Source organism: Variovorax sp. GW823-FHT02B07 (assembly GCF_058797695.1).
The window spans coordinates 106,334-219,296 of the sequence record NZ_JBXAJX010000002.1 but is presented as its reverse complement, the minus strand read 5'-3'; the positions used below and the strand labels follow the sequence as shown (position 1 = coordinate 219,296).

Annotated in this window: 106 protein-coding genes, 3 tRNA genes and 2 pseudogenes (2 of these 111 cut by a window edge); 58 read left to right on the top strand and 53 right to left on the bottom strand. The window is 65.4% G+C overall.

The window, feature by feature from the left end; genetic code table 11:
• On the top strand, window positions 1-265 hold the 3' portion of the coding sequence (locus tag AC1RGU_RS12295; protein ID WP_062472329.1) for a VOC family protein. The gene continues 668 nt to the left of window position 1, outside the view; 265 of the gene's 933 nt are visible here — the last part of the coding sequence; the start codon falls outside the window, past its left edge; the stop codon is at window positions 263-265.
• 21 nt (window positions 266-286) lie between these two features.
• Window positions 287-1,147, top strand: coding sequence for a fumarylacetoacetate hydrolase family protein (locus AC1RGU_RS12290; protein ID WP_492699184.1), 861 nt, complete (start codon window positions 287-289; stop codon window positions 1,145-1,147).
• A 494-nt stretch (window positions 1,148-1,641) separates the two neighbouring features.
• Here the strand turns inward: AC1RGU_RS12290 and AC1RGU_RS12285 are convergent, their stop codons facing one another.
• From AC1RGU_RS12285 to AC1RGU_RS12255, 7 genes are all read right to left on the bottom strand, one after another.
• Entirely contained in the window at window positions 1,642-3,234 is a 1,593-nt protein-coding gene (locus tag AC1RGU_RS12285; protein WP_159270790.1) for a tannase/feruloyl esterase family alpha/beta hydrolase, read from the bottom strand.
• A gap of 59 nt (window positions 3,235-3,293) precedes the next feature.
• The gene (locus AC1RGU_RS12280; RefSeq protein ID WP_492699182.1) at window positions 3,294-3,740 is read right to left on the bottom strand and encodes a MaoC family dehydratase; all 447 of its coding nucleotides are present in this window, start codon (window positions 3,738-3,740) and stop codon (window positions 3,294-3,296) included.
• Window positions 3,733-5,385 carry an AMP-binding protein gene (locus AC1RGU_RS12275; protein ID WP_492699180.1) on the bottom strand — a complete coding sequence of 551 codons (1,653 nt, stop codon included), beginning with the start codon at window positions 5,383-5,385 and terminating at the stop codon, window positions 3,733-3,735. The genes AC1RGU_RS12280 and AC1RGU_RS12275 overlap by 8 nt, the downstream gene beginning before the upstream one ends.
• Window positions 5,382-6,122, bottom strand: a complete 741-nt coding sequence (locus tag AC1RGU_RS12270; RefSeq protein WP_159270788.1) for a nitroreductase — start codon at window positions 6,120-6,122, stop codon at window positions 5,382-5,384. The genes AC1RGU_RS12275 and AC1RGU_RS12270 overlap by 4 nt, the downstream gene beginning before the upstream one ends.
• 13 nt (window positions 6,123-6,135) lie before the next feature.
• The gene (locus AC1RGU_RS12265) at window positions 6,136-7,530 is read right to left on the bottom strand and encodes an MFS transporter (protein WP_159270787.1); all 1,395 of its coding nucleotides are present in this window, start codon (window positions 7,528-7,530) and stop codon (window positions 6,136-6,138) included.
• A 159-nt stretch (window positions 7,531-7,689) separates the two neighbouring features.
• On the bottom strand, window positions 7,690-8,709 hold the full coding sequence (locus AC1RGU_RS12260) for an AraC family transcriptional regulator (protein WP_492699324.1): 1,020 nt from the start codon (window positions 8,707-8,709) through the stop codon (window positions 7,690-7,692).
• Window positions 8,710-8,855: 146 nt separating this feature from the next.
• Window positions 8,856-9,461 (bottom strand): TetR/AcrR family transcriptional regulator, encoded by a 606-nt coding sequence (locus tag AC1RGU_RS12255; RefSeq protein ID WP_095747520.1) that lies wholly within the window; start codon window positions 9,459-9,461, stop codon window positions 8,856-8,858.
• A gap of 132 nt (window positions 9,462-9,593) precedes the next feature.
• Between AC1RGU_RS12255 and AC1RGU_RS12250 the strand changes: the two genes are divergently transcribed.
• From AC1RGU_RS12250 to AC1RGU_RS12225, 6 genes are all read left to right on the top strand, one after another.
• Complete coding sequence (locus tag AC1RGU_RS12250; protein WP_070059256.1) at window positions 9,594-10,439, top strand: alpha/beta fold hydrolase; 846 nt, start codon at window positions 9,594-9,596, stop codon at window positions 10,437-10,439.
• A 52-nt stretch (window positions 10,440-10,491) separates the two neighbouring features.
• Window positions 10,492-11,586 carry an alkene reductase gene (locus tag AC1RGU_RS12245; RefSeq protein ID WP_139701796.1) on the top strand — a complete coding sequence of 365 codons (1,095 nt, stop codon included), beginning with the start codon at window positions 10,492-10,494 and terminating at the stop codon, window positions 11,584-11,586.
• 60 nt (window positions 11,587-11,646) lie between these two features.
• Window positions 11,647-12,435 (top strand): SDR family NAD(P)-dependent oxidoreductase, encoded by a 789-nt coding sequence (locus AC1RGU_RS12240; RefSeq protein WP_070059257.1) that lies wholly within the window; start codon window positions 11,647-11,649, stop codon window positions 12,433-12,435.
• A gap of 35 nt (window positions 12,436-12,470) precedes the next feature.
• Window positions 12,471-13,457, top strand: a complete 987-nt coding sequence (gene acuI / locus AC1RGU_RS12235; protein WP_492699177.1) for an acrylyl-CoA reductase (NADPH) — start codon at window positions 12,471-12,473, stop codon at window positions 13,455-13,457.
• Between the two features lie 11 nt (window positions 13,458-13,468).
• Window positions 13,469-14,299, top strand: coding sequence for an alpha/beta fold hydrolase (locus tag AC1RGU_RS12230; protein WP_492699175.1), 831 nt, complete (start codon window positions 13,469-13,471; stop codon window positions 14,297-14,299).
• 108 nt (window positions 14,300-14,407) lie between these two features.
• On the top strand, window positions 14,408-15,409 hold the full coding sequence (locus tag AC1RGU_RS12225) for an NADP-dependent oxidoreductase (RefSeq protein ID WP_070059260.1): 1,002 nt from the start codon (window positions 14,408-14,410) through the stop codon (window positions 15,407-15,409).
• Window positions 15,410-15,941: 532 nt separating this feature from the next.
• Here AC1RGU_RS12225 and AC1RGU_RS12220 read toward each other — a convergent pair.
• From AC1RGU_RS12220 to AC1RGU_RS12200, 5 genes are all read right to left on the bottom strand, one after another.
• Window positions 15,942-16,856, bottom strand: a complete 915-nt coding sequence (locus AC1RGU_RS12220) for a LysR family transcriptional regulator (RefSeq protein WP_070059261.1) — start codon at window positions 16,854-16,856, stop codon at window positions 15,942-15,944.
• Between the two features lie 59 nt (window positions 16,857-16,915).
• A complete protein-coding gene (locus AC1RGU_RS12215; protein WP_070059262.1) occupies window positions 16,916-17,722 on the bottom strand; it encodes an oxidoreductase in 807 nt (268 codons plus the stop codon).
• 40 nt (window positions 17,723-17,762) lie between these two features.
• Complete coding sequence (locus tag AC1RGU_RS12210) at window positions 17,763-20,840, bottom strand: efflux RND transporter permease subunit (protein WP_492699173.1); 3,078 nt, start codon at window positions 20,838-20,840, stop codon at window positions 17,763-17,765.
• Entirely contained in the window at window positions 20,837-21,952 is a 1,116-nt protein-coding gene (locus tag AC1RGU_RS12205) for an efflux RND transporter periplasmic adaptor subunit (RefSeq protein WP_492699171.1), read from the bottom strand. Before AC1RGU_RS12205 ends, AC1RGU_RS12210 begins: the two co-directional genes overlap by 4 nt.
• Before the next feature lie 84 nt (window positions 21,953-22,036).
• Window positions 22,037-22,654: a TetR/AcrR family transcriptional regulator gene (locus AC1RGU_RS12200; protein ID WP_139701802.1), complete on the bottom strand. Its 618-nt coding sequence runs from the start codon at window positions 22,652-22,654 to the stop codon at window positions 22,037-22,039.
• Between the two features lie 96 nt (window positions 22,655-22,750).
• On the opposite strand from AC1RGU_RS12200, the gene AC1RGU_RS12195 reads away from it, so the two are divergent.
• Window positions 22,751-24,214 carry an efflux transporter outer membrane subunit gene (locus AC1RGU_RS12195; RefSeq protein WP_492699170.1) on the top strand — a complete coding sequence of 488 codons (1,464 nt, stop codon included), beginning with the start codon at window positions 22,751-22,753 and terminating at the stop codon, window positions 24,212-24,214.
• A gap of 164 nt (window positions 24,215-24,378) precedes the next feature.
• On the opposite strand, the gene AC1RGU_RS12190 is transcribed toward AC1RGU_RS12195, so the two are convergent.
• From AC1RGU_RS12190 to AC1RGU_RS12170, 5 genes are all read right to left on the bottom strand, one after another.
• A complete protein-coding gene (locus AC1RGU_RS12190) occupies window positions 24,379-25,782 on the bottom strand; it encodes an MATE family efflux transporter (RefSeq protein WP_492699168.1) in 1,404 nt (467 codons plus the stop codon).
• 107 nt (window positions 25,783-25,889) lie between these two features.
• Window positions 25,890-26,243: a DUF4148 domain-containing protein gene (locus AC1RGU_RS12185; protein WP_235926633.1), complete on the bottom strand. Its 354-nt coding sequence runs from the start codon at window positions 26,241-26,243 to the stop codon at window positions 25,890-25,892.
• Window positions 26,244-26,926: 683 nt separating this feature from the next.
• Complete coding sequence (locus AC1RGU_RS12180) at window positions 26,927-28,087, bottom strand: IS30 family transposase (protein WP_492699166.1); 1,161 nt, start codon at window positions 28,085-28,087, stop codon at window positions 26,927-26,929.
• A gap of 264 nt (window positions 28,088-28,351) precedes the next feature.
• The gene (locus AC1RGU_RS12175; protein WP_159270779.1) at window positions 28,352-28,885 is read right to left on the bottom strand and encodes an ATP-binding protein; all 534 of its coding nucleotides are present in this window, start codon (window positions 28,883-28,885) and stop codon (window positions 28,352-28,354) included.
• Window positions 28,886-28,925: 40 nt separating this feature from the next.
• On the bottom strand, window positions 28,926-30,815 hold the full coding sequence (locus tag AC1RGU_RS12170; protein ID WP_159277291.1) for a hypothetical protein: 1,890 nt from the start codon (window positions 30,813-30,815) through the stop codon (window positions 28,926-28,928).
• A 403-nt stretch (window positions 30,816-31,218) separates the two neighbouring features.
• Here AC1RGU_RS12170 and AC1RGU_RS12165 point away from each other — a divergent pair, with 403 nt between their 5' ends.
• Window positions 31,219-32,112: a LysR family transcriptional regulator gene (locus tag AC1RGU_RS12165; RefSeq protein ID WP_070064010.1), complete on the top strand. Its 894-nt coding sequence runs from the start codon at window positions 31,219-31,221 to the stop codon at window positions 32,110-32,112.
• A gap of 325 nt (window positions 32,113-32,437) precedes the next feature.
• On the opposite strand, the gene AC1RGU_RS12160 is transcribed toward AC1RGU_RS12165, so the two are convergent.
• Entirely contained in the window at window positions 32,438-33,373 is a 936-nt protein-coding gene (locus AC1RGU_RS12160; protein WP_492699163.1) for a LysR family transcriptional regulator, read from the bottom strand.
• 116 nt (window positions 33,374-33,489) lie between these two features.
• Here AC1RGU_RS12160 and AC1RGU_RS12155 point away from each other — a divergent pair, with 116 nt between their 5' ends.
• From AC1RGU_RS12155 to AC1RGU_RS12135, 5 genes and pseudogenes are all read left to right on the top strand, one after another.
• Window positions 33,490-34,461, top strand: a complete 972-nt coding sequence (locus tag AC1RGU_RS12155) for a Bug family tripartite tricarboxylate transporter substrate binding protein (protein WP_492699161.1) — start codon at window positions 33,490-33,492, stop codon at window positions 34,459-34,461.
• Window positions 34,462-34,479: 18 nt separating this feature from the next.
• On the top strand, window positions 34,480-35,283 hold the full coding sequence (locus tag AC1RGU_RS12150) for an alpha/beta fold hydrolase (protein ID WP_070059271.1): 804 nt from the start codon (window positions 34,480-34,482) through the stop codon (window positions 35,281-35,283).
• 228 nt (window positions 35,284-35,511) lie between these two features.
• Entirely contained in the window at window positions 35,512-35,820 is a 309-nt protein-coding gene (locus tag AC1RGU_RS12145; protein WP_492699159.1) for a hypothetical protein, read from the top strand.
• Window positions 35,821-35,830: 10 nt separating this feature from the next.
• Entirely contained in the window at window positions 35,831-36,103 is a 273-nt protein-coding gene (locus tag AC1RGU_RS12140; protein WP_095744407.1) for a hypothetical protein, read from the top strand.
• Between the two features lie 81 nt (window positions 36,104-36,184).
• Window positions 36,185-36,331, top strand: a pseudogene (locus AC1RGU_RS12135) (IS3 family transposase); the annotation flags it as partial.
• Between the two features lie 198 nt (window positions 36,332-36,529).
• Here the strand turns inward: AC1RGU_RS12135 and AC1RGU_RS12130 are convergent.
• From AC1RGU_RS12130 to AC1RGU_RS12120, 3 genes are all read right to left on the bottom strand, one after another.
• Window positions 36,530-36,892: an Hsp20/alpha crystallin family protein gene (locus tag AC1RGU_RS12130; RefSeq protein WP_070059545.1), complete on the bottom strand. Its 363-nt coding sequence runs from the start codon at window positions 36,890-36,892 to the stop codon at window positions 36,530-36,532.
• A gap of 63 nt (window positions 36,893-36,955) precedes the next feature.
• On the bottom strand, window positions 36,956-37,393 hold the full coding sequence (locus AC1RGU_RS12125; RefSeq protein WP_062472360.1) for an Hsp20/alpha crystallin family protein: 438 nt from the start codon (window positions 37,391-37,393) through the stop codon (window positions 36,956-36,958).
• 50 nt (window positions 37,394-37,443) lie between these two features.
• Window positions 37,444-37,779 carry a hypothetical protein gene (locus tag AC1RGU_RS12120; RefSeq protein ID WP_095744406.1) on the bottom strand — a complete coding sequence of 112 codons (336 nt, stop codon included), beginning with the start codon at window positions 37,777-37,779 and terminating at the stop codon, window positions 37,444-37,446.
• 792 nt (window positions 37,780-38,571) lie between these two features.
• Here AC1RGU_RS12120 and AC1RGU_RS12115 point away from each other — a divergent pair.
• From AC1RGU_RS12115 to AC1RGU_RS12085, 7 genes are read left to right on the top strand one after another with little or no spacing between them, the layout of a single operon-like run.
• Window positions 38,572-39,192 (top strand): carboxymuconolactone decarboxylase family protein, encoded by a 621-nt coding sequence (locus tag AC1RGU_RS12115; protein WP_062472365.1) that lies wholly within the window; start codon window positions 38,572-38,574, stop codon window positions 39,190-39,192.
• Complete coding sequence (locus tag AC1RGU_RS12110) at window positions 39,189-40,241, top strand: LacI family DNA-binding transcriptional regulator (RefSeq protein ID WP_492699156.1); 1,053 nt, start codon at window positions 39,189-39,191, stop codon at window positions 40,239-40,241. The genes AC1RGU_RS12115 and AC1RGU_RS12110 overlap by 4 nt, the downstream gene beginning before the upstream one ends.
• Window positions 40,238-41,020 (top strand): SDR family NAD(P)-dependent oxidoreductase, encoded by a 783-nt coding sequence (locus tag AC1RGU_RS12105; RefSeq protein ID WP_070059277.1) that lies wholly within the window; start codon window positions 40,238-40,240, stop codon window positions 41,018-41,020. The genes AC1RGU_RS12110 and AC1RGU_RS12105 overlap by 4 nt, the downstream gene beginning before the upstream one ends.
• Before the next feature lie 37 nt (window positions 41,021-41,057).
• Complete coding sequence (locus AC1RGU_RS12100; protein ID WP_070059278.1) at window positions 41,058-42,029, top strand: Bug family tripartite tricarboxylate transporter substrate binding protein; 972 nt, start codon at window positions 41,058-41,060, stop codon at window positions 42,027-42,029.
• Entirely contained in the window at window positions 42,022-42,789 is a 768-nt protein-coding gene (locus AC1RGU_RS12095) for an SDR family NAD(P)-dependent oxidoreductase (protein WP_070059279.1), read from the top strand. The genes AC1RGU_RS12100 and AC1RGU_RS12095 overlap by 8 nt, the downstream gene beginning before the upstream one ends.
• Window positions 42,790-42,812: 23 nt before the next feature.
• Entirely contained in the window at window positions 42,813-43,367 is a 555-nt protein-coding gene (locus tag AC1RGU_RS12090) for a VOC family protein (RefSeq protein WP_062472379.1), read from the top strand.
• A gap of 41 nt (window positions 43,368-43,408) precedes the next feature.
• Window positions 43,409-43,846 carry an ester cyclase gene (locus AC1RGU_RS12085; protein ID WP_223301248.1) on the top strand — a complete coding sequence of 146 codons (438 nt, stop codon included), beginning with the start codon at window positions 43,409-43,411 and terminating at the stop codon, window positions 43,844-43,846.
• Window positions 43,847-43,988: 142 nt separating this feature from the next.
• Here AC1RGU_RS12085 and AC1RGU_RS12080 read toward each other — a convergent pair whose 3' ends face one another.
• Window positions 43,989-44,207, bottom strand: a complete 219-nt coding sequence (locus AC1RGU_RS12080; RefSeq protein ID WP_062472384.1) for a hypothetical protein — start codon at window positions 44,205-44,207, stop codon at window positions 43,989-43,991.
• 233 nt (window positions 44,208-44,440) lie between these two features.
• Here AC1RGU_RS12080 and AC1RGU_RS12075 point away from each other — a divergent pair, with 233 nt between their 5' ends.
• The 3 genes and pseudogenes from AC1RGU_RS12075 to AC1RGU_RS12065 all read left to right on the top strand — a co-directional run.
• Window positions 44,441-44,929 (top strand): hemerythrin domain-containing protein, encoded by a 489-nt coding sequence (locus AC1RGU_RS12075; RefSeq protein ID WP_139701815.1) that lies wholly within the window; start codon window positions 44,441-44,443, stop codon window positions 44,927-44,929.
• Between the two features lie 685 nt (window positions 44,930-45,614).
• The gene (locus AC1RGU_RS12070) at window positions 45,615-45,896 is read left to right on the top strand and encodes an HU family DNA-binding protein (RefSeq protein WP_492699153.1); all 282 of its coding nucleotides are present in this window, start codon (window positions 45,615-45,617) and stop codon (window positions 45,894-45,896) included.
• 1,074 nt (window positions 45,897-46,970) lie between these two features.
• Window positions 46,971-47,165, top strand: a pseudogene (locus tag AC1RGU_RS12065) (class I SAM-dependent methyltransferase); the annotation flags it as partial.
• 64 nt (window positions 47,166-47,229) lie between these two features.
• Here AC1RGU_RS12065 and AC1RGU_RS12060 read toward each other — a convergent pair.
• On the bottom strand, window positions 47,230-47,829 hold the full coding sequence (locus AC1RGU_RS12060; RefSeq protein WP_492699151.1) for an NADPH-dependent F420 reductase: 600 nt from the start codon (window positions 47,827-47,829) through the stop codon (window positions 47,230-47,232).
• A 32-nt stretch (window positions 47,830-47,861) separates the two neighbouring features.
• Window positions 47,862-48,647, bottom strand: a complete 786-nt coding sequence (locus AC1RGU_RS12055) for a 3-oxoacyl-ACP reductase family protein (RefSeq protein ID WP_492699149.1) — start codon at window positions 48,645-48,647, stop codon at window positions 47,862-47,864.
• Between the two features lie 115 nt (window positions 48,648-48,762).
• Between AC1RGU_RS12055 and AC1RGU_RS12050 the strand changes: the two genes are divergently transcribed.
• Entirely contained in the window at window positions 48,763-49,686 is a 924-nt protein-coding gene (locus tag AC1RGU_RS12050) for a LysR family transcriptional regulator (RefSeq protein WP_159270757.1), read from the top strand.
• 902 nt (window positions 49,687-50,588) lie between these two features.
• Here AC1RGU_RS12050 and AC1RGU_RS12045 read toward each other — a convergent pair.
• A complete protein-coding gene (locus AC1RGU_RS12045) occupies window positions 50,589-50,804 on the bottom strand; it encodes a hypothetical protein (protein WP_159270755.1) in 216 nt (71 codons plus the stop codon).
• A gap of 275 nt (window positions 50,805-51,079) precedes the next feature.
• On the opposite strand from AC1RGU_RS12045, the gene AC1RGU_RS12040 reads away from it, so the two are divergent.
• The gene (locus tag AC1RGU_RS12040) at window positions 51,080-52,819 is read left to right on the top strand and encodes an MORN repeat-containing protein (protein ID WP_492699145.1); all 1,740 of its coding nucleotides are present in this window, start codon (window positions 51,080-51,082) and stop codon (window positions 52,817-52,819) included.
• Window positions 52,820-53,250: 431 nt separating this feature from the next.
• Here the strand turns inward: AC1RGU_RS12040 and AC1RGU_RS12035 are convergent, their stop codons facing one another.
• On the bottom strand, window positions 53,251-54,240 hold the full coding sequence (locus AC1RGU_RS12035) for a Bug family tripartite tricarboxylate transporter substrate binding protein (RefSeq protein WP_159275339.1): 990 nt from the start codon (window positions 54,238-54,240) through the stop codon (window positions 53,251-53,253).
• Between the two features lie 148 nt (window positions 54,241-54,388).
• Here AC1RGU_RS12035 and AC1RGU_RS12030 point away from each other — a divergent pair, with 148 nt between their 5' ends.
• Genes AC1RGU_RS12030 through AC1RGU_RS12010 form a run of 5 tightly spaced genes read left to right on the top strand, consistent with a single transcriptional unit; the run spans window position 54,389 to window position 58,470 of the window.
• Window positions 54,389-54,946 carry a VOC family protein gene (locus tag AC1RGU_RS12030; RefSeq protein WP_159275338.1) on the top strand — a complete coding sequence of 186 codons (558 nt, stop codon included), beginning with the start codon at window positions 54,389-54,391 and terminating at the stop codon, window positions 54,944-54,946.
• Window positions 54,939-56,438 carry a bifunctional 3-(3-hydroxy-phenyl)propionate/3-hydroxycinnamic acid hydroxylase MhpA gene (mhpA, locus tag AC1RGU_RS12025; RefSeq protein WP_492699143.1) on the top strand — a complete coding sequence of 500 codons (1,500 nt, stop codon included), beginning with the start codon at window positions 54,939-54,941 and terminating at the stop codon, window positions 56,436-56,438. Before AC1RGU_RS12030 ends, mhpA (AC1RGU_RS12025) begins: the two co-directional genes overlap by 8 nt.
• Before the next feature lie 21 nt (window positions 56,439-56,459).
• A complete protein-coding gene (locus AC1RGU_RS12020) occupies window positions 56,460-57,212 on the top strand; it encodes an IclR family transcriptional regulator (RefSeq protein ID WP_235944342.1) in 753 nt (250 codons plus the stop codon).
• 31 nt (window positions 57,213-57,243) lie between these two features.
• A complete protein-coding gene (locus tag AC1RGU_RS12015; protein ID WP_159275336.1) occupies window positions 57,244-58,092 on the top strand; it encodes a fumarylacetoacetate hydrolase family protein in 849 nt (282 codons plus the stop codon).
• A 3-nt stretch (window positions 58,093-58,095) separates the two neighbouring features.
• A complete protein-coding gene (locus tag AC1RGU_RS12010) occupies window positions 58,096-58,470 on the top strand; it encodes a nuclear transport factor 2 family protein (RefSeq protein ID WP_159275335.1) in 375 nt (124 codons plus the stop codon).
• 368 nt (window positions 58,471-58,838) lie between these two features.
• Here AC1RGU_RS12010 and AC1RGU_RS12005 read toward each other — a convergent pair whose 3' ends face one another.
• Window positions 58,839-61,802, bottom strand: coding sequence for an NACHT domain-containing protein (locus AC1RGU_RS12005; protein WP_492699139.1), 2,964 nt, complete (start codon window positions 61,800-61,802; stop codon window positions 58,839-58,841).
• A gap of 575 nt (window positions 61,803-62,377) precedes the next feature.
• A complete protein-coding gene (locus AC1RGU_RS12000) occupies window positions 62,378-63,310 on the bottom strand; it encodes a LysR family transcriptional regulator (RefSeq protein ID WP_492699137.1) in 933 nt (310 codons plus the stop codon).
• Between the two features lie 122 nt (window positions 63,311-63,432).
• On the opposite strand from AC1RGU_RS12000, the gene AC1RGU_RS11995 reads away from it, so the two are divergent.
• From AC1RGU_RS11995 to AC1RGU_RS11970, 6 genes are all read left to right on the top strand, one after another.
• The gene (locus AC1RGU_RS11995; RefSeq protein ID WP_492699135.1) at window positions 63,433-64,317 is read left to right on the top strand and encodes an intradiol ring-cleavage dioxygenase; all 885 of its coding nucleotides are present in this window, start codon (window positions 63,433-63,435) and stop codon (window positions 64,315-64,317) included.
• Window positions 64,314-64,613 carry a Dabb family protein gene (locus tag AC1RGU_RS11990; RefSeq protein WP_492699133.1) on the top strand — a complete coding sequence of 100 codons (300 nt, stop codon included), beginning with the start codon at window positions 64,314-64,316 and terminating at the stop codon, window positions 64,611-64,613. The genes AC1RGU_RS11995 and AC1RGU_RS11990 overlap by 4 nt, the downstream gene beginning before the upstream one ends.
• A 14-nt stretch (window positions 64,614-64,627) precedes the next feature.
• The gene (locus AC1RGU_RS11985; protein WP_492699131.1) at window positions 64,628-65,692 is read left to right on the top strand and encodes a maleylacetate reductase; all 1,065 of its coding nucleotides are present in this window, start codon (window positions 64,628-64,630) and stop codon (window positions 65,690-65,692) included.
• A 79-nt stretch (window positions 65,693-65,771) separates the two neighbouring features.
• The gene (gene mhpA, locus AC1RGU_RS11980) at window positions 65,772-67,454 is read left to right on the top strand and encodes a bifunctional 3-(3-hydroxy-phenyl)propionate/3-hydroxycinnamic acid hydroxylase MhpA (RefSeq protein ID WP_492699129.1); all 1,683 of its coding nucleotides are present in this window, start codon (window positions 65,772-65,774) and stop codon (window positions 67,452-67,454) included.
• The gene (locus AC1RGU_RS11975; RefSeq protein ID WP_492699127.1) at window positions 67,451-68,533 is read left to right on the top strand and encodes an alpha/beta hydrolase family protein; all 1,083 of its coding nucleotides are present in this window, start codon (window positions 67,451-67,453) and stop codon (window positions 68,531-68,533) included. The genes mhpA (AC1RGU_RS11980) and AC1RGU_RS11975 overlap by 4 nt, the downstream gene beginning before the upstream one ends.
• A 276-nt stretch (window positions 68,534-68,809) precedes the next feature.
• Window positions 68,810-69,082 carry a hypothetical protein gene (locus AC1RGU_RS11970; RefSeq protein WP_492699125.1) on the top strand — a complete coding sequence of 91 codons (273 nt, stop codon included), beginning with the start codon at window positions 68,810-68,812 and terminating at the stop codon, window positions 69,080-69,082.
• A gap of 722 nt (window positions 69,083-69,804) precedes the next feature.
• On the opposite strand, the gene AC1RGU_RS11965 is transcribed toward AC1RGU_RS11970, so the two are convergent.
• From AC1RGU_RS11965 to AC1RGU_RS11955, 3 genes are all read right to left on the bottom strand, one after another.
• Window positions 69,805-70,800 carry a site-specific integrase gene (locus tag AC1RGU_RS11965; RefSeq protein ID WP_492699123.1) on the bottom strand — a complete coding sequence of 332 codons (996 nt, stop codon included), beginning with the start codon at window positions 70,798-70,800 and terminating at the stop codon, window positions 69,805-69,807.
• A gap of 123 nt (window positions 70,801-70,923) precedes the next feature.
• Complete coding sequence (locus AC1RGU_RS11960; protein WP_492699121.1) at window positions 70,924-71,802, bottom strand: hypothetical protein; 879 nt, start codon at window positions 71,800-71,802, stop codon at window positions 70,924-70,926.
• Between the two features lie 144 nt (window positions 71,803-71,946).
• Window positions 71,947-73,365, bottom strand: coding sequence for a hypothetical protein (locus AC1RGU_RS11955; RefSeq protein ID WP_492699119.1), 1,419 nt, complete (start codon window positions 73,363-73,365; stop codon window positions 71,947-71,949).
• 144 nt (window positions 73,366-73,509) lie between these two features.
• Here AC1RGU_RS11955 and AC1RGU_RS11950 point away from each other — a divergent pair, with 144 nt between their 5' ends.
• Window positions 73,510-73,755 (top strand): helix-turn-helix domain-containing protein, encoded by a 246-nt coding sequence (locus tag AC1RGU_RS11950; RefSeq protein WP_235944340.1) that lies wholly within the window; start codon window positions 73,510-73,512, stop codon window positions 73,753-73,755.
• Window positions 73,756-73,774: 19 nt separating this feature from the next.
• Here AC1RGU_RS11950 and AC1RGU_RS11945 read toward each other — a convergent pair whose 3' ends face one another.
• The 10 genes from AC1RGU_RS11945 to folC form a co-directional block, all read right to left on the bottom strand.
• Window positions 73,775-74,140, bottom strand: coding sequence for a type I restriction endonuclease subunit M (locus tag AC1RGU_RS11945; protein ID WP_235944339.1), 366 nt, complete (start codon window positions 74,138-74,140; stop codon window positions 73,775-73,777).
• A 554-nt stretch (window positions 74,141-74,694) separates the two neighbouring features.
• Window positions 74,695-74,771: transfer RNA gene (locus tag AC1RGU_RS11940), tRNA-Asp, on the bottom strand.
• Window positions 74,772-74,840: 69 nt separating this feature from the next.
• Window positions 74,841-74,916 (bottom strand) — tRNA-Glu (locus tag AC1RGU_RS11935).
• A 51-nt stretch (window positions 74,917-74,967) separates the two neighbouring features.
• Window positions 74,968-75,043: transfer RNA gene (locus tag AC1RGU_RS11930), tRNA-Ala, on the bottom strand.
• A 36-nt stretch (window positions 75,044-75,079) separates the two neighbouring features.
• Window positions 75,080-76,468, bottom strand: a complete 1,389-nt coding sequence (gltX, locus tag AC1RGU_RS11925; protein ID WP_492699116.1) for a glutamate--tRNA ligase — start codon at window positions 76,466-76,468, stop codon at window positions 75,080-75,082.
• Window positions 76,469-76,479: 11 nt separating this feature from the next.
• Complete coding sequence (locus AC1RGU_RS11920; protein ID WP_070062416.1) at window positions 76,480-77,703, bottom strand: O-succinylhomoserine sulfhydrylase; 1,224 nt, start codon at window positions 77,701-77,703, stop codon at window positions 76,480-76,482.
• Between the two features lie 21 nt (window positions 77,704-77,724).
• Window positions 77,725-79,227, bottom strand: coding sequence for an amidophosphoribosyltransferase (gene purF, locus AC1RGU_RS11915; protein WP_492699113.1), 1,503 nt, complete (start codon window positions 79,225-79,227; stop codon window positions 77,725-77,727).
• Between the two features lie 12 nt (window positions 79,228-79,239).
• Window positions 79,240-79,725 carry a CvpA family protein gene (locus tag AC1RGU_RS11910; RefSeq protein WP_492699111.1) on the bottom strand — a complete coding sequence of 162 codons (486 nt, stop codon included), beginning with the start codon at window positions 79,723-79,725 and terminating at the stop codon, window positions 79,240-79,242.
• Between the two features lie 35 nt (window positions 79,726-79,760).
• Window positions 79,761-80,636: an SPOR domain-containing protein gene (locus AC1RGU_RS11905; RefSeq protein ID WP_492699109.1), complete on the bottom strand. Its 876-nt coding sequence runs from the start codon at window positions 80,634-80,636 to the stop codon at window positions 79,761-79,763.
• A gap of 72 nt (window positions 80,637-80,708) precedes the next feature.
• Window positions 80,709-82,016: a bifunctional tetrahydrofolate synthase/dihydrofolate synthase gene (gene folC, locus AC1RGU_RS11900; RefSeq protein ID WP_095950847.1), complete on the bottom strand. Its 1,308-nt coding sequence runs from the start codon at window positions 82,014-82,016 to the stop codon at window positions 80,709-80,711.
• Between the two features lie 36 nt (window positions 82,017-82,052).
• Here folC and AC1RGU_RS11895 point away from each other — a divergent pair, with 36 nt between their 5' ends.
• From AC1RGU_RS11895 to argG, 4 genes are all read left to right on the top strand, one after another.
• On the top strand, window positions 82,053-82,406 hold the full coding sequence (locus AC1RGU_RS11895; protein WP_062469960.1) for an ArsC family reductase: 354 nt from the start codon (window positions 82,053-82,055) through the stop codon (window positions 82,404-82,406).
• A gap of 58 nt (window positions 82,407-82,464) precedes the next feature.
• Window positions 82,465-83,112, top strand: a complete 648-nt coding sequence (locus AC1RGU_RS11890) for a hypothetical protein (RefSeq protein WP_492699107.1) — start codon at window positions 82,465-82,467, stop codon at window positions 83,110-83,112.
• 126 nt (window positions 83,113-83,238) lie between these two features.
• Window positions 83,239-83,565, top strand: a complete 327-nt coding sequence (gene ppnP / locus AC1RGU_RS11885; protein WP_492699105.1) for a pyrimidine/purine nucleoside phosphorylase — start codon at window positions 83,239-83,241, stop codon at window positions 83,563-83,565.
• Window positions 83,566-83,580: 15 nt separating this feature from the next.
• Window positions 83,581-84,921 (top strand): argininosuccinate synthase, encoded by a 1,341-nt coding sequence (gene argG / locus AC1RGU_RS11880; protein WP_159273312.1) that lies wholly within the window; start codon window positions 83,581-83,583, stop codon window positions 84,919-84,921.
• A 100-nt stretch (window positions 84,922-85,021) separates the two neighbouring features.
• Here argG and AC1RGU_RS11875 read toward each other — a convergent pair whose 3' ends face one another.
• Both AC1RGU_RS11875 and murB read right to left on the bottom strand, forming a co-directional pair.
• Window positions 85,022-85,855, bottom strand: coding sequence for a glycine-rich domain-containing protein (locus AC1RGU_RS11875; protein WP_492699103.1), 834 nt, complete (start codon window positions 85,853-85,855; stop codon window positions 85,022-85,024).
• Window positions 85,856-85,859: 4 nt separating this feature from the next.
• On the bottom strand, window positions 85,860-86,912 hold the full coding sequence (gene murB / locus AC1RGU_RS11870) for a UDP-N-acetylmuramate dehydrogenase (protein ID WP_159273310.1): 1,053 nt from the start codon (window positions 86,910-86,912) through the stop codon (window positions 85,860-85,862).
• Between the two features lie 43 nt (window positions 86,913-86,955).
• On the opposite strand from murB, the gene AC1RGU_RS11865 reads away from it, so the two are divergent.
• Both AC1RGU_RS11865 and AC1RGU_RS11860 read left to right on the top strand, forming a co-directional pair.
• Window positions 86,956-87,441 carry a YajQ family cyclic di-GMP-binding protein gene (locus tag AC1RGU_RS11865; RefSeq protein ID WP_095746332.1) on the top strand — a complete coding sequence of 162 codons (486 nt, stop codon included), beginning with the start codon at window positions 86,956-86,958 and terminating at the stop codon, window positions 87,439-87,441.
• Window positions 87,442-87,448: 7 nt separating this feature from the next.
• On the top strand, window positions 87,449-88,093 hold the full coding sequence (locus tag AC1RGU_RS11860; protein WP_492699101.1) for a retropepsin-like aspartic protease family protein: 645 nt from the start codon (window positions 87,449-87,451) through the stop codon (window positions 88,091-88,093).
• Between the two features lie 19 nt (window positions 88,094-88,112).
• Here the strand turns inward: AC1RGU_RS11860 and AC1RGU_RS11855 are convergent, their stop codons facing one another.
• The 4 genes from AC1RGU_RS11855 to AC1RGU_RS11840 form a co-directional block, all read right to left on the bottom strand.
• A complete protein-coding gene (locus tag AC1RGU_RS11855) occupies window positions 88,113-88,466 on the bottom strand; it encodes a RidA family protein (RefSeq protein ID WP_070062404.1) in 354 nt (117 codons plus the stop codon).
• Between the two features lie 7 nt (window positions 88,467-88,473).
• The gene (plsY, locus tag AC1RGU_RS11850; RefSeq protein ID WP_062469978.1) at window positions 88,474-89,109 is read right to left on the bottom strand and encodes a glycerol-3-phosphate 1-O-acyltransferase PlsY; all 636 of its coding nucleotides are present in this window, start codon (window positions 89,107-89,109) and stop codon (window positions 88,474-88,476) included.
• Window positions 89,110-89,183: 74 nt separating this feature from the next.
• Entirely contained in the window at window positions 89,184-89,675 is a 492-nt protein-coding gene (locus tag AC1RGU_RS11845) for an aminoacyl-tRNA deacylase (protein WP_159275754.1), read from the bottom strand.
• Window positions 89,676-89,684: 9 nt separating this feature from the next.
• Window positions 89,685-90,746, bottom strand: a complete 1,062-nt coding sequence (locus tag AC1RGU_RS11840) for an aldo/keto reductase (protein ID WP_062469984.1) — start codon at window positions 90,744-90,746, stop codon at window positions 89,685-89,687.
• A gap of 118 nt (window positions 90,747-90,864) precedes the next feature.
• On the opposite strand from AC1RGU_RS11840, the gene AC1RGU_RS11835 reads away from it, so the two are divergent.
• On the top strand, window positions 90,865-91,791 hold the full coding sequence (locus AC1RGU_RS11835) for an alpha/beta fold hydrolase (RefSeq protein ID WP_492699098.1): 927 nt from the start codon (window positions 90,865-90,867) through the stop codon (window positions 91,789-91,791).
• Between the two features lie 2 nt (window positions 91,792-91,793).
• Here AC1RGU_RS11835 and AC1RGU_RS11830 read toward each other — a convergent pair whose 3' ends face one another.
• Window positions 91,794-92,489 (bottom strand): aspartate/glutamate racemase family protein, encoded by a 696-nt coding sequence (locus AC1RGU_RS11830; RefSeq protein WP_492699096.1) that lies wholly within the window; start codon window positions 92,487-92,489, stop codon window positions 91,794-91,796.
• Window positions 92,490-92,621: 132 nt separating this feature from the next.
• Between AC1RGU_RS11830 and AC1RGU_RS11825 the strand changes: the two genes are divergently transcribed.
• Window positions 92,622-93,455, top strand: coding sequence for a MetQ/NlpA family ABC transporter substrate-binding protein (locus AC1RGU_RS11825; protein WP_307696000.1), 834 nt, complete (start codon window positions 92,622-92,624; stop codon window positions 93,453-93,455).
• The gene (locus AC1RGU_RS11820) at window positions 93,452-94,807 is read left to right on the top strand and encodes an LLM class flavin-dependent oxidoreductase (RefSeq protein WP_492699093.1); all 1,356 of its coding nucleotides are present in this window, start codon (window positions 93,452-93,454) and stop codon (window positions 94,805-94,807) included. Before AC1RGU_RS11825 ends, AC1RGU_RS11820 begins: the two co-directional genes overlap by 4 nt.
• Window positions 94,808-94,949: 142 nt before the next feature.
• On the opposite strand, the gene AC1RGU_RS11815 is transcribed toward AC1RGU_RS11820, so the two are convergent.
• Window positions 94,950-95,852 carry a LysR family transcriptional regulator gene (locus tag AC1RGU_RS11815; RefSeq protein WP_159273302.1) on the bottom strand — a complete coding sequence of 301 codons (903 nt, stop codon included), beginning with the start codon at window positions 95,850-95,852 and terminating at the stop codon, window positions 94,950-94,952.
• A 111-nt stretch (window positions 95,853-95,963) separates the two neighbouring features.
• Between AC1RGU_RS11815 and gcl the strand changes: the two genes are divergently transcribed.
• The 3 genes from gcl to AC1RGU_RS11800 are packed head-to-tail and all read left to right on the top strand — an operon-like array spanning window position 95,964 to window position 99,495.
• Window positions 95,964-97,757, top strand: coding sequence for a glyoxylate carboligase (gene gcl, locus AC1RGU_RS11810; protein WP_095746339.1), 1,794 nt, complete (start codon window positions 95,964-95,966; stop codon window positions 97,755-97,757).
• Between the two features lie 17 nt (window positions 97,758-97,774).
• Window positions 97,775-98,560, top strand: a complete 786-nt coding sequence (gene hyi / locus AC1RGU_RS11805) for a hydroxypyruvate isomerase (protein ID WP_492699877.1) — start codon at window positions 97,775-97,777, stop codon at window positions 98,558-98,560.
• 23 nt (window positions 98,561-98,583) lie between these two features.
• Complete coding sequence (locus AC1RGU_RS11800; RefSeq protein WP_492699879.1) at window positions 98,584-99,495, top strand: 2-hydroxy-3-oxopropionate reductase; 912 nt, start codon at window positions 98,584-98,586, stop codon at window positions 99,493-99,495.
• 304 nt (window positions 99,496-99,799) lie between these two features.
• On the opposite strand, the gene AC1RGU_RS11795 is transcribed toward AC1RGU_RS11800, so the two are convergent.
• Window positions 99,800-101,140 carry an NAD(P)/FAD-dependent oxidoreductase gene (locus AC1RGU_RS11795; protein ID WP_492699881.1) on the bottom strand — a complete coding sequence of 447 codons (1,341 nt, stop codon included), beginning with the start codon at window positions 101,138-101,140 and terminating at the stop codon, window positions 99,800-99,802.
• A 220-nt stretch (window positions 101,141-101,360) separates the two neighbouring features.
• On the opposite strand from AC1RGU_RS11795, the gene AC1RGU_RS11790 reads away from it, so the two are divergent.
• Window positions 101,361-103,661 carry an NADP-dependent malic enzyme gene (locus tag AC1RGU_RS11790; protein ID WP_070062392.1) on the top strand — a complete coding sequence of 767 codons (2,301 nt, stop codon included), beginning with the start codon at window positions 101,361-101,363 and terminating at the stop codon, window positions 103,659-103,661.
• Between the two features lie 74 nt (window positions 103,662-103,735).
• On the opposite strand, the gene AC1RGU_RS11785 is transcribed toward AC1RGU_RS11790, so the two are convergent.
• From AC1RGU_RS11785 to AC1RGU_RS11775, 3 genes are read right to left on the bottom strand one after another with little or no spacing between them, the layout of a single operon-like run.
• Entirely contained in the window at window positions 103,736-104,527 is a 792-nt protein-coding gene (locus AC1RGU_RS11785; protein WP_492699883.1) for an aspartate/glutamate racemase family protein, read from the bottom strand.
• Between the two features lie 13 nt (window positions 104,528-104,540).
• A complete protein-coding gene (locus tag AC1RGU_RS11780; protein WP_492699885.1) occupies window positions 104,541-105,590 on the bottom strand; it encodes an S-methyl thiohydantoin desulfurase domain-containing protein in 1,050 nt (349 codons plus the stop codon).
• 44 nt (window positions 105,591-105,634) lie between these two features.
• Window positions 105,635-107,290 carry an OPT/YSL family transporter gene (locus AC1RGU_RS11775; RefSeq protein ID WP_492699887.1) on the bottom strand — a complete coding sequence of 552 codons (1,656 nt, stop codon included), beginning with the start codon at window positions 107,288-107,290 and terminating at the stop codon, window positions 105,635-105,637.
• A 160-nt stretch (window positions 107,291-107,450) separates the two neighbouring features.
• Between AC1RGU_RS11775 and AC1RGU_RS11770 the strand changes: the two genes are divergently transcribed.
• The 6 genes from AC1RGU_RS11770 to AC1RGU_RS11745 form a co-directional block, all read left to right on the top strand.
• Window positions 107,451-108,230: an IclR family transcriptional regulator gene (locus tag AC1RGU_RS11770; RefSeq protein ID WP_492699889.1), complete on the top strand. Its 780-nt coding sequence runs from the start codon at window positions 107,451-107,453 to the stop codon at window positions 108,228-108,230.
• A gap of 287 nt (window positions 108,231-108,517) precedes the next feature.
• Window positions 108,518-109,432 (top strand): dihydrodipicolinate synthase family protein, encoded by a 915-nt coding sequence (locus tag AC1RGU_RS11765; RefSeq protein WP_062473360.1) that lies wholly within the window; start codon window positions 108,518-108,520, stop codon window positions 109,430-109,432.
• Window positions 109,433-109,470: 38 nt separating this feature from the next.
• Complete coding sequence (locus tag AC1RGU_RS11760; protein WP_492699891.1) at window positions 109,471-110,088, top strand: TRAP transporter small permease; 618 nt, start codon at window positions 109,471-109,473, stop codon at window positions 110,086-110,088.
• A 1-nt stretch (window position 110,089) separates the two neighbouring features.
• The gene (locus tag AC1RGU_RS11755; RefSeq protein ID WP_062473357.1) at window positions 110,090-111,355 is read left to right on the top strand and encodes a TRAP transporter large permease; all 1,266 of its coding nucleotides are present in this window, start codon (window positions 110,090-110,092) and stop codon (window positions 111,353-111,355) included.
• 55 nt (window positions 111,356-111,410) lie between these two features.
• Window positions 111,411-112,409: a TRAP transporter substrate-binding protein gene (locus AC1RGU_RS11750; RefSeq protein WP_095950866.1), complete on the top strand. Its 999-nt coding sequence runs from the start codon at window positions 111,411-111,413 to the stop codon at window positions 112,407-112,409.
• A gap of 155 nt (window positions 112,410-112,564) precedes the next feature.
• Window positions 112,565-112,963, top strand: the start of a protein-coding gene (locus AC1RGU_RS11745; protein WP_062473355.1) for an ABC transporter substrate-binding protein. It continues 636 nt past the right edge of the window; 399 of the gene's 1,035 nt are visible here — the first part of the coding sequence; it begins with the start codon at window positions 112,565-112,567; its stop codon lies beyond the right edge, outside the window.

The following is a 112,963-nucleotide window of genomic DNA, read 5'->3' as shown; positions in this document are numbered from 1 at the left end:
CGACGAGGTCGGGCGCGGCTCCGAGCAGATGCGCAATGCCGGCCATGGGCGAGGCTGGGGCGTGGGGCGGCACGTGCTCGGGTCGAATTACTTCTACTACGTGCGCGATCCGTGGGGCAGCTATGCCGAGTATTCGCACGACATCGACTACGTGCCGGCCGACAGCGAGTGGCCCGCGGCAGACCATCCGCCAGAAGACTCGCTGTATGTGTGGGGGCCTTCACTGCCCCCCGATTTCATCACCAACCTGGAGCAGCCGGCATAAGCCGGCCTTGAAAGCCACACCATGAGACTCATCGCCTTTATCGCCAGCAACGGCCTGCCCGCCTTGGGGCTGCGAACCGGTTCGCAGGTCGTCAACCTCACCGAAGTCGGATTGCCGTCGACGCTGGACGCGCTGCTCAAGCACCCCGACGGACTGAGCGCCGTGAAGGATGCCGCCGCCCGCGCGACGCAGCACCTGGCGTTCGCCGAGCTGAAACTGCTGCCCCCCCTTCAGAACCCCTCCAAGGCCTTCGCCATCGGCCTGAACTACGTCGATCACGCCTCGGAAAGCAACTTCGAGCCGCCCAAGCACCCGGTCCTGTTCCAGCGCTTTCCCTCTTCATGGGTCGCACACGGCGCGCCCCTGGTGCGCCCGCGGGTCTCCACGCAGTTCGACTATGAGGCGGAACTCGTGGCCATCATCGGTAAGGCAGGCCGCTACATCGCCAAGGAGGATGCGCTGGCGCACGTGGCCGGTTACGCCATTTTCAACGAGGGTTCCATCCGCGACTACCAGTTCCGCTCCGGCCAATGGCTGTGGGGAAAGAACTTCGATCGCAGCGGCGGCTTCGGCCCCGAATTCGTCACAGCGGACGAACTGCCGGCAGGCGCCACCGGCCTGCAGCTGACCTGCCGACTGAACGGCGAAGTGCTGCAAAGCGCCAACACGCGCGACATGATCTTCGACGTAGCGACCCTCGTTGCCGCGTGCTCGGAAGGCATGGAATTGCAGCCGGGCGACATGATCATCACCGGTACGCCCTCGGGCGTGGGTCTGGCGCGCACGCCGCAGGTCTGGCTTAAGCCGGGCGACGTCTGCGAAGTGGAGATCGAAGGCATAGGCATTCTGCAAAACCCCGTGCTCGACGAAGTGTGGGCCTGAGGCCTGATCGTCCTCCCCCGCTACCGCGGGAACAATGGGCAGGCGTGCCGCGCGCAAATGGGGAGCGGCTCGTTTTTGACGGACAGCTCCTCTCAAGCCGAGCCTCTCGAACGTCGGCAACCCATTTGAAGGGGGTATACCCCAAGGGCGGCTATGCAGCGATTGCCCTAGTCGGGATCGGAACAATCGATGTCTGCAACGAGGCCAATACCCGACAACCAAGGCAGTGTGAATCGCTGCGGGGCTCAGTCCAGATCGGGCTTCGTAGGTAGGGTCAGTACGCCGCGACGCATGCCCTCGCCGCCCGCCGAAGTTGCGCGCTTCGGCGGCCAGAGGGTGCGAGAAACCAGCAGGAGGACACCGTATCCATTGAATGCATCAGCGCGTGTCGAATCCTTCCCGCGCCACCCAGAACGGGCGACGCGCGTTCTCTTCGCGAATGCCTTCACAGATCCGCCTGTGCCAACACTGCTGCGTACACAGCGCCACGACGCCTAGCTAGGTGACGTGCAGGTGAAGCTGGACGCCGCGTCGGGATCGCCGGTGCCGTTGTACTTTGGAAACTGCGGGTGCCTGCACATCGGCCGCTGCATGCCCTTGCCCGGCTCGACGCTGCGCGTGGCCACGATCTCGCGGGCGCTGGGATGGGTGCCGGTTTCGATCCAGTCGAACATCGGGGTGACGAGGTCGACGCTGTCCGGGCCCTTGCCGCCTGCCGGCGTGGCGGCGCAGTGGTCGTTGCCTGCCAGCACGTAGTACTCGACGAACCGGTCGGCCGCGGCCTGCCCGCCCGCTGCGGCGACGACCTTGCGGTAGTAGTCCGTGGTGTTGTTCTGCGTGATCAGCCAGTCGGTGGTGCCGTGCATGAGCAGCATCTTGCCGTTGCGGGCCTGGAACCCGCTCAGGTCGGGGTTGACTGCATCGATCAATCGGGCGAGGTGGTCGAGTCGGTTCGTGTATTGCAGCGGGTCGACGTTCAGCGGGTCTGCGGACGGGTCTTGCGCCACGAAGTACTTCATGTAGTCGCCGCCGAGAATCTGAAACGTGGTGCCTCCGATGGCCTGCCACGATGCGTCGTCGGCGGTCTCGCCGCCGACATAGGGAAAGGCCGGCCATGTGTAGCGACCACCCGCCACATCGGTGGGCTCGTACAGGACCTTGGCGGACGCCAGCTGCGCGTCGGTCAGGCAAGAGTCTGCGTCGGCGCCCGTGCATCGGAGCTTGGCCAGATCGGGCTTGCAGGCCTCGGGGTGGCTGATGATGCCGTCCTTCAGGCCGTCGAGTGCATCGCATTGGGACTGCATGAAGTTCGCGAGGGTCTTGACCTTCGGGATGCTCAGGCCCGCCTCGGGCTGGGCCAGCTGCTTGAGTATTTTTTGATACCAGAGGAACTGGCCCGTGTAGGCATTGGCCGGGGCGCGCGCAATCACGCCGTCGAACAGATCGGGATGCCGTTGCGCCTGGATCAACGCCTGACGCCCACCGCCCGAACAGCCCTCGTAGACAAACTTCGAGCGGCCGACCGATTCGCCATAGCGCGAGCGGAGCACGGCCTTCGCCGATGCAAGCACCTTGGGCACGGCACCGTCTGCGTAGTCCTGAAGCAACTGGGGGTCCATAGCGAAGGAGCCATTGGGATGCTTGGCCGCATCGTGTCCATGGTTCGTCGCGATGGTCGCGTAGCCGCTTTCCGCGACGCCAGGGCTGTAGGCACTGGGGTAGATGGCGCCGTCGAAGCCGCCGCCGCCGATGAACAGGACACGCTGGTTCCAGCTGCTGGGCAGCTTGACTTCGAAGGCGAGTTCCGGCGGCATCTCGCCGCGCACGGTGCAGGTCTCCGGCGTGGTGTCTGTCTGGGGCGTCAGCGTCGCCTGCGTGATCGTGGCGCCTTCGAAGGCCCGGCTCAGGAAGCTGTTGCACGCGGCCTGCGCGCTTCCGGCGGCGGACGGGAACAGCGCGGGTGGCGAGTTGCCACCACCGCTGCCGCTGCCGCCGCAGGAAGCAAGCAGCGCCGCAGCAGCCACCACGGACCACGAGGTGATGCGCCGGTGGGTGTCGCGTCGGCATGTGAGAGGGGCCATCTTCATCTTTTGTCTCCTTGTTGGGGCAATGCCCCCGTGAACGCGCACGCTGGCGCGGAAAGCACTCATGCGGCGGGCGTGAAAAGCACCGTGCCCTGCGCGAGCACGCTGGTCCTGTCGTCTGCGCTCTTGATCGCACCTTGCAATTCGAGAACGCAGCCGCCCTTCGAATGCGCGGCTATCGACGTCACGCGCCACTCGATGAGTACCGTCTCGCTCGCCCGTACGGGACGCAGCAGGTCGACCGAGAAGTTCATGCCCAGCACCTTCCCCCTCGTAGCGAAGTGACTGGCGGTCAGCCCCATCAGCAGCGAGGTGGTGTGGGTCGCACTGGCGATCAAGCCGCCGAAGCGCGTGCCCTGTGCAAACGCGGCATCGTGGTGCAGCGGGTTCTCGTCTCCCGCGGCCAGCGCGAAGGCACGCACTTGCGCTTCGTCGAAGGTGTGGGGTCGCGAGAAGCGATAGCCGGGCCCGACAGGCCCCAGGGCCGCGGCCGCTTCGCACTCAACCATGGCTCGCGAGCCGGGTGATGGCGTCCTGGCTTCCGGCCTGCTGGCGCAAGCGGAACTTCTGGATCTTTCCCGTGGCCGTCTTCGGCAAGGGGATGAAGATCACGCGGCGCGGACACTTGAAGTGCGCCAGCCGCTCGCGGCAGAACGCAATGATCTCTTGCTCGGTGGGCGCGGCGACACCGGCCTTCAGCTCGATGAACACGCACGGCACCTCGCCCCACTTGGGGTCGGGCTGCGCCACCACGGCGGCATGCAGCACCGCCGGGTGTCCATGGATGACGTCTTCGATTTCGACCGACGAGATGTTCTCGCCGCCCGAGATGATCACGTCCTTCGACCGGTCGGTGATCTGCGCATACCCGTTGGCATGCAGGACCGCGACGTCACCGGTGCGGAACCAGCCGTCGGCGAGCGCCTTGCGCGTTGCCGCCTCGTTCTTGAAGTAGCCCATCATCACGGTGTTGCCGCGCAGCATGAGCTCGCCCGCCGATTTGCCGTCGGGCACGACGGGTTCGAGGGTGTCGGCATCGCCGACCATGAGGCCTTCGAACATGGCGGCGCGCACGCCCTGGCGCACGCGCAGCGCCCCCTGCTCGGCGGGCGCTAGGTCGTCCCAGCCGTCCTGCCACACGCAACTCACCGGCGTGCCGGAAACCTCCGTGATTCCGAAGACGTGCTCCACGTCGAAGCCCATTGCCAGCACCGCGTTCAGCACGGCGAGCGGCGGCGGTGAGCCGGCCGTCAGCACGCGCACGGGGCGCGGCAGCCGGGTGTCTTTCGCCGCGTCCGCGAGCATCGCCATCACGACCGGCGCTGCGCAGAGGTGATCGATCTGATGGCGCTCGATGGCCTCCAGCACGGCGTCGGCAGACACCCGGCGCAGGCAGACATGGGTGCCCGCCGCCGCAGTCACGGCCCAGGTGAAGCACCATCCGTTCGCGTGGAACATGGGCAAGGTCCACAGGTACTTCGGCGCCCGTGGCATCGCCCAGTTCGTGATCTGCAGCAGGCTCATGAGGTAGGTGCCGCGATGGCTGGCGACCACGCCCTTGGGGTCTCCGGTCGTGCCGGAGGTGTAGTTCAGGGCGATGGGTTGCCACTCGTCGCTGGGCCAGCGACCGGCAAAGTCCGGGTCTCCGTTCGCCAGCAGCGATTCGTAGTCGGTCTCGCCGATGGGTTCGCCGGGTGGTGCGAGGTGGTCGTTGATGTCAATGACCGCAGGCGCACGGTCGAGCAGCTTCAGCGCTGCGGCCACCGTGGCGGCGAACTCGCGATCGACCATCAGCAATTTGCACTCGCCGTGGCGCAGGATGAACGCGATGCCTTCGGCATCCAGGCGATGGTTGATTGCGTTGAGCACCGCGCCGGCCAGCGGAATGCCGAAGTGGGCCTCCAGCATGGCCGGCGTGTTGGGCGCGAGCACCGAGACGGTGTCGCCCGGTTCGATGCCTCGCATCGCCAGCGCGGACGCCAGGCGATGACAGCGCTCGCGCGTCTGCGCCCAGGTTCGCGTCAGCTCGCCGTGCACCACCGCCACGCGGTTCGGATGCGCGAGCGCCGCGCGGTCGAGAAAGCCCAGCGGCGTGAGCGGCACATGATTTGCCGCGCAGCGTTCGAGGCCCCGTGCATAGGATGGCGCGCTCATGCGGTGGTCTCCTTGGAGGTGTCGTGGAAGGTCGTAAACGCGGAGACTGGCTCGCGCTCGGTGACGAGCGAGTTCTCGACCGACGAGGTGTCGGCGTAGCCCAGGCTCATGCCGCAGACCAGCATCTGGCCGGCGGGAATGTCCAGCAGGTCCGCGATCTGGCGATGGAATTTCAGGAACGCGGCCTGCGGGCAGGTGTGGAGGTTGCGGCCGCGCGCGGCCACCATCACGCTCTGCAGGAACATGCCGTAGTCCAGCAGGCTGCCCTCCTCGAGTTCGCGGTCCACCGTGAAGAACAGGCCCACGGGCGCATCGAAGAAGCGGTAGTTGCGACCGTGCTGCAGGTGCATGCGCTGCTTGTCGCCCTTGGCGATGCCGAGCAATCCGTAGAGGTCCCAGCCGACCTTGCGGCGCCGTTCCAGGTAGGGAGAACACCATTCGCGCGGGTAGTAGTCGTAGGGCTCGAGCAGCTCGCCCGACCGGCCGGGATCGTCGTCGAGCACGGCAATCGCCGCCGACAGACGGGCCTTGGCAGGCCCCGTCAGCACATGCACATGCCAGGGCTGCATGTTCATGCCGGAGGCGCTGTAGCGCGCCGTCGAGAGGATCGCCTCGACCTCTTCCCGGGGCACCGGCCGGGGCAAGAACGCCCTGACGCTGCGCCGGGTGGCAATGGCCCAGTCGACCGCTCCTTGCAGCGCGTGTGCCTCCAGCGGTGGCGCCATCATTCGGTTCATTGAGGTTTCCTTGCTATTTCGAAGCCGGGCGAATCGCCCCGCCCACACGGCCCACTTCGCCGGTGGCCGCGCGCGCGGCCTTGGCCTGGGTCGACGCGGCGCGCGACTGGTTCACGAACGACACCGCTGCCGCGCCGATGACGCCGGCCAGGGCGATCGCCATGAAGTTCTGCTCGATGGGCAGGCTCAGCGACACGAGCCAGCCGATCAGGATCGGCGCGGCAATGGCGCCGATGCGGCCGACACCCGAGGCAAAGCCGACACCCGTCGAACGCACGGCCGGTGGATAGAAATCGCCGGCGTAGGCATAGGCCAGCAGTTGCGTTCCGAGCGTGGACGCGCCCACCACGAACACGGCGACGAACAGCAGCTCGGTCGATTTCGTGTACGCGAGCGCGGCCAGCGACGCAGCTCCGACCACGTAGAACGCCACCAGCACATGCTTGATGTTGAACTTGTCGCTCAGCAGGCCGCCGCCGATTGCGCCCACGATCGCACCGACGTTGAAGACGATCACGAAGTTCAGGGCCGAGCCCAGGCTGTATCCCGCCATGGCCATGAGCTTGGTCAGCCAGGAGTTCAGCGCGTAGACCATGAACAGCCCCGTCATGAAGGCCACCCAGATCATCACGGTGCTGAACGCGCGTCCGGCATCGAACAGGGTTCGCACCGGCGCGTCGTGCAGGCGGTCGCTGGACGCGCCGACATACACGGTGCCGGCTGCGTTCGGCTGCTCCGGCGCGAGCTTGGCCGCGATCTCGCCGAGCTGCCGCTGGTCACCCTTCTTGAGGAGAAACGACAGCGATTCGGGCATCGTTTTCAGAATGAGTGGAATCAGCAGCACGGGCAGGCCGGCCACATAGAACACCCATTGCCATCCATGGCTCTCGATGAGCTGCTTGGCGGTGAGCGCGACCAGAATGCCGCCCACGGAGTAGCCCGCGAAAACCATCGTCACCAGGCGCGTACGCAGCTTCGCCGGTGCGAACTCGCCCATCTGCGCGGTCACGATGGGCAACACCCCGCCGATGCCGAGGCCCGCGATGAAGCGGGCGACGCTGAAGCCGATGGGTTCGGTGGCCAGCCCGGTCAGCGCCGTGAAGACACTGAAGAGCGCCACGCACACCGCGATCATGCGAGGGCGGCCGATGCGGTCTGCCAGGGTGCCCAGGAAGATCGCGCCCAGCATGGTTCCGAACAACGCCGACCCGGCCATGACGCCGGCGCTCGTGGCGTCGACGCCCATGTCTTTCATGATCGATGGCAGCGCGGCGCCCACGACCGCCAGGTCATAGCCGTCGATGACCAGGATCAACACGCACCACCAGAGCACGAGCCCGTGAAAGCCGTTGAACCGGGAGTGCCCCGCCAACGCGTGAATATCGACCTGCTTGCCGGCCTGCTGCATGTTTTCGTCTCCTGTCGTTTGATCTGTCGCGAGATGCGATGTCGACGGGAGGTTAGTTCTGCAGGCGGCACGCTTCCATGCCCGCGCGTCTCGATCTGGATGGGGCGTTCGGACATGCCGGCATCCCCCGCCAGCGTCGGCGAGCGCCGGCGCTTCGGCCTATTCCGGCGCGGGCGCGGACGAGCGATAGGCGCCGGGACTGACGCCTGTCCATTTCTTGAAGGCGCGATGGAAGGCGCTGGTTTCCTGGAAGCCGGTGCGCGCGGCGACTTCGGCCACCGTCAGCGACGCACTCGACAAGAGGTCGATGGCGATGTCGCGCCGCAGGTCGTCCTTCACGCGCTGGTAGCTCACGCCCTCCTGCTGCAAGCGGCGTTGCAGCGTGGTGCCGGAAACGCAGAGTTCCTGTGCGAGCTTTTCGAGTTCGGGCCACGCCTCGGGCATCTGGCTGCGCAACCTGTTGCGCACCTGGGCGCTGGTGCTTGCATCGTTGCGGTACTTGACCAGCAGGTTGGCCGGCGCTTCCCTCAGGAAGTTGTCGACCGTGGCGGGCGACTCCGCGATCTTCAGGTCCAGCAGATCGCTGGCGAAGCTGATGTGCGTGGTCTCGCCGTTGAACTTCACGTTCTCGCAGAAGCGCGTGCGGTAGTGGCTGTCGTCGCCGGGCGGCGGGCACCGGAACTGCATCTCGCGCAGGGGAATGCGCCGGTGCACGAGCCAGCACGCCAGGCCATGAACGAGGATGAACCAGGTGCCGTAGCCGAACAACCGGCGCAGCACGCCGCCGTCATGCAGCACGACGCGCGCCTCGTCGCCGTCGCAGACCAGCTCGCCGCGGAAATCGTCCAATGTGGCGTGGAGGAACCTCAGGATGCGGCGCAGCGCGTGCGCCAGGTTGTCGGCGTTGACGGCGGCGCGCGTCATCAGCGCATAGCTGCCGCGGCGAAGCCCGTGGCTGTCGAGGCCGAAGAACTCGTCGTCCATCAGGTCGGCCAGCGCCACCCACATCTGCGAATACGCCGCCGCCGAGATGCGCGCACGCGGCGCGTTCAACAGCTCACGATCAATCTTGGCGCTTTCGAGGACGCTGCTGATGTCCATGTTTCTCAGCGCCGCGGCGTGGATCGCCTCGTGCACCAGTTCAATGGACACGGTTCCCTTCAAGCCTGCAGACTTCATACGCACTCGCTCAAGAATCAGTGGTGGGGCGAGCTCTTTATAAGCGCGTTTCGCGCTGTGCAGGATGCGGCCTCGGGGGACCCGCAGCGTCTGCAGCAATGAGATGCCGCCGACCTCTGTCGTGGGCTGTCGCGGAAGTTGTGCGACTAGGTGCTCTGGGAACCGGAAGCGCCAGGCGTCATCGAGGAAAGCCTCGACAGGACGGCGCTGCGGCAGACATCCAGAATTTCATCGGCCAGTGGCGAGTCGTCAGGACACGCCCGCGACAGCACGATGGCACCGACTGCCTGCGCAATGAGGTCGATCCGCCTGGCGCGTGCGTCGCCGCCCTGATCGTCCTCCTCTGGCGCGTCGAACTGGTTTCCCAGGGTCACCAGCAGGTTTTCAATGCCGGTCGCAAACGCCGTCTTGATCGACTCCGGTTGGCGCGCAGCATCTGCGCACAGGGCGGCCATCGTGCAACCGTCACCCGGTGCATCTCGGTGTTCACGGGACAGATAGTGATGGACAAATGCCATCGCATCGACGCCTTCGGCCTTGGCGGCCGTCTGCGCAAAACCGCAGGTCGCGGCTTGCGCCATCAGGTCGGCCTTGGATTCGAAGTGCTTATAGAACCCGCCGTGGGTAAAGCCTGCGAACGCCATCAAGTCCGCAATCCCCACCCCGTCGTAACCACGCTCGCGAAACAGCGTGGAGGCCGTCTCGACGATGTGCGCCCGGTTCGCCTGTGCCTGCGCCTTGGTGACCTTCATGTCCAGGACCTCTCTAGATGTGCCATCGGTGAAGCCATGAATATACATTGATGTCGATCATCATCAAAGTCCTTGACATCAAAGATGATGATTGACATCATTAACCCGACTTACCTTGGAAGGCTTCCGAAAATGAGCGATACCCACCTGACCGCACCCACCCGCTTCGTCGAAGTGGATGGCGAAAAATTCGCCTATCGCCGCTGGGGCAACACCTCCAGCGGACAGCCCCCTCTGTTCTTCGTCCAACATTTCCGCGGCGGCCTGGACCACTGGGATCCCCTGTTGACCGATGGTCTGGCCGCAGGCCGCGAGGTCATCCTTTACAACGGTCGCGGCATTGCCTCCTCGACCGGCACGCCCCGCAACCGGATCGAAGACATGGCGGACGACATCGCCCTGGTGATCCGGGCGCTGGGTCTGTCCCAGGTCGATCTGCTTGGTTTCTCGATCGGGGGCTTCCAGGTGCAGGAGGTCGTGCTGCGTCACCCGCAACTGGTTCGAAAGCTTGTCCTGCTCGGCACCGGACTGCGCGGCGGCGATCCGAAGATGGAGCCCAGGGTGTTGGAGGTCGCGCCGAACCCCGTGCCGACCGCGGATGACTTTCTCTACCTGTTCTTCGGCCGCTCGGAAGCTGCCAAGCAGGCGGGTCTGGCCTTCTGGGAGCGCCGCCACCAGCGCGCCGACCAGGACCCGCCCAGCTCGATGGCCGTCGCTCAAGCCCAAGCCGAGGCGCACGCCGCCTACCTGCAGCCGCTGCCGGGTGCGAACCCCTATGCCTTCCTGAACGCCGTCACGCAGCCGACCCTGGTGCTCAACGGCGTCGACGACATCATGATTCCCACGATCAACTCCTGGCATCTGTCGCAGAACATTCCCAACGCGCAGCTGTTGATCTATCCCGACGCCGGACACGGCGCGCAGTTCCAGTATCCCGAGCGCTTCCTGCAACACGCGATCCAGTTCCTCGAGGAGTGATGCCGTAGCGCATCCCGTCCCCGCCCGATCAACGACGACACAGCAAACAAGCATGACTGACAAGACGCTCTTCGAGCCCTACACACTTGGCTCACTCCAACTGTCCAACCGCATCGTGATGGCGCCGCTGACGCGCAATCGGGCAGGCGCGGGTCTGGTGCCCAGCGAGTACGCCGCCACCTACTACGGTCAGCGCGCCTCGGCGGGCCTGATCATCACCGAGGCCACCCAGATCTCGGCCGATGCCCAGGGCTACCAGGACACCCCGGGTCTGTACACGCCGCAGCAGATCGACGGCTGGCGCAAGGTGACCGACGCCGTTCACGCCAAGGGCGGGCGGATCTTCGTGCAGTTGTGGCACGTGGGCCGTATCTCCCACGTCGACCTGCGCCCTGGTGGCACCGCGCCGGTGGCCCCCTCCCCCATCCGCGCCGCGACCAAGACCTTCGTCAACAACGGTTTTCATGACGTCTCCGAGCCACGTGCCCTGACCCTGGATGAGATTCCAGGCATCGTCGAGGATTTCCGCCAGGCTGCGGCCCATGCAATCACTGCGGGGTTCGACGGCGTCGAGGTCCACGGTGCCAACGGCTACCTGCTGGAGCAGTTCATCAAGGACGGTGCCAACACCCGGACCGACGCGTACGGCGGCTCCATCGAGAACCGCGCGCGCCTGTTGCTCGAAGTCACGGCCGCCGTGGCGAAGGAAATCGGTGCCGAGCGCACCGGTGTGCGCCTCTCGCCGGTGTCGTCGGCCGGCGCCATTTCGTCCAGCGATCCGCAGTCGCAGTACGACTACATCGCCGAGCAACTCAATGCGATGGGCATCGTCTACCTGCATGTGGTCGAAGGCGCCACCGGGGGTCCGCGCGATGCCGCACCGTTCGATTTCGACGCCTTGCGCACTCGCTTCAAGAACACCTACCTGGCCAACAACGGGTATGACCTCGAACTGGCCAACGCCCGCCTGATCGAGGACAAGGCCGACCTGTTCGTCTTCGGCCGCCCCTTCATCAGCAACCCCGATCTGGTCGAAAGGCTGGAGATCGGCGCACCCCTCGCCGCGCTGGACCCCACCACGCTGTATGGCGGTGGCGCCAAAGGCTACATCGACTATCCGACCCTCGCTGATTCCAGCGTCCGGTAGTCGTTTTTCCACGCTGCATATCGCGGCATGGACTCACCCTTTCGATCACGAGCAAAACACATGACCTCTCATTCCACTGTTCTCATCACGGGCGCCTCGACCGGCATTGGCGCCATCTATGCCGACCGCTTCGCACGCCGCGGCCACGACCTCGTGCTGGTGGCGCGCGACAAGGCGCGGCTGGAAACGCTCGCGGCGCGCCTGCGTGAGGAAACCGGCGCTGCCGTCGATATCCTTGCGGCCGATCTGACCCAACCCGGCGACCTGGCCGCCGTCGAGACGCGACTGCGCGAGGACGCCAGGATCGAGACCCTGATCAACAACGCCGGGGCCGCACTGTCCGGCCCGTTCATCGACCAGTCGACAGACGATGTCGCCCGCTTGGTCAGCCTCAACACCACCGCACTCGTGAGGCTGGCGAGCGCCATCGCCCCGCGCCTGGTGCAGGCCGGCAAAGGCGCGATCGTCAACATCGGCTCGGTGGTCGGCCTGGCGCCCGAGTTCGGCATGTCGGTCTACGGCGCGACCAAGGCCTTCGTGCTGTTCCTGTCCCAGGGGTTGAGCCTGGAGCTCGCGCCCAAGGGCGTCTACGTGCAGGCGGTGTTGCCGGCCGGCACCCGCACCGAGATCTGGGAGCGCGCGGGCATCGATACCCGTGCGATGCCCGACCTGATGGGCGTAGAAGAGCTGGTGGATGCCGCGCTGACCGGATTCGACCGCCGTGAACTCGTGACCATCCCGCCGTTGCACGATGCCGCGCGCTGGGAGGTGCTGAACACGGCACGTCAGGCCCTGGTCGCGGACATTCGGCAGGCGCACGTGGCGGAGCGTTATCGCACCGCCGCCTGATACGGAAAAAAACTCCAGAACGGAAGGAACAGCACATGACATTCAAGGCACTGCTCGCCAGCAAGACCGGCGACACCATTTCAAGCAGCCTGGTCGACTTCAAGGAAGAGGACCTGATGCCGGGCGACGTCACCGTCGCGGTCGAGTACTCGACGGTGAACTACAAGGACGCGATGGCGCTCAGTGGCCGGTCACCGGTCATTCGCCAGTTTCCGCTGATTCCGGGCATCGACTTTGCCGGTGTCGTCGAGTCGTCGACTTATCCCGGCATCGCAGCCGGCGACCGTGTGCTGGCCAACGGCTGGGGACTGAGCCAGACGCACCACGGCGGCTTTGCGCAAAAGGCGCGGGTGAGCGGTGATTGGCTGGTCAAGGTTCCCGAGGTGTTTTCGACCCGGGATGCCATGGCCGTCGGCACCGCCGGGTACACCGCCATGCTGTCGGTGCTCGCGCTCGAGCATGGTGGCCTGACGCCCAAGCACGGCGACATCCTGGTGACGGGCGCCAATGGCGGCGCCGGCTCCGTGGCGATCGCGCTGCTGTCGAGCCTGGGCTATCGCGTGATCGCGTCGACCGGGCGTCTCGAGGAATCCGATTACCTGCGTGCGCTGGGCGCGGCGGACATCATCGACCGTCACACCCTGTCCGAAGCGGGCGCACCGATCGCCAAGGAGCGATGGGCCGGGGCCATCGATTCGGTCGGCAGCCATACCTTGGCAAACGTCCTGGCGCAGACCCGGTATCGCGGCGTGGTCGCGGCCTTCGGGCTCGCACAGGGCGCGGACCTGCCGGCATCCGTCCTGCCCTTCATCCTGCGCAACGTCACCCTCGCCGGTATCGACTCGGTCAATGCGCCGCAGCCTGCGCGGCTGCAGGCGTGGTCGCGTCTGGCCAGCGACCTGGACCTGGACAAGCTGGCACGGACCACCAAGGTGATCGGATTGGCAGAGGTTCCTGACGTTGCCAGCCAGGTACTCGCAGGGAAGATCCAGGGGCGCACCATCGTGGATGTGAACGCCTGACCGGATCGCGCATGCCCTTCATCGACGCTCCCAACCTCTCGATCGATGTCGACGGGACTGTATTCGCGTACCGCGACCTGGGGCCGCGCGATGGCGTGCCTCTGGTCCTGCTCAACCACTGGGGCGCGGTCCTCGACAATTTCGACCCGCGGATCGTCGATGGACTTGCCCGCAGGCATCGCATCATCGCCATCGATTACCGAGGGATCGGCGCTTCAGGCGGAACAGCGCCTGTGACCATCGATGCGATGGCGCGGGATGCGATCGCGCTGGTCCACGCACTGGGCTTCGAGAAGATTGATCTGCTTGGCTTCTCCCTCGGAGGATTCGTGGCGCAGGACATCGTGCTGAAAGCCCCCGGCCTGGTGCGCCGACTCATCCTGACCGGCACAGGGCCGGCAGGCGGCACAGGCATCGAACGGGTCGGAGCGGTCTCCTGGCCGCTGATAGTCAAAGGCCTGCTGACGCTGCGGGATCCGAAGACCTTTCTGTTCTTCACCTCCACGGCCAACGGTCGTCAAGCCGCGAAAGCCTTCCTGGAGCGACTGAAGGAGCGCAAGGCGGATCGGGACAAGGGGCCGACGCCCCCTACCTTCCTGCGACAGCTGAAGGCCATCAAGGCCTGGGGCCGGCAGGTGCCCCAGGATCTGGGCGGCATCCGCATCCCTGTGTTGATTGCGAATGGCGACAACGACATCATGGTGCCCACTGTGAACAGCCATGACATGGCGCGTCGCATCCCAGGCTCGCAACTGGTCATCTACAAAGACGCTGGGCATGGCGGGATTTTCCAGTACCACGGCGAATTCGTGCCCAAGGCGCTGGCCTTTCTCAATGACTGAACGACGGCATCTTTTGCAACCGGCTTCAGGCCGACTTTCCCGACCGCCCCCTGTGGGGCGGGGCTGCCCGAAGCGCATTCAACCAAACACTCTGGAAAAAAGTCGCCCATGAAAGCGTTCATCATCGATCGTTACGGAAAGAATGAAGTTGGCCGCATCGGCGAAACGCCCGAACCCGAGGTGCGGGACGATGACGTCCTGATCCAGATCCACGCGGCGAGCATCAATGCCCTGGACTCGAAGATCAAGAGCGGCGAATTCAAATTGATTCTTCCCTACCACTTCCCCCTGATCCTGGGCAACGACCTGGCCGGTACGGTTGAGCGGGTCGGCGCTCGCGTTCGCAGCTTCAAACCGGGCGACGAGGTCTATGCGCGCCCCGACGACGATCGCATCGGCACCTTCGCCGAGTTCATCGCCGTCAAGGAATCGTCGCTGGCGCTGAAGCCCAAGAATCTCAGCATGGTCGAGGCCGCATCCGTTCCTCTGGTGGCCCTGACCGCCTGGCAGGTGCTGGTCGAAACCGCCAAGCTGAAAAAAGGACAGAAGGTTCTGATCCATGCCGGCTCCGGCGGCGTCGGCACCATTGCCATCCAGCTTGCCAAGCATCTCGGGGCATTCGTGGCCACGACCACCAGCACGGCCAACGTCGCCTGGGTGAAGGCCTTGGGCGCGGACGTCGTCATCGATTACAAGCAGCAGGATTTCGCCACGGTGCTCCGCGACTACGACGTGGTGTTGAACAGCCTCGGCAACGGCGAGCTGAACAAGTCCCTCCAGGTTCTCAAGCCGGGCGGGCATCTCATCTCCATCTCGGGGCCGCCCACCCCGGCGTTCGCCATCGCGCGAGGACTGGCCTGGCCGCTCAGGCAAGTGCTGCGCCTGTTGAGTTTCAGCATCAGGAACAAGGCAAAGAAGAACGGGGGCCACTACACCTTCGTCTTCATGCGGGCCGATGGGGCGCAGTTGCGAGAGATCACCGCCCTCATCGAGTCAGGCGCCATCCGCCCGGTCGTCGACAAAGTGTTCCCATTTCAGGACACCCACAAAGCACTGGCCTACGTCGACAGTGGGCGCGCCAAGGGCAAGGTCGTGGTGCAAGTGGTGTAGCTGCCGCCTGCCTGCGCTAGCGTCTTTGATCAGGCCCTTGCCCCGCCGACTCAGGCCATCGCACGGCCGACGCGCAAGCCTCCGATGGCCTTGGCGTTCTGTACCCGCTCTGCATGACCAGGAGATCGACCTTGAGTTCATACACAACCGCCCGCATCGGCAAGCGCGCACTGGTGACCGGCGCATCTAGCGGCATCGGTGCGGCCATCGACGCGTGGACCCACATTTTCGCTGACGCTTGAACCGCCTGTATTCCAACGCGCACGCCTGTGGTTCTGCGCATCGGTGCGCAGAAGCGGGTCAGCGTTCGATGGAAAAGTGGGGCCAATGAGCGTGGGAATCCACATCAAAGGCCTCCCGCAGAAACGCGGAGTTCGAAACCTTCGAGATCCCGAAGGACTTGGACTACGACGTGGCCGTCCCAGCGGACGACATCAGGGCGCCTGGTCACGCCGCAGCAAGCTGGTTGCGCGATCCTGCTCGCTTCAGTGACAACCCGCAGGGAGGCGCGCATCCTTCGCACGTTGCCAGCTCACTGCGCGTCGATCCTCATCCGCGAACCTGTAGGCTTCAACCGGCTCACTAGAAAATCCAGCAGTGCCCGATGCACCGCCGTGCTGTGCCGGCGCTCCAGGTACACAGCGGACAGCCACATGTCGCTGCGAACGAACTCCGACAGCACGGGCACCAGTCGCCCGCTCTCGACGTAAGGCGCGAGCATCACCGAGGGCAAGTAGACGACGCCTGCGCCAAGCAGCGCCGCCTGGATGAGCGGACTGGCTTCCGTCGCATCCAACGGTCCACGGACCGGGACCTCGAGTGGCTGACCGTCGACTTCGAAGCGCCACTTGGGCAGCGGATTCAGATGGCTGCTGAACAGCGCGATGTGATGCGCAAGTTCGCCCGGATGAGCTGGCACACCATGCTTACGCCAGTAAACGGGAGCCGCGCAGACAGTGAGCTCCATCGATACCAGTTTTCGAACGATCAGGTTCTCATTGGCTGACGCGCCGAAGCGAAGCGCGATGTCGACGCCTTCCTCCGCAAGATCGACCATGCGGTTTGTGAGCACGAGACTGATGCTGACCTCCGGATAGTGGCCAAGAAAGGCGTTGATCAATGCCGGCAATTCGGTCAGTTCCATGCCGTAAGGCGCCGAGATGCGCACGCGCCCGCTGGGGATCCGCGCGCGGTCCTGGAGCTCGGCTTGCGTGACGTCGGCCAGTTCGAGCATGGGCCTGCTTCTTTCGAGCAGCAAGGCGCCAGCGTCCGTCAGGCTGACGGCATGGCTGGTCCGGTTCAGCAATCTGACACCGAACCGGCTCTCGAGTGCCGCGATGTATTTGCTGACGGTGCCCTTGGACAGCGAAAGATGCTTGGCCGTGCGGGAGAAGCTCCCCGAAGTGGCGACCTCGCTGAATGTGCGCAGGAGATCCAGGCTGTCCACAAATGCTCTCCTTCTTGTTGGTCAGGGCGACGCTCGGTACAAGCATCTCGGACAGGTGCTCAGACGAGCCCGAGTTTTTTCCTCAGGCTCGCATCCACCGGTCCCGCCGGCATGAAGCGGCGCAATTTCGTCAACAGAGACGCCTCCCCCGGCGGCGTGCAACGCATTCGCCACGGGCCCAGCGCCGCCTCGACGATGGTGCTCGCCACGCCGTGCGGCTCGGGCGCACTGCTCACGCTCTCGGCCACGGAGAGCGTCACCAGTTCGCGTTCGCGGTCATAGCCCGCGATCCGCGCCTTGACACGAGGCGCATTGGCATCGAGGTTGGTCCGGGTGAAGGCCGGCTGCACCAGCGTGGCACGAATGCCGAACTGGCGCACTTCATGGTCCAGCGACTCCGACAGCCCTTCCACTGCGTGCTTGGTGGCCGCATAGAGTCCCATGTACGGAGCCGGAAGCACACCGAGCACGGAACTCACGTTGACGATTCGCCCGCGGCGTTTTTCACGCATGTACGGGAGCACCGCGCGCGTCGTGCGGAGCATGCCGAAAACGTTGGTATCGAACAGCACTGCAGCCTCGGCTGTCGCGGTTTCCTCGACCGCGCCGATCATCATCATTCCCGCGTTGTTGACCAGCACGTCGATGCGCATGGCCCGGTCGATGACGGATTCGATGCCCCTCTGGACAGAGCCTTCGTCGCGGACGTCCATTTCGATGAACTCCACACCAGGCAGCGCGGGTGCCTTGCGCAACTCGCGAACGGTACCGAAAACCCGGCAGCCTCGCGCCACGAACATTTCCGCGGCGGCACGTCCGATGCCCGAGGACGCGCCAGTCACTACGACGACTGATGAACTCGACATGACTGGTTCCTTCGATCTTGATGAATGATGATGAAGCGCATCAGTGCGCGGGCTGGGTCGCGTTGCCTGGCCTGATCCTGAACCAGATCGAATACATCGCCGGCAGGAACACCAGTGTCAGGATCGTCCCCGCGAAAGTGCCGCCGATCAGCGTGTACGCCAATGCGCCCCAGAACACCGAATGCGTCAGCGGAATGAACGCGAGGATCGCCGCCAACGCCGTCAGGATCACGGGCCGCGCTCGCTGCACCGTCGCCTCGACCACCGCGTGGAAAGGGTCCAGCCCCTCCTGCTCGTTGTGGTGGATCTGCCCCAGCAGAATCAGCGTGTTGCGCATCAGAATCCCCGACAGCGCGATGAGCCCAACCAGCGCATTGATGCCAAATGCCTGCTGGAAGATGAGCAGAGTTGGCACCACACCGATCAGTCCCAACGGGCTGGTAAGGAACACCATGACCATCGCCGACATCGAGCGCACCTGGAGAATGATGATCAGAAGCGTGACCGCCAGCATGATCGGGAACAGCGGCAGCATCGCCGCGGTCGCCTTCTCCGATTCCTCGATGGAGCCGGCCTGGACGATGCGGTAGCCCGCGGGCAGCTTTTCGATGATCGGCTGCAGCTGCTTGGTGATCGCGTTCGACACGTCCGGCGGCTGCGTTCCGTCGGCGATGTCGCCCTGCACCGTGATGGTGGGCACGCGGTCGCGTCGCCGCATGACCGGCTCTTCCATGCGCATCTCGACCTGGCCGACCTGCGACAGCGGAATGCGTTGACCGCCGGCACCGGCGAGCGTGAAGTCCGCGATGCGGGCCGGGTCGAGACGCGTGTCGCCCGCCGAACGGGCGACGACCTGCACGGTGCGGATGTCTTCGCGCACGGTCGTCACTGGCACGCCGCTCAAGAGGAACTGCAGTTGTTGCGCCACGGCATTGGAGCTTAGGCCCACGGCCTGCAGACGGTCCTGATTCAAGGTGAAGTGCAGCGCGGGCGTGCGGGTGCCCCAGTCGGTGCTGACGGTGCGCATCATCGGGCTCGCATCCATGACCTGACGCACGTCGGCCACGATCTTCCGCAATTCGTTTGCATCGGGCCCCGTGACACGGTAGGCCACCGGGAACGGCGAGTACGGGCCGAACACCAGTTGGGTCACCCGCAGCCGCGCCTCGGGCGCCAAGCCCTGCGCGATGGCCTCGCGCAGCCGCAGCTTCAGGGTGTCACGCTCTTCCTGGCTGGCTGTGCGGATGACGATCTTGGCGAAGGCCGGGTCCGGCAGTTCCGGGCCCATGGCGAAGAAGAAGCGCGGTGCGCCCTGGCCGATGTAGGACGTGACGATCTGTGCCTCGGCTTGCTTGGACAGCCAGGCCTCGACTTTCGCCGTCGCGTCGCTGGTCTGCGTGATGGCCGTGCCATAGGGCATCTGCACCTCGACCAGGACCTCGGGGCGGTCGGAGATCGGGAAGAACTGCTTCTTCACGACACCCATGCCGAGGATGGACAGCACGAACAGCGCGATAACGGCGCCTGCGACCAGCCACTTGCGTGCGATCACGCGCTCGAGCACGCGACGCAGGCGGTTGTAGCGCGGCGTGTCGTAGATCGCGGCGTGCCCGCCTTCGATTTTCTTGAGGTTCGGCAGCAGCTTCACGCCCAGGTACGGGGTGAACACCACCGCGACGACCCAGGAGGCGATCAGCGCGATGCCGACGATCCAGAACATGTTGCTCGTGTACTCGCCCGCAGTCGATGGTGCAAAGCCGTTGGGCATGAAGCCGACGGCGGTAACCAGCGTGCCCGAGAGCATCGGCGCCGCCGTGTGACTCCACGCATAGGCCGATGCAGCGATGTGGCTGTAGCCTTCTTCGATCTTCACCACCATCATCTCGATGGCGATGATGGCGTCGTCCACCAGCAGGCCCAGCGCCAGGATCAGCGAGCCGAGCGTGATGCGATCGAAGTTCTTGCCGGTGGCGGCCATGACCACGAAGACCACGGCCAGCGTGAGCGGCACGGCTGCAGCGACAACCAGGCCCGCGCGCCAGCCCATGCTCAGGAAGCTCACCAGCATCACGACCAGCAAGGCCGCGAAGAACTTCATCATGAATTCGTCGACCGATGCGGCGATGTTGACCGACTGGTCCGTGACCTTCGACAGGCTCAGGCCCAACGGCAGTTCGGCATTGATGGCGCGGGCTTCGGCGTCCAGCGACTTGCCCAGGTCGAGCCCGTTCCAGCCCTCTTTCATCACGACGCCGATCAGCAGGGCCGGTTCGCCGCCGTTGCGGATCATGAAGGTGCTTGGGTCTTCATAGCCGCGCTTGACCGTGGCGACGTCCGACAGCTTCAGGGTGCGCCCTTGCGCGACCACCGGCGTGTCCCGGATCTTCTGCAAGGTGTCGAAGGCACCGTCCAGGCGAATGAAGACCTGCGGACCTTTGGTTTCTACCGACCCGGCCGGGCTCAGCGCATTCTGGGCATTGAGCGCGGCGAACACATCCTGCGGGCCGATGCCCAGTGTGGCCAGCCGGTCGTGCGCGAACTCGACGTAGATCCGTTCGGGCTGCTCGCCGGCGATGTTCACCTTCTTCACGCCCGGCACGTGCAGCAGCCGCTGGCGCAGCGTTTCCGCATCGCGCACCAGCACGCGCTGCGGCTCTCCCTTGGCCTTGAGTGCGAAGAGGGCGAAGGTGACGTCGGCGTACTCGTCGTTGATCATCGGGCCAATCACGCCCGCCGGAAGATTGCCCGCTTCGTCGCCGACCTTCTTTCGTGCTTGATAGAACTCTTCTTGCACCTTGGAGGGTGGCGTGCTGTCCTGCAAGGTCAGCGTGGTGAACGCGAGACCGGGCCGCGTGTAGGTTTCGGCGCGATCGTAGTAGCGCAGTTCCTGCAGGCGTTTCTCGACCTTCTCGGCGACCTGGTCCTGCATTTCCTGCGCCGTGGCGCCGGGCCAGGCCGTGATGATGGTCATCACCTTGATCGTGAAGGCCGGGTCTTCCGCGCGCCCCAGCTTGAAGAAAGCGACGAGGCCGGCCAGCGAGATCAGCAGGATCAGGAACAGGGTGATAGCGCGCTCACGGACTGCGAGCGCCGACAGATTGAGACGGCCTTCGCTCATGGACGGGCTCCGCCACCCGCAGGCGCCGCGGCCGCGCCGGCAACGCGCACCTCTTCACCCTCGCGCAGCAGGTGCGCGCCGAGTGCGATCACGCGATCGCCCTGCTTGAGCTCGCCCGTGATCTGGGCGCGGTCGTCTTCCAGCGACTCCACCGTCACCGGCTGCCAGTGCACCTTCGCCGGATCACCGGTGATGACCCAGACCCCCGGCGCCTTGCCGGCGTCGAACAGGGCGCCGATGGGCACCTGCACACCGTTCTTCGCGACGACCTTGCCATCCCCTACGTGGACTGTCACCGTGGCGCCCAGGGGCGCGTTGGCGAGCTCGCCATCGAGCACGTAGCGCGCCTCGAAGGTGCGCGTGAGCTTGTCGGCTGCATCGGAGAGTTGCCTGAGCTTGACGGCCACCGCAACACCTTCCCTGCCGAACAGCGTGGCCTGGCCGACGGAGCCGATGACCGGACGTAGCGTTTCCGGCAACTGGACCACGGCCTCCCTGCGCCCGGCCTGCGCCAAGCGGACCACCGGCTGCCCGGGGTTGACGACCTGGCCAGGCTCGGCCAGCGTCTCGAGCACCGTGCCGTCCGCGTCGGCAACGAGTTCCGAATAACGACTGGAATTGCGCGCAACCTCGGCCTGCGCTTCGGCCGCACCGAGCTGGGCCTGGGCCGCATCCGCCGCCGCCTTGACCTGGTCGTACGCCGAGGCGGAAATGGCGCCGGTGCCGCGCAGATCGCGGTAACGCGCTTCTTCGTCGCTCGCCTGCTTTGCACGCGCCCGTGCAGCGCTGACAGCCTCCTGCTGGGCACGCGCCGCCAACCTCAGGTCGACCGGGTCGATGCGCATGAGCAACTGCCCGCGCTTGACCGTCTGGCCCGCGTCCACGAAGCGCTCCAGCACCTTTCCGGAGACGCGGAAACCCAGGTCGCTTTGAACCCGCGCGGCCACGGTGCCGGTGAACGAGCGCGATGCCGACGCGGCCGTCTGGACGGTGGCTGCGCGCACCAGCGGCGCCTGGGTGCGCGGATCGGGCGGCGCCTTGTCGTCGCAGGCGGCCAGCGCAAACGGCAAGACGCAGACAAGTGCAGATGTAAGGAAGCGGCGCGAGTGCATGAGGGGCCCATAGACGAATCGATCAGGGCCCCGATTCTGATAATAGTGACCATTTTAGTCAATGGTCACATTCGATTTATATCTTCAAGGAGACAGACTGCGCAGCACCAGACCCGACAGCTGGGCCGGCGCCTGGTCCGTGTAATGAGCGCTGAGCTGCAGGATCACGGGGTTGATATAGGGGTGCATGACCAGATAAATGGCCGCCGCCGCCTCGTCGATCGGCGTCTTGCGCTCGAAGTCGCCCGACTCGCGGCCCTGCTTCAGCAGCTCGATGAGCATCTGCCGGATGCACTCTTCATGGGCAATGGCCGAAGGCCAGCGCTCGCTGGCCGCCGAGATGGCGATCTCGTAGAGCTTGCGGTCCTGGAAGAACAGGCGCAGGCCCGAATCGACAATGGCCTTGAACATACGGCGCAGCTTCTCGGGCGGGCTTTCGACCCCGTCGACCGCCACGCGGATGCCCTCCTGGATCTCGCGCAGGCAGTTCGCGCAGATCATTTCGCCAATCGCCTGCTTGGACTCGAAGAACTTGTAGATGTACGCCTTGGAGAAGCCGATGGCCTTGGCGAGGTCGGAAACCGTGGTCTTCTCGTACCCGTACTGGCTGAAGTGCTCGGTGGCCGCGACGACGATCTGCGCGCGCACGTCGTGATCGGCCGGCCCCCGCGCTACAGGCGGAGAAGAAGTTGCATTGCTCATGACCAGAGCTTACCGCCCGGACAAACAAACGACAACAAGTGACCATATTGAATTATAGTCACAAACCTTTTCCTGTCCACCGTCCCGGAGCAACCCATGTCCCAACGTACTCTTGCCCTGCCCCTGCTGTTCAGCCTCCTCGCAGGCTGCGCTGTCGGGCCTGACTATGTCCGACCTGCCCCGAGCCTGCCGGACCGATTCATCGGCGCGACAGCCCTCGACCAGCGATCCGCCACCGCCACCGCCGAGCTGGTGGCGTGGTGGACCGGCTTCGGAGATGCACGACTGGCCCGCTATGTCGAACTCGCGCTGAAACAGAATCTTGACCTTGCGCAGGCATCCGCCCGCGTGACGCAGGCCCGGGCCGGGCTCGGTGCGGCGAATGCGGCGCTGCTGCCCTCGGGCAATCTCGGCGGACAAGCCGCCAGGGCCTACCAGTCGGTGGAGACGCCACTGGGCCAGGTCCTGAACTCGCAGCCAGGGTTCGATCGCTACGGCAACGCCTACGAAGCGAGTCTCGGCGCAAGCTGGGAGCTGGACATCTTCGGCGGCCTGCGCCGGGGACGCGAGGCAGCGCTGGCCGACTACCAGGCATCGGAGGCCGGCGCGGCCGCCACGCGCTTGGCCGTGGCCGCGCAGACCGCAGACATCTACATCACGCTGCGCGGCCTACAGGCCCGCCTCGACGTGGCACGGCGGCAAGTCGCCACGCAGCAGGACCTGCTGTCGAAGATCAACCTCCTCTACGGCAAGGGGCTGGCCGCCGAACTCCAACTGAGGCAAGCCGAAGGTGCCCTGGCGCAGGTCCGTGCATCTGTGCCAGTGTTGGAGGCGGGCGAGGCCGCGGCCATGAACGCGCTCGACGTGATGCTGGGCGCGACGCCGGGCGCGCACCGCTCCGAATTGGTGGCGGGGGGTGTCATTCCTGTCGCACCGCGCATCGGCGCCACCGGATCACCCGGCGATTTGCTGCGGCGGCGGCCCGACCTGATCGCTGCCGAGCGGCGCCTTGCGGCATCGAACGCGCGCATTGGCGTGGCCATGGCCGAGTACTACCCGAAACTCTCACTGGGGGGAACGATCGGCAGCGCCACGTCCGTGGCCAGCGGCAATCTGTTCACCGGCGGCGCCAGCCAGGCTGCGGCCCTGCTCGGCCTGCGCTGGCGGCTGTTCGACTTCGGGCGCATCGACGCGCAGATTGCACTCGCCAAGGGGCAGGACGCGGAGTTGCTCGCAGCCTACCGGCTCGCTGCACTGCGTGCGACCGAAGACGTGGAGAACGCCTTCTCCGCCCTGGTCAAGCGTGAAGAACAAGCCGCTTTGCTCGCGCAGGGCGAGGCATCGCTCGGTCGCGCGCGAGGGGCATCGTTCGCGGCTTATCAGCGAGGTGTCGTCAGCCTGATCGAAGTGTTGCAGGCGGACGAGAGCCTGCTGCGCGTGGCCGATGCGAGAGCGCAGGCGCAAACGGAGTCGGCGCGCGCGGCGGTCAGCGCGTTCAAGGCGCTGGGCGGCGGCTGGCAGGCTGAGCCCCTCGAAGCGGTGGCCATCCGCTCGCATTGAGACACTGAATACGTCCCGGCAACCCGGGCGATCCGACAGACTCGCCCGTTGCGCTCGAAAACACCGGTTCGTCCGACCTCCACGCCGAAGGACAGAGAGACGCAGCGACATCGCACAGATGTACAGCTACAAACCTCCTGTGCCGCAGCACGAAGCGTGTGACTCTAGCGTCTTTCCCAATCTCCTCGGGCGAAGCCCCACACCGTCACTGCGGCGCCGACGATGGCGCCCCCAGCCACCAGCAGGAAGGCAGACTCGAGGCTGAGCCTCCCCGCGAACACCAGCGCCACTGCGGACAGCGCGCACGCGAAGCGCAAGACACCGGCCGCGAGCGGCCAGCCGACGCGCCGCGCGCCCTGCCCCGCGAAATACAGTGACAACGCGACGGCAATGAAGCCGAACACCGGGCCCATCACCCTCAGGTACTGCTCCCCGACGGCCAATACGTCGGGGTCGCTCGCGAAGTGAGACATCCACAGTCCAGGAAAGAATGCCACGCCGAGGCCCAGCACTTCGAGCAACCCAGCAACGAACAATGCGTTCACCAGCGCAGCGCGCCGCGCACGCACCACATCGCCGGCGCCAATGCAGGTTCCAACCACGGTGACGGCGGCGGTGCCAAAGCCGAACATCACGGGAACCAGCAACATTTCCAGTCGAGACGCGATACCGTAGCCCGCGATCGTCGACACGTTGAAGGCGCCTGCAGCCGCTGTGATCGCGGCAATTGAAAGCGTCGTCATCGCCGCGTTGAGGGTCGACAGCAAGCCAACGCCAAGGATGGCACCGAAGTGATCACGCCGTAGCGGGTGCCGACGAAGTCGAAGCCTCGAGCCCGCGGATCGCATGGAGGCAACGATCGCCACGAGCGAGCCTGCACTGCACAGCACCTGCGCCACGCCCGCACCGGCGACGCCCATCCGCGGAAACCCCAGCCAACCCAGGATCAGGACGGGAGAAATAATGAGCCCGACGCCAACGCCGCCGAGCATGATCAGTGCTGGAGTTCTGACGTTGCCCGCACCTCGCAAGGCTGACTGCAGCAACGTCGGAATCCAGAACAGCACCGCGCCGCCAAAGAGAATGTCCGAGTATCGAATCGCCTGCTGCAAGGACGCGCCTGTTCCACCCAGTTCACGGTAGAGCATCGGACCCGCGGCGATCACAGCCAAGGCGAACAGTCCGCCTGCGATGATCGCGATCACGACGCTGTGCCACACGAGACTTTCGGCTTCGTCTTGCCGCCCGCCGCCGAGCGCCCGCGCGACCGCCGAAGAAACCCCGCCTCCGACACCGCCGTTGGAGACCATGGTCATAAGCAACATGACGGGCACGACTAACGAGGCCGCTGCGATAGCGTCGACACCCAGCCCGCTCACGAAGTAGGTTTCTGCCACGCTCAGCACCGTCTGCATGAGCATCACGGCGACCGTGGGCACCGCGAGGCGAATCAACAGCGGCAGCAGCGGCGCGTGCAGCAAGGGGTTGGCGACGCCCGAGTTGACCTTGGCGGGCAAAGGGGCTGGCTCCAAGGCTCTGGCGGCGTCAGCAGTGAGGGAAGTTGTCATCAGGTGTCCACCCTTGGCTGGCATGTGTGTGATGGGCACCCGCAACTCCGGGCTCTCCTGCCGACCGTTTTTTTCTTACCGCACGCGGAGCGTGAAGCAGTCGTTGCTCAATTGGCCTTGGCGCGCAGATCGGCCGGGTGCGGCATCGTCGAAATAACTTTGCTGTTCACACGAGAGCCGGAGCCGACATTCTGGTCGGGCCTCAGGTTGTAGTGAACGGCCTCGGCTTCAACGAGAGAACGCGCCGTCGAAACAGCCATGGTCTCGGGACCGCGAGAACCGCGAACCACGTTCTGGTCGGGCGCTTTGGCGGTGCGCACGGCCTCGGCATTCACCTCATCGCGCGTCTTGCTGGAGAAGGCCTTGTGCACACCGTCGTACGCCTCTGCGTGGGCGCCGGCCGCGACCAGGAGGGTCAGAACAGGGGCCGATACGATCTTCATGGCTGTCGTGAGATTCATGGAGGTTCCAAAGAAAAAGGTTGGAGCAAAACGCTTGCGGGTCTCGTCTCGAGAACCTGCAGATCAAGTCTTGCGCCAAATTCGACTTCGGCAGTCATGCGATCAAGACACGCCACGTTTCCGTAGCCGAAACCTTCTGCATCGCAGCAACGGGCCTTCCAGCATGCCCGTCCCGGCGGGCTTTGAGAATCAAGTCGCGCGCCCGAACGTCTGGAGCGCGCGTTCCAGTCGTTCGTCCTGAGATTGATCGCCAGAGAGGAATCGGAAAGACCTGCGCTCGTAAAATCGGCATGCGCACATCAGGCGCGGATCGGAAAACTAGTTCACACGTCACATCGCGATCAAACCTCTTACGTTTGTCTGCTGTAACGAGATCTTCGATTCGCCCGGGTGCACCCATCTGCTCGTAGATATCAACGCCGCGTCGCCATGCTAATGCTCATTCGCACATTGACTCTCTCGAGCAGTGGACTGCCAGCACCGGAGCCCGAAGCCGAACGCCGCAGACCTAACCGACGATAACCAAAGGCACGTCAATGCTCCCTTATCGGCGGCTGAGAACGCACCGCAAACGGTAGGAACATGCTGCACCCAGGCCGGCAGCTCGTCCCTGCGAGTGGCAGGTACGCAGCGACACCCGACATCCCTCGGCCTCGCGCGAATGGCTACTATCGGCGGCGGATTCAACCGGTCGATGCAACACATTCGCTGAACATTTCAGCAGGTGTATGGAAGCCGAGCGTCTTGCGCGGCCTCTCGTTCAATTGTCTCGCGATCGCGTTGAGTTGAAGCTGTGAGAACCCTGAGATGTCCATGCCCTTCGGCATGTACTGCCTGAGCAACCCATTGGTGTTCTCGTTGCTGCCGCGCTGCCAGGGGCTCTGGGGATCACAGAAGTAGACCTGGATGTCGGTGGCCATCGTGAATCGCTTGTGACCGTGCATCTCCGTGCCTCGATCCCAGGTCAATGATTTGTAGAGCTCCTGCGGCAACTTGCGCGCGTTCTTTATCAGCGCGTTGACCACCGATTGCGAGTCCTTGCCTTCGAGCTTCACCAACATCACGTATCGCGTTTGCCGCTCGACCAACGTGGCGATCTGGCTGTTGCCGCTGCCGAACACCAAATCACCTTCCCAATGACCAGGCACCGCCCGATCCTCGACAGATGCGGGTCGCTCGCTGATCGACACTGCATCAGCAATCTGCCCATGGATCGCAGTCTTCTGCGTATAGGAACGAGAGCGTCGCATGCCGCGCGTGCGTCTAAGGTGCTCCAGCAGCTCCTTCTTCAATGCACCACGCGCTTGAATGAAAAGACTGCGGTAGATGGTCTCGTGTGACACATGAAGGCTCGGGTCGTTCGGATAAGTATGCTTGAGCCAGCCGGCGATCTGCTCCGGCGACCACAGCATTCGAAGCAGATCCGCCACGATGCCAGCCAGCGCTCGGTTCTTGACCAGCTTGCATCGCTTGGGCCGTAAGGCACGATTCCATGCAGCTTCGTCGGCGACGCTCGCCCGATAGCCGCCTTGCCCTGCGTTGCGTCCGATCTCGCGGCTGATGGTCGACGGTGCCCTGCCAAGTCGGGCGGCCACTGAACGCATCGATTCACCGACCATCAGGGCGCGGGAGATCTCTTCTCTCTCTGCCAGGGTCAACGCATTGGCGCAGCGTCGCCGCTGCGGCGGTCGAATTCCACCAGTCTTCGAGAAGATGTTCTGGATAGAAGTGTGGGGTCGGTCAAACAGCTTGCCAATCTGGTGAAGGGTCCAACCTTCCCTCCACCGCTCCCACATCAATGCCTTCTGGGTACTCGTGTAGTAGGTCCGTGTCCGGTACTTCATCTGCAACACTCCTTCTGCCTAAGCAGTTGTAAGTGTGTTGCATCGACCGGTTGAATCCGCCGCCCTTTGCAGAAGTTCGAGGCTCGCGAAAGCGGTCATCCGGCGTCAGCGGAAAAATGCCTGTGCAGCATCGCGCAGCGATGTGAAGTTTCGAACGGCGGTCTTGGTGCCTCGCTCTTGCTAATAAACCCGAAAACCATCAAGCGTTTCCACCAAATATTCCCCGTCGAAGGTTTTGGGCTAGCCTCGCTGTCTGCATCCGAATCACTGACGCGGACCCTGGTCGCGTATGTCGCGCAGGGGGCTCGAATATTCTTGCTGTGCAACGCACAGCGCATGTATCCCGGGGAAGTCGAGCCGCTCTAACAGGTCACTCAACAGAGCAACGAACGGAGCATTTTCGACTTCATCGGAGTGGCGTTCGATCCAGCACTCAACATCGGTGAGCCGACCATCAAGCGCCAAGCTGGCGAGCTCTTCCAAGGCTTGGTTGTCCAGTATGGCATTACGAGGTAAGAGATGCCTCGGTAAGGTCACGCCAGCTTCTACCTCCTGCGGTGTAGCGGCGGACCAGGCTGAATCGGAAGCATTGACGATCGGCATGAAAAGCGTGAAAGAAAACGTAGTGCCTTGCCCGATGACGCTTGCGACGTTCAGAGATCCGCCCATGGCCGAGACAATGCGCTGAGCGATGAACAATCCCAAGCCTGCACTGCCGCTGGCAGCCTGGACCTGTTGGAATTGCCCGAAAATATCGACCTGCTGGCTCAGGTCAATTCCTATGCCTGTGTCGCTCACTTCGAAATGCGGATTGGTAGCGTTTGGGTGTCGCTGAGACTCAGATCAGTTCGGCATCCGCAGGCGGCGACTCGATCGGCGCGGTGCTCCATTGCAGCCGCAGGCTGTCGTCCAGGTGGCCGTCGCCGAGGATGGAAAGATCGTTGCCGAGCACAATGTTCTTGGCGGGCAGAGGGATCGTCGCGGCTGCGCCCGTGACCTCGAAATCCTGCGGACCATCCAAGAGGCCCAGCGCCGAAGCGAAGGTATCGGTGGAGCGGCAACCGTGCTCCACGAACGGCCCGGTGCTCGCGCCCATCGCCAGGCCCATGGCGCCAAGCTTCGATTCGGGGTCGATCCGCAGGTAGGTGAAGATCACACGGTCGCCGGCGCTGGGCTCTCGCATCAGCTTCACCTGCGAGGCGAAGCTGGCTTGTCCGCTCCAGGTGATCGTGCAGTCCGGCGGCACGTGGAAGGCGCCGCCTGCCGCCAGCTCCATGGTGGAGTCATAGGTGCCGATCGCATAGCGCACGGGCCGCTTCACATCCTCGCCACAGGTGTCGCGCACCGGCCCTACGTCGGCTCGCCAGCGCGTGCGTATCGGCCCGTCGACGGCGAGGCCCGGGTAGTTTTGCTTGAACCAGTGCGTGTCGATGCGGATGTTCCACTGGCTGACGGTGCGCCGGTTGCTGCGATCCGCACCCAGCTCCACCCACACCGGTCCGCGCGAGCCCGCGCCCACGCGCGGCAGGTCGCAGACGACGAGCTCATGCTCCCAGCGCACCACCTGGCGCTGCGATCCGTCGACGAAGACCTTGCCCTGCCTGCGACCGAAAGCGCCGATGAGGTTGAGCTGGTCGTTCAGTTCATCGACCTCGACATGGTGAATCGACGGCGAGAGGATGTGACTCACCGCGCTGCGCGGATTGGGCTTGGCGATGAAGTAGGCGCCGGTCTTGGTGCCGTTGCCGGTGTCGTGGTTGAGATTCTTGCGCTGCATATGGGCGATCACTTCTTCGCCCGTGAAGGCGCGTTGCTTCGGCGTGTGCGGCTTGAAGAGGTTGGCGCCCAGCATCCGGTCAACACAGTACTTCGGTATGTCAAAGGCGGCCGGCGGCGAGCAGATCTCCGTCCAGCCCAGGTAGAGGCCCGCGTTCTTACGGTGGCAGGCGACGAGAAAGTCGATCACCCGGTCGTTGTCGGCGCTGTTGGCGCTGTTGCAGGCGTTGATGACGACGACGCTGTCCTGCGCGAACTCCCAATAGGTGTCGACGAAGGCAGCGGTGATGCCGTAGCGCGTGTCCTTGAGCATGATCTCCTCGCCCTTGCTGTCCACGGTGGCGAGGCCGTTGTAGGCCGTGAAGTAGGTCAGCCGGAAGGCGGCGAGATCGGCCTGGAAATCGGGTTGTGCCTCCAGGGTGGGGTCGATCAGCGTGGACGACTGGATGGAGTACATCTGCGGTGAGCCCGTATCCTGATGGCGCGTGTGCTTCACGCCGCCATGAGTGTTGATGTAGAAGAAGCCGTCCCCTTTGATTTGGCGCAGGGTCGTAATGTGCGCGTCACCCTCGACGCCTGGTTGCAGCGCGTAGTCATGCGCGCTGAGCCAGCCGGACATTTCCGCGATAGCTGCCTGGCCGTCGAAAGGCGTGAAGAAGGAATGCATCAGACGTGCCTTGCGCTCGCTAGGCAGTTCCGGCGGCTTGGCGGCAGCCAGCCCCGCCGCCTTTTGTGCTTGGCCCGTATCAGCGATGGCGGCGGTCAGCGTCGAAGTTCCGGTGGGCTTGAAGTTGTGCGACACCATGTGCACGCGGCCATCGGCGAAAGTGCCCCAGGCCGTCAGTGAGCGTTCGTCAAAGCCTGTCTCCACATAGTTCGGGTCTTTCGCCATGATCCCCGTCAACTCGGTCAGGTAGGCGATCGACTCGAGCTTGCGCGATTCGAGATCCAAGCATGCAGCTTCCACGGCCCGGATGCTGGCAAAGCGGCTTGCGGGCGCGAGCCCCCCGTCCGTCCGAGGGCCTTCTCCACCGCCTACCGCGAGCGGGCCGCTGCCCCCTCCCCCTCCCCCTCCCCCTCCGCCGCAAGCGACAAGCAGCGAAGGAGCACCGAGCCACAGCGCGGCCGTGGATGCGCGACCGAGGAAATTCCGGCGACCACGGGAAGGAGCCAGGGAAGAGAGGGAGGCGGATATCGAAGGAAGAGGGCTTTTCTTGGTTGTCATCGTCAGGTGCAAAAAAGGCAATGCCGGCGCCCATTCCCAGGCGACACGGCCAGCAACGGTTTGTTGCGGCCGCGACTGTAGGCAGCGCTGGCCGCACTGGGAATTGCGTTTTTTGTGATACCTTTTTTGGATGACTAGACCAGTCACCGTCCGCCAAATCCGCTACTTCCTCGCCGTTGCCGAGGAGCGCAACTTCAGGCGCGCCGCGGAGCGGCTGGCCATCACGCAGCCGCCCCTGTCGCGGCAGATCGCAGAGCTGGAGGCTGAACTGGGCCTGCAACTGCTCGAGCGCAATACGCACGGCGTGCGGCTGACCAGCGCCGGAGAGCTGGCCATGCGCAGCTTCGCGGAGCTGATGCACAGTTTCGACGCGACGCTCGAGCATGTGGCCCAGTCCGCGAACAAGCTGCCGCGTCTTCGCCTGGGCGTTCTGAACTGGGTTCACTTGAACCGACTGTCCGCAATGGAACGGAGCTTGGTGGAATCGGGGCATGCGAGCGGGATCGACGTACAAACGACAACGACGATTGCCGCAGCCTCGGCCCTGCGGCGCAACGAGCTGGATGCCGCCATCGTGCTCTGGCCGGCTTCGATGTACCGCCTGCGTGGCGACCTGGTCGATGAGGTCCCCCTCATGGCCTTCGTTCCTGCGACGTCGGATCTCGCGCGCCAGCGGCGCATTGCAGTGCGGGACCTGCAGTCCCTGCCGCCATTCTTCCGCTTCAGTCGCAGCGTCAACACACGCATGTACGACGAGTTCACGCGCGAGTACACGGCGCATGGCTTTCGGCCGAAGGCCGAGGCGCCAGCACCCGATCCGTTGCATGTCTTCGCCCAGATCGGCGCCGGCCGTGGCTGCACCTGCCTGCCTGCGCCCTTTGCGTTGCATCGCTACGCGGGCGTACAGCCCAGGCCGCTGCGGGAGCGGATCATGGTGCCGCTGGTGGTACTGACTGCGTCGCGCGTGACGCAGGAGTTGCACAACGCCCTGGTCAAGGGCGCGACGCGGATGCTCAGCGGGTGAACGGCATCATTGTGGGTGGCGCAAACGTCGAAGGTGCTGATGCTCCCCCGGGCCTTCTCGAAGGCATCATCCCTTCCGCGATCGACACGGCCGCCAACCTTGGACATCGGGGCGCGCGGCAGCGACGCGAGGCGGAGCAGTTACTCATGGGTTCAGTCGAAGGCAGCATGGCTTGCAAGCAAATCCCCTCTGTTCATTGCCGGGCTACACCAAGGACGTCACGATATCGCGCACTGAGGGGACGCTGCCTGCAAGGCACCCGAGGCTGGCCCCACGCGCCATGGTGCAGATCGACAGCAGCGCCGCGAGCCCACCGCAAACTCTGTCAATGCGGTACTTCAGGGTTCATAAAGTCGACCAGTTGCCGCCACGCCCCGAACGGTCCTGCGATCGGGCACATCAAGCCGAGTGGCTCGAGCATGTAAAGCGGCCGTAGCTTCAACTCGCGCAGCAAACCGGCATCGAGGAGGGGCCGCACGAAGTTAAGCGGCAGGAACGACAGTAGGTTTTCTTGCTGCGAGAGCCACCACAACATGGCCGTTGAACGAGTGACGACCGGATAGGTGCGGATCGGGTGAGGCAGATTCGCGGTCAATTCGTCGAATCGCTCACGGGCGGCCGAACCCGTGGGGGCGAGTAGCCAGGTCTCGTCGGCGAGTTGCGGCCAGCCCAGGGAACGCTTGCGCGCCAGCGGATGGTCTGCGCGCGCCAAGACCGCGAAACGATCTTCGCGCACCGGCATGAACTGCCAGCCTTCCGGGATCACGGGAGGCCGTCGGCATGCCACGAGATCTGCCTCGCCACGTGCGATGGCCAGCAGTTGATCGTCCCCTTCGGCTTCCGAGAGGTGAACGGTGACATCCGGATGCCGTTGCGCGAAGCGAGGCAGCACGTCGAGCAGGAGCCCGTTCATCGCGCCGACCGAGGCGACGAGGCGGATGGCGCCGCCGATGCGTTGCCGTCGCGCGGTGACGACCTCGGCGCCGTCGGCGACCCCGATCAGCATGCGACGCGCAACGGGCAAGAGGTCTTCGCACGCCTGCGTGGGCCGCGCGCCGCGCGCATGCCGCTCGAAGAGCTGAACTTCCAGCAGCCGTTCCAGGTACGCGAGGCCCTGGGTCACCGACGACTGCGTCATGCCGATCGAGTCCGCCGCCCGCTGGAGGCTGCCCAGCTCTGCCACCTTCAAGAGGATCTGCACATGCCGAAACTTGCCGCGCGCGAGCAGGCGGTTGAAGAGGACGGACGCGTCATGGCTCAAGATATCGGAAAGTCTAATGGAAGAGCGTCATTTCTAATTTGTCGCCGATGGCTTGCTCAGAAATGATGGCAACTCCACAAACGGCGGGCAGCAAGCCACGCGACAGGAGACAAAACGTGAAAAAAAAATGGCCACTGCTCGCGGTTGTCTGTTGCCTGCTCGGCGCCTTTTCGGCCCATGCGCAGGACGAGGTCTGGCCATCCAAGCCGATCCGGGTGATCGTGCCGACCCCGCCCGGCGGCGCCTACGACCGCACCATGCGACCGCTTTCGCAGGAGCTGGCGTCGTTGCTCAAGCAACCGGTGGTGATCGACAACAAGCCTGGTGCCGGCAACATCATCGGCGCCCAGGCGGGCGCCGCGGCCCCATCCGACGGCTACACGCTCACGATGACGGGCATGGTGAACACGATCGCCCAAGGCATGTACGACAACGTGCCCTTCAACATCGTCAATGACTTCACCCACGTCGCAATGATCGGCGGCGGCGCGCAATGGCTGGTGGTCAACAGCCAGTCCGGCATCGAGTCCTTCGCCGATCTGATCGCCCGCGCCAGACGCGAGCCGGGCGCGATCAACTACGCGAGCTCGGGCGCCGGCAGCACCGGCCATCTGTTGATGGAACTGCTGCAGAAGGCGACACAAACCTCGTTCGTACACATCCCCTACAAGGGCGGCGCGCCGGCGCTGATGGATGTGCTGGGAGGCCAGGTCGCTGTCACCGTGATTCCGCCGAGCGGGTCGATGAAGTACATCCAGAGCGGCAAGCTCAGGGTGCTGGCGGTGTCCAGCCCGAAGCGCAGCCCCGAGCTCCCTCAAGTTCCGACTTTCGAGGAGCTGGGCTACAAGCAGCTGACGGTGATCTCCTGGGTGGGCCTGTCGGCACCGAGGAAGACGCGGCCCGAAGTCGTGCGCAAGGTCAACGAAGCAGTGCGCGAAGCGATGACGAGGCCGGAGCTGCAAAAGAAGCTCGACGCCGAAGGCATCACGCCGATGACGATGACGCCCGACGAGTTCACGCGCGTCGTCAAGAGCGATACCGAGCGCTGGGGTGCACTGACACGCAGCCTGCAACTCAAGGCCAACTGAAACCCAAGCCCATCCCTCATGCCTTTTGTCACATCGAACAAACGCGACATCTACTACGAGCGCCACGGCGCCGGCCCGGCGATCCTGTTCCTGCACGGAGCCGGATCGAACGCCGCCACTTGGTGGCAGCAATTGCCGGCCTTCACGCCGCAGTACACCTGTCTCACGATGGACATCCGCTGCTTCGGTCGTTCGGTGGCGCCGCCGGAGGAGTTCTCGCTGGAGCTCTTTGTCGGCGATGCCTTGGCGGTACTGGCGCGCGAAGGCATCGAGCGTGCGACGGTCGTCGGCCAATCGCTTGGCGGGATGATCGGGCTGCGGCTCGCGCTGCGCCATCCCGAGCGCGTCGCCGCGTTCGTCGCTTGCGACACGTCGCTAGCCATCGACCACCCGACGCTGGTCGACAGCATCGAGCGGCGCTTTAAGACAGTTTCCGCGGTAAGCATCGAGCAGCGCTCGCTGGGCGCCTGGTTCTTGAAGGCGCAGCCCGCGCTTGCAGCGCTTTACGCGCAGATCAACCACTTCAACCCGAGCGCTCACAGTATTGAGCCCGAAGCCTGGCGCGAGGCCGTACTGCGTCTGAACCAGCCCGAGAACCTGCTTGCCGTCGCAGAGATCGACCAGCTGGCTTGCCCGACGATGTTTCTCGTTGGCGCCGAAGACCCGATTGTTCCGCCGGCGGTCATGCGCGAACTCGGCCAGCGCCTGCCAGGAAGCGAGGTCGTTGTCGTCGAGGAGGCCGCGCATTCTGCGTACTTCGAGAAGCCGCTGGAGTTCAATCAGACGGTGTTCGACTTCTTGAGACGACGCGCCGACTCCTAGGTCTGCTGTGCAGCGACTTCTGAATCTCGGAGCTTGCCTCCATGCAAAAAGCGCGCTCATGACCCGGCCCACGCTGGCGAGCAGCTCGGAGCTCTTCTCTCGCCTGTGCTCGAAAGCTCCGATACATTCTGTTGCCTTGCGCTCCGCAACCGCCCCTTGAAGACGCTGCTGGGACGTCCTATTTTTCTCCCGTTCCAAGTTGGTCGTAGAGAAATGGAGGACAAAGCCATGGCCATGGACATGCTCAAACAACTTGCCGGCTCCCCCTTGCCGGCGACCTTCCGGACCCGGGCGGAGATCGACCAGATCAAGCTGCTGCGGGCCGCCGGCCTCGTGATCGCGCTGACCCCCGCGCCGTCGGATCCCCCCACCCTCTCGGGCAGCCCCGACGCCGCCCAGGTGCTCGCCATCACCGAAAAAGGCCGCGCCGAACTCGAACGCATCCACTACCCCGTGGCCGCACAGGGCCCGTGGCGCGGTGCCGCGTCGCGGTGGCGCGCGAAGCTGCCCCACGCAATCCGCACCCGCCTGATGTAGGGAGGCCGCCATGCGTTCGAAGACGTCCAGCCGCATCCCCTACCGGGGCTTCAATATCGCGATCCAGGTCGACCGCGCCGGCGACCAGATCTTCGGCCACGCGGACTTGTTCGCCGACGACGAGTTCAAGGCCCGGCTCGCCGTCGGCACCCAGGGCCGCCGCACCAAGGAAGTCCGCGACCGGCTGAGACGCCTCGCAAAATCCAAGGTCGACGTGTGGGCGATCACGGGGTCCGCGCGGAGCGCTGCCGCGCCCGGCGATGCACGGCCGAGTCCGGGGTGATGCGCGGGTGAGCTACGGCCGGCGCGCAGCGCTGCTTAATTGAACAACTGGATTCCTTTGATTGGCGGTCGGCGCCGACCGTCCGCTGTTACCAGCGAGCACTTCCAGGAGCTGCTCAAGGAACCAAGTATTTCCTGCAGTATGAGCCGTGCGGGCGAGGTCTGGGGCAGCTCGGCCATGGAGAGCTTCTTCAGTTCACTGAAGACTAAGCGCACGGCCAGAAAGGTAACCGGGTCAGCGAGCAGGCTCGCGCCACCATGCCCGCTGTCGGGTCGGGGGCGGTCAGCAATCACGATGGAGCTGAACGGCGTCCGTCTGGACTGACGCTCCTTCGCGGGCGGCCGGCGAGCGCAAGCGCTGCACATTTGCCGCCCACGCGGGTTGACGCTCTCTTGAGGGCGCCCGCGGGCGCCCTCGCCTTACGACTCATCCGACCTCGACATTGATTCGCCGCGGCTTGGCATGCTCGGCCTTGGGGATACGCAGTTTCAACACGCCCTGCGCCAGCTCGGCGGACACCTTCTCGGTGTCCAGCTCCTTGCTGAGCGTGAAGACGCGGCGAAACCGGCCCAGGCCGACCTCGGTGTGGCTGGTCTTCAGGTCATCCGGCACGCTCAGGCCCGACTCCGCCTCGATGGTCAAGGTCTCCGCTTCGACATGAAGATTCAGCTTGTCGCGCGACACGCCGGGCAGATCGGCGTAGAGCGTGATGCCCCCGGCGTCTTCCACCACGTCGACAGGCGGTGTGAGGGCCGCGCCCTGATAGCGTGGCGCCTGCCCACGATCCATGGGTTCCGGCGCGCTGGGCGATGCGGTCTGTACGTCATTGCTCATGATGTTCACCTCCTTGTTTCACAGGACAGCGATGCGCCGCGGCTGTGCCGAGGCCCGGCGGCGGACCGTGATGCGCAGTACACCGTCGCGCAGCCGGGCCTCGACGGCCTCTGGATCGGCATCGTCCGGCAGAGTGAGGACGCGGCGAAACGGCCCCTCGAAGCGCTCGTTGATGTGCACGGCCGCCTTGGCCTGCGCATCGGGAAGCAGGCTCTTGCGCTCACCCGCGATGGTCATGAGACCACGCTCGAGGTTGATCTCCAGCGTGGCCGGGTCGACGCCGGGGGCGAACGCGAAGATCTCCAGCGCCTGCGGTGTGGCGCCCACGTTCAACGCGGGAAATCCGTTGCTGCCGTAACCGCGAATGGTGGGTGACAGATCGAACGCCTGCTGCATGTCCCGTTGCAGGCGATCCATCTCGGCCAGCATGTCGCGCGGGAAGAAAGATCGGTACATGGGAAACCTCCTGTCAAATCAATTGAACCTGAACAGAATCGAGCCGCCCCTCACTGGGGCAGGCCGTGCGTGCCCGTCGGCCGCGCAGCGCCATCGCTGTCCGCGCGGTGCCGTGCAAAGATCCTGGAGGGTCGCTGTCGCCAGCGCGCGGTGCGCGACTGCGGGTACGAGAATTTCGCCAACTCCTCGCGCCCCTTCTGCGTGATGGCCAGCACCTGGGCGGCCGAAGGGGAGCCAGACAGAGCGAGCGAGTTCGAGGGCGCGGGGATCAGGGCAACGACGAGCCCGGCGGCCCGAAGCACCCGCACCTGATCGATGTCCGCGGTGCGATAGAACGAGACAGGCAAGCGAGAGCCGGCAATTTGCTTGAGCAAGTTCATGGCCATTGAATACCTCCTTTTCGGTTGACCAATTTCCGACGCAAGCGAACATAGGAGCCTCCGAATCGATTTTCAAGAGGCGGTTTTCGACACCCGCGCGAGACGCAGGCCGACACGAAAAAAAAACCCGGCCGCACGCGACCGGGCTGAGGTTTACAGCAAGTCCGCGGTGGTGCCGCGGAGACAAAAAGCTACCGCGCCGCGCCGACGCAGGCATGTCAGACAACTTCTGATTCTTGAACGCCAGCGCAATGGCCGGACCGACGCGCTAACGCGCCTGGGCGCGTCGATTCTGCAGGGCGTATTCGGGCAACATCCCTCTCAAGTTGAAGGCATCCTAGACCGTGCCGTTGCGAGAGGGTCAAGCACTTTCCAGGGGCCGCGGTCGCTGCGTCAGCCGTTTTTCGACGGGCACCCTCTGCCTGCAGCAGGCTGCGCCAGGTGTGCGGACATCAAGAGCTTCGGCCCAACCCGGAAAACGAAAGCGGTTGCTGGCCAGAGACTGACATGCGTCGCGTCCAGCGCAGCTCATCCGATGCTGGCCGAGCGCGCAACGGCCATCTGCAAACAGCTTGAGCCGGCCCTTGACGTCACGCGGCGTCGCAGGGATTCCCATCGCCGGACCACGTCTGTTTCCGGGACGAAGGCCATCCGGCTGAAGTCGATCCTAAGGTGGTGGAAAGATGTGGAACCGTTTTCATTCGTTCGGCACTTCTTTCTCCTTCGTAATTTCCTTCGTTTTGGGAATTCAGGGTTATCACTGTAGAAACGTTTCCACGCCCACTGCAAACTGCAGTCATGACCGGTTCTGCATCGCCCTTTCTCGCACCCTCCACACGCTTGCCACTGCGGCCGCCCCCCTACGAACCCGAGGTGGCAGCAGCCGTGCAGAGCACCGCCTTCAAGGGCCTGTCACCCCTGAACCTTCGACTGGCGCTCGCGAATCACAGCAAGCTCGGCCCGGCCTTCCAGGCCATGGCACATGTGGTGCTGTTCCAGTGCGCGCTGCCCGAACGGGACCGCGAGATCGCGATCATCCGCACCGGCGCGCTCACGCGGTCCGAGTACGAATGGGGCATGCACATCAGCATCTACGCGGACAGGTGCGGCCTGGATGCCGCGCAGGTGCGCGAGCTCACCGGCAGTGCCGACTGGCATGCGCTGTCGCCAGGCCTGTGGAGCGACAGGGAACGCCTGATCGTGCGCATGGTGGATGAGCTGCACCACCACTGCACGGTGTCCGATCAGACCTGGCAGTCCCTTGGCGCGGGCTGGCCGCAGGAGCAGGTGATCGAGCTGATCTTCGCGTCGAGCTTCTATCACATGGCCGCGCTGTTCCTGAACAGCGCGGCCGTGCCGCTCGAGCCCGGTGCCGAGCGTTTCCCTGCCCCGCTTGCACAGGCGAAAGTGCCGGCATGAAGGCCAAGATCACCATCCGCGAAGTGGCCAAGGCCGCCGGCGTTGCGATTGGAACGGCCTCGCGGGCCCTGAACCGCAGCGGGCGCGTTAGCGAGCAGGCCATCGCAGCGGTCACCAAGGCGGCGCGCGAGCTCGGCTACACGCCGGATTCGGTGGCGCAGAGCATGCGCACCCGCTCGACAGGCGTGGTCGGGTTACTGGTGTCGGATCTGGCCAACCCCTTGTACGCGCGGATCATCACGGCGGTCGAATCGCGCCTGCTGACGGCGGGCTATGCGCTGCTGGTGGCCAGCACCCACAACGACGACCAGCGCGAGAAAACCCTGATCGACCTGTTCCGGCGCCGGCGCGTGGACGGGCTCATCCTCGGTCCCTGCCAGGCCGAGACCCCGGCCTACCTCGACCAGCTGGCGGCGCACGGCCCGGTGATCGCGCTCGATCGCGACTTCCAGGGCAACAACGCGGGCGTGCACGTTGACCACTACCACGGCGCGCTTCAGGCCACGCGCTACCTGCTGAACCTCGGTCATACGCGCATCGCACTGCTGACGCCCGGCAGCGTGTTGCGTCCGGGTCGCGAGCGCATCATGGCCTACAGGGACGCCTATCTGGAGCGTGGTCTGCAGCCCGACCCCAAGCTGATCCGCGCCGAGAAGTCGGCGATGGACTTCGCCTTCAGCGAGGCCCTCTCGCTGCTGGGCTCCCCCACGGCGCCCACGGCCTTCCTGTGCCTGGGCACCCGCATCCTGTCGGGCGTGCTGCAGGCACTGCGTCACTCGGGCCGTTTGGCGCCCGATGACGTCAGTGTCGTCAGCATCGGCGACACCGACCTGTCGCAGCTTTTCAGTCCCGCCATCACCTCGCTGACCTGGGACCTGGAAGCGGTCGGCACCGCCGTGGCCGAGCTGCTGCTGCGGCGGCTGGACAGCACAGCCCCCCTTGAGCAGGAGCGCATCCTGCTCACCACCCAGATGGTGCTGCGCGAATCCTGCGGTCCGGTCGCCAAGGCACCCGCTGCCGTCCGCAAGAAAACGAGAGCGGCCTCATGACGCAGCGTCTGAAAGACAAGGTGGCCATCGTGGTCGGCGCCGGCTCCATCGGCACCGACATCAGCAACGGCGCCGCCTGCGCCGTCACCTTCGCCCGCGAAGGCGCGACGGTGATCTGCGTCGACCGGTCGCCCGAAGCTGCGGCGACGTCGGTGCGTCGCATTCATGACATCGGCGGCATCGCCGAGGCCTTCGAGGCCGATGTGCGCAGCAGCGAGCAGATCGAGCGGATGGTGAACCACTGCCTGGCGCGCTTCGGCCGCATCGACGTGCTGCACCACAACGTCGGCATCGAGGAATTCGGCGAGCTGATCGAGGTGACGGAGGAGTCCTGGGACCGCGTGCACGCCATCAACCTCAAGGGCCCCATGCTCACGGCGCGCGCCGTAGTGCCTCACATGATCCGACAAGGCGGCGGCGCCATCATCAACGTCTCCTCCATCGCGAGCCGCAAGTGGAGCCCGATGCAGTTCCTGTCGTACAGCACCTCCAAGGCGGCACTGAACCACATGACGCGCGTCGTGGCGCGCCAGTACGCGCAGCACCAGGTGCGCTGCAACGTGATCGTGCCGGGCCTGATCGACACGCCGCATGCCGCGGCCCTTTTCAAGAGCGAACAAGAGGCGCAGGCCGGCCGACAGGCACGCAACGCGCGCTGCCCCATGGGCCGCCAGGGCTCGGCCTGGGACGTGGCCAACGCGGCGCTGTTCCTCGCCTCCGACGAATCGAGCTACGTGACGGGCCTGGAGCTTGTGGTCGACGGCGGACTGTCCCTGTAGACGGGTATTCGAGCATCAACGACAAGGAGACAACACCATGCGCAAACTGTGGATTGCCGCGCTCGCGGGCCTCGCATTCGCCGCCCATGCCCAGGCGCCCTCGGACTATCCGTCGCGGCCGATCCGCTTCGTCCTGATCTCGGCCGCAGGCAGTGGCGGCGACGCGCTCGGCCGGCTCCTGGCCGACAAGATGGCGCCCCTGGTCAAGGGCGCGTTCGTGATGGACAACAAGCCGGGCGCCAGCGGTGCCATTGCCACCGACTTCGTCGCCAAGGCGCCGGCCGACGGCTACACGATCGGACTGGGCGGCGCGACCACGCACGTGCTGCTGCCCGCGAGCAATCCCAAGCTCTCGTACGACTCGGTCAAGGACTTCGCACCCATCGGGCAGGTCGGCACCGCCTCTATCCTGCTTATCGCGACCAACGACTTCCCGGCAAACAACGCCAAGGAGCTCATTGCGCTGGCCAGGAAGTCGCCCGGCAGCGTGCAATACGCGAGCTGGGGCATCGCCTCGACCGGTCACTTTTGCGGGGAGCTCTTCAATCTGCGCACGCAGGCACAGATGAGCCACATCCCCTACAAATCGGTGGTGCAGATCCAGACCGACATGCTGGGTGGCCACGTCAAGCTGGCCTACGTGGACATGGCATCGGGCTCGCCGATGGTCAAGTCCGGCAAGGTCAAGGCGATCACCGCCTGCACCTCGCGCTCGCCCAGTCTGCCCGACGTCTCGAGCTACGACGACGAAGGCATCGATTTCGCGGGCAAGCGCATGGGCGCGCTGCGCTGGGCGCTGTACGCACCCGCGGGCACCCCCAAGCCGATCGTCGCCAAGCTCTCCGCCGCGCTGAAGCAGGTCGTCGAGATGCCGGACGTGAAGGCGCGTCTTCTGGACCTGGGCATCACCGCCGCGTTCGTCGGTGGCGACGAACTGCGCGCCATGACCGCCGCAGACATCGAGGGCTGGCGGCAGATCGCCAAGGCCGCGAACATCAGCAATGAGTGACGCGGCCCTTCCCCTGCTGCAGGGCCGCGTGGCCTTGATCACCGGTGCGTCCCGTGCGCGCGGTATCGGCCTGGCGACCGCACGGCTGTTCGCCCGCCACGGTGCCCGGGTGGCGCTGCTCGACCTCGACGAAGGGCAGGCACAGGTCGCTGCCGAATCCCTCGGCGTCGAGCACATCGGCATCGGCTGCGATGTGCGCGATGCCGGCGCCTGCAAGGCGGCCGTGGCGCGCGTGCTGCAATGGGCGGGCCGCATCGACGTGCTGGTGAACAACGCTGCCATCACACAAAAACGCGGTGTGCTGGACGTGAGCGCCGAGGACTTCGAGCAGGTCGTGGGCATTGCCCTTCGCGGCACCCTCCAGATGTCGCAGTGCGTGATCCCCACCATGATCGAACAACGCAGCGGCTCGATCATCTGCATCTCGTCGATGTCCGCGCAGCAAGGCGGTGGCGTGTTCGGCGGCAGCCACTACTGCGCCGCCAAGGCCGGCGTGCTGGGCCTCATGCGCGCCATGGCCAAGGAACTGGGCCCCCAAGGCATTCGCGCCAACGCCATCACGCCGGGCTTGATCATGACGGACTTCTCGCGCGGCGCGAACTCCGACGACAACAAGCACGCGCTGGGCAAGACCTTTCCACTGAGCCGTGTCGGCCAGCCCGAAGACATCGCGGGCGCGTGCCTGTACCTGGCAAGCGACCTGTCGTCCTTCGTGACCGGCGCAACGCTCGACGTCAACGGCGGCGCGTACATGCGCTGACCACGCCCCAAGGAGTCCATTCAATGAGCATGCTGTTCGGCGGCGCCCGCCAGGTCGGCTATGTCGTTCACGACATCGAGAAGGCGATGGCCCACTGGTCGCGCACGCTGGGCGTGGGCCCATGGTTCTACAAGGAAGAGGTCGGCACGACCGAGTTCAACTACTACGGCAAGCCGTCGCGCCTGCCTCGGCTGTCCATCGCGCTGGCCAACTCCGGCAACCTGCAGATCGAGCTGATCCAGCAGCGCGACGACGCCCCCTCGCTCTACCTCGATTCGCTGCGCCGCGGCGGCGAGGGCGCCCAGCACCTGGCCTACTGGAGCGACGATGGCTTCGACGACGCCGTGCGACACCTGCGCTCGACGGGTTACGTCGAGGGCCACAGTGGCCGCATGGGCATGCGCGGGCGCTTCGCCTACTTCGTGCATCCCGACCTGCCCAGCGGCATGTTCGAGATCTCCGAGATGGCCGGCGGCAAGGGCGAGTACTTCCGCGACATCCGGCACGCGGCCGAAGGATGGGACGGCAAGGACCCGATCCGCCGCATGGGCGCGAACGCCATCGCCCCGGTGCCATGACGGCTCCCGACCACCCCGTTCACCAACCAGCAGGAGATTCCGTGCAGACCACAACCCTTCAAGCGGCACGCATCAAGACGGTACGCGATCACATGGCGCTCGAGTGCACGCAGGAGTGGGATGCGGTGATCGACACCTTCGAGCATCCCCGCTACGAGATGCACGGCAGCGGCGTGGTGTTCGACGGCGAGGAAGAAGTGCGCGGCTATTTCCGCAGCTCGCGCACGCCCTTTCCCGACCTGGCCAACGAGATCATCGCCATCGCCGCCGACCAGGACACGGTACTGGTCGAGTTCTGGCTCAGCGGAACGCACCTCGGGCCGCTGCAAGCCAACGGCAAGGTGTTCGATGCCACCGGCCGGAAATTTCGCATCCGCCTGGCGGCGAGCTTCGAGTTCGCACCAGGCTCCGACAAGATCGTGTGCGAGCGGCCCTACTCCGCACCCGATGCGAAGCTGCGCGCGCTCGGGTTGATCTGACGACCCTCTCGCGCTTCGCCTCGGCTGCGCGCGTCGAGAGGAGGCGGGAAGCCACCCAACCTCCTGCTCACTGGCTGTGCGCTATCGTCTTGGCGGCTTGCACTCAACACCGAGTGATGTTTCTCCTGCGCTGCGCAGGCTCTCACAGCGGCCTGTCGCGCATCCGCTCAAGCTCGCCCCGGCCATGAGGCGTGATTCGCAGAACAACCGCTGGCAGGTCATGGGCTTCAGCCTCTTCTGGAAGGATCGCCTCGACAAGCCCCGCGGCAACCAGCACCGCGACGTTGCGGATGTCCATGGGGTCGGTCACGGTCAGCGGCAACGTTTCGTGTTCGACCTTCTTGAGGAAATCCATCGGCATGAAGCGCTCCCTTTCTCGAAGCGGCGCAGTTTAGGTCAAAGGACCTCCCTCAATCCCCGCAAGGCCCTTCTCTCTTCCATGAGCAGAACGGACTTCTCCCGCTCCTGGGGCTGAGCCCACAGTTCACGCACCGGATAGCCTCAGCACATTGACGGCTTCCCGCAGCGACGCCGTCCTACGCCCACAAGCACCCACCCCTGAGATGTTGGGGACCCACCGACCAGGAGACCCCGATGACAGCCAAGCGCCATGAACCCGATGCATGCTCGCTACTCGACACCGATCACAAGAACGTCAAGAAGATGTTCGCCGCCTACGAGGAGCTTGCCAGCTCAAAAGCTGCCAGCGCCTCGGAGAAGAAGCGAGATCTTGCACTGCAGATCTGCATGGAGTTGACCGTTCACACGCAACTCGAAGAAGAGATCCTCTATCCAGCAGTGCGCGAAGCCATCAAGGAAACTGAACTGCTCGACGAAGCCGAGGTTGAACATGCGAGCGCCAAAGACTTAATTGCGCAGATCCAGGATTCGACCGAAGTCGATGAGATGTTCGATGCGAAGGTGAAGGTCCTGGGCGAGTACATCGACCACCACGTCAAGGAAGAGCGCAACGAGATGTTCCCCAAAGCGCGTGCCGCGCGGGGACTCGACCTGGTTGCCATGCGCGAGCAACTCACCACTCGCAAAGAAGAATTGATGGCGGACATGGCCCTCACGGCCTAGACTGCCCCTAGGCCCCCTTCCTGGAAGCGTTCCGCCGCCCCTTCGCAAAGACGCAGCCGTCAATGCTGGCCCTCACCAAGCCGCAACTTCGCAATTCCGCAGGAATGTTGCGCCCACCCGGTATCGCGATGAAGCTTCCGTACTTTGCATGCTCGTGCAACATCAAGCATCTGGAAAATGTCCCGGGGCAGGCATGGCTTCGCCTGTTACCCCGGGTTCAGATGTATCGCTGCATGAACTGCGGGCAATCGCAAGTGTTTTCGCGGCGCTCCATCGATCGAGCCCTGGCCCTTCAAGACTCTCAACTGGCCAGCTCCAAGGAGCCGGATAGGACGCGCCATAGTCCACCGCACTGATGCTCCGGGCGCCTCGAAGGACCGAGACCGAAGGGAACGATCGGTGTCTTGCTCAGTACGTTGACCCTGTTCGACCTGTCTTTTTCGTATCGGGCGCTCTGCATCCACCAAATGCGCATCGCACGAGTTCGGCAGCCGCTTCAGCAACGCCTTGCCGGATGGCAACGAGCCCTTCGTCTATTGAATCAAGCACACGCGAGATTGATCACGATGTTTCAAGTTTGAATCACTTCGATCACGTGACTTGGTCCTCGCGGACCGTAGACTGAATCCGGCGCGCATTCGCACCGCCGATCACCCGTTCACATCCCATTGAAAGAGTTCCTACTTTGAACAAGACCGACCTCGTCGCGGCCATCGCTGCAGATACCGACCTCAGCAAGGCAGATGTTGCTCGAGCACTCGATTCCGTCATCGAAAATCTCTCACGCGCGCTGGCACGCGGTGACGCCGTTCAGTTGACTGGCTTTGGCACGTTCTCGGTGTCGAATCGCTCAGAACGCACTGGCCGAAACCCGTCGACTGGCGAACCAATCCTCATCAAGGCCAGCAAGGCGCCCAAGTTTTCTCCAGGCAAGGCCTTGAAGGACGCAGTCAATGCCGTGAGCTGAGAGAGCTCTCTACGCCGGGTCGGGCACGCACCGAAATCAGATCGAACTCGACACGGTGCAGCGGGCCAGTTCAATCGACGCTCGGTTGATCCAATTCGTACTCATCACGATCGTCAGCCACATTGACCAAGTCGTTTCGTTGCTTGCATCCGGAGCACAAAAAGAAGACGCCATCGCCATCGATCTTGGGCTCCGCGGATCGAGGCATGACCTCGAGACTGCAGTTTCTGCATTTCCACATGGTCACGCTCCTAAAACGTAGCCCGTCGCGCCGGGCAGCGAGCCGCGTCCGCGCGTCGGACGAATGACATCAATTTGTACTGATGGCACATGTGACAGCGGTTTTCACCGCCCAAAGAAAACGTCCTCAGCCTTGGACGTTGCGCTTTCGGCCTGCTGAATCCAAGCGAGGCATCTCTGCTTGAGCGATTCGACGCCCGCGCTATCCGTCGAATCGGGAAGATTCAATGCAAGCTTGCATTGCTGCTCCCCCCTAAAACTTATGTCCGCAGTTGCATAGAACGCGCCGTCAACGCGGGTCCGGCAAATGGTGTAAACCCAAAGGCCCGACCTCCCACTGTATAGGAATGCTTCGCCATCCATGTGGAACCCCGCGGTACTCAGTACAAGCGTGGCACCAGGATCGATGATTGGCGCGAGCAACAAGCGTTTTCACCGTAGCACGAACAGGCTACTCTCACAATCGGACCAGAGACCGCCTTAGGGCCATGTTGAGCTGGATGCCAGGTCGACTTCTTTCCCGCTTTGCCGACCTGCCGAGTCCCAAAAACCCCATGTGCTTTTCTGGCATTCGTACCGATGTCAATCTTCCCCCGACTGCCAGGCTGCGGCTCGCGAGGCCGCCGAGCAGGCAACGCTCGCGGCGGAGCCCGAGAACGGGCGAAAGCGCGCGGACGCTGCACGCGCAAAGCAGCAGTCCCAGGCCAGACTTCAGCCTAGGAACGCCCAACAGTTGTTCGCAGGCGCCGACGAACTGATGGCCCAAGGAAGCCCCCCCCCGTGCCCGTGAAGTGCAGAGCGCCTTGACGAGCCGCTTCCCGCTGCTTCGGCAAGGACTACGCGCGAACCCTGGCAGAGTGGCGTCGCCGGTTCCTCGCCGCCTGGCCGCAGACCGAGCCACTCGGCTTCGACGCCGCGTTCAAGCGCTTGTGGACCTACTACCTCTCCTACTGCGAGGCCGGTTTCCGCGCGGGGCTCGTCGACGTCGGCCTCTACCGGTTGCGCGTGGCTGAAGTCGGACCCGCCTGATCGGTCGACATAGCCTGAGCCGCACGCTTGGCGCCCGGAGATCCTGGGCATCATTCCCGTCCGGCTACGCTTGCCTGACAAGGTTCAGCGCTGGTAGAGGTCCGCCCGGGAACTGCTGCATCGCGCCGCCCGTAGCGAGCCCGCCCAAATCCACCACCGCAAAGCCCAGCGATTCGAAGAGCCTCACCACTTCGGCTTTGGCCTGCGCGTCGTCGCCCGACATGAAGAGCACACGGCGCCCGCCGTTCGTGCGCGGATCGGCCGCGAGCAGGGGCGGCGGTAGCGTGTTTGCGATCTTCACCACGCGCGCACCCGGCACGTGGTCGGCCACCACCTGGCTCGACGTGCGGCCGCCGAGTTCGGCGAGGCGAAAGCCTGGCATCTCGACCGGGTTCATGGTGTCGATCACGATGCGGCCGTCCAGTGGGGGCAGACCAGCAGTGGCGCTTCCCAAGTGCTGCCAGGGCACCGAGAGAACGAGCATGTCGGCCTGCGCCGCTTCGGCGCGCGTGCCGGCGCGGGTCTTGCCGCCGGTGCTGCGTACCGGGTCGGCGAGCGATTCGGGGCCTCGGCTGTTCGACAGCACGATGTCGTGGCCGGCGTTGGAGAACTGCTTGGCGAGCGCGAGGCCGATGCTGCCGGCGCCGATGAATCCGATCTTCATGGTGAAGCTCCTTGTGTGGATGAACGAGGGGGTCAGGCCGAATAGCCGCCGTCAACCGCGATGCTCGCGCCGGTCACGAAGCTCGCTGCGGGGCTGGCGAGCCAGGCCACCGCGTTGGCGATCTCGTCCACGTGTGCGTAGCGGCCCAGCGCGATGTAGGTGCGCGCCTGCTGCGCGAAGTCGCTGGTCGCGGGATTCATGTCGGTATCGGTCGGGCCGGGCATCACGTTGTTGACCGTGATGCCACGCGGGCCGAGGTCGCGAGCCAGCGCCTTGGTCAGACCGGCCACGGCGGCCTTGGTCATCACGTAGAGAGCCCCGCCGGCGTAAGGCACGTACTGGCTGTTGATGCTGCCGATGTTCACCACCCGGCCGCCCTCGCTCATGTGCTTGAGCGCTTCCTGCGTGGCAACGAACAGGCCCTTGAGGTTGACGTCCACCATGCGGTCGAAGTCGTCAAGGCCGATGTCCTGCACGGGCTTGCCGATAGCGATGGCGGCGTTGTTCACGAGGATGTCCAGGCGCCCGAAGGTAGCGACGGCCTGCGCCACCGCAGCACGCACTTCGTCGGGCCGGCTGGCATCGGCGGCGATGGCGAGCGCCTTGCCGCCCGCGGCTTCGATGGCGGCGACCACGGCTTGCGCCGGTTCGGGTGAGGCGACATAGGTGATGGCGACCGCTGCACCGTCGGCGGCCAGCCGGCGGGCGATGCCGGCGCCCATGCCGCGCGAGGCGCCGGTCACGAGAGCCACCTTGCCGGACAGCGGCAGCGTGGCGGTGGAAAGAGAAGAGACGGAAGAAGAAGACGAGGAGGTCATGGTGTTTCCTTGGTGGAAGGGGTTGGACATGGCGCAATGGTCGGCCCGGGACTCATTTCGCGGTAGCCGGTAATGGTTGGAATCTTTTTCAAGCAATGCTTGAAAATAAGAGGCCATGGAAACACTCGCCAATCTCGAATCCTTCGTTCGCAGCGCCGAGTCGGGCAGCTTCTCCGAGGCGGCGCGCCGGCTGGGTCTGACGCCCGCAGCCGTGAGCCGCAACGTGGCGAGGCTTGAGGCCAACCTCGGCGTGCGGCTGTTTCAGCGCAGCACACGACGCCTCACCCTCACCGAGGCGGGCGAGCGCTTCTTGCAGTCGGTGTCGGGCGGACTGGAGGACATTCAGACCGCCATTGCGGGCGTCTCGACCGAGGCCGGGCAGCCGGCCGGCGTCCTCAAGGTGAGCATGGCGCCAGGCTTCGGCGTGGACTATGTGGTGCCGCTGCTGCCGGCATTCATGCAGCGCCACCCGGCCGTGCGCCCCGACTGGCATTTCGACAACCGGCACGTGGACCTGATCGCGGAGGGCTACGACGCGGCCATTGGCGGCGGTACCGAACTCACGCCCGGCGTCGTGGCGCGTGAATTGGCACGTGCGCACATTGTCGCGGTGGCATCGCCAACCTACATGGCGGGGCGCAAGGCACCACGCGAGCCGGCCGACCTAGCGACGCTCGACGGCATCGTGATGCGCTCGGTACACAGCGGCCGGCTGCGCGACCGCATGATGCGGGACAGTGCCGGCGCACAGGCTCCTGTCGAGCTGCAACCGCGTATCGTGCTCAGTGACCCAGACGCGTTGTGTCGGGCAGCGCTGCTCGGCCTGGGCGTCGCATTGGTTGCGATGCCGCATGCGCTGCCACATCTCGAAAGCGGCGCGCTGCTGCGCGTGCTGCCACGCTGGTATGCCGACGGCGGGCCCATCTCGCTCTACTTCGCTGGCGGGCGGCTGCTACCGGCCAAGACTCGGGCCTTCGTCGACTTCGTGGTCGAGGCCTTCGAGCGGGAAAGGTTGGCGGAGCGCTTCTCGGCAGTCTGAAAACGTCGTGAGCTGGGGAGGCGGCATCCTTGGCTCACGATCGCAGATTCGGTGCCCGCACTGATCGACTCGCAGCTGCTCGCCAGAACCAGCCAGCACTCAACCGCCAATAACGGGGCATTTAAGAGGGCTAGCTTTTGGCGCACAGACGGGGCTGCCCCACGCCGCCGACGGATACTTGCGCAGCTTACGGCAACAACAGCCCCAGAGCACCCAACGGACCGTCATCGTCGTCTGGCCTGCATCGACCTCTGTAGCTTGCGTGGCATGGCCGTCTAGACCTTCATGTAGATTTGTTCCTCACGCCTGCGCTCCTCAATCGCTTTGCCGCATTGGGCCATCGCATAGAGGCTTAGACCCCAGCCTTCGATCATCCCTGTCGTCTGAGGATTTCGCGTTGGGGACTGTACTTTTTCCTCACGGTGATCATAGGCAGGGAGCGTTGTTGCGACTCGGCTCGGCACTGTAGACCGAGGGCTGGTCGATGTGAAATTGCACATGAGCAGAAAGCGAGAAGTAGCATCCGCCCATGTGGAAGCCTGCCAACCTCATCGTGATCGCCGGCCGCACCCTGACCGATCAGGAGGCGTGGTGGCACGAATTTAAGAAAGAGCTGCACGACCAGTGCAACGGCAAGCTCGACGGTGACTGGCTCACCATGGTGTGCCGCGTTGTCTACTCCATCGCCTTCAACGATGACCCGCGCCACATCGCGAGACTGGCGCATGCTGTCTTTAGGCTCCAGAGGCCAAAACTCGGCGGTGCGGCGCACAGAATACATATGCGCCGGCCACGGTCAAATCAGTGCAGGGGCGCTTCTCGGCCTCGGCGATAGAGGTCGCTTCGCATCGGCGCTGCTTGTCATTCAACACTGACCTCGTGAACGAAGTCCAGAGCGATCGCTAAACGCCGCTTGCCACCCTATCCATGTGCGGCGGAAATGTCCAAATCACCGCCCCTAGGCTCAGAATCGTTTCGACGTTGGACTCGTAGCAGCTACTGCTCGGGTTCAGTTCACCGATCATCTGCAAGACTTGCGAAACGGCATCGTCCGGCAGTTTGGCCAGGTCCAGGTCAGTCAACTCGGAGAGACGCAGCGCCACATCCGTGCGGGTCATCTCTGCACCCGATGCGGTCGGAGGAAACAGCCGGCGGCTTCGCACATCGTCGAACATTAGTAATTTGCATTACTCTTGTCAACAATTAGCTCCTTGGACTTCGTCTAGCTCCCCATCTGAACCGCCTCCCGAGGCGCCCTTGCCCGCCTTCGTGCGGGCTTTTTCTTGACCCGAGCACTGTGGTCACCGGGTTCCGTGGGCTCCCACAAATGCGGTATTTGGTCTACAAATTGCACGACTAGACTTTTGGCCGTCCGGATCGAGGAGACGCCCCAATGATGAAGACAACCGCGCTGGGCCTTGCCTTCTGGGCAAGCGTTCTGGCCATCCCCCTAAGCGCCCACGCACAGCCCCTGCCTGAGTTGAAGTGCGAGGAGTTGAAGGAAGAGACCGTTGCGCCCATTGCGGCGCTCTGCAAAGCGCATATTGGCTGCGGCTATGTCCTGAACAGCCATCGCCGCTGCGCCGATGCCAAAGGTTATCTGGAGCGCTTGCAGCCGCTTATCGGCGAGGGAACGAAAACGCTTTTTGGCATCCGCAAGGAGGTCACGCCGGACGCAGTGTTCACCGCCGTTTTGGGAGGCGAGGCCTACGCGAACGCGCGCGACTTGGAGGAGCGCTCCCCAGAAGCCAGAGAAACGATCCGAAAAATCGGCGACGTGGTTCGCGCGGTCGGAGCAGGCGAGGTGTTGACCGGCCGGTGGAAAACCAACGTCCAGTGGGTCTATTACGGACAGGTACGCGACGGCAAAAGCCAAGGCGTTGGCACGTTGATCTCGGAGTATGGCTCGATCGAGCGCGGAACATTCGGCGATAACGGCCTGAAGGGCGACGGAGACGCACCAAGGAAGACGACGCCCAACCCGATGACCGGGAGAAAGTCCATCGACGGGCCTGCCCGCACGGTCGGAAGATTTATCGATGGACACTTTTTTCGGGGGCAAATCCTCAGTATCAGCGGCGACGAGTTGTACCTGCTCGATGGAGCTTGGTCTTACGACAACGGCAAACAAACTTTCACCGGAATCAAGACTTATGCCGACGGCCGGCGCTTTGAAGGACGTATCGTCAGCAGTCTGCATGACGCGGGGCGGTTGTTGCGTGCAGACGGCACATTGGCGGAAGCGGGCAACTACGAAAAAGGCAAGCTATCGGTGGGCAGACAATACGACGGATCAGGCAAGACCGTTATCGCTGAGATTGATCTTCCGGCCGAACGCAAGGCTGCCGAGGCGAAGGCGGAGCAAGACAAGCTGTTGCAGGCACAAGAGCAGGAACGACGTAAGCAGGAGGTTGCCGCACAGGCCGAGCAGCAATTCCGTGCCAGCTTGCAGGCGATGAATGCCGGCCAACTCTTCGCGCGAGCCGACGAACTGAACGTTCAGGGCGACCGCACCCGCGCCCGGGAAGTGCAGCGCGTACTGATGAGCCGCTTCCCCGACCATCCGCTGACGGCCACGACGGCGCGGCAGATAACAGGTGAGTCCGGTGGCAGCACGGCAGCGGGCGGAGGTTCGTCGCCAGCGGGTACGGCAAACGCAGCCGGCCGCCCCGCAGGAACGCGCCTTTCCAGCCAGACCTGCGAAGCCATGAAGCAAACTGTCATGACGACCAGGGTGCCGCCCAATGCATCGGTGACCGCTAGGACGGAAACGGTGATGTTCATGACAAAGACGGTGCTGGACATGATTGCCGGCGGCTGTCCGACGGACGGCACCACACCGGCACAGATCGAGGCGGAGCGACAAGAGCGCCAACGACAGTACGCAGCGGCCGAAAGCGCCTGCAACCAAGTGCAGTCTGGCGGGCGTCGCTGCGTGCCGCAGGCTCATTCATCAGCAGGAGCGGTGAGCAAACCTCCAGTCGCATCAGCAGCAAACAATGCGCGGCAGTCCGCGGTCGGCTATGACCCTGTGACTGGTCGTTGCTTGCCGATTGATTCGTGTGAATGCCAGCAGACCTGTGGCGTGCCCCGCAGTTCTTCAGGCGGCGGGGGTATCCGAACGGCGCGCTGACCAGGCAGGTTTTTAATCTCGCCTCAAAGAGGTGCGCCAACGGTGATCTGCTTTTGGGCCACCTGTCAGCACGCTAGCAGCCCGCTCTAGTGCCGTAAGCGTCGCTTTTTTTTTTTTTGGGGGGCGCATCCACCTTGCTCACCGGAGATAGCGACGGCTGCCCACCTGTCATCCCCGCGGCGTGCAGCCGTCACCACGACACAGTGGTCGCCCCATCTGAAGCAAGGCCCACTTTCGATCCCTGTCATGCTGGCTCTCCTTTGATCACGAACCGATTGCGATCTTCCGAAGGCAGCCCATCGAGGGCAACTCCAAACAATGATAGGTTGACGGCGCGATGCCTTGGAGCGCTCAGCATCGCGAAGGGCTTGAGAGTGCGTTATCCGCAGGTGCAAAGTTGAGGGTGAGGGTCGATTTGATGCGTGACGCGATCAGTCAAGCTTCACGCCTGCCTCGCGAATCACCTTGCCCCACATGGCGCGGTCCGCGTTGATGAACGCCGTGAACTCGGCCGGCGTGTTGCAGCGCAGTTCGCCGCCGTAGTCGCGCCACTTCTTCGCCAGCTCAGGCGACTGGCAAACCTTGCGCATGGCCGCGCTGAGTTTCTCCAGGACGGCCGGCGGCGTGCCCGCGGGCGCAAGCACGCCTTGCCAGGCGATGGGCGCGTAGTCGGGCAAGCCCTGTTCCGCGAAGGTCGGCACGTTCGGAAAGCTGGGGTGGCGCTCCTTGCCGGTGATGGCCAGCAGCTTGAGCTTGCCCGCCTGCACGTTGCTCGCAGCGGCCGGCAAGCCATCGAACATCAACTGGATCTGGCCCGCCAGCAGGTCGGTGTACGGGCTGTTGCTGTTGTACGGAATGAGGTTGGCCTTCACGCCCGCGACGTTGTTGAACCACACGGCCGACAGGTGCGAATAGCTCCCGATGCCTTGCGTGGCAACCGACGCGAAGTCGGGTCTGGCCTTGAATTGGGCAATGAGCCCGCGCGCGTCGCTGGCCTGCACGCCCGGGTGGGCGATCAGCCCGGTGTTGAGCACGCCCAGCAGGCTGATCGGCGCGAAGTCGCGCTCCGCATTGAACGGCAGCTTGTTGTACAGGTGCGGCACCACCGACAGCGAGCTGGTGGTGCCGATGTACAGCGAGTAGCCGTCCGCAGGCGCCCTGGCCGCCGCCTCGGTGCCGATGATGTTCGAGGCGCCCGGCCGGTTCTCGACGAAGAACGACTGCCCCAGGATCTTGGTGAGCTCGGCCGCGAGCTCCCGGGCGTTGGCGTCGGGGCCGCTGCCTGCCGGGAAGGGGGCAATGATGCGCACCGGCTTGGTGGGGTACTCGGCCTGAGGGGCAGCAGTGGCGGCACAGGCGAAGCCCGCGGCGAGCGCCAGGGCGGCCAACGAATGGACGGCGAGCCTCTTGAGGAAGGTCATGAATTTGTCTCCATCTGCGAATCCGTGCCAATTGCACGAGATCGGATCATACAAAAATCACTTACATTATCAAAATACGATAATATTCTAAACATTCATCCAATCGACGCCCTGCTGATGCCGCCCGTTCTCAAATGGAGACAAATTGATGCAACCTTCCCCAACATCGAATCTGCAGTTCAGCCACATCGGCCTGTACGTCACCGACCTGCCGCGCATGGCGGGCTTCTACAAGCAGGCGCTTCGCTTCACGCAGACGGATGCGGGCGACCTAGGCACGGTGCAGCTGGTGTTCTTGAGCCGCGATCCCACCGAGCACCACCAGCTGGTGCTCGCCACGGGACGGCCCGCGGACATGACCTTCAACGTTGTGAACCAGATTTCCTTCCGGGTACCCGATCTGGCCACGTTGCGCGGCTTTCATGACCGGCTGCTGGCAGAAGGCGCCACCGAAATGCACCCGGTGACCCATGGCAACGCGGTGTCGGTGTATTGCCGCGATCCGGAAGGCAATCGGCTCGAGCTGTTCATGGACACGCCGTGGTACTGCGACCAGCCGCTGCGCGAGAGCATTGACCTGGCGCAGACAGACGAGGCCATCCTTATGCAGGCCGAGGCCATCGCCAAGCGCTTTCCCAAATTCATGAGCCGCGCGCAATGGCAGGCCGACATCGCGTGCCGCATGCAGGAAGACCAGAATGCCTGAGTGCTCGCACGTCTACGACGTGGCCATCGTGGGTTTGGGGCCGACCGGCGCCATGCTCGCCAACCTGCTGGGCGCAGCAGGCCGGTCCGTGCTTGTGCTGGAAAAAGAGGCCGGCATCTTTTCACTGCCGCGTGCCATCCACTTCGACGGCGAGGTGCTTCGCACCTTTCAGGCGGCCGGTCTTCGCGAGCAGGTGCTGGCGATCTCCCGCCCCGGCACGCAGGGCATGCACTTCGTCAACGGCGCGGGCGAGACGATGCTCATCCGCGGCGGCACGGCCGCGCTCGGCCCTCACGGATGCGCCAACAACTACTACTTCCACCAGCCGCAGCTCGAGGCGGTGCTGCGAGATGGCATCGCGCGTTTCGCGCAGGTCGAAGTCAAGCGGCGGCATGAGTTCATCGATATCCGGCAGGACGCCGATGTCGCCACGCTGAGCTATCGCGCGATGGACAGCGGCCAGATGCATTCGGCGCAGGCCCGCTTTGTCGTCGGCTGCGATGGTGCCCGCTCCCCCATCCGCCAGCACATCGGAAGTCCCATGGTCGACCTGGGCTTGCGCCAGCCCTGGCTGGTTTTCGACGTGGTGCTGACGCAGCCGGTGGACCTGCCCGATCACACGGTGCAGCACTGTGATCCGCGCCGGCCCATGACCTACTGCCACGTGGTGGGCGCACGCCGGCGCTGGGAGATCATGGTGCTGCCCGACGACGACCGCGAGGCGCTCGTCCAGCCAGACCATCTCTGGGGGATGGTGGCGCCTTGGGTGCGCCGCGACCAGGCGACGCTGGAGCGTGCAGCGATCTACACCTTCCACTCGGTGATCGCTGACGGATGGCGCGAGCGTCGCCTGTTCCTCGCCGGCGACGCGTGCCACCAGACGCCGCCCTTTCTCGGACAGGGCATGTGCGCAGGCATCCGCGATGCCTCGAACCTGGCCTGGAAGCTCGATGCGGTGCTTGCCGGCCGCGCGCCGCACACCTTGCTGGACACTTACGAGTCCGAGCGCAAGCCGCACGTGCGCGCGCTGATCGAACTCGCCGTGCGCCTGGGCAGCATCATCCAGACCACCGACTTGCAGCAGGCCGCCGAGCGCGATGCGAAGTTCAAGGCCGGTCAGCCGGAGATCTTCGAGCTGCCGCCGCAGCTGCTCGGCGCAGGCGCTTTCGACGCCGCGGCGGACGGCCCCGCCGGCCGGCCTTTTCCGCAGCCGCGACTCGCGGACGGACGCCTGCTCGATGAACTGCTCGGCCGCCGAAGTGCGGTCATCGGACACAGGAACACGCTCTCGGCGGCCGCGCCGGCGACGGTGCAGCGCTGGCTGCACAGCGATGCCGTGGTGATCGACCGCCCCGATCCACGCCTGGACGCCTGGCTGCAGGCGCATGACGCCAATGCCGTGATACTGCGGCCCGACCGATATATCGTCGGCGTGGCGCGATCAGGGGCTGATCTGGATCGCATTTCGCAATACCTCCCCGTCGCGCCATGAACTATTCATTGGGGAACTGCCGTGTCCGAATCTTCCACGTCGAGCCTGGAACGCATGCTGGGCGTGCTCGACCTCTTCGACGACACCCATCTGACACGCACGGCGGAAGACATCGCCACGACGCTGGACGTTTCGCTGCCCACGAGCTACCGCTACGTGCGCCTGCTGCTGCAGGCGGGCCTGCTGCAGCGCGTGGAGGATTCGCATTACGCCCTGGGGCCGCGCATCATCCTGCTGGACCACTACATCCGCCGCGCCGATCCGGTGCTGAAGGTCGGCTTGCCGATCCTTCGCGAGCTGGTCGCGGCCACGGGCTTCGACTGCGTGGTGACGGGCGTGTTCGGCATGCAGGTGCTCGACACGCACCGCGAGATGGGCGGCATGCCGGCCGAGCTGGCCTACGGGCGGGGCCGCCCGCGGCCGCTGTTCCTCGGTGGTGCGCCGAAGGTGCTGCTGTCCACCTTCGGTCCCGCCCAGCTCAAGAAGGTCTTCGAGTCGCGGCACGAGGAGCTTGTGCGTTGCGGGCTGCCCGCGGAGTGGCCGGAGTTTCGCCGCTACTACGCGGCCATCCGCAAGGCGGGCTACTACGTATCCAACGGCGAGCTGGAGCCGCAGCTGGCGGCCGTGGCCGCACCCATCCCGAAGTCGGATGGCGGCGCCTGGGCTGCCATTTCCCTCGTATTCGATACCTCGCGCCTGGCGATCGTCGACCTTGAAAAGTTGGTCCGACTGATCACCGAGGCCACGACGCGCATCGGAGGTCGGTTGGCCTAGATCCACCCCAACCCTCCCCAAGGAAATTCCCATGAAACTCATCAGCTATCACCACAACGGCCAGGACGGCTACGGTGCCGTAGTGGGCAACCGCGTGGTCGATCTGCGCGCGATCTTTGCCGATCGTGCGCCGGATCTGAAGGCGTTCATCGCCGCGGACCTCGTCTCGCAGGCAGCCGCCAAGGTGGCCGCCGCAACGGCCACACTGTCCCTGGCCGACGTCAGGCTGCTGCCGGTGATTCCCAACCCAGACAAGATCTTCTGCATCGGCCTGAACTACGCCGAGCACATTCGCGAGACCGGCAAGGAGGTGACGGAAAAGCCCGTGATCTTCCTGCGCGTGGCCGACTCGCAGCTGGCCCACGGCGAAGACATCGTGCGCCCGCGCGCCTCCGAACGCCTGGACTACGAAGGCGAGATCGCGATCGTCATCGGCAAGGGCGGCCGCCATATCTCCGAAGCCGATGCCTGGTCGCACATCGCCGGCTACAGCTGCTACAACGACGGCAGCGTGCGCGACTGGCAGCTTCACACCTCGCAGTGGACGCCGGGCAAGAACTTCTGGCGCACTGGCAGCTTCGGCCCCTGGATGGTGACGGCCGACGAGATCGCCGCCGACCAGAAGATGACGCTGGTCACGCGGCTGAATGGCCAGGAGATGCAGCGGGCCACCACCGATATGATGGTGCACAGCATTCCGCGCCAGATCGCCTACATCTCCACGTTCGTCCCGCTTGCGCCCGGTGACGTCATCGTGACCGGCACGCCGGGTGGCGTCGGCAACAAGCGCACGCCGCAGGTCTTCATGAAGCCCGGTGATGTCTGCGAGATCGAGGTGGACGCGATCGGTGTGCTGCGCAACGGCATCTGCGACGAGTGAGCCTTGGACCAGGCCGTGCGGATCCTCCTACTGGAGGAAGAACGACGTGCAGCGATGCTCGCCGGCGACGAGCACGCTTTGCGCAGATTGCTGGCGCCCGATCTGCGCTACGTGCATTCCACCGGCAGCGCCGATTCGCGTGAGAGCCTGATTGCCAGGCTGACCTCGGGACACGTCGTCTACCAGCGCCTTTGCTTCGACCGGCTGGCGGTAACGCACATGCCGGATTGCGCCCTGGTCTCCGGCGAAATGCACGCACAGGTGCACCGAGACGGTGAACTGCGCGACATCACGACTTGCTACCTGGCGGTGTGGCTGCGGCGCGAAGACGCATGGCAACTCGCCGCGTTCCAAGGTACGACCCTGCCAGCACATTGAGCGCGGAAGTCACGCCCCGCATCACCGCTTCATGATTTCGGGGGGCCGTCACGAATAACCTCTTGCCCGGCCTGCTGATGGTCGCCGCGCCTCGCAATGCCGAGGTCAACGCTCGGCCCATGACTGCTTGGGCCTGTCAGCGTTAGTAGACCTTGGACGGCGACCGGCAGGACTCGCGGCAAGGCGGCCTCGCGCTAGAAAGCAACCAATGTCGGCTTCGCAGCGGTTGCTGTCCTTCAATCAAGTAGGCGTCCGAAAGCGGCCGTTGCGTTGAACTTGAGCCGCTAGCGGTGGCCTGCCGACGCGAGTCGGCTCAAGCGAGGGTTAGGCCTCAGCGCGCTGCAAGAGATGGGTATGCGGGTACAGCGCTAGCGGTGCTCTCTCAGAAACTCTGCAACTGATTCAGGCAGTTCATCATGAGCGACAAGACGAGGCAAGTCCTTGCGACCTTTCGACGTGGCGGAAACCAGACTGTTTCCGTCAATCTCAACTAAGTCTGCCCTGACAAGGCAATTCATGAACTCGCGAGCAAACGGTGGGTCTGCTTGGGCGGCACCTCGTTGCGTGAGGCCGCGCAATTGGCTATTTCGTTGCTCAGAGATTCGCTCGCAAATTTTCTGAACAATAGAAAAACGAGGGTGATGTCGCAGCTCGTGGTACGGACTTACATCGTCGGTTTTGGCGCCGTGATACCTAAAAAATCCCACGGCCCCTCGACCAGAAAGAATAATCGGCTCCCCCTCAGAGTTGGCGGCCACAATGTTGGAGTCGTTATCCATCAAAGTGAAGTCGCACTCCTCGACCTCGACCTGATTGAAGTTGCTCTCGAATAGAAGGGTCGATTTCAAGTTAGAAGAAGTCAGTATGCAATCAATGAAAGAGCAGCGATCAAATGTTGCTCCTTCAAAATTGCTTTCCCTCATATCCAGACCACGAAAAATCACTTCCGTCAAGGTGGCTCCATTGCAAATAAATTGGGCGCGCTGTCCAATTTCGACGCTAGTGAACTCGATGTCTTTAAGCGACACATCGCTGAACTCCAGCCTCCCTTCAGGCGCGCGCATCAGTCTGGCCAAGCTCAGTCGAAGACCTTCCGGCCGGGTACGTAGAAGATCGAATGCCGCTGAAAAGTAGGTTCCCAGGTTTTGCTGCGAACGCTTTGTCCATGAGCTTTCCATCGCCTGCAGGTACTTTGTCGCCAACTCTCCTGGCAGTGCTGCCACGAATCCTCGCATGGCGCGTGTAATCGGCAAGGTCAGGTCGATCGGACTACCGGCGTACATCGATCCGACGATTACTTCGGCAACAAGATACTCGCGAAGCGAGTTGTGGGAGAACTGCCAGACGGACGATGAACTTCGTTCAGATCTGGTCAGTGTCGTTGAACTGCGAAGGTCCTGGAAGAGTTCATCTTTTCTAGTTCGCTGCTCCTCGGGGCTAAGGCGCCGAAGTTCTGTTCGAAAGAGATCGTCAATCACTGCGTAAAAGTGTGCTTCAGTCGCTCCCGGTGTAGATTTTGACGATAACTGTATTGCCAATCGCTGCAGTGCTTCCCGTCTCTTTTCGGGTGGCGTAGTCGGTGACCTTTGTAGGTCGCGCAGCATGAGTCGATCAACAATCAGTTTATAGATCTGCCATTCACTTAGAGACGCCGCCTTTTCGTCACCCGTGCCTCCCGACAGATATTCAACAAGCTCAAGGAGATAGGAAATAATTACAGGCTTGCCGCCGAGTGATTGGCGCCGCCCTTCGGTTTCATCGCGGAAGACCTTCTCCAGCAGATCCAAAACCACTTTCTGTCCGGCAGGATTTCCTGCGAGCTTCCTTCGGACCAGCGAATTCGTTTGCTCGGTAGTCAAGTCGCGAAGGTAACGCTCGTTCTTGTTTATAAGGTATCGTTCTAGCAGGGAATCAACGGACTGTTCTTGCGCAAAGAACAGTTTGTCCATTTGCCCGACGAAGTAGCCGCTTTGCTCCAGTGATACGTAAAGTGCATCGAAAACGTGAAGTTCTTCTGCCTCAGTAAAGTAGTTGGGGCGACTAGTAAGAATTCCTTTTGCCCCTTCTCCAGCCAGTTCCGCAAGTGCCGCCAGACAAGCGCGACGCTCTCTGGCATTCAGGAACTGCGCCATCTCGTCGTAGCCATCCAGCAGAAGAATCACTCGACGCTTGCGAATTAAATGCAGCAAAAAATCTACTGGAATGTGGCCCAGCTGGTTTGAGTCGAGAAAGTGATGAAGAAGAGAGCGACTATCAAATTGACGAACAAAGTTGCGCAGTTCAATTCGAACTGTTATTGGGTGGTTTGGAGCACGTTGGTAGCTCAGCAGCCAATCGTGCTGCAGTTTTAGGGTCAGCGCGGTTTTTCCGGTTCCATATTCCCCAAGTACCACGAGCCAATTGGAGGAAGTACCGGAGCCAAGCATCCATTCGCTGAGCCATTCTGGAGCAAGATGTTCGCCTCGATCATCTCGGAAGTATGGTTCCTCATATGAAGCCGCAAGTGCCGAAATTTCCCTATTACCCAAGACCCCGTCAACGTATGCAGAGAATTTTTCGAATTGAGCAAAAATTTCTGAGTAGGTACGAAGAGTGATGCCGGTCTTTCCTGCGCGCTCCCGAACGTCTGGTGTGAAACCAGCTGTCGAAACACTGATGCAGACACAACTCTTGTCCATCTCTCGAACGAGGGAAAATTTGGTTAAGTCTTTGCCGTACTTTGTATTTTCGACGTACTGAACAGTTACTTCTAAATAAATGGTGGACCCAAATCCGCCACCTTTGGGGGTTGCAACAATGTCAACTTCGGCGCCATGAATCTTTTTTGAATACTGGACGTCATAGTTGTTCAGGGCAAAGAGTTCCCCGACCGCCAATGGCAGGGTGGTGGCGGTGAGCTCTGCAGAATTGCCCCCTGCATTTTCGGCTTTGGAGGGCGTGCCGATCTCTGTCTTGGTTGACTTGCGTTCGACGGGCTTCTTTGAGGATGGGGCGGGCTTCGCCTCAGCTGTGCGGGCCCGGGCGGGTGCTGCTGGGGGCAACGCTGGTTCAACCGACGGCGCGCTCACGGGGCCGAGTGGATCCTGATGTGGTCCAGCTGATGGAGCAAGGGTTGGCTTGGATCGACTTGAGACTTCGCTTGGCTCCGGAGCTGGTCTAGACGGCAGGGCGAGAACGACTTTGACGGGTTTAATCGCTGGGGTGGCGTTGCGTCCGCCAGCCCCCTTGCTCTGAATGTCAGCGAGGCGAATGGTCCGCCCAGCGCTTGGGACTCCATTGGACTGCCCGGGGCCGGGCTTGGACAATGAGCTTTTTCGATCTTGATTGGACATCACGCTCCTCATAACGTTGTGCCTTCCCTGGCTGGGCGCAGAACGGCGCCCATGGATGAGCAGATGTTACGGCGAACTGCAATCGGCAAGATCGGACACCTCCCCGGCCCACAGGCAATGCCATTGCTGGATCCCCGAGCAATGGCATAGAAATTTGTGCAGCATAAAGATGCCGACAAATCCTGCGCGCCACAAGCTTCGCCGCCGAAAACCTACGAAAGGGCTATCAAAGAGTTGCCCTCTCATCAAGTAAGAGGCAGGGATACTGTCCCCGTCTACGGCACCGCACACTGCGGAGTCAACGGCTCCAGTTAACGACCTGCCTCCGCTGCAGTCCAAGCGGCTGACCGCTCGATCTAAAGGTCTACCGCATGACAACAGCCATCCTCCATGCGGTCATTCGTGGCTGACTGCTCGCAGTCTGAAGCGGGCATACCCGAAGGACCGCGAGGCAGCAAAAGCGGACGTCACCGTGCGAGGCGAACGACATTGCAACGTCGCGCTTTCTCCCTTGGTGTCAGAACGATGACATTCATTTTCAACAGTTCAAGAGCGCTCAGGGCACCCGAAGCGATTCATCCTGACGCCTTCGCCCACGAGGCCCACTTTCTCTCGAGGTCGAGCTTCTCGAATCGCTCGACCAGGAACTCGGTGAAGACCTTCAGCTTCGCAGGCTGGTGCCGGCGACTCTGGTAGGCGATGTTGATCGTCAGCTGCGGCAGCTCCCAGTCCCGGAGCACGGGGATCAGCCGGCCCGCCACGATGTCGTCGTGAATGATGTACTGCGGCTGGATCAGGATGCCCAGGCCCGCCAGGGCCGCGGCCCGGATGACCTGGCCTTCGTTGGCGTCCAGGGTCGGCGCGATGCCGATCGCCTGCGCCTCCTTGCCGCGCTTGAAGTGCAGCACGTACGGGTCGTTCGCCAGCGAGTACACGAGCATCCTGTGAGCGGGCAGCTCCCGGGGCGAGGCCGGCTGGCCGCGCGCGGAAAGGTAGGCCGGCGATGCGGCCAGCACGCGCCGCATCTGCGCGAGGCGGCGCACGGTGATGCCCGAGTCGCCCTCGTGCTCCCGGGTGCGGATGGCCGCATCGATGCCCGCCTCGATGAAGCCGGGATAACGGTTGGCCGCGGTGATCTGCACGGTGAGCTTGGGATAGCGCCGGTGGAACTCCGGCAGCGCCGGCGCCAGGTGGATCATCGCGAACGACACGGAGCTCGTGATGCGCAGCACCCCGCTGGGGTTGGTGCTGGCCGAATTGACCTCGGCCTCGGCCTCCGCCATCTCGGCCAGCATCCCGCTGCAGCGCTGGTGGTAGCTGCGCCCCGCGTCGGTCAGCCACATGCGGCGCGTGGTGCGCTCCACCAGCCGCGCGCCCAGCCGCTCCTCGAGCCCCGTCAGGTAGCGGCTTGCCGCCGCGTTCGACAGGCCGAGCCGCTCGGCCGCCTTGGTGAGGCTGCCCAGCTCCGCGACCTGCACGAAAAGTTCAATCTGCGCCCAGCGGTCCATGCTCAAAGGATTCTTCCATTTTGAGGAAATGACATTTCGTATCTGGCTCTTTTTTTCCGTTCTTTGACGGTACATCATTCGCCCATCGAGGGCCAGGGTTGGTTCACCAGGAGCAAAGCACCGTGCGCAACATCAATGAAGACACCATCACCCAGGCCGTGATCGCCGCAATGTGCCGCTGCGAGAATCCGCGGCTGCTGACGGTCATGACCAGCCTCGTGCAGCACCTGCATTCCTTTGCACGCGAGGTCAAGCTGACGGAGGCCGAGTGGATGGAAGCGATCCGCTTCCTCACCGACGTCGGGCACATCACGGACGACAAGCGCCAGGAGTTCATCCTGCTGTCGGACACCCTGGGTCTCTCCACGCTCGTCACGGCGCAGAACAACGCCAAGCCGCCGGCATGCACCGAGGCCACGGTCTTCGGGCCCTTCTTTGTCGAAGACGCGCCGGTGTACGAGCACGGCGCCGACATCGCCAACGGCGCGCACGGCGAGCCCTGCCATGTCAGCGGCCAGGTGCGCGACCTCGAAGGCCGCCCCATCGCCGGCGCGTGGATCGATGTGTGGCAATCGGACGAGGACGGCCTGTACGACGTGCAGCGTCCCGATGCCTCGGGCACGCACGAGCACCGGGCGCGGGGCCGCCTGCGCAGCGGGGTCGATGGGCGCTTTCACTTCCGCTCGATCCTGGCGGTGCCCTACCCGATTCCGCACGACGGCCCGGTGGGTCGCATGCTGTCGGCGCTGGGCCGGCATCCCTGGCGCCCGGCGCACCTGCATTTCATGATCGAAGCGCCCGGCTGCGAGCGGCTGATCACCCACATCTTCCGCGAGGGCGACAGCTACCTCGATTCGGATGCGGTCTTCGGCGTGCGCTCGACGCTGGTGGCCGACTGGGTGCGCCACGAGGCCGGCCCGGCGCCCGACGGGACGCACTCCGACGTGCCGTTCCACACGCTGCAGTACGACTTCGTGCTCAACCCCAAGGCCGAGGTGCGGGCGTGATCCGGCACATCGTCATGTGGCGCGTCGCTGGCGAGTCGCCGGAAGAAAGGATGCATGCGCGCAGGCGCGTCAAGCAGGCCTTCGAAAGTCTAGTCGGATGCATTCCCGGCCTGCACCACATCGAGGTGGGTATCGACCGCAGCGCCGCGGACCATGCCTGCGACGCCGTGCTGGTGGCCGACTTCGAGTCGCAGCAGGCACTGGACGCCTACGCGGTCCACCCCGAGCACCTGCGGGTGCGCCAGGAACTCGGTGCGCTGCGCACGTCGCGCCACCAGGTCGACTACCAGCGCTGAGACAGGAGCCTCGCATGCCTTCATCCTTTGTCTACCAGGCGCTGCCGGGCCGCGTCGTCTTCGGCGCAGGCGCCCTGCAGCAACTCGAAGCCGAACTCGACGCGCTCGGCGTCCGGCGCGCGCTGGTGCTGTGCACGCCCGACCAGCGGCACGCGGCCGAAGCGATCGTCGCGCGCCTCGGCGCCCGCGCCGCTGGCGTGTTCGACCGGGCGACCATGCACGTTCCGCTCGAGGTGGCGCGCGAGGCACGCGAGGTGGCCCGTGAGCGCAACGCCGACTGCGCCATCGCCATCGGCGGCGGCTCCACCATCGGCCTGGGCAAGGCGATCGCACTCGACAGCGGCCTGCCGATCCTGGCGATCCCGACCACCTACGCCGGCAGCGAGATGACGCCCATCTACGGCATCACGCAGGACGGCGAGAAACGCACCGGCACCGATGCGCGCGTGCTGCCCCGCACCGTCATCTACGACCCGCAGCTGACGCTGACGCTGCCGGTGGGCCTGTCGGTCACCAGCGGCATCAACGCCATCGCGCACGCGGCCGAAGGCCTGTATGCCGCCAACGGCAATCCGGTCACCCGCCTGATGGCGCAGGAAGGCATCCGCGCGCTGGCCGCCGGGCTGCCAGCCATCCACGCCGACCCGGCGGACCTCGAGGCGCGCGGCTCGGCCCTGTACGGCGCCTGGCTGTGCGGCACGGTGCTGGCCCACGGCGGCATGGCGCTGCACCACAAGCTGTGCCACACGCTGGGCGGCAGCTTCAACCTGCCGCATGCGCCGACCCACACGGTCGTGCTGCCGTATGTGCTGGCGTTCAACGCCTCGCATGCCGACGAAGCGATGCGCCACATGGCAGAGGCATTGGGCACGCACGGCAGTGCCGCTGCCGGCGTGTGGGACCTGGCCCATCGCAACGGCGCGCCGACCTCGCTGCGCCAGCTGGGCATGGCCGAGAGCGACCTCGACCGCGCCGCCGACATCGCCACCGAACGGCCGTACTGGAACCCGCGGCCCGTCGATCGGGCGGCTGTGCGCGCCGTGTTGCAGGCGGCCTTCGATGGCGTCAGGCCGGACTGAATTTCCCGTTCTTTTCTTTCGCTCGTTCGTTCATGGCGCAGCCCGGTTGCGCCCCTCAAAAATCTCCAGGAGACAAACAATGAATCCCCCTCAAGCGAATCCGCAACCCGACGCCAACGCGTCCTACGACGTGGCCGTGATCGGCTACGGCCCCACCGGCCTTGTGGCGGCCTCGCTGCTGGGCCAGGCCGGCCACCGGGTCGTGGTCGTCGAACGCTGGCCCACCATGTACGGCCTGCCGCGCCTGACGCACATCGACGGCGAGGCTGCGCGCATCGTCCAGGCCTGCGGCAATGTCGACCAGGCCATGCGCGATTCCCTTCCGCTGCACACCTACCACTACGTCAATGCCACCGGCGAACTGCTGCTGGAGCTCGGGTGGAAGGGCAAGCAGTGCGGCTACGCGGCGCACAACTCGATCTACCAACCCGACATCGAGGACGCCATTCACGACCGCGTGGCCACGCTGCCCAATGTCGAGCTGCTGCGCGGCTGGGAGGCCGTGTTCCTCAAGCAGGGCGCCGACGGGGTGACGGTGGCCATCCAGCGCACGAACAGCGGAAAGGACGGCGCGCCCGAGGCCCGCGAGGAGCAATGGGCCGAGCCTGCGCGCACGTTCAATGCCCGCTACGTGATCGGTGCCGACGGTGCCAACAGCTTCGTGCGCCGCGCGCTGGGCATCGAGCGCAACGACTACGGCCACAAGCACCGCTGGCTGAACCTCGATTCCGAGAACCTGTCGGACGCCGCCGAGCGCTTCAAGCGGCTGACCATCTTCTGTGACCCGGCACGCGGCCACATGTACATGCCCATCGGCGACAACCGCACGCGCTTCGAAGTGCGCCTGCTGGACGGCGAAAGCATCGAGGCGTGGGAAGACCCGGCCCACGGCTGGCGCTGGCTGGGCGAGAAGTACGGCGTCGGGCCGAGCGACTTCAAGTTTCTGCGCCACGTGGTCTACACGTTCCAGACGCGCATGGCCGAACGCTGGCGCGAAGGCAACGTGCTGCTGGGCGGCGACGCGGTTCACGCCATGATGCCCTACATGGGACAGGGCGCCTGCTCGGGCATGCGCGACGGCATCAACCTGGCCTGGAAGCTCGACCTGGTGCTCAGCGGCCGCGCGTCGCCCGCGCTGCTGGACAGCTACGAAGCCGAGCGCCGCCCGCACGCCCAGCAGATCATGGAGATGTCGCTGTTCCTCGGCCAGGTCACCAACGAAGACGACGTGGCGAAAGCCGCCGCGCGCGACGAAGCCTTCCGCACCCACACCATGCCGCCGATGCCGCCCTTCCCGAAGGTGGAAAACGGCGTGCTGCACCGCGAAGCCGACGGCAGCCTGCTGGCGTCCACGGGCGTACCGGGGCCGCAGGCGCTCGTGCGCCGTGGCGAGGCCGAAGGCCTGCTGGATGATGTCGTGGGCCATGGTTTCCTGCTGGTGGCGCACGAGGACCCGACGCCGTTCCTGGGCGCCGGCCAGAAAGCGTTCCTGGATCAACTCGGCTGCCACGTCGTGGTGCTGACCCAGGACGAGCGAGTGCCCGGTGCGGTGGTCGAGCTGGACGGCGAGATGTCCGGGTTCATGGCCGAGCACGGCCTCCAGGCCTACATCGGCCGACCGGACTTCATCGTCTTCGGCTCCGTGCCCCGCATGGATGCGCTCGCGGCCCTGGTGGACGACCTGCGCCGCAAGCTGCACTGGCTCGACAGCGACGACACCGGCGCACGGGCCGCCCCGCTCGCCGCGGAGCAGGCCACATGAGCAGCGCGCCCTCTTCTCCCTCTTCTTCCGCCACGTTGGCTTTCCAGCGGGCCATGCCGATGACCCGGCTGCTGGACTGCGGCATGGACTTCGCCGACGCCCAGGCCCTGTTCCAGCGCACCAGCGCCGGCGAGGCATGGGACCAGGTGGCCGAGGCACTGGCGCAGGCGCAGCTGGAGCGCGCCCGCCAGGCCGAGGCTGCCGGCCATCGCGTGACGGCGGCCGAGGCGCAGGCAGCGGCGTTGGCCGACCTGTTGTTCGCCCAGATGGCCTTCAACCACGACACCCCGCGCAAGCGCGCCCTCTACCACCAGCTGGCCATGGCGACGCGCCAGTTGTGCGCAGGGTCCGAAGGCCGCATGACGCGGGTCGAGGTGCCCTTCGGCCCGAGCCATCTCGTCGGCTGGCTGGTGCGACCGCACGCAGCGCCCGCGCGCGGCACGGTGCTGGTGTTCGGCGGCCAGAGTGGCTGGGGCGTGGCCTACCTGCCCATCGCCCGCGCGCTCGCGCGACGCGGCCTGGCCACCCTGCTGGCCGAAGGGCCGGGCCAGGGCGAGACGCGCATGAACCAGGGCATCCATGTCGATGTGGACATGGAGGCGGCCTACAGCCAGTTCGTCACCTTCATCGCAAACGACGCCTCGCTCGGTACGCCCGGCATCTGGGGCAACAGCGTCGGGGGCCTGTGGGCCGCGCGCACGGCCGCGGCCGATGCGCGCATTCGCGCCTGCTGCATCAACAGCAGCCTGGCCGCACCGACGCTGCTGCCCTTCCGGACCTTCGCGGAGCAGGCCGCGGCCATGCTGGGCACCGACGACGAACAGGCCATCCAGCAGAACTTCGAGCGCATGCGCTTTCGCCCCGGGCGGGACCGCATCGACTGCCCCTTGCTCGTGCTGCACGGCGGTGCCGATCCACTGGTTCGAATGGAAGACCAGCAGCCCTTCCTGGACGCCGCGACGAATTCCGACGTCACCTTGCGCGTGTGGGACGACGGCGAGCACACGATCTACAACCATGCGGCGCAGCGGACCGCCTTCGTGGCGGACTGGTTTGCCCGGCGGCTCGCGCCAAGTTGACTTCGTGGCACCGCTGGTTCAGCGCAGCGGTACAGAACGACGTCTTGACCCGAGCTCATTCGGTAACGGGGCAACTTCGGGATTGGAAGCAAGCTCATGCAAGGCCACTGGCGTCCGATCTTGCTAGTAACGCCTGTCAGACAAGCGACTACCGCCAGCCTGAACCAGCCGTCGACGTAAGGCGGTTATGCAGCGTTTGCCGACATCCCTTGGCCTCGCACGAATGGGTACTATCGGCCACAACCGGACCTTCACAAGCAGGTTAGATTGGCGTCCATGACACGCTCGCGAACACCACTTGAGGCCGCCGCAGGCAAACTCATTGCGGCAATTCAAAAGGAGTGGGGCATCGAAGCTGGGGGGCCGGAGGCGGCCGCGAGCGAGGAGGCAATGCATGCGGCCCACGGTCTGCTGCAGGCCGCTTCGAAATTCGGGGCAATCGAGAGCGTCATCGGATCGAGTTCCGTAGCGACGTACTTGGGCGAGCAGTGGGTTCAGGCTCATCCACAGGTGCTGCCATACATCGAGGCCCTTGAAGGCGCTCAATGAGCAACCGACATCAAGCGGCCAAGAGCAGCCATCGCATTTCAACTACTAGTTGTCATCACCAGGTAACGCTTGACACTAAGGCTTCCACTCGCGGATGCATTCCTCGTTTGCATACTGCGACGGACATAGAAATCATTCGTTTGTCACCGCGTACACCTATCAAAAGATCGTGATGAAAATCAGAAGTAGGCATTCCCTCCTTGAATTTATCCTTCTACTCTTGGGCTGTGGTGTGGCGCCTCTGTCACTCGCGGCCCCCGGACTCTGCTGGATTGAGAAAATTGAATCGATGCAGGATGAGGTGCGTGTCTCCCTAAAAGAGGAGTACCGTTTTGCACTATGGGGAATTGAACGGCTCGGCGGCGCCGAGGAACTCGTGAGGCCAGCGCCTCCCTCCGCTCCATTCTTCACCTTGAGAGAGGGTGATAGAGCACGGCTGCGCGCGGGAAATCATGACTGGTGCGAAATTGTCGGTGCGCGAAGAGACGGGGCTCTGGGCGTTGAGATAACCGCGTTCAATCGACAAGTGGGCTTACCGTTGAGCCAGATCACCCGGTTTGCCTCAGATTGAGGATGTGTGTTCGCTGAGGACCGCGCCCGGCCAATTCCAGACCTGCAGTACTGTGGCACGATTTGGGCCCGAAGGCGACGGTCAGACGTCATGACTGAAAGACAGCTCGCAGTCTGAAGCAGTCGTTGTTGGACCTTGAAACGTGCCTGCACTACGCCCTTGTCAATGCATCGAAGGCATTTCGCTCGAACGCCGAAAGCCCCCTAATGTAGCGATGCACCGTGCTCTCCGAGCGGTGCCCCGTCTGCCGCTGAATTGCCCACGTCGGAACACCAGCTTTGGCGGCCGTGGTGACCAATCCCGAACGGAGGCTGTGTGCAGAGAAGCCGCTCGGGTCAAGGCCGCAGTCATGCATGCGCCGCCGCAACACACCTCCGACCGCTGCTCCACTCAACGCACCTGCTAGCTGCCCGTGCCGATTCACCCCGCGAAACAAGGGCAGCGACGGCTCCCCTTCCACGGTCGCCCCGCGCAGTAGCCGAATCCAAGCCTTCAGCAGCTTGACCGGGCACAACCGCCCCGGCCCAGGCGGCAACGCCACTACCCTACCCTTGCCCTGCTGATCGGTTTTTGAGCGCGCCAGTGTCACCGTCACACCTTGAGCGCCGAATGCCAGACTCTCAAGCTTCAGCTTAGCAAGCTCCGATCTTCGAAAACCTCCTGCAAATCCCACCACCAGCAAGGCCCTGTCCCGCAGATCTCGCACCGGGTCTAGGTGCTTCAGCGGCTTGGCAAGCAAGCGCAGCATCTCAATGCTGATGGGTTGGGCCTGCTTCTGCGCCGTGCCATGCACCCGCCGAATCCCGCGCATCGTCGCTTGCACCAGCTCCGACCGCGTTGGCGAAGGCTTGCCCAGCGCCGTGTGCGCGTTCGAGATCGCAGCCAGACGACGGTTGAGCGTGCTGGCCTTGACCTTGCCTGCGTAGGCTGCTAGGTACCGCGCCACCATCGCTGGCGTGGCCGGCACCCTGCCGCCCCAGTCCCGGAAATGCCGCAGATCGCCCTCGTAGGCGCGACGCGTGCTGTCGGCTACGGCGTGAGCGACATAGTGTTCGAACTCGACTTGGGCTCTTGCTGGCCTGATTGCCCGAGATGGCTTGTGCGTGACGGGTGCGCGCCTTGATGAATCGCTGCGAACTCTTTTCATGATCTTGCTCGCTATGTGAATGCTGAGGGGATGGGCTCTTGTGAATGAGCAACGCCCGCAAACGCGGGCGCTGGATCGAAGTGCTATGCCATGGCGAATGCCGTGGACACCTTTCGCAGCGGTCTACCTACGGGCCGTCGTTGTTCGCGGCAAGCTCAGCACCAGCGTCAGATACGCGGTCTGCTCACCCACTGCAGGTCGACTGCGTAGCCGGATGGTGAGGTGCAACGCCCCCTCCCCCAGCGCCTCGCCCAAGGTTCTCCCCAGGCCGCGTACCGTGCGCACCGTGAGTTGGTATTCGGAGGGCGCCCACAGCACCAAGACCGCGCCCAGCGCCTGCTCAAGCCAGATCCCCCGCTCGCTCAGGTCCTCCAAGACAGCCACCATCGCTGCGTCCAGCTGTGCGGGTTCGTCCAGCGGTTGCGTAAAAAGCTCGAACTGCACCTGGCCGAAGTCCAAGGTTTCAACGACATCCGAGTGGTCCCAGGCCGGGCCCAGAATCGAAAGCCCCTCCAACACCGAGCGTTGCAGTCCGACATATAACCATTGCAATGGCGCGAGCTGGGCGGCATCTGTTGGCTCGGCAATGTCGATGCGCGCGTCGATCGAATCGCAGAGGATGCCGAGCATCGAGCCATCGTGCGGCAACGGATGATTGTTCGCACCGAGCACGATGCCGATGGCATGCGCATCTCGACCCCACATGCGCCAGACCAAGAGCATGGCTGCTTCGATTTCAGCGGATGTCATGTCAAAGCCAAAGGCCAAGCAGAGGATGCACGCGTTCTCGAGGTCGACTTGCTCGACCACATGAACCGCTTCGCCTGCATCGATCTCGATGTAACTCGGCTTTTGGTCCAGCAGATCTGCCAACGGCGTGTGCAGTGGTGTATCGATGTGACTGTGAAAGCGTTGAACCAAGCGCCGGCCCGAAGCACCGATGCCGATCAAGCGGACAGCACCGCTCGGCCCGCTGTCGGCGGGAGTGTGAAGAATATTCATGGAATTTACCTTCGATGCCACTCGCACAGGGCGGTGGCAGTGAAATGAAGACGGAAAAGCAAAAGCGCCGCACCAGCCTCTCGGCCAGCACGGCGCCTTCGCAAAGGGCTGTATCAGCGACGCGGGGTCGCTACGGCACTGCCCTCAGCACGCGCTGTCCAGGCCATCGGCCGCGAAGTTCTTGGCGTCAGTGCGTGTCACGTCGCGCAGGCACACCGGCGTCTTGCTACTGATCGCCTTGTCGAGCAACGCGTAGTCCATGCGGCGCATCTGCCCAGCCTGCATCCAGACGACGTTGCCTTTGACGGTATGCAGGCACACGGCCTCCTCGCCACAAGGCTCGTACTTGGTGACCAGAGACATCAAGCTCTCAGGACCTGTGCTGGGGGCAGAAGCCAAAGGTTGCGCCGCAGTAGCTGGGGCACCGGAACCGGATGCGGCAGCCGATTCTTCTTTCTTTGTCTGCGCCACCAATGCAGCCCAGTTCTCCTTCTCCGCGCCCGGCAAGCAGTCCACGGCCTCGCCCTTGTCGTTGCGGACGGTGGAGTAACCTCGCGCCCGAAAGACATTTGGATTCTGCGTTTTCTGCACGCCCACCAGACAAACCGGCTTGCGCGCCCGCAAAGCCTCTGACATTGAATCGCGACCACGTTGATCGACGATCTTCTGGTCGAGTTCGTAGTAGGCGACGTCGTCGCCCTTTTCGTCCCGACCGTGAATGCAGTAGAGGTTGTTTTTGAAACAGTAGGACGGGTCGTTGTGGCCGGTGCCGTAATCCATGATGTAGACAGACTTGCGCCAGTTGCCGCTCGCCGAGAGCTGATCGATCTCCGCTTGCCGTGCCAGCTGCGCTTTCTTCGCTTCGGCTTGCGCCTCGGTGCGCTGCTGGGCGACGGCAGCAACCCGCAGGTACTGGACGGTGCCATCCACGCTCACGTTGGTGGTGGTGACGAACTCGTTTCGCCCTTCCTGCTTCACGATCTGGTAGACCAGCGACTTTCGCATGGGAGTCTGTGGGACTGGGCCGTTGTTGTTGCGCGACCGGATGTAGGCGACCTCGCCGCGCACTTCGGCGGGGTACAGCTGCGAGGTCTGGCCTGACATGGCGACGAGTGCACCGATCAGGTTTGGCATCGGGTTGAGGATGAGTTCGTTCATCTGCGCCAGCTTGTCGGGCTTGATGGTCATCACGATCGTGGTCTTGCAGCTGCGCAACTTGAGCTTATCGTCATACGAAGTGACAGTGGGCGTCTCCAGCGCGAAGGTGGCAAGGTCAGCGCTCTTGGCTGGATAGCCTTGCAAGTGTGCGTCGTTGGCATCGCTGACCATTCCAAGAACGGTTTCGGTGACCTCAGCGTCATTGCAAGGCGGCGCTTCAGGGCCGCAGGCGGTTAGAACTACGGCAGCCGCGATCATCAGCATTGCTCGCGACGATCGTTCGCCTCCGTCCCGGAACGCCGTTCGGATCGCATCAATCCCCTCTGAAATCAAACCGTTGAACATGAATCCTCCAATTGGTCGAACTGCACAAGTAAAAAAACACACTTTACGTTTGGTTTTCATTTAGTTTGCCAGATACCGCTTCGGAACAAAACGGATAGTTTGTGTACTCTTAGTGTTGGAGACAGAAAACTCAGGCGCATGCCTCGAGTCGTTGTCAACAAGCCTCAGCCGCTGGACCCCGTATCCAGCAAGGAGCTCGAGCGCTTGCAGCAAGCCTTCGGGGAGCACTTGCGCTCTATGCGTCACGAACGTCTGATCACGATCGAGCAACTTGCCGAGCTAGCCGGCTTGCACCCGAACTACGTGGGCTCGGTGGAGCGAGGCGAGCGCAATTTGTCGCTTTTCAATATTTGGCGACTCGCCGGCGGCCTCGACGTCACGGTGGGCCAGTTGACGGATCCCCTCCCGAAGCGAGTGCTGAAGCTCGCGAAGCGAAAGACGTCGAGCTAGCTGGGCGCACCCTACGTCGTCAATACTCCTCCGGCAGCAGCAGCGTCGTCACGCTCCGGTCGCCCTCGGTGATGAGCCAGATGCGGTTGTCGAACTCATCTATTGACTCAGACTCGGAAGCAGACGCGGCGCAGGCACCGGTTTGAAGCGGCAATCGGTAGACCGACAGCACACGCAACCCCTGCTCGACAGCGTCCTCGTTGGTTTGCACGTCCCCTGGGTCGATTTCTCCCCAGTCACCAGTCACATGCTTGGCGAGCAGCACGAAGGGATTGCTGTTGGTGGCGTGTATGAGCGCCAAAGCGCCCGGAGTCGCAACAACCCGGCCCAGTGCGAAGCGCAGTGAGGCATCTGGTGTGAGGAAGGCGCTTAGAAAGTCTTTCACTTGAAATCTCCATGGAAAAGAAACGCCCATGCAGCAGCCGCACCAAGCCCCAAGGGGCAAGGCGCAGCAGTCGAAAAAGGCGCGGGGGATGGAAACGAAAACGGCCGCCAAAACCAGCGTCAAAAAAGCGCTGGCTCGGCGGCCATCAGGGGCTACAGGCGGCGGTGCGCCTGCATACGGGCAAGGTCTTGCCTAGCTTTCGCCGGCAGGTTTTCTACCCGTGGGTATATTTTAGCACAAAAACAACACTTTTGTATTCAGTTCTCGACTTTTCTCGGGAGTCGAAAAAGCCCCTGTTTTGAAGGCTTTTTGGCACGCCGTGCAGGGGGTGCCAAAGGTAGCTTACGCGGCCTTCAGCGGGCTCGGGCGGGCCGCTAGCCAGCGCGGCAACCAAGCCGCTTGCCCAGCAAAGGCCACTGCCGACCAGTAGCGCCCAGCGCTTGGGGGCAAACCAAAACATGGGCAAAACCATGGCATGCGGCCCAACAGCCCACGCCAAGCCCCGGAGCAAAACAAAAAGCCCCAGTAGCAAAACTGCTACTGGGGCTTGTGTTTGGCGGAGTGGACGGGACTCGAACCCGCGACCCCCGGCGTGACAGGCCGGTATTCTAACCAACTGAACTACCACTCCTGGTAGACAACGTTCGTTCCTTGCGGAACCGAGTGTTGACGACTCGTGCCGACTTCACCGAAGTGAAACTGGCGACCCTACGGGGATTCGAACCCCGGTAGCCACCGTGAAAGGGTGGTGTCCTAGGCCTCTAGACGATAGGGTCAAAACCTTGGACGTGCTGCGATCAGCATCTCTAACCTACTCGACACTTTGATGGTGGAGGTAAACGGGATCGAACCGATGACCTCTTGCATGCCATGCAAGCGCTCTCCCAGCTGAGCTATACCCCCGTGTGGGTGTCGAGCCTCGAATTATAGCCCGATTTTTCAGGCCTTTTTCAATCGCTCGATAACTTTTTCGCGGGAAAAAATTTCGAGCACTGAATCGAGGGACGGTGTCTGCGATGTTCCCATCACAAGCACTCGTACTGGCATCGCTAACACGGGCATTTTCAGCGCGTGTGTCGCGAGGACTTCCTTGATCATAACTGCGATTTCGGCCCTCTCCCAGGCGACCGTCATCAATTTTTCAACGAGTGTTGCGATCGCGGGCTTCACTGCATCGGTGATGTGCTGCGCGCGGTCCGCATCGCTCACTTCGATGTCCGCATAGAAGGCCGCAGCCCAACCTGCGAGCGCCACCGTGGTGTCGCAACGGTCCTTGAAGAGCGCGCAGATCGCAGGCAAACGTGCGTCGGCGACGATGCCGCGCTTTTGCAACTGCGCTGCAACAAGCGGTGCAAGCTCCTCGCCGCTCTTGGCCTTGATGTACTGCGCATTCACCCATGCGAGCTTGGCCGCGTCCCACTGCGCGGGGCTCTTCGACAGGTGCGATCCGTCGAACCAGCTCACCATCTGCTCGCGCGTGAAGAGCTCGTCGTCGCCGTGGCTCCAGCCCAGGCGCGCGAGGTAGTTGAGCATGGCTTCGGGCAGGTAGCCGTTGTCCTCGTAGGCCGTGACGCTCACGGCACCGCGGCGCTTCGAGAGCTTCTGCCCGTCGTCGCCGAGGATCACGGGCACGTGGCCGAACTGCGGCAGCGGTGCGCCGAGCGCGCGGAAGATGTTGATCTGCCACGGCGTGTTGTTGATGTGCTCGTCGCCGCGGAACACGTGCGTGATGTTCATGTCCCAGTCGTCGACCACCACCGCGAAGTTGTAGGTGGGCACACCGTCGGGCCGCAGGATGATCAGGTCATCGATCTCGCGGTTGTTGATGGTGATCTCGCCCTTGACGAGGTCGTTCCACGTCACGTCGCCTTCGGGCGGATTGCAGAAGCGCACCACGGGCGGCACGCCTTCGGGCACGGGCGGCAACACCTTGCCGGGCGCCGGGCGCCAGCGGCGGTCGTACAGCGTCTTCTCGCCGCGCGCGCGTTGGGCTTCGCGCATCTCGTCGAGTTCGGCCGGCGTGCAGTAGCAGTGGTAGGCGGTGCCGGCCACGAGCATCTGCGCGATGACTTCGCGGTAGCGCTCGAGGCGCTGCATCTGGTAGATCGGGCCTTCGTCGTAGTCGAGGCCGAGCCAGTGCATCGACGCGAGGATCTGGTCGGTCGAGTCCTGCGTGGAGCGGGCCACGTCGGTGTCCTCGATGCGCAGCACGAACTCGCCGCCGTGGTGGCGCGCATAGGCCCACGAATAGAGTGCGGTGCGCGCCGTGCCCAGGTGCAGGAAGCCGGTGGGAGACGGTGCGATGCGGGTGCGAACTTTGCCGGTCATGAAATGAAAAATCAGGAAGTCAGGGTGCTCAGGCCGCGCGAAAGGTCGGCCGTGATGTCGTCGATGTACTCGAGGCCGACCGCGAGGCGGATCAACCCCTGGCTGATGCCGGCAGCCTGGCGCTGCACTTCGGTGAGGCGGCCATGCGAGGTCGTGCCGGGGTGCGTGATGATGGTCTTGGTGTCGCCCAGGTTGGTGGCAATGCTCACGACGCGCGTGCTGTTGATCACGTGGAAGGCGTTGGCGCGCGCGGCGTCGGGCGTGTCGCCGACCACGTCGAACGACACCACCGCCCCGCCCTGCCCCGACTGCTGGCGCATCGCGAGTTCGTGCTGTCCATGCGAGGCAAGACCGGGGTAGTACACGCGCGCAATGCCGGGCTGCTGCTCGAGCCACTGCGCCACGGCCAGCGCATTCGCGCATTGCGCCTTCATGCGAATGCCGAGCGTTTCCATGCCCTTGAGCACGACCCACGCATTGAATGGCGACAGCGCCATGCCGGCGGTGCGCACCACGGGGCCGAAGACATCGACGATGAGCTTCGACGGACCGCAGATCGCGCCAGCCATCACGCGGCCCTGGCCGTCGAGGTACTTGGTGCCCGAATGGATGATGAGGTCAGCGCCCAGCTCCGCCGGCCGCTGCAGGATCGGCGTGCAGAAGCAGTTGTCGACCGCGAGCAGCGCGCCCACGCCGTGGGCCAGGTCGGCCAGTGCCTGGATGTCGCAGACTTCCGTCAGCGGGTTGGTCGGCGTCTCGGCAAACAGCAGCTTGGTGTTGGGCTTGAGCGCAGCACGCCACTCGGCCACGTCGGTCTGCGAGACGAAGGTGGTCTCGACGCCGAACTTGGCGAACTCCTTGCCGAACAGGTTCAGCGTGGAGCCGAACACCGAGCGCGAGCAGATCACGTGGTCACCGGCCTTGAGCAGGCCCATGCACATCATGAGGATCGCGCCCATGCCGGTCGAGGCACCGATGGCGGCCTCGGTGCCTTCGAGCGCGGCCAGGCGCTGCTCGAAGCTGGCGACCGTCGGGTTCGAGGTGCGCGAGTAGGTGAAGCCGGCCTCGGTGCCGGCAAAGCGGCGCGCCGAGGTTTCGGCGTCGGGCTGCACGAAGCCGCTCGTGAGGAACAGGGCCTCCGAGTGCTCGCCGTGCTGGCTGGGCGCCAGGCCGGTGCGCAGCGCGAGGGTGTCGCGGTGCAGGCCGGGTGGCAAGGTGCGTTCGTCTTGGCTCACGTCGGCCCTCTTTTCTTTCTCTTACTCGCTCGGGTTCGGCAGGGCGAGGCGCGAAGCGTCTTCTTCGTTTTCCTCGATGCGCGGACGGTTGCCGTTCATGCGCGAGATGGCGGCGGTGTCGATGTCGCCGGTCACGTACACGCCGTCGAAGCACGAGGCGTCGAAACCGGCGAGCTTCGGATTGAGCGAGCCGATGGCGCGCTTCATGGCGTCGACGTCCTGGTAGATCAGCGCGTCGCAGCCGATGAGTTCGCGGATTTCCTCGACGGTGCGGTCGTGCGCCACGAGTTCGTCCTTGGTCGGCATGTCGATGCCGTAGACGTTGGGGTAGCGCACCGGCGGCGCGGCGCTGGCCAGGTAGACCTTGCGGGCGCCGGCGTCGCGCGCCATCTGCACGATCTCGCGGCTGGTGGTGCCGCGCACGATCGAGTCGTCGACCAGCAGCACGTTGCGGCCCTTGAACTCGCTGGCGATCACGTTGAGCTTCTGGCGCACCGACTTCTTGCGAACGCCCTGCCCCGGCATGATGAAGGTGCGGCCCACGTAGCGGTTCTTCACGAAGCCTTCGCGGTACGGAATGCCCAGGAGGTGCGCGAGCTGCGTGGCGCTCGGGCGGCTCGATTCGGGAATCGGGATGATCACGTCGATCTGGCTCGGCGGCACGGTCGAGACCACGCGCTTGGCCAGCGTCTCGCCCAGGTTCAGGCGCGCCTGGTAGACCGAGATGCCGTCGAGCACCGAGTCGGGACGTGCGAGGTACACGAACTCGAAGATGCACGGGTTGAGCGACGCGCCCTCGGCGCACTGCATCGAGTGCACGTTGCCCTCGAGATCGATGAACACGGCCTCGCCCGGCTCGATGTTGCGTTCGAACACGTGGCCCGAGCCTTCGAGCGCGACCGATTCGCTGGCCACCATCACGGTGCCGTCGGCGCTGCGGCCCATGCACAGCGGGCGGATGCCGTAGGGGTCGCGGAAGGCCAGCAGGCCGTGACCGGCGATCAGCGAGACCACGGCGTACGAGCCGCGCAGGCGCTTGTAGACGTTCTTGACGGCGGCGAACACCTCGGCCGGGTGCAGCGGCACGCCGCGCGAAGAGCGCTCGACTTCGTGGGCCAGCACGTTGAGCAGCACTTCGGAGTCGCTCTCGGTGTTGGTGTGGCGGTGGTCGGTGGAGAACAGCTCCGCGCGCAGGGCGTGCGCGTTGGTCAGGTTGCCGTTGTGCACCAGCACGATGCCGAAGGGCGCGTTCACGTAGAAGGGCTGCGCCTCTTCTTCGCTGTAGGCGTTGCCCGCGGTCGGGTAGCGCACCTGGCCCAGGCCCACGTTGCCCGGCAGCGCGCGCATGTTGCGGGTGCGGAACACGTCGCGCACCATGCCCTTGGCCTTGTGCATGAAGAACTTGCGTTCCAGCAAGGTCACGATGCCGGCCGCGTCCTGACCACGGTGCTGCAGCAGCAGCAGCGCGTCATAGAGCAGCTGGTTGACGGGTGCGTTGCTGACAACGCCGACGATTCCACACATGAACGATTCCTCTCAGGGCAGGTAGCTTGCCAACTTTTCAGGCAGCGAGGGTTTGAGGCCCTGCAATGCCGCATCGAGAACAATGGCGCTGCGCGATTCGTGCCACCAGGCACTGTCGCTCAACGCCAGCAAATGAACAACGACCGCCAGCACGAGCAGGGCCACCACCCCCCGTGCCGCGCCGAACGCTGCTCCCAAAATCCGGTCCACCGGCCGCAGGCCGACCGCGGCGATCAGCTTGCGCGTGAGAGCTGCCGCCAGCCCCACGCCGAACGCCACCGCCACGAACACCAGCACGAAGGCCAGCGGGTAACGCCAGGTGGCCTGCGGGTCGCCGAACGGCAGCCAGGCCGCCACGTCGGAGGCCACCCACTGGGCCACGATGAAGGCGGCCACCCAGCCGATCAGCGAAATCACTTCGAACACCAGGCCGCGCACCAGCCCGAACAGCATCGACAGCACGATGAGCGCGACGGCGATCCAGTCGAGCAGGGCCACGGCAATGAACTACAGGCAGCGGGCGACGGCGGTGCTTACAACGTGAGGATGGCTGCGGCCAAAGACAAGCCCTTGACCCGGTCCGCGGCCTTCTCGGCCTCGGCACGCGAGGCGAACGGCCCGACGCGCACACGCGTGCGCTCGCCGTCGGTCGTCTTGGCGACGTGCACGTAGGTCTTGAGGCCGGCGCGCTCGAGCTTCTGGCGCACTTCGCGCGCCTTGTCGGCATCGGCAAAGGCACCGACCTGCACGACGAAGCGGCCGTTGTCGTCGGCAGCCGGCTTGGGCGCGGCGGCGGGCGGCTTGCCTTCGAGCAGCGCGCGGGCGCGGGCGCCGTCGTCGGCGTTCGCGGCGGGCTTGGCGGGTTCCGGCTTCGGCTTGGGCTCGGGCTTCGGTTCAGGCTTTTTCGGCTCCGGCTTGGGCTCCGGTTTGGGTTCGGGCTTCGGCTCGGGTTTGGGTTCCGGCTTGGGTTCGGGCTTCTTCGGCTCCACGGCGGGCTTGGGCGCCGCCGGGGTGGCGGGCACGGTCGTGCCGGGCTCGATCACGGTGCCGTCGGCGGTCTCGGTGATCATGCCGCCGGCCGACGAGGCTGCCGCCACGCGGGAGCTGCCGTCGGACGACGACGACGGCGCGCTGCTCGTCGCGGATGCCGGCGTGGCGGGCACGGGCAACGGCTTGGCCTTGTTGCGATCAGGAATCTCGATCGGGATGTCGACCGGCACGGGGCGCGGCTGGGTGTCGAACAGCAGCGGAAAGCCGATCACGCCGACCAGCACCAGCACCGCCGCGCCGAGCAGCCGATGGCGCGCGCGCCGGCGCATGGATTCGACACTTTCCGCCGGCACCGCCGCGGGGGCGCTGCGTCCTTCGTTGCCTTGTGGGCCGCGCGCGCGGAACTTGAAAAACGCCATGAAGTTCGATCCCTGGAGGAGTGCAGCGAGGTGGTGCCCGATGGTGCCGGATGGGTGTGGACAGCCCGACGATCAGCCGCCTGGCAGCAGGTGTTTGGCTTGCAGCCGGGGGGTGCCGTTTTCGAGGACGCCACCCACGGTGAAGAACGATCCGAAGACCACGATTCTATCAGTGGCACCTGCCTGCTCGATGGCCGCACGCAGGGCGTCCATCGGGCTCGCGTGCACGCTGCCCGAGGCGTCTTTGCGCGTGTTCTGGGCCTGCCACGCGGCCAGCAGATCGGCGGCCTTGGCGGCGCGCGGCGTGGGCAGGTCGGTGAAGTACCAGCGATCGATCAGCGGCCCGATGCGCGCCAGGATGGGCGCGAGGTCCTTGTCGGCCATGACCCCGAACACGCCGTGCGTGGTGGGCGAAAAACCCATCGCGTCGAGGTTCTCGGCCAGCGCCGCGACGGCGTGGGCGTTGTGCGCCACGTCGAGCACCAGCGTGGGCTCGCCCGGCACGATCTGGAAGCGGCCCGGCAGCTCGACCATCGCGAGCCCGTTGCGCACCGCCTGCGCCGTGATCGGCAGCTGCGGGCGCAGCGCCTCGAGCGCCGCGAGCACGCCCGCCGCGTTGAGCAACTGGTTGGCGCCGCGCAGCGCCGGATAGGCCAGCCCGCTGTAGCGCCGCCCCCGGCCCGACCAGCCCCACTGCTGTTTGTCGCCCGAGACGTTGAAGTCGTGCCCGAAGCGCCACAGGTCGGCGCCGATGGCGTTGGCGTGGTCGATCACGCTTTGCGGCGGCACCGGGTCGCTCACGATGGCGGGCTTGCCGGCGCGCAGGATGCCGGCCTTCTCGAAACCGATGCTTTCGCGGTCGGGGCCGAGGTATTCCATGTGGTCCAGGTCGATGCTGGTGATGACCGCGCAGTCGGCGTCGATGATGTTCACCGCGTCGAGCCGGCCGCCCAGGCCGACCTCGAGGATCGCCACGTCGGGCTTCTCCTGGATCATGCAATGCAGGATGCCGAGCGTGGTGAACTCGAAGTAGGTCAGGGCCATGTCGCCACGGGCCTTTTCCACCACCTCGAAGCTTGCTATCAGTTTGGAAGCATCGACCGCCTCGCCCTTGAGCCGCAGCCGCTCCTCGAAGCGCACCAGGTGCGGCGAGGTGAACACGGCCGTGCGGTAGCCCGCGTGCGTCAGGATCGATTCGAGCATGGCGCAGGTCGAGCCCTTGCCGTTGGTGCCCGCCACCGTGATGACGGGGCAGTCGAAACGCAGGCCCAGACGCTGCGCCATTTCTTTGGCGCGATCGAGCCCGAGCTCGATCTTGTCGGGATGAAGGTGCTCGGCGCGCGCGAGCCAGTCGTTCAGGGTTTCCATGGAGGCCGGCATTGTCGCCGACCCGCCGCACGCGGCATCATGGCGGCCATGACAACCCTATACGGCATTCCGAACTGCGACACCGTCAAGCGCGCCCGCGCCTGGCTCGACGACCATGGCGTGGCCTACGCCTTCCACGATTTCAAGAAACAGGGCGTGCCCGAGGCTGAGCTCGACCGCTGGCTCCAGGCCCCCGGCTGGGAGGCACTGGTCAACCGCAAGGGCACCACCTGGCGCAAGCTGGACGAGGCCACGCGCGACGCGGTGGTCGACGCCGCCTCGGCCCGCCCCGTGCTGCTCGGCAACCCCAGCCTGATCAAGCGGCCGGTGGTCGATTGGGGCCCGAAGACGGGCGTAACGACTGGTTTCGATGCCGATAGCTGGGCTGTGAACGCCGTGTAAACCCCGGAACCCCGTCCCGCCGGCCGGCCTCCAACCGCGATCTGCAGGAGAGAACACCATGAACAGACACGTTTTTCGCATCCTCACAGGGCTTTCGGCGGCCGGCCTGCTGGCCACGGGCGCCAGCGTCGTGCAGGCCCAGCAAGTGGTCCAGGCGCGCGTGATTTCCGCCACGCCGATCCGCGAAACGACCGGCAGCGACGTCAGCTACAACGTCACCTACGAATACCAGGGCCGCCAGTACACGACCCGCACCACCAGCCGGCCGGGCGCCACCATCCCGATCCAGGCCAGCGGCTACGGGGTGACCACGTCGGGCGTGACCACCGCGCCGGTCCAGCCCCAGTCGCAATTGCAGCCCTACCCGGTCGAGGCCAACAACGGCCCGCAGTACCAGGAACAGTACCAGCCGTACCCGCAACAGGGGCAGTACCAACAAGGTGCCAACTCCCCCTGGGACAGCGTCGTACCCGAACCCGGCGTGGTGGTGTCCAACGCGCCGGCACCGGTCTACACGCAGCCGGCCCCGGTGTATGCCCCGCCCGTCTACGTGCAGCCCGCCTACACCTACCCGTATGCGCAGCCCTACGTCTACCCGCCGGTCGGCATCTCGCTGAACCTGGGCTATTCGCGCGGCTGGGGCGGTGGCGGCTACTACCGTGGCTATCGCGGATGGGGCGGCCATCGCCACGGCTGGCGCTACTGAGTTCCCCCACGGCGGGCCGGCTCTGCCGAGCCCCTAAAATCGAGGGCTTCTCCAACCCCGGGGGTGCTGCTGCCGCGGCGCGTCCCTCGATCCGCCGAACGCGCAGGCGCCGGCGCCATCCATCCAATGACGACGACTACCGACACCATCAACAGCGCCGCAGTGGCCACCAAGGCCAATGTGTATTTCGACGGCAAGTGCGTGAGCCACAACCTCACCCTGGCGGACGGCACCAAGAAATCGGTCGGCGTGGTCCTGCCCTCCACCCTCACCTTCAACACCGGCGCGCCTGAAATCATGGAAGGCACCGGCGGCAGCTGCGAATACCAGCTCGCAGGCACCAGCGAATGGATCGCCTCGGGCCCCGGCCAGAAGTTCAGCATCCCGGGCAACTCCAGCTTCCAGATCCGCGTGGGCGGCGAGCCCTACAGCTACATCTGCCACTTCGGTTGAAACGGAACCCCTGACATGTCGACCATTCTCCAAAACGTTCCCGCCGGCCAGAAGGTCGGCATTGCCTTCTCGGGCGGCCTGGACACCAGCGCGGCGCTGCACTGGATGAAGCTCAAGGGCGCGGTCCCCTACGCCTACACCGCCAACCTCGGCCAGCCCGACGAGCCCGACTACGACGAGATTCCGCGCAAGGCAATGCTCTACGGCGCCGAGAACGCCCGCCTGATCGACTGCCGCGCGCAGCTGGCCAACGAAGGCATCGCCGCCCTGCAGGCCGGCGCGTTCCACGTGACCACCGCCGGCGTGACCTACTTCAACACCACGCCGCTGGGCCGCGCGGTGACGGGCACCATGCTGGTGTCGGCCATGAAGGAAGACGACGTCCACATCTGGGGCGACGGCAGCACCTACAAGGGCAACGACATCGAGCGCTTCTATCGCTACGGCCTGCTCACCAACCCCGCGCTGAAGATCTACAAGCCCTGGCTCGACCAGGTCTTCATCGACGAGCTGGGCGGCCGCGCCGAAATGTCGGCGTTCATGCAGAAGGCCGGCTTCGCCTACAAGATGTCGTCCGAGAAGGCTTACTCGACCGACTCGAACATGCTGGGCGCCACGCACGAGGCCAAAGACCTCGAGCACCTGAACAGCGGCATGCAGATCGTGCAGCCCATCATGGGCGTGGCCTTCTGGAAGGACGAAGTCGAAGTCAAGCGCGAAACCGTCTCGGTGCGCTTCGAGGAAGGCGTGCCCGTCGCGCTGAACGGCGTGCGCTACACGAACCTGGTCGAGCTGATCCTCGAAGCCAACCGCATCGGCGGTCGCCACGGCCTGGGCATGAGCGACCAGATCGAGAACCGCATCATCGAGGCCAAGAGCCGCGGCATCTACGAGGCCCCCGGCCTGGCGCTGCTGTTCATCGCCTACGAGCGCCTGGTGACCGGCATCCACAACGAAGACACCATCGAGCAGTACCGCGACAACGGCCGCCGCCTGGGCCGCCTGCTGTACCAGGGCCGCTGGTTCGACCCGCAGGCCATCATGCTGCGCGAAACGGCCCAGCGCTGGGTGGCGCGCGCCATCACCGGCGAAGTGACGGTCGAGCTGCGCCGCGGCAACGACTACTCGATCCTGAACACCGAATCGGCCAACCTCACGTACAAGCCCGAGCGCCTGAGCATGGAAAAGGTCGAAGGCGCGTTCACGCCGCTGGACCGCATCGGCCAGCTCACGATGCGCAACCTGGACATCGTCGATACGCGCGAGAAGCTGGCGATCTACACCCGTGTGGGTCTGCTGTCGTCGGGCGAAGGCGCCTCGCTGCCGAAGCTGGCGAACGACGGCGACGCGAGCTAATCGATCGATCCCCCTGCCCTTGCCACGCGCAAGGGCAACAATGACAAACGGGCCCTTGCGGCCCGTTTTTCTTTGGGAGACTTTGGGAAATGCCCCGGCGTCAGTCGCCGCCGCCTCCGCACCCGCCGCCGCATCCACCGCCCCCATCGGACGCGCCACCGCCGTCGCTGGAGCCGCCATCGCCGCCCCCGCTCGACTCGCTGCCGCCGAAGCCCCCGGCATCGCCCGAGCTGCCGCCGTCGGACGACGAATCGCCGAAGCTCGAGCCGCAGTGCGCGTCGGAACCGGTCGCACGCTCGATCGCCCGGCAATCGGGGATGTAGTGGAAGCCGCCCGCAATCGCGAACTTGATGTCCAGCGCAAACAGCAGCGGCAGCCGCGCCGGCTTGCGCGGGTCGATGCTCTCTTCCTTGCAGGCCCAGTACCAGGTGCGGCGCAGGCCGTCGTTGCGCCGCGCATCCTTGCCCAGCACCTCGGCCGGGCTGTGGTGCAGCATGCCGCCGAAGGCCGCCTGGCACCAGGTCTGGTAGCCCTGCGTGTGCAGGATGAACTCGTGCCAGGCCGTGTCGACCACCCGCGAGGGCATGGCGACGAACTTGAGGTTGCTGCGCAGGTACGCCATGAAGAACTGCCGCAGCCCGCGCAGCACCAACTCGGCGTCGCGTCGGCTCAGTTGCGGGTGCGCCGCGCGGAGCTTGCCGATCAGGAACGGCGGCAGCCGGGCCTCGCGGATGAACTGGCGGCGCAGGCTGAGTTCGATCTGGCTCAGGAGCCCCGCGAATAAGAGGGCCGCGAGGATCAACAGCACCGCCCCCCACCAGCCCGCCCGCACCAGGAACACCGAGGCGATGCCCGCCACGATGACGGCAAGCTGCGCCCAGCCCAGCACGGCGATGCGCCGGCGGTAGTTCAGGTGCAGGAAGTCGAGATCCACCGCGTCAGACCACCACCGGCTCCGGCTCCAATCGGATGCCGAAGCGCTCGTACACGCTGGTCTGGATCGCCTTGGCCAGCGTCATCACCTCGCCGCCGGTCACCGGGTTGGCCGAGCCGCCGCGGTTGACCAGCACCAGCGCCTGCTTTTCGTACACGCCGGCGTTGCCCACCGACTTGCCCTTCCAGCCGCAGGCGTCGATGAGCCAGCCGGCCGCGAGCTTGATGCTGCCGTCGTCCATCGGGTAGTGAACGATCTTGGGGTCGCGCGCGATGATGTCGGCGCACTGCTCGGGCGTGACCGTCGGGTTCTTGAAGAAGCTGCCGGCGTTGCCCAGCACGCGCCAGTCGGGCAGCTTGGCACGGCGGATGGCGCAGATCCACTCGAAGATGTCGACCGCGCTCGGCGTGAAGTTGGCGGTTTCTTCCATCTTGCGCTCAAGGTCGAGGTAGCCGACCACCGGCTTCCAGGGCTTGGGCAGCCGGAAGCGCACCCGCGTAATGACCGCGCGGCCCGCCAGGCCGAAATCATTCGGGCCGCTGCGCACGTGCTTGAAGACCGAGTCGCGGTAGCCGAAGGCGCACTGCGCCGCGTCGAGCGTGAAGGCGCGGCCGGTTTCGAGGTCGAAGGCGTCGAGCGAATCGAAGCGGTCCTGCAGCTCGACGCCATAGGCGCCGATGTTCTGCACCGGCGCGCCGCCCACCGTGCCGGGAATGAGCGCCAGGTTTTCCAGCCCCGGGTAGCCGCTGCGCACCATCCATTCGACGGTGTCGTGCCAGGTTTCGCCGGCGCCGGCCTCGACGATCCAGGCGCGCGGCGTCTCTTCGACCAGCCGCCGGCCCTTGATCTCGACCTTCAGCACCAGCGGCTTGACGTCGCCCGTGAGCACGATGTTGCTGCCGCCGCCGAGCACGAAACGGGGTTCGTCGCGCCAGGCGGGGTCGGCATGCAGCGCGGCCAGGTCGGCCTCGCTGGCGATGCGCGCCAGGTGCTGCGCACGCGCGACGATGCCGAAGCTGTTGTAGGGCTGCAGCGGGACATTGGACTCCACGATCATGGGAGAATTGTCGCATTCAGTACCCGTGCGTCCAGGAGAGCCTATGCCGTCTTTCGATACCGTCTGCGAGCCCAATCTGCCCGAAGTGAAGAATGCGGTCGAAAACACCGCCAAGGAAATCGGCACGCGCTTCGATTTCAAGGGCACCGCCGCCGCCGTCGAGCTCAAGGACAAGGAGATCACCATGATCGGCGACGCCGAGTTCCAGCTCGTGCAGGTCGAGGACATCCTTCGCAACAAGCTCACCAAGCGCAACGTCGACGTGCGCTTTCTCGACAAGGGCGACGTCCAGAAGATGGGCGGCGACAAGGTCAAGCAGGTCATCAAGATCAAGAACGGCATCGAGAGCGAGCAGGCCAAGAAGATCACCCGCATCGTCAAGGACAGCAAGCTCAAGGTGCAGGCCGCGATCCAGGGCGACGCCGTGCGCATCACCGGCGCCAAGCGCGACGACCTGCAGGCCGCCATGGCCCTCATCAAGAAGGACGTGCCCGACATGCCGCTGTCCTTCAACAACTTCCGCGACTGACCCGCGCATGAAGGCGCTCCTCGTCGCGGCGCTGTGGGCGGCCGCGGCCATGGCGGCGCACGCCGCCGACTCGGTCACGCTGACCGGCTCCATCGGCAGCCGCGCCATCCTCATCGTGAACGGCGCGCCGCCCAAGACGGTGGCGGTCGGGGAAACCTTCCAGGGCGTCAAGCTGGTGTCGCTGCAGGCCGACCAGGCGGTGGTCGAGTCGGCGGGCAAGCGTTTTTCGCTGCGCATGGATTCGCCCGTGAGCATCGGGCGGGGCGGCATTGCCGGCAGCGGCGGCAACCGCATCGTGCTGCAGGCCGACAGCCGGGGCCACTACATGACGCAGGGCCAGATCAACGGCCGCGCCGTCACCTTCATGCTCGACACCGGCGCGACCACCATCGCGCTGTCGGCGGTCGATGCCCAGCGCATCGGGCTCGACTACAGCAAGGGGCAGCCGGTGCAGATACGCACCGCCAACGGCAACGCCCCGGGCTACAGGCTGCGGCTGCAGAGCGTGCGCGTGGGCGACGTCGAGGTCTACGACATCGACGCCATCGTCTCGCAGCAGCCCATGCCCTTCGTCTTGCTGGGCAACAGTTTTCTCAATCGCTTCTCGATGCGGCGCGACGCCGACGAGATGATTCTCGAGAAGCGGTACTGAGACCGCTCCCGATCTGGCCTCAGGCCTGTGCGGCCGTGACGACGATCTCGATCTTGTAAGCCGCGTTGGCCATCTTGGCCTCCACGGTCGCGCGCGGCGGGGTATTGCCGGCCGGAATCCACGCGTCCCACACCTCGTTCATGGCGCCGATGTCGCCGATGTCGGCCAGGAAGATCTGCGTCATGAGGATGCGCGACTTGTCGCTGCCGGCCTCGGCCAGCAGGCGGTCGACCATGCCGAGCACCTGCGCGGTCTGGCCGCGGATGTCCTGCGTGGTGTCGTCGGGCACCTGGCCCGCGAGGTAGATGGTGCCGTTGTGCACCGCGGTCTCGGACAGACGCGGGCCGACGTGGAAGCGGGTGATGGATGCCATGGTGAGTTCAAGCCTTTTTCTTCGAGCCGAGTTTCGACTCCGTGCCGGCCGCGAGCCGGCGGATGTTTTCGCGGTGCCGCCAGATCAGCAGCAGACTCATGATGATGATCGCAATCAGCACCGTGCGGTCGAGTGGCCACGCAATGTTTCCACCCAGCAGGTAGTAGGCCGGTGCGAAGAACGCCGCCACCAGCGACGACAGCGACGAATAGCGGAAGAAGATCGCGATGATCAGCCAGGTCGCGCCCGTGGCCAGCCCCAGCCAGGGCGCGATGCCCACCAGCACGCCGGCGGCCGTGGCAACGCCCTTGCCGCCCTGGAAGCCGAAAAACACCGGGTACAGGTGGCCCAGGAAGGCCGCCAGGCCCGCCAGCGCCGCCACGCCCTCGCCCAGCCCCCACTGCGCGCCGAACTGGCGGATCAGGAACACCGGCAGCCAGCCCTTCGCCGCGTCGAGCAGCAAGGTGGCCAGCGCGGCGCCCTTGTTGCCCGAGCGCAGCACGTTGGTGGCGCCGGGGTTGCCGCTGCCGTAGCTGCGCGGGTCGGCCATGCCGAGCGACTTGCTCACGATGACCGCGAACGACAGCGAACCGATCAGGTACGACGCCACGATGGCAAGGAGGGAAGGCAGATCGAAACTCAAGGCGGGTCTCCGGGGAACGGATTGTTGTTGTGCGCCGCCGGCCTGCATGCCCGGCGGGAAAAAGCAAACGCCGGCTATTCTGCCAGCGCGCACTGCACGGGCTTGGCGCCCAGCAGCGTCACGCACACCTGCGGATCGATGCCCACGAGGTAGCCGCGCCGCCCGCCGTTGATCGCGATCTTCGGCAGTTCGAGCACGCTCGACTCGATGTAGACCGGCATCTCGCGCCGCGTGCCGAAGGGCGAGGTGCCGCCCACCATGTAGCCGCTGTGGCGCTGCGCCACCTCGGGCTTGCAGGGCTCGACCGACTTGGCGCCGATCTGCCGCGCGAGGTTCTTGGTCGACACCGTGCGGTTGCCGTGCATCAGCACGATCAGCGGCCTGGCGTCCTGGTCCTGCATCACCAGCGTCTTGACCACGGTGAACGGATCGAAGCCCAGCACCTGCGCGCTGTGCTGGGCGCCGCCGTGCTCCAGGTACTCGTAGGGGTGCTCGGTGAAGGCGACCTTGTTCGCCCGCAGCAGCTGGGTGGCGGGCGTCTCGGAAACGTGGGCTTTCTTGCTCACTTGCTCAGGTCAGGCGGCGGGGTCGCGGATGTCCAGGCGGATCTTGTCGATCTCGGCCAGCACCTCGGCCGACAGCGTGGTGCCATAGGCGTCCAGGTCTTCGTCGAGTTGCGCCACCGAGGTCACACCGATGATCGTGCTCGCCACCTGCCACTTGGTGTAGCAGAAGGCCAGTGCAAGCTGCGTGGGGCTCAGGCCGTGGTCGCGGGCGAGCTGGTTGTAGCGCCGCGCCGCGCGCAGCGCGTCGGGCTTGCCCCAGCGCTGCTTGCGCACCGACTCGTAGCTCGAGATGCGTGCGCCCTTGGGCGCGTCGGGGCCCTCGATGCCGCTCTGGTCGTACTTGCCGGTCAGCAGGCCGAAGGCCAGCGGCGAGTACGCCAGCAGCGACACGCCGAGCCGGTGCATGGTCTCGTCGAGCGCGTTCTCGTGCGCGCGGCTCACCAGGTTGTAGACGTTCTGTACCGACACCACGCGCGGCAGCCCGTGCTGCTCGGCTAGCCGCACGAACTCGTGCACGCCGTAGGGCGTCTCGTTCGACAGGCCGATGGTGCGCACCTTGCCCGCCTTCACCAGCTTGCCCAGCGCCTCGAGCTGGTCGTGGATCGGCGTCTGCGAGGTTTCCTTCTCGGGGTTGTAGTGGATGTTCCCGAACACCGGCACGTGGCGCTCGGGCCAGTGGATCTGGTACAGGTCGATCACGTCGGTCTGCAGGCGGCGCAGGCTGCCGTGGCACGAGGCCTCGATGTCGGCCGCCGTCATGCCCGTGCCTTCGCGCACCCAGGGCATGCCGCGCGAGGGGCCGGCCACCTTGGTGGCCAGCGTGATCTTCTGGCGCGTGCCGGGGTTGGCCGCAAACCAGTTCCCGATGATGGTTTCGGTCGCGCCGCAGGTTTCCTTGCTTGCCGGCACCGCGTACATCTCGGCCGTGTCGATGAAGTCGACGCCGCGCTCGAGCGAACGGTTCAGGACGGCGTGGGCGGTGGGCTCGTCGACCTGCTCGCCGAAAGTCATGGTGCCGAGGCAGATCGGGGTGACGTGGAGGTCGCTCTGACCGAGTGGAATCTTTTTCATGCGCGGAATGCTAGCGCGCCCGCGCGGCAGGCGCTGCCCCGGCCCCGAGAAACCGAGCGCCGCCCTGTCCTGTGGCGGACTGCGCGCGGCGCGGCCTCTCCGTATCATCGAGCGCCATATGTACCAAGCCCTCCGCCCCTCGCGCAGCGAATTCGTGCCCGTGCGCAACCTGAACTACCACGTCCGCCTCTGGGGGCAACCATCGAGCGAGCGCCCGCCGCTGGTGCTGGTGCATGGCTGGATGGACGTGGCGGCCTCCTGGCAGTTCGTGGTCGATGCGCTGAAGGACGACCGCTTCATCATCGCCCCCGACTGGCGCGGCTTCGGCCTCACCAACGGCGGCGGCGTCGACAACTACTGGCTGCCCGACTACCTGGCCGACCTCGAATGGCTGCTCGACCACTACGCCGGCGAGGGCGACGATGCCCGCCCGGTCGACCTCGTCGGCCACAGCATGGGCGGCAACGTCGCCATGCACTACGCGGGCGTGCGCCCCGCGCGCATCCGCCGCCTCGTCAACCTCGAGGGCTTCGGGATGCCCGCGCGCCAGCCCGCCGAGGCGCCCGCGCGCTACGGCCAGTGGATCGACGAGCTCAAGGGCCTGCACCGCGGCGAGAAAGCGCTCGCGGGCTATTCGGCGGTGGACGGCGTGGCACGCCGCCTCATGAAGACCAACCCGCGCCTCACGCAGGACAAGGCGGACTGGCTGGCCGGCCACTGGTCGGCGCCGCAGGCCCAGGCCGACGGCAACACGCGCTGGCAGATCCTCGGCGAGGCCGCGCACAAGATCGTCAACGCCAACATCTTCCGCGTCGACGAGACGCTCGCGCTCTATGCGCGCATCACCGCACCGACGCTGATGGTCGAGGCCTCGGACGACAGCCTGCACGGCTGGTGGAAAGCGCGCTACACGCTCGCCGAGTTCCACGAGCGCCTGAAGTCCGTGCCCTCGGTGCGCATCGAGCAACTCGACGATGCGGGCCACATGCTGCACCACGACCAGCCGCAGCGCGTGGCGCAGCTGATCGAGGAATTCCTCGCCTAGTTTTACTTCTGCGTGGCGCGGCGCAAGGCCGCGCGCGCCAGCAGCCGCGTCGAATCCAGCGTCGGCAACGGCGAGTTCGCGTCGCTCATGATCAGCGGAATCTCGGTGCAGCCGAGCACGACCGCATCGCAGCCCTCGGCGTCCTTCAGGCGCTGCATCACGCGCTGGAAGGTGGCCACGGCCTCGGGCTTGAAGAGGCCGCAGACCAGCTCGTCCATGATGATCCGGCCGATCTCGGCGCGCTCCTCGACGGTGGGGCGCACGTATTCCAGGCCGCGCGCCGAGAGCTTCTCGGGATACACCTCGCTGTCGGTCAGCCAGCGCGTGCCCGTGATGCCGATGCGGCGAAAGCCCCGGCGCACGGCCTCGTCGGCCACCACCTCGGCGATGTGCAGCCAGGGCCGTGGCGAACGCGGCGCCACGTGGTCGAAGGCCTGGTGGATCGTGTTGTCGGGGCAGATCAGGAAGTCCGCGCCCGCCGCGGCGAGCTTGTGCGCGGAGCCGAGCATCAGCGCGCCCACGCCCGCCAGGTCGCCCGCGTCCAGGCAGCGCGTGTACTCCGCGAGCGAGGGCGTGTGCATCGACACCTCGGGGTGCGCGTGCGGGCCGAGCAGCGCCGCGCCCTCGATGCAGATGGTCTTGTAGCAAAGGGCCGCGCCTTCGGCGGAGCAGCCGACGATTCCGATGTGCAGGGTCATGGGACGCATCCTACAAAAGCCGGCGCGGTTTATCCGGCCCGCGGATATGCAAGCGCGCAAATCTTCGTTCGCGACGCGCAGCGTGCGCCCTAGAGTGCCCGACTCCCCTTGCCGTCTCCCGGAGTTGTCGCCATGCCTTCCCTTTCGCGCGCGCCCTCGTGGCTGCGCCGCCTCGCCCCGCTGTCCGGCGGGCTCGCACTGAGCCTGCTGCTGCTCGCGCCCGCCCACGCGGACGACCTGCGCGTCGGCTTCATGCCGGGCCCCTACCGCGACGCCTTCACCCACGGCATCGAGCCCCAGCTGAAGAAACTGGGCTACAGCATCAAGTACGTCGAGTTCAGCCAGGGCGTACAGCCCAACGACGCGGTGGAGCGCGGCCAGATCGACGCCAACATCTTCCAGCACTCGCTGTACCTGAACGCCACCAACAAGCAGCAGGGCTTCGACCTCGTGCCCGTGGTGCACGTGCCGACGCCGCCCATGGGCCTGTATTCGCGCCGCCACAAGACGCTCGACGCCGTGCCCGACGGCGCCACCGTCACGCTGCCCGCCGACCCGGTGAATGCGGCGCGTGCGCTCAACATCCTCGCGGCCATCGGCTGGGTCACGCTCAAGCCGGGCGTGAGTCCGCTGAGCGTGTCGGAGCGCGACATCGCGAGCAATCCCAAGCGCCTGAAGATCGTGCCGCTGGACGCCGCGCAGGCGCCGCGCTCGCTGGCCGACGCCGACCTCGCGGCCGTGCAGGGCAACTTCGCCGTGGCCTCGGGCCTGAAGCTCACCGAGGCGCTCAAGCTCGAAGACATGACGCTGCCCTACGTCAACGTGGTGGCGGTGAAGCGCAGCAACGAAAACGCGAAGTTCGCGAAGGACATCGCCACCGCCTACCAGTCGCCCGAGTTCCAGAAGTTCTTCAAGGCCAACCCCGTGTGGGCGGGCTACCGGCTGCCGGACTATTTCAGCCAATGAGCAACAACAACGCCACCGCGCCGCGCAGGCAGCTGCACCTCAACGTCAACATCCTGCATTCGGGCTTCGTGCCCTCGGCCTGGCGCCTGCCCGAGAGCGACCCGTGGGCCTTCGCCGACATCCAGCACTACATCCGCACCGCGCAGATCGCCGAGGCCGCCAAGCTCGACGCCGTGTTCCTGGCCGACAACGCCGCCATCGTCGACCAGATCCATTTCCGCCCGATCACCGCGCTGGAGCCCACCATCCTGCTGGCCTGCGTGGCCGCCGCGACCACGCACATCGGCCTCATCGCCACGGCCTCCACCAGCTACAACGAGCCCTACAACCTCGCGCGCCGCTTCGCCACGCTCGACCACGTGAGCGCCGGCCGCGCCGGCTGGAACATGGTGACCACGGCCGACCTGCCCTCGGCGCGCAACTTCGGCCTGGACACCACGCCCGACCACGCGAAGCGCTACGCGCGCGCCTCGGAGTTCGCCGACATCGTCAAGGCGTTGTGGGACAGCTGGGAAGACGATGCCTTTGTCGGCGACAAGGCCGCCGGCCGCTTCATCGACCCGGCCAAGGTGCACGCCCTCGCGCACCGCGGCGGGCACTTCGCGGTGCAGGGTCCGCTCAACCTGCCGCGCCCGCCGCAGGGCCACCCCGTGCTGGTGCAGGCCGGCGCCTCGGCCGACGGGCGCGAGCTCGCGTCGCGCCATGCCGAAGCCGTGTTCTCCGCCTCGCAATCGTTCGAAGAATCGCAGGCCTACGCACGCGCCCTCAAGACCCGCGCCGCCGAGCTGGGCCGCGGCCCCGACGCGGTGAAGGTGCTGGCAGGCCTCACCACCATCGTCGGCGCCACCGAAGCGCAGGCGCTTCGCCGCCGCGACGCGCTGGTCGATTTGATCCCCTGGGACTACAGCCTCACGCGCCTGGCCGGCACGCTGGGCATCGCGCCCGACCGCCTCAAGCTCGACGAGCGCCTGCCCGACGACCTGCCGCTGCCCGGCAATGGCAACGGGAACCACACTTTCTTCAACGCCGTGGTCGCGGCCGGGCGCACGCACGGCTACACGGTGCGCCAGCTGATCCGCGAACTCGCGGGCGGCGGCGGGCACCGCGTGATCGTCGGCACGCCCGAGCAGATCGCCGACGACATCGAGCGCTGGTTCAGGGGCGGCGCGGCCGACGGTTTCAACCTGATGCCCGACGCGCTGCCACATGGGCTGCAGGACTTCGTGGACGGCGTGGTGCCGATCCTGCAGAAGCGAGGCATCTTTCGCACCGAGTACGAGGGGCGCACATTGCGCGACCACCTCGGATTGGCCCGGCCTGCAGGGCGGGCGGCGCAACGGCTTGCAGCCTGAAGGTTCCGTTCCCCACAGCGTGCCCTGTGCCCAGGACACTGGGTGCTTCCCGCAGCGAAATCAAGGAGGAGGGGCGAAGCCCCGGGGGACATTCGCGGAGGGAAGTACCCGGTGGCCTGGGCACGCGCCCCGAACAGTCGGCTCAGGCCTCCCACCACCCCTCGTCAAACCGCCCCTGCAGAAACGCCACAAACCCCGACACCTTCCCAGGCACCAGCTTGGGCGAAGGAAACACAGCGTGAATCTCCTGCTCAGGCAGCGCATGGTCCCCAAGGACGGCGTTCACCTTGCCAGCAGCCAGCGATTCACTCGCCACATAGCGCGGCATCAACGCGATCCCCAACCCATCACGCGCCGCAGCCAGCACCGCCGACAGGTTGTTCGACCGGAAGCGCCCCGACACCGGCACCGTCACCGGCTCCCCGCGCGGCGTGTGCATGCGCCAGAACTCGTCGCCCACCACACTGCTGTAGATCAGCGCCACGTGCGCGCTCAGGTCCTGCGCGCGCTTGGGCGTGCCGTGCTTCTTCAGGTAGGCCGGCGACGCCACCATGACCCACGGATTCGCGCCGAGGTAGCGCGCCCCCAGTGACGAATCGGCCAGCTTGCCCATGCGGATCGCCACGTCGATGCCCTGCGCGATGAGGTCGACATAGCGGTCCTCGAAGCTCAGGTCCAGCTGCACCTGCGGATGCCGGCGCATGTACTCCAGCGCCAGCGGCACCACCACGCGCCGCCCGAAGGCCACCGACGTGCCCACGCGCAAGAGGCCCTGCGCCTGGTTCTGGCGCAGCTGCACGATGCTGTCGGCCTCCTCCGCGTCGCGCACGATGGTCTTGCACTTCTCGTAGTACAGCGCGCCCGGCTCCGTGAGGCTCACGCCGCGCGTGTTGCGGTTGAGCAGCCGCACCTTCAGGCGCGCCTCCGTGGCCGCGACCTGCTTGGTCACGGTGGGTTGCGTGGTGTTGAACTCGCGCGCCGCCTTCGAGAAGCTGCCGGTCTCGACGACCCGCACGAACATTTCCATAGCCAGTAGACGATCCATGGCCGGATGGTAGCCAGTTATTCCATGGCGGAATAGGTTTTATGGCCCCCAGCCGTCTTCTTGGAATGCGCCCCGCTTCCTACAGTGAGGCCACCTCAAGGAGACTTTCAAATGGCAAAGATGACAGCGGTCCAGGCCGCAGTTCTGGTGATGGAAAAAGAAGGCGTCACGCAGGCCTTCGGCGTGCCGGGCGCGGCGATCAACCCGCTGTACTCGGCCCTGCGCCAGCGCGGCAGCATCTCGCACATCCTCGCGCGCCACGTCGAGGGCGCCTCGCACATGGCCGAGGGCTACACCCGCGCCGTGGCCGGCAACATCGGCGTGTGCATCGGCACCTCGGGCCCGGCGGGCACCGACATGATCACGGGCCTGTACTCGGCCTGGGCCGATTCCATTCCCATCCTGTGCATCACCGGCCAGGCGCCGCGCGCCCGCCTGTACAAGGAAGACTTCCAGGCGGTCGACATCGAGTCGATCTCCAAGCCCGTCACCAAGTGGTCGGTCACCGTGCGCGAACCCGGCCAGGTGCCGCAGGTGTTCCAGCAGGCCTTCCACCTCATGCGCTCGGGCCGCCCGGGCCCCGTGCTCATCGACCTGCCCTTCGACGTGCAGATGGCGCAGATCGAGTTCGACATCGACGCCTACGAGCCCCTGAAGCCCTACAAGCCGGCCGCCACGCGCGCCCAGATCGAGAAGGCCATCGGCATGATGCAGGCGGCCGAGCGCCCGCTGATCGTGGCCGGCGGCGGCATCATCAACGCCGACGCGTCCGACCTGCTCGTGCGCTTTGCCGAAGCCACCGGCGTGCCGGTGATCCCCACGCTCATGGGCTGGGGCGCCATTCCCGACGACCACCCGCTCATGGCCGGCATGTGCGGCCTGCAGACCAGCCACCGCTACGGCAACGCCACCGTGCTCGCTTCGGACTTCGTGCTGGGCATCGGCAACCGCTGGGCCAACCGCCACACCGGCTCGGTCGACGTCTACACCAAGGGCCGCACCTTCGTGCACGTGGACATCGAGCCCACGCAGATCGGCCGCGTGTTCACGCCCGACTTCGGCATCGTCTCCGACGCCAAGGCCGCGCTCGAACTCTTCGTCGAAGTGGCCGAGGAAATGAAGGCCGCCGGCAAGCTCACCGACCGTGGCGCCTGGGCCGGCGAATGCCGCGAGCGCAAGAAGACCTTGCTGCGCAAGACCAACTTCGACACCGTGCCGATGAAGCCGCAGCGCGTGTACCAGTGCATGAACAACCACCTGGAGCGCGACACCTGCTACGTGAGCACCATCGGCCTGTCGCAGATCGCGGCCGCGCAGTTCCTGCACGTGTACAACCCGCGCCACTGGATCAACTGCGGCCAGGCCGGCCCGCTGGGCTGGACCATTCCCGCCGCGCTGGGCGTGCGTGCCGCCGACCCGACGCGCAAGATCGTCGCGCTCTCGGGCGACTACGACTTCCAGTTCATGATCGAAGAGCTGGCCGTGGGCGCGCAGTTCAAGCTGCCCTACCTGCACATCGTGGTCAACAACTCCTACCTCGGCCTGATCCGCCAGTCGCAGCGCGGCTTCGAGATGGACTACTGCGTGCAGCTGGCCTTCGACAACATCAACGCACCGGCCGACGCCGGCATCGAAGGCAGCTACGGCGTCGATCACCTCAAGGTGGTCGAGGGCCTGGGCTGCAAGGCGATCCGCGTGCACAAGCAGGAAGAGATGGCGCCCGCCATCGCCCGCGCCGAGGCGCTCATGGCCGAGTTCCAGGTGCCGGTCGTCATCGAGGTGATGCTGGAGCGCGTGACCAACATCGCGATGGGCACCGAGATCGACGCCATCAACGAATTCGAACCGCTGGCCGAAAGCATGGCCGACGCACCCACGGCCCTCGCCGTGGCGATGCTGGATTGATCGAGGAGACAAGAGACATGCCCAAGTTCGCAGCCAATCTCACGATGCTCTTCACCGAGCTGCCGTTCATGCAACGCTTCGAGGCGGCCGCCAAGGTCGGCTTCAAGGCGGTGGAGTACCTCTTCCCCTACCCCTTCGAAAAGAAGGAACTCACGGCCGCGTTGCGCGCCAACGGCCTGCAGCAGGTGCTGCACAACCTGCCGGCCGGCAACTGGGACAAGGGCGAGCGCGGCATCGCCTGCCACCCGGACCGCACCGGCGAGTTCCGCGAAGGCATCGCGCTGGCCATCGACTACGCCACGGCGCTGGGCTGCCCGCAGCTCAACTGCCTGGTCGGCAAGGTGCCGGCGGGCGTGAGCACCGACGCCGCGCACAAGACCGTGGTCGAGAACCTGCGCCTGGCAGCACGCGAACTCGAAGCCGCGGGCCTGCGCCTGCTGATCGAGCCGATCAACACCTTCGACATCCCCGGCTTCTTCCTCACGCGCACCGACCAGGCGCTGGCGCTGATCGACGAGGTGGGCTCCAACAACCTGCGCGTGCAGTACGACATCTACCACGCACAGCGCATGGAAGGCGAGCTGGGCAACACGCTCACGAAGCAGCTGGCGCGCATCGGCCACATCCAGCTGGCCGACAACCCCGGCCGCGGCGAGCCGGGCACGGGCGAGATCAACTACCCGTGGCTGTTCCAGCACATCGACGCGCTGGGCTACGACGGCTGGATCGGCTGCGAATACAAGCCCCGTGCCACCACCGTCGAAGGCCTCGGCTGGCGCGAAGCCCTCACGAAGAAGCAATGAACGTTCACGAAGGAAACAGAGACATGACCACTGCAGCACAAAAAATCGGATTCATCGGCCTGGGCATCATGGGCGCCCCCATGGCGGGCCACCTGCTCGAGGCAGGCCACGAACTCTTCGTGAACACGCACGGCAACACGCCGGAGCCCTTCGTCTCCAAGGCCACCATCTGCGGCTCGGCCGCCGAAGTGGCGCGCAAGGCCGACATCGTCTTCATCATGGTGCCCGACACCCCTGACGTGGAGAAAGTGCTGTTCGGCGCCCCCGGCGCGGAAGGCGTGGCCGACGGCCTGAAGGGTTCGCAGGGCAAGATCGTGGTGGACTGCAGCTCCATCGACCCGATCGCCACCAAGGAATTCGCGCGCCGCATCGTCGCGCTGGGCGCCGGCTACATCGACGCGCCGGTCTCGGGCGGCGAAGTGGGCGCCAAGGCCGCGAGCCTGACGATCATGTGCGGCGGCGACGAAGGCACCTTCGGCCGCGTGAAGCCGCTGCTGGACAAGATGGGCAAGAACGTGACCCTGGTGGGCGGCGCGGGTGACGGCCAGGTCTGCAAGGTGGCCAACCAGATCATCGTGGCGCTGAACATCGCCGCCGTGAGCGAAGCCCTGGTGTTCGCCTCGAAGGCCGGCGCCGACCCGGCCAAGGTGCGCCAGGCGCTGATGGGCGGCTTTGCCAGCTCGCGCATCCTCGAAGTGCACGGCGAACGCATGATCAAGCGCACCTTTGCACCGGGCTTCCGCATTTCGCTGCACCAGAAGGACCTGAACCTGGCGATGCAGAGCGCCCGTTCGCTGGGCGTGGCGCTGCCGCAGACCGCAAACGCAGCGCAGCTGATGAACGCCTGCGCGGCGATGGGCTACGGCCAGCTGGATCACTCGGCGCTGGTGAAGGCGCTGGAGGCGCTGGCACAGCACACGGTCACGCCGGACTGAGCCTCACGTGGCGGGGTCATTCGGGGAACGTGCCCAGGCCACCGGGTACTTCCCTCCGCGAATGTCCCCCGGGGCTTCGCCCCTCCTCCTTGATTTCGCTGCGGGAAGCACCCAGTGTCCTGGTCACGGGACACGCTGCGGGTGTGCGGCCGATCAACGACCCTTGCGAACAACGCTCGTGTCGATGGGGTGCCTTGCGCAGCGAAATCAAGGAGGAGGCCGCAGGCCGGGGGACATTCGCGGAGCAAGGTGCCCCGTCGGCGCGAGCGCGCCCCGAATGCCCCGCGCGGCCTCGCCGCAGGAATCAGCTCTTTGCAGCTTCCAGAGACTCTTTGAGATTGCGCCGGCGCCATGCCCAGGTCTTCACGGCCTGCGGCAGGATGCCCAGGCACGACGCGTAGTACGTCACCTTGAAGCCCCAGAAGCGCGGCCCGATGGGCGTGTTACGGAACAGGTCGCCGGCCAGGATGGACAGCAGCGCCTCCTGCATGCGCCAGATGTTGCGCGGCGCCATGAACAGGCGGCGGATGGCGGGCGAGGTGATGCGGTAGATGAACCACGAGAACATCTTCGGCCCGTGCTTCATCACCTTCTCGTAATGGCGGAAGGCCTTCTCGGCCTCCTTCGCCTCGCCCTTGAGCCAGTGGTCGGCGCAGGTCGCGGCCTCGAAGCCGCTGTTCATCGCCAGGTACACGCCCGAGGAGAACATCGGGTCGACGAAGGCGTAGGCGTCGCCCACCATCATGAAGCGGTCGCCACGGCAGAACTTGGAGTCGTAGGCGTAGTTGCCGGTGGTGGTGGCGCCTTCCATGAGCGTGGCGTTCTTCAGCCGCGCGGCCAGCTTGGGCGCCAGCGCGATGGTCTGCATCAGGAAATCTTCGAGCGACGCACCCTGGCGCCGCTTGAAGTAGGCCGGCGAGGCCACGGCGCCCACGCTCACCGTGCCGTCCTTCAGCGGGATGTACCAGAACCAGCCGTGGTCGAACCAGAAGAGCGAAATGTTGCCCTCGAAGCGGCCCAGCCGGCGCTCGGCGTTGGCGAAGTGGCCGTACAGCGCCGCGCTCGCATGCTTGCGGTTGCGCTGCTTGGCGTCGAACTGGTTCGACAGCAGCGTGTCGCGCCCGCTGGCGTCGATCACGAAGCGCGGGCGCCATTCGGTCTCGGTGCCGTCGTCGGCCTTGACCTTCACCAGCGCCCGGTTGTCGGGCGTGCCCTTGCCCGCGTCCATGTCGACGCCGGTGACGCGCCGGCCCTCGAAGGTGCGCGCGCCGCGCTTGCCGGCGTGGCGGAACAGCAGTTCGTCGAATTCCGAACGGCGCACATGCACCGCATAGGGAAAACTCTTGTCCATCGCCTGGCCGAAGTCGAAGTGGCTGCTGTGGTCGTGCCAGGGCGAGACGAACTCGGCGCCGTGCTTGCGCAGGCCGATGGCCTCGACCTCGGTGCGCACGCCGAGCCGGTCGAACAGCGGCATGTTCATCGGCAGCAAGGATTCGCCGATGTGAAAGCGCGGGTGCTGCGCCTTCTCGAGCAGCACCACGTCGTGGCCCTTGTCTGCGAGCAAGGCGGCCACCGTGGAGCCCGAAGGGCCTCCGCCGATGACCACGACATCCGGCTCGGTGCCGGTGAAAGGTCCGGGTGTCATTCGATGTCCCTCCGTGTTGTTCTGTGGTTGTGGACGTTGGTTCGCCGCACCGCCCGTGCGGCACGGATTTGCCCCCCGGAAACGGGGGTGTTGAAGTTTAGCGAGTCGGCAGACCCTCTCGATCAGGCGGAAGATAGAGGGTCTCGTCGTTCCCCCCGAGAGAAGAGGCCGCGCTTTTGCGGTAGCCTCATTGCCCGCCAGAACCTAGGAGACTTTTCAAATGGCTGCATCCCTGTCCCCCGCTGAAGAAGCACTTCGAGAAGCAGCGCGCGAATACCACCGCTCGCCCGTCAAGGGCAAGATCTCGATCACCCCCACCAAGCCCCTGCTGAACCAGCGCGACCTGTCGCTGGCTTATTCGCCGGGCGTGGCCTACCCCTGCCTCGACATTGCGGAAGATCCCGCGCTCGCGGCCGAATACACCGCCCGCGGCAACCTCGTGGGCGTCATCACCAACGGCACCGCCGTGCTGGGCCTGGGCAACATCGGCCCGCTGGCCTCCAAGCCCGTGATGGAAGGCAAAGGCTGCCTGTTCAAGAAATTCGCCGGCATCGACGTGTTCGACATCGAGCTGGCCGAGAACGACCCCGACAAGCTGGTCGACATCATCGCGGCGCTGGAGCCCACGCTGGGCGGCATCAACCTCGAGGACATCAAGGCGCCCGAGTGCTTCTACATCGAGAAGAAGCTGCGCGAGCGCATGAACATCCCCGTGTTCCACGACGACCAGCACGGCACGGCCATCATCTCGGCCGCGGCGCTGCTCAACGGCCTGGAGCTGGTCGGCAAGAAGATCGAGGACGTCAAGATCGCCGTCTCGGGCGCGGGCGCCGCCGCCATCGCCTGCCTGGACGTGATGGTCGGCCTGGGCGCCAAGCCCGCCAACATCTACGCCTGCGACTCCAAGGGCCTGATCTACATGGGCCGCGCGGGCGGCTTCGACGAATCGAAGGCCCGCTACGCCCAGAAGGACACCGGCGCGCGCACCCTGGCCGACGTGGTGAAGGACGCCGACGTGTTCCTGGGCTGCTCGGCCCCCGGCGTCATGAGCGCCGAGATGGTCAAGACCATGGGCACGCAGCCGATCATCCTGGCGCTGGCCAACCCCGAGCCCGAGATCCGCCCCGAGCTGGCCAAGGCCGTGCGCCCGGATTGCATCATTGCCACGGGCCGTTCGGACTACCCGAACCAGGTCAACAACGTGCTGTGCTTCCCGTACATCTTCCGCGGCGCGCTCGATTGCGGCGCGAGCAAGATCACGGAAGAAATGAAGCTGGCCTGCGTGCGCGAGATTGCCGACCTCACCAAGGCCGACATCAGCGAAGAAGTGGCCACCGCCTACGCCGGCCAGGAGCTGGCCTTCGGCCCCGACTACATCATTCCCAAGCCCTTCGACTCGCGCCTGATTTTGCGCATCGCGCCGGCCGTGGCCAAGGCGGCCGCCGCCTCGGGCGTGGCCTCGCGCCCCATCGAGGACATGGAGGCCTACCGCCAGCACCTGACGCGCTTCGTCTACCAGACGGGCATGTTCATGCGCCCGGTGTTCAGCGCCGCAAAAATCTCCACCACCAAGCGCGTGGCCTACGCCGAGGGCGAGGACGAACGCGTGCTGCGCGCCGCGCAGTGGGCGGTCGACGAAGGCCTGGCCCAGCCCATCCTGGTGGGCCGCCCCGCCGTGATCGAGGCACGCATTCAGAAGGCCGGCCTGCACATCCGCCCCGGCACCGACTTCGAAATCGTGAACCCGGAAGACGATCCGCGCTTTCGCACCTACTGGGAGAGCTTCCACAAGCTCATGGGCCGCCGCGGCGTCACGCCCGAGGCCGCCAAGACGATGGTGCGCCGCTCCAACACCACCATCGCCGCGCTGATGCTGCACCTGGGCGATGCCGACGCGATGATCTGCGGCCTGGTCGGACGCTTCGACGTGCACCTGGAGCACATCCGCAACCTGATCGGCCTGAAGCGCGGCGCGCCCGGCTTCGCCACGCTGAACGCGCTCACGCTCGAGAAGCGCACGGTGTTCATCACCGACACCAACGTGAACGAAGACCCGAGCGCCGAACTGCTGGCCAGCATCGCTGTGATGGCCGCCGAAGAGGTGCGCCGCTTCGGCCTGCCGCCGAAGGTGGCCTTCCTGTCGCACTCGAACTACGGCACCTCCAGCCGCGGCTCGGCGCGCAAGATGCGCCTGGCGCGCGACCTGTTCTCGCAGATGGCACCCGACATCGAGTGCGACGGCGAGATGCACGGCGACGCCGCGCTGTCCGACGAGATCCGCCGCACCGCCCTGCCCGAGACCACGCTCACGGGCGAGGCCAACCTGCTGGTGTGCCCGAACCTCGACTCGGCCCACATCCTCTACAACGTGCTGAAGATGACGGGCGCGAACGGCATCACGGTGGGCCCGATCCTGCTGGGTGGCGCGAGCTCGGCGCACGTGCTGACGCCTTCGGCGACGGTGCGCCGCATCATCAACATGACGGCGCTGGCCGTGGCGAAGGTGAAGTCCCAGGACTGACGCCGACGTTTCCTCCATGAAACACAACGCCCCGTCGCGGTCTCCGCGGCGGGGCGTTTTTTATGGCGCAATGCTCAGGCGCGCACGCGGGACACCACGGGCACGTCGGCCGGGTCGAACACATTCCAGGCCAGCAGCTCCTTGTCTTCGGGCGGCGGCTCGCAGCCGCCGACGCGGCTGGGCTTCCAATCGAAACGCTGTTTCATGTCGGCCAGCGCCTCGGCGCGCTTGAAGGCAGCCAGCGCCGAATCGATGACGGGCACGCCCAGCGCGTCCTGCAGCTGGCGGTAGAAGCCGAACTCGAGCGTGCAGCCCAGGATGAGCGCCTCGGCGCCGTCCTCGTCGATGGCGCGGCGGCCCTGCGCGATCATGCGGCGCACGGTTTCGTCGCGGTCGCGCTGGAAGTCTTCCACGCCGAGTTCCAGCGCGCGGAACGAGGCGATCAGGTGCGCATGGCCGTACTCGCGCACGCGCGCCTCGATGCGCGGCACCCACTTGCGGCGCCCCACGATCACCGACACCTTCTGCGCCAAGTTGGACGCGACCTCGAACGAGGTCTGGCAGGGCGCGACCACCACCGTCTGGCCGGAAATCTCGCGCGCCTCGACCAGCACCGGGTCGTAGAAGCAGCCGACCACCACGGCGTCGAAGCCCTGCTGCGCGGTGTCGCGCACGGCGCGCACGATGTCGCCGCCCAGCAGCGCCTCGTAGCTCTGGTACTCGACGTGGTGGCAAACCGACGCGTTGCGCAGCGACACCACCTCGACCTCGGTGCCGGGGTTCTTCACCTCGGCGAACTCTTGCGCGAAGCGCGCGTTGTAGGTGTCGTTGCCGACGGCCCGGATCCAGCGGATGCGCAGTGCCATGTGGTTTCTCCGTTCAGGCCGGCGCGAATGCTTCGCCCAGCGACTTCTCGAGCGGGCGGTACAGCTCGGGCATGAACATGGTGCGCGACAGCAGCAGCCGCGCGCGCGGCGCCACCAGCACGCGCAGCCGCGCGCCCTGGCGCACATGGGCCGACACCACGGGCTGGCCGTCGTCCGAGAAGGTCATGATCAGGTCGGGGAAGCGCGCGATGCGCTCGCCGCCCTGCGCCAGCAGCATGTACTCGTTGATGAAGCGCAGCGTGGTGCCGGCCGCGTCGTCGAGTTCGACCACGCCGACGTCCAGCCCTTCCTGCTGCTCGCAGCGGTAGCTGCGCACCGTGCCCTCGGCGACGAGGCGGCCGTCGAGCGAACGGGCCACGGCATCGACGCCGCCGTCCAGGAAGGCCTGGCCCAGCGCGATGGCGTGGCTGATGGCGCCCGGCGCGCCGTGCTGGCGTGCGTAGCCCACGGTCACGGGGTTGCGCGCCACGGCCACGAGGCCGCCCGCCTCCACCGAGGCGCGGCGCACCACGGCCGAGGTCTGCTCGAGCCGGCCCGACACCACGCCTTCGACATAGCGGTGCGGCTCGCCGCCCGCGTAGGCCTGCACCGAGAGGTAGTCGGGCTCGGTGTGCAGGCCCAGCGCGCCCATCACGCTCGAGGGGTGAGCGCGGCCGTTGCACGCGAGGTCGATCACGGGCAGGCCGGTCATGGCGGCATGGAACCAGCCGTTGACCGTGGTCTCGGCGCCGTTCTCGTTGGCATGCAGCGCGACCAGCTTCTGGCCCGCCGGCAGCTCGCGCCGCAGCAGCTCCAGCGTGCGCAGCAGGTGCGCCGGCTGCACGTGCGGATCGGGCGCGGCCGGCGCACCGACCAAAGCCATGGTGGCGGTGAGCGCGGCCTCGTCGAACTCGTCGACGCTCCACAGCTGCGGCGTGCCGACCTGCAACGCCAGCCGCGCGGCGCGCTCGCCGGCCGCGATGAGCCCGCCGCCCCCGCCGCCGAGGATGGCGCCGCCCCAGATGGCCGCGTGGACGTCGTCGCTGGTCAGATTGCGTTTCATGGATTCGATTCCTGTGTGTGTGTGATGAAAGGAAAGAAGGAGAACTACTTGCGCAGGCTCTTCACCGCGCCCGAGAAGAAGCTGTAGAGCGCGTCGCCCGCGATGACGCCGCCGGCGAACACCTCGAGCCGTTCGCGCGCGGCGGCGCCGAGCACGGCATGCACCGCGAGCCGGCAGGCGATGCCGGCCGCGACCATCCAGCCGGCCATCGGGCTGGCGATGAGCAGGCCGGTGGCGAACAGCACACCGAGTTGCTGGCGCGGCCCACCCGCCAGCTGCAGCAGCGCGCCGGGCACGGCCCACAGCGCGAGGTTGCGCGCCGTCTCGCCCGAGATGCCGGCCTTGATCGCGGCCACGTAGGCGGCGTTGATCGGCGCGGTCTGGTGGTTGGCAAAGAACAGCGGGTAGGCGCAGGCGACCACCACGATCGCCACGCCGAAGCCGACCATGCCGGCGATCATCTGTTCGCGCCGGCCCTCGAGTTCGAAGGCCGAGCCCGAGGCCTCGCCGCGCAGCAGGTGGCCGGCCTTGAGGTCGTAGCCCATGTCGGCAAAGGCCGGGCCGGTGGCGGCCGAGAAGCCGGCCAGCACCACCAGCGCCTCGGGCGGAAAGCCGATCAGGATGCCCAGCAGCAGCGAGATCAGCGCCACCGCGAAGGCCGGAAACCAGCCCGAGTGCATGGCCGCGATGCCCACGATGAGTTCGTGCACGAAGGCCGCGAAGGTGCCGTACACGATGAACAAGGCCAGCATGCCGGGCGACATGCCGGTGTAGATGCCGGTGCCCGCGCACAGCAGCACCATGATCGCGAGGTAGCCCGCGCCGCCCAGCTTGAGCGAGCGGCCGAGCACGCTGGCGCCGCGCGCATCGGCCAGCGCCTCTGTCGTCACGCCGGGACCGCCGGCCGCACGCTCGTGCTTCCTGAGCACCACGCGCGCCACCTGCACCAGCGCGACGAGGCCGGCGCCGATCATCATCCCGTGCGGCACGTAGCGCGTGCCGATGTCGAAGCCGAACAGCGGCGCCGAGTAGCCGCGCACCAGCAACCCGATGCCGAAGGCGGTCATGGCGCCCAGCCCGCCGATCAGCGCCACGCCGAAGGCCGACATCGGCAGCTTGAACACCGCGCCCGCCACGCCGGTGGCCAGCCCGCCCAGCAGCAGCCAGGCCTGCTTGCCGCCGCCGTCGCCCGCCTTGATCGCCTCGGCCGCGGCGATGCCCAGCGGCCACGGGTTCTTGGCCGGGAAGGCGGGCGTGTCGAACATGCGGTAGAGCAGCCAGGCGTCGAGCAGCATCGCCAGGCTCACGCCGATGAGCATCGGCACCACCATCTGCGGCAGGCCGAACAGGAAGGGAATGCCGATCGGCAGGAACAGGCTGTTGGCCGCGCCGAAGGTGGCCGACGAGATGCTCGTCTGCGCCAGGTTCTGCGCATGCACCGAGCGAAAGCCCCGGAACATGGCCAGCGGCACGCGCGCCAAGGTCATGGCCGCGAGCGCGCCGATCAGCGAGGTGCTCGGCGTGATGCCCAGGCTGGCCAGCATCTGGATGCCGACGATGGCGCCGAACACGCTCAGCACCACCGTGAGGATCAGGTTGGCGGGCGCGAGCGCCTTGGGATGCAGCGCGGCCGGCGGCGGCGCGGTTTGCCCGGCGCCCTTGTCTTCCAGCGGCGCGACGGCGGTCACTTCATGGTGCATGGTCATTCCTTGTTAGTTCCATATTTTGGAACCATGTCCAATAAACTTGAACTTAATGATAAAACCGTACTTTCGGCTGTCAAGCGGGCGTTCACCCGGGTCGGCCGAAAAGACGCACCGGCGCCGAACCTATGATTCCCACCCCAACCCACCGAACACGATGAGCACCCTTGCCAACGCCATGGACGTCCTGAAGCTGATCGCGCGGCTGCGCCGCGACATCACGGTGACGGACGTCGTGACCGAGCTGGGCCTGCCCAAGAGCTCGGCCTCCCGCACGCTGAGCATGATGGCCGGCTACGGCTTCCTGGACCGCGACGCGGCCACGCGCGCCTACCGCCCGGGCGGCGTGATCATGGAAGCCTCGTACCACTTCCGCGCCTCGCGCAACACGGCCTCGCTGGTCGAAGAAGCACTCGACGCGCTGGTGCGCGAGACCGGCTGCACGGGCTACATCAACGTGCTCGATGGCGCCGACACGCTCGTGATCCAGATGCGCACCGGCACCGGCGCGCTGCAGATCTACACGCCGCCGGGCAGCCGCGCCCCCGCCTACTCCAGCGCCATGGGCCGCGCGCTGCTGGCCCGCCTGGACGACGACGAAGTGGGCGCCCTGATCGGCACCAAGCTCGACCAGGGCCGCGGCCACGCCCCGAAGACGCGCAAGGACCTGCTCGCGCGCCTGGCCGTGATCCGCGACACGGGCTGGGCCCTGTCGCGCGGCGAGTACGTGACCAACGTGGCGGGCATCTCGTCGGCGGTGCTCGACCCCGCCACGCGCCAGACCTACGCCTTCGGCATCGCGCTGCCCGCGGAGCAGCTGTCGGAAGCGCTCGTGGAACGCTTCGGCGCCACGGTGCGCGACGCCGCCAGCAGCGTGGGCAAGCGCGTGGGCGATCCGTACTGGCTGGGCTTCGGTGCGACGGCCGCGCTGACGTAGCCACACCACGCCGGCGCAAGCCGCTCGCCCCGCCGCGTTCACCGCTGCGGGGCTTTTTTTCGTCCGCTGCATCGTGAGGCGCAGGGTGCGCCAAGGCGGTGCTTCCGGGCGCCCGAGCGCCCTTTCCAGAAGCCTCCAACCACCATTTCGGCTGGCATGCAATCTGCTAATACCCTGAGCAGATATTTCTCATATCTTACTAATATATTTAAAAACCAAGCCCTCAAGCCCTGGTTTCGACCGCTGTCCGCAGCGCCCTTTTCTTCTTTTTTTCGAGGTACACACCCATGAGCAATCCCCGCTGGCAAGGCATCTTCCCCGCCATCACCACCAAGTTCCACGCCGACGAAAGCATCGACGCCGAGGGCACCGCCCGCCACATCGACTTCCAGATCCGCAACGGCATCCACGGCCTCGTCACCTGCGGTTCGCTGGGCGAAGCCAGCACGCTGACGCTGGAAGAAAAGCTGCAGGTGGCGAAGATCGCCCTGGAAGCCGCCGACGGCCGCATCCCCGTGCTGGCCAACGTGTCGGAGACCAGCACCCGCGAAGCCCTGCGCTACGTGGACGGCGCCAACAAGCTGGGCGTGGCCGGCTACATGGTCATGCCTTCGGTGATCTACGTGGCCGACGCGCGCGAAGCCATGCTCAACGTGCGCACCATCGCCAACGCGGCCCAGAAACCCATCATGGTCTACAACAACCCGGTGGCCTACCGCGTGGACCTCAAGCCCCAGCACATGGTCGAGCTGGCCGACTGCGAGTGGATCGCCGCCATCAAGGAAAGCACCGACGACATCCGCCGCATCACCGACCTGCGCAACACCGTGGGCGACCGCTACCAGCTGTTCCTGGGCGTGGACGACCTGGCCTACGAAGGCCTGGCGCTGGGCTGCGACGGCCTGCTGGCTGGTGTGGGCTGCGCCTTCCCGCGCGAGACGGTGGCGCTGTACGACCTGATGAAGGCCGGCAAGTTTGCCGAAGCCCTGAAGCTGTACCAGTGGATGACGCCGATGCTGCACCTGGACGTGTCGACCAAGCTGGTGCAGAACCTCAAGCTCATCGACCTGCTGGTCGGCGTGGGCACCGAGCACATGCGCCGCCCGCGCCTGCCGCTCATCGGCGAGGAGCGCGCCTTCATCGAGAAGGTCGTCGCCAAGGCGCTGGCCACGCGGCCCGCGCAGTACCAGTCGGTCATGTAATCGCCGCGCGCACGACGCACCGCAAGGCCCAGAACACCATGCAAGAAAACGCCTTGAAAGAAAGCGGTGGCCTGTCCCGCCGCGTGCTCGACGCGTCGGACTTCGTCCTGCGCTGCGAGCGCCACCTGCTCAGCAGCCTGATGGGCCTGCTCATCGTGCTGGTGCTGCTGAACGTGGTCACGCGCTACGGCGGCTTTCCGCTCTACTGGGTGGACGAGGCCTCGGTGTACTGCGTGGTCTGGCTCACCTTCTTCGGTGCGTCGGCGATGACGCGGCTGCGGCTGGACTTTGCGGTGACGCTGCTCACCGACAAGCTCGGCACCCGGGCCGCGCGCATCGCCAAGGCCAGTGCCTCGGGCGGCGTGCTGCTGCTCGGGCTGGCCCTGCTCGCGATGTGCTGGCTGTGGATGGACCCGGCCGGCATCGTGCGCCACGGCTTCGACGCGAAGGAATTCGCGGCCGAGAGCTTCAACTTCCTCTACACCGAGCGCACACAGACACTCGACTGGCCGACGTGGGTGGTGCAGCTCATCCTGCCGATCTTCGCGCTCACCCTCAGCGTGCATGCGCTGGCCAACCTCTTCGAAGACCTCGGCCTGCAGCCCAAGCGCACGCACGACGAGTTCCATGTCGCCAACGCGGACGCCGTGAACTGAAATGCTGACCTCTGCCTTCTTCCTGCTGATCATGCTGGTCGGCGTGCCGATCGGTGCTTGCCTGTGCCTGTCGGGCATCGTCTACATCCTCAACTCGGGCGACACGGTGCTGTTCCAGTCGTTCCCGGTGCAGATGTTCGGCGGCGTCGACAGCTACAGCCTCATTGCGATTCCGCTGTTCATCCTCATCGGCGAGATCATGAACGGCGGCGGCATCACGCGCCGGCTCGTCGACCTCGCGCTGGCCTTCATCGGCTCGGTGAAGGGCGGCCTGGCCTACGTGAACATCCTGGCGAACATGCTGGTGTCCTCGATCATCGGCTCGGCCACCGCGCAGGTGGCGATCATGAGCCAGATCATGGTGCCCGAGATGGAGAAGCAGGGCTACGACAAGACCTTCGCGGCCGGCATCACGGTGTACGGCGGCATGCTCGGCCCGATCATTCCGCCCTCGGTGATGTTCGTGGTGTACAGCGTGCTCGCGCAGGTGGCGGTGGGCGACATGCTCATCGCCGGGATCATCCCCGGCGTGATCCTCACGGTGCTGTTCTTCATCGTGATCGCCGGCATGGGCGTGATCTACAACTACCCGCGCACCGAGAAGCGCACCGCCCGCCAGCGGCTGCACACGATCCTCACGGCCTGCCCGACGCTGCTCATTCCGATCGTGATCGTCGGCTCGATCCTCGGCGGCCTGGCCAACCCCACCGAATCGGCAGCCGTGGGCGCGGTGGCCGCGGTGCTGGTGGGGCGCTACGTGACCAAGGAATTCCGCTTCGCGATGATTCCGCAGATCCTGCTGAAGTCGGCGATCTACTCGGCGGTGGTGCTCTTCCTGGTGGCGGCCGCCGCGGTGTTCTCGTGGCTGCTGATCTACGGCAAGGTGCCGCAGGCCACGGCCGCATGGATACAGACCGTGGCCAAGGACCCGATCGCCTTCCTGCTGCTGGTGAACGTGATCCTGCTGGTGATCGGCACCGTGATCGACGGCATTCCCGGGCTCATCATGACCGTGCCGATCCTGCTGCCCATCGCGACGGAGATCTACGGCATCGACCCGCGCCACTTCGGCGTGGTGGTGGTCATCAACCTCGTGCTCGGGCTGATGACGCCGCCGGTGGGGCTGAGCTTCTTCGTGGCGTCGGCGGTGACCGGGGCCAAGCCCGGAAAGATGTTCATCGTCACGCTGCCCTTCTTCCTGATCTGCTGCGTGGCGCTGGTGCTGCTGTCGCTGTTCCCGAGTCTTTCGCTGGCGCTCATCAAGTAAGCGCTGAACCGATCTCTCTCTCGCGTCCCTTTACCTCACCCCACAGGAGCTTCGCATGGCCCTCTCCCGCCGCCAGTTCGTCCAGGCCGCCGCCGGCACCGCCGCCGCGTCGACCGCCCTCTTCGGCACCGTGTCGCGTGCCGCCGCCGCCAAGGAATTCCGCCTGGGCCTCATCACGCCCGCGGGCCACTCGTGGAACCGCGCCGCAGTGAGCTTCGGCGAGGCGCTGAAGAAGGCCACCGACGGCCGCCTGAGCGCCACGGTGTTCCACTCGGGCCAGCTCGGCAACGAGTCGGCCATGATGCAGCAGCTGCAGTCGGGCGCGCTCGACATGGGCTGGATTCAAGCCGCCGAGCTCGGCTCGCGCGTGGCGAGCGTGGCGGCCATCAACGCGCCCTACCTCGTGCGTTCGACCACCAACGTCGCCTCGCTCGTGCGCACGCCCGCGGCGCTCAAGCTGCTCGACGTGCTGCCGCGCGAGACCGGCACCATCGGCCTGGGCTGGGGCATCACCGGCATGCGCGTGGTGTTCGCCACCAAGGACATCGCCTCGCCCACCGACCTGAAGGGCATGAAGCTGCGCATCAACCCCACGCCGGTGTACCGCGACTTCTACCAGCTGCTGGGCGCCGCGCCCACGCCCATTCCCACGCCGGGCGTGTTCGACGCGATGTCCAACGGCCAGGTCGACGGGCTCGAAGCCGACATCGAGTTCTCGTGGAACCAGCGCTTCGACCGCGTCTCGAAAACCCTGCTGCCGATGAACGCGCTGTTCATGCCCTTCGCCCCGCTGGTGTCGGGCCGCATCTGGCAGACGCTCGACGCGAAAGACAAGGCGCTCATCACCGACCTCGTGAAGCAGCAGCTCGACGCGCAGATCAAGGACATCGTGACCACCGAGCTGGGCCTCATCGACAAGTTCAAGGCCAGCGGCATCGCGATCAAGAGCGCCAGCAACTACAACCCCGCGCCGGTCATCGCCGAGTTCGACAAGGTCTGGCTGCCCAAGGCGCCGCAGATTGCCGAGCTGCGCAAGATCGGCGCCGCGCTCTGACGGCGGTCCACGGCCCGGATTCCCAGGCGCGGTGCACGCCGCACACGCCCTGGGCGGGCCGCGCACCTTGGTGATTCACCGGAAGGGTTCGCACCAATCGCGTGCGGGCACCGTTTTTGCTTGAATGCCGAAGCATTCACCTTCACGGAACCCGCATGAACAAGCGTCAACTGATCCAGTCCTTCCTCGCCGCCTCGGCCCTCAGCTTCGGCCTGTCTTCGGCCATGGCCCAGAGCCCGACGCCGATCAAGTTCCAGCTCGACTGGCGTTTCGAAGGACCGGCCGCGCTGTTCCTGCACCCCGCGGCCAAGGGCTACTTCAAGGCCGCCGGCCTGGACGTGACCATCGACGCCGGCAACGGCTCGGGCGGCACCGTGACGCGCGTGGCCTCGGGCGCCTACGACATGGGCTTTGCCGACCTCGCGGCGCTGATGGAGTTCCACGCCAACAACCCCGACAGCCCGAACAAGCCGGTGGCCGTGATGATGGTCTACAACAACACGCCGGCCTCGGTCATGGCGCTCAAGAAGAGCGGCATCACCAAGCCGGCCGAC

Coding starts and splice junctions, on each gene's coding strand:
- AC1RGU_RS12290 (WP_492699184.1), top strand. CDS start 287: ATGAGACTCATCGCCTTTATCGCCAGCAACGGCCTGCCCGCCTTGGGG.
- AC1RGU_RS12285 (WP_159270790.1), bottom strand. CDS start 3,234: ATGAAGATGGCCCCTCTCACATGCCGACGCGACACCCACCGGCGCATC.
- AC1RGU_RS12280 (WP_492699182.1), bottom strand. CDS start 3,740: ATGGTTGAGTGCGAAGCGGCCGCGGCCCTGGGGCCTGTCGGGCCCGGC.
- AC1RGU_RS12275 (WP_492699180.1), bottom strand. CDS start 5,385: ATGAGCGCGCCATCCTATGCACGGGGCCTCGAACGCTGCGCGGCAAAT.
- AC1RGU_RS12270 (WP_159270788.1), bottom strand. CDS start 6,122: ATGAACCGAATGATGGCGCCACCGCTGGAGGCACACGCGCTGCAAGGA.
- AC1RGU_RS12265 (WP_159270787.1), bottom strand. CDS start 7,530: ATGCAGCAGGCCGGCAAGCAGGTCGATATTCACGCGTTGGCGGGGCAC.
- AC1RGU_RS12260 (WP_492699324.1), bottom strand. CDS start 8,709: ATGAAGTCTGCAGGCTTGAAGGGAACCGTGTCCATTGAACTGGTGCAC.
- AC1RGU_RS12255 (WP_095747520.1), bottom strand. CDS start 9,461: ATGAAGGTCACCAAGGCGCAGGCACAGGCGAACCGGGCGCACATCGTC.
- AC1RGU_RS12250 (WP_070059256.1), top strand. CDS start 9,594: ATGAGCGATACCCACCTGACCGCACCCACCCGCTTCGTCGAAGTGGAT.
- AC1RGU_RS12245 (WP_139701796.1), top strand. CDS start 10,492: ATGACTGACAAGACGCTCTTCGAGCCCTACACACTTGGCTCACTCCAA.
- AC1RGU_RS12240 (WP_070059257.1), top strand. CDS start 11,647: ATGACCTCTCATTCCACTGTTCTCATCACGGGCGCCTCGACCGGCATT.
- acuI (WP_492699177.1), top strand. CDS start 12,471: ATGACATTCAAGGCACTGCTCGCCAGCAAGACCGGCGACACCATTTCA.
- AC1RGU_RS12230 (WP_492699175.1), top strand. CDS start 13,469: ATGCCCTTCATCGACGCTCCCAACCTCTCGATCGATGTCGACGGGACT.
- AC1RGU_RS12225 (WP_070059260.1), top strand. CDS start 14,408: ATGAAAGCGTTCATCATCGATCGTTACGGAAAGAATGAAGTTGGCCGC.
- AC1RGU_RS12215 (WP_070059262.1), bottom strand. CDS start 17,722: ATGTCGAGTTCATCAGTCGTCGTAGTGACTGGCGCGTCCTCGGGCATC.
- AC1RGU_RS12210 (WP_492699173.1), bottom strand. CDS start 20,840: ATGAGCGAAGGCCGTCTCAATCTGTCGGCGCTCGCAGTCCGTGAGCGC.
- AC1RGU_RS12205 (WP_492699171.1), bottom strand. CDS start 21,952: ATGCACTCGCGCCGCTTCCTTACATCTGCACTTGTCTGCGTCTTGCCG.
- AC1RGU_RS12200 (WP_139701802.1), bottom strand. CDS start 22,654: ATGAGCAATGCAACTTCTTCTCCGCCTGTAGCGCGGGGGCCGGCCGAT.
- AC1RGU_RS12195 (WP_492699170.1), top strand. CDS start 22,751: ATGTCCCAACGTACTCTTGCCCTGCCCCTGCTGTTCAGCCTCCTCGCA.
- AC1RGU_RS12190 (WP_492699168.1), bottom strand. CDS start 25,782: ATGACAACTTCCCTCACTGCTGACGCCGCCAGAGCCTTGGAGCCAGCC.
- AC1RGU_RS12185 (WP_235926633.1), bottom strand. CDS start 26,243: ATGAATCTCACGACAGCCATGAAGATCGTATCGGCCCCTGTTCTGACC.
- AC1RGU_RS12180 (WP_492699166.1), bottom strand. CDS start 28,087: ATGAAGTACCGGACACGGACCTACTACACGAGTACCCAGAAGGCATTG.
- AC1RGU_RS12165 (WP_070064010.1), top strand. CDS start 31,219: ATGACTAGACCAGTCACCGTCCGCCAAATCCGCTACTTCCTCGCCGTT.
- AC1RGU_RS12150 (WP_070059271.1), top strand. CDS start 34,480: ATGCCTTTTGTCACATCGAACAAACGCGACATCTACTACGAGCGCCAC.
- AC1RGU_RS12145 (WP_492699159.1), top strand. CDS start 35,512: ATGGCCATGGACATGCTCAAACAACTTGCCGGCTCCCCCTTGCCGGCG.
- AC1RGU_RS12140 (WP_095744407.1), top strand. CDS start 35,831: ATGCGTTCGAAGACGTCCAGCCGCATCCCCTACCGGGGCTTCAATATC.
- AC1RGU_RS12130 (WP_070059545.1), bottom strand. CDS start 36,892: ATGGATCGTGGGCAGGCGCCACGCTATCAGGGCGCGGCCCTCACACCG.
- AC1RGU_RS12125 (WP_062472360.1), bottom strand. CDS start 37,393: ATGTACCGATCTTTCTTCCCGCGCGACATGCTGGCCGAGATGGATCGC.
- AC1RGU_RS12120 (WP_095744406.1), bottom strand. CDS start 37,779: ATGGCCATGAACTTGCTCAAGCAAATTGCCGGCTCTCGCTTGCCTGTC.
- AC1RGU_RS12115 (WP_062472365.1), top strand. CDS start 38,572: ATGACCGGTTCTGCATCGCCCTTTCTCGCACCCTCCACACGCTTGCCA.
- AC1RGU_RS12110 (WP_492699156.1), top strand. CDS start 39,189: ATGAAGGCCAAGATCACCATCCGCGAAGTGGCCAAGGCCGCCGGCGTT.
- AC1RGU_RS12105 (WP_070059277.1), top strand. CDS start 40,238: ATGACGCAGCGTCTGAAAGACAAGGTGGCCATCGTGGTCGGCGCCGGC.
- AC1RGU_RS12100 (WP_070059278.1), top strand. CDS start 41,058: ATGCGCAAACTGTGGATTGCCGCGCTCGCGGGCCTCGCATTCGCCGCC.
- AC1RGU_RS12095 (WP_070059279.1), top strand. CDS start 42,022: ATGAGTGACGCGGCCCTTCCCCTGCTGCAGGGCCGCGTGGCCTTGATC.
- AC1RGU_RS12090 (WP_062472379.1), top strand. CDS start 42,813: ATGAGCATGCTGTTCGGCGGCGCCCGCCAGGTCGGCTATGTCGTTCAC.
- AC1RGU_RS12080 (WP_062472384.1), bottom strand. CDS start 44,207: ATGCCGATGGATTTCCTCAAGAAGGTCGAACACGAAACGTTGCCGCTG.
- AC1RGU_RS12075 (WP_139701815.1), top strand. CDS start 44,441: ATGACAGCCAAGCGCCATGAACCCGATGCATGCTCGCTACTCGACACC.
- AC1RGU_RS12060 (WP_492699151.1), bottom strand. CDS start 47,829: ATGAAGATCGGATTCATCGGCGCCGGCAGCATCGGCCTCGCGCTCGCC.
- AC1RGU_RS12055 (WP_492699149.1), bottom strand. CDS start 48,647: ATGACCTCCTCGTCTTCTTCTTCCGTCTCTTCTCTTTCCACCGCCACG.
- AC1RGU_RS12050 (WP_159270757.1), top strand. CDS start 48,763: ATGGAAACACTCGCCAATCTCGAATCCTTCGTTCGCAGCGCCGAGTCG.
- AC1RGU_RS12045 (WP_159270755.1), bottom strand. CDS start 50,804: ATGACCCGCACGGATGTGGCGCTGCGTCTCTCCGAGTTGACTGACCTG.
- AC1RGU_RS12040 (WP_492699145.1), top strand. CDS start 51,080: ATGATGAAGACAACCGCGCTGGGCCTTGCCTTCTGGGCAAGCGTTCTG.
- AC1RGU_RS12035 (WP_159275339.1), bottom strand. CDS start 54,240: ATGACCTTCCTCAAGAGGCTCGCCGTCCATTCGTTGGCCGCCCTGGCG.
- AC1RGU_RS12030 (WP_159275338.1), top strand. CDS start 54,389: ATGCAACCTTCCCCAACATCGAATCTGCAGTTCAGCCACATCGGCCTG.
- mhpA (WP_492699143.1), top strand. CDS start 54,939: ATGCCTGAGTGCTCGCACGTCTACGACGTGGCCATCGTGGGTTTGGGG.
- AC1RGU_RS12015 (WP_159275336.1), top strand. CDS start 57,244: ATGAAACTCATCAGCTATCACCACAACGGCCAGGACGGCTACGGTGCC.
- AC1RGU_RS12005 (WP_492699139.1), bottom strand. CDS start 61,802: ATGTCCAATCAAGATCGAAAAAGCTCATTGTCCAAGCCCGGCCCCGGG.
- AC1RGU_RS12000 (WP_492699137.1), bottom strand. CDS start 63,310: ATGGACCGCTGGGCGCAGATTGAACTTTTCGTGCAGGTCGCGGAGCTG.
- AC1RGU_RS11985 (WP_492699131.1), top strand. CDS start 64,628: ATGCCTTCATCCTTTGTCTACCAGGCGCTGCCGGGCCGCGTCGTCTTC.
- mhpA (WP_492699129.1), top strand. CDS start 65,772: ATGAATCCCCCTCAAGCGAATCCGCAACCCGACGCCAACGCGTCCTAC.
- AC1RGU_RS11975 (WP_492699127.1), top strand. CDS start 67,451: ATGAGCAGCGCGCCCTCTTCTCCCTCTTCTTCCGCCACGTTGGCTTTC.
- AC1RGU_RS11970 (WP_492699125.1), top strand. CDS start 68,810: ATGACACGCTCGCGAACACCACTTGAGGCCGCCGCAGGCAAACTCATT.
- AC1RGU_RS11965 (WP_492699123.1), bottom strand. CDS start 70,800: ATGAAAAGAGTTCGCAGCGATTCATCAAGGCGCGCACCCGTCACGCAC.
- AC1RGU_RS11960 (WP_492699121.1), bottom strand. CDS start 71,802: ATGAATATTCTTCACACTCCCGCCGACAGCGGGCCGAGCGGTGCTGTC.
- AC1RGU_RS11955 (WP_492699119.1), bottom strand. CDS start 73,365: ATGAAAACCAAACGTAAAGTGTGTTTTTTTACTTGTGCAGTTCGACCA.
- gltX (WP_492699116.1), bottom strand. CDS start 76,468: ATGACCGGCAAAGTTCGCACCCGCATCGCACCGTCTCCCACCGGCTTC.
- purF (WP_492699113.1), bottom strand. CDS start 79,227: ATGTGTGGAATCGTCGGCGTTGTCAGCAACGCACCCGTCAACCAGCTG.
- AC1RGU_RS11905 (WP_492699109.1), bottom strand. CDS start 80,636: ATGGCGTTTTTCAAGTTCCGCGCGCGCGGCCCACAAGGCAACGAAGGA.
- folC (WP_095950847.1), bottom strand. CDS start 82,016: ATGCCGGCCTCCATGGAAACCCTGAACGACTGGCTCGCGCGCGCCGAG.
- AC1RGU_RS11895 (WP_062469960.1), top strand. CDS start 82,053: ATGACAACCCTATACGGCATTCCGAACTGCGACACCGTCAAGCGCGCC.
- AC1RGU_RS11890 (WP_492699107.1), top strand. CDS start 82,465: ATGAACAGACACGTTTTTCGCATCCTCACAGGGCTTTCGGCGGCCGGC.
- ppnP (WP_492699105.1), top strand. CDS start 83,239: ATGACGACGACTACCGACACCATCAACAGCGCCGCAGTGGCCACCAAG.
- argG (WP_159273312.1), top strand. CDS start 83,581: ATGTCGACCATTCTCCAAAACGTTCCCGCCGGCCAGAAGGTCGGCATT.
- murB (WP_159273310.1), bottom strand. CDS start 86,912: ATGATCGTGGAGTCCAATGTCCCGCTGCAGCCCTACAACAGCTTCGGC.
- AC1RGU_RS11865 (WP_095746332.1), top strand. CDS start 86,956: ATGCCGTCTTTCGATACCGTCTGCGAGCCCAATCTGCCCGAAGTGAAG.
- AC1RGU_RS11860 (WP_492699101.1), top strand. CDS start 87,449: ATGAAGGCGCTCCTCGTCGCGGCGCTGTGGGCGGCCGCGGCCATGGCG.
- AC1RGU_RS11855 (WP_070062404.1), bottom strand. CDS start 88,466: ATGGCATCCATCACCCGCTTCCACGTCGGCCCGCGTCTGTCCGAGACC.
- AC1RGU_RS11840 (WP_062469984.1), bottom strand. CDS start 90,746: ATGAAAAAGATTCCACTCGGTCAGAGCGACCTCCACGTCACCCCGATC.
- AC1RGU_RS11835 (WP_492699098.1), top strand. CDS start 90,865: ATGTACCAAGCCCTCCGCCCCTCGCGCAGCGAATTCGTGCCCGTGCGC.
- AC1RGU_RS11830 (WP_492699096.1), bottom strand. CDS start 92,489: ATGACCCTGCACATCGGAATCGTCGGCTGCTCCGCCGAAGGCGCGGCC.
- AC1RGU_RS11825 (WP_307696000.1), top strand. CDS start 92,622: ATGCCTTCCCTTTCGCGCGCGCCCTCGTGGCTGCGCCGCCTCGCCCCG.
- AC1RGU_RS11820 (WP_492699093.1), top strand. CDS start 93,452: ATGAGCAACAACAACGCCACCGCGCCGCGCAGGCAGCTGCACCTCAAC.
- AC1RGU_RS11815 (WP_159273302.1), bottom strand. CDS start 95,852: ATGGATCGTCTACTGGCTATGGAAATGTTCGTGCGGGTCGTCGAGACC.
- gcl (WP_095746339.1), top strand. CDS start 95,964: ATGGCAAAGATGACAGCGGTCCAGGCCGCAGTTCTGGTGATGGAAAAA.
- hyi (WP_492699877.1), top strand. CDS start 97,775: ATGCCCAAGTTCGCAGCCAATCTCACGATGCTCTTCACCGAGCTGCCG.
- AC1RGU_RS11800 (WP_492699879.1), top strand. CDS start 98,584: ATGACCACTGCAGCACAAAAAATCGGATTCATCGGCCTGGGCATCATG.
- AC1RGU_RS11795 (WP_492699881.1), bottom strand. CDS start 101,140: ATGACACCCGGACCTTTCACCGGCACCGAGCCGGATGTCGTGGTCATC.
- AC1RGU_RS11790 (WP_070062392.1), top strand. CDS start 101,361: ATGGCTGCATCCCTGTCCCCCGCTGAAGAAGCACTTCGAGAAGCAGCG.
- AC1RGU_RS11785 (WP_492699883.1), bottom strand. CDS start 104,527: ATGGCACTGCGCATCCGCTGGATCCGGGCCGTCGGCAACGACACCTAC.
- AC1RGU_RS11780 (WP_492699885.1), bottom strand. CDS start 105,590: ATGAAACGCAATCTGACCAGCGACGACGTCCACGCGGCCATCTGGGGC.
- AC1RGU_RS11775 (WP_492699887.1), bottom strand. CDS start 107,290: ATGCACCATGAAGTGACCGCCGTCGCGCCGCTGGAAGACAAGGGCGCC.
- AC1RGU_RS11770 (WP_492699889.1), top strand. CDS start 107,451: ATGAGCACCCTTGCCAACGCCATGGACGTCCTGAAGCTGATCGCGCGG.
- AC1RGU_RS11765 (WP_062473360.1), top strand. CDS start 108,518: ATGAGCAATCCCCGCTGGCAAGGCATCTTCCCCGCCATCACCACCAAG.
- AC1RGU_RS11760 (WP_492699891.1), top strand. CDS start 109,471: ATGCAAGAAAACGCCTTGAAAGAAAGCGGTGGCCTGTCCCGCCGCGTG.
- AC1RGU_RS11755 (WP_062473357.1), top strand. CDS start 110,090: ATGCTGACCTCTGCCTTCTTCCTGCTGATCATGCTGGTCGGCGTGCCG.
- AC1RGU_RS11750 (WP_095950866.1), top strand. CDS start 111,411: ATGGCCCTCTCCCGCCGCCAGTTCGTCCAGGCCGCCGCCGGCACCGCC.